At 66.7% G+C, this 113,464-nt stretch carries 103 protein-coding genes and 4 tRNA genes; 39 read left to right on the top strand and 68 right to left on the bottom strand.

The features are described from left to right. The first annotated feature begins 100 nt into the window (after window positions 1-100). Complete coding sequence (locus IB225_RS12230; RefSeq protein ID WP_192311498.1) at window positions 101-289, top strand: hypothetical protein; 189 nt, start codon at window positions 101-103, stop codon at window positions 287-289. Window positions 290-291: 2 nt separating this feature from the next. On the opposite strand, the gene IB225_RS12225 is transcribed toward IB225_RS12230, so the two are convergent. Beyond that, entirely contained in the window at window positions 292-1,269 is a 978-nt protein-coding gene (locus tag IB225_RS12225) for a GAF domain-containing protein (RefSeq protein ID WP_192311497.1), read from the bottom strand. A 125-nt stretch (window positions 1,270-1,394) separates the two neighbouring features. On the opposite strand from IB225_RS12225, the gene tilS reads away from it, so the two are divergent. From tilS to IB225_RS12210, 3 genes are read left to right on the top strand one after another with little or no spacing between them, the layout of a single operon-like run. Next, window positions 1,395-2,696 carry a tRNA lysidine(34) synthetase TilS gene (gene tilS / locus IB225_RS12220; RefSeq protein ID WP_192311496.1) on the top strand — a complete coding sequence of 434 codons (1,302 nt, stop codon included), beginning with the start codon at window positions 1,395-1,397 and terminating at the stop codon, window positions 2,694-2,696. Window positions 2,697-2,744: 48 nt separating this feature from the next. Further along, window positions 2,745-3,005 carry an exodeoxyribonuclease VII small subunit gene (locus IB225_RS12215; RefSeq protein WP_192311495.1) on the top strand — a complete coding sequence of 87 codons (261 nt, stop codon included), beginning with the start codon at window positions 2,745-2,747 and terminating at the stop codon, window positions 3,003-3,005. Then, window positions 2,995-3,873, top strand: coding sequence for a polyprenyl synthetase family protein (locus tag IB225_RS12210; protein WP_192311494.1), 879 nt, complete (start codon window positions 2,995-2,997; stop codon window positions 3,871-3,873). Before IB225_RS12215 ends, IB225_RS12210 begins: the two co-directional genes overlap by 11 nt. Before the next feature lie 58 nt (window positions 3,874-3,931). Here IB225_RS12210 and IB225_RS12205 read toward each other — a convergent pair whose 3' ends face one another. After that, window positions 3,932-4,321 (bottom strand): DUF4870 domain-containing protein, encoded by a 390-nt coding sequence (locus IB225_RS12205; RefSeq protein WP_192311493.1) that lies wholly within the window; start codon window positions 4,319-4,321, stop codon window positions 3,932-3,934. 117 nt (window positions 4,322-4,438) lie between these two features. Further along, window positions 4,439-5,797 carry a metalloprotease PmbA gene (gene pmbA, locus IB225_RS12200; protein ID WP_192311492.1) on the bottom strand — a complete coding sequence of 453 codons (1,359 nt, stop codon included), beginning with the start codon at window positions 5,795-5,797 and terminating at the stop codon, window positions 4,439-4,441. 98 nt (window positions 5,798-5,895) lie between these two features. On the opposite strand from pmbA, the gene yjgA reads away from it, so the two are divergent. After that, on the top strand, window positions 5,896-6,450 hold the full coding sequence (gene yjgA / locus IB225_RS12195) for a ribosome biogenesis factor YjgA (protein ID WP_192311491.1): 555 nt from the start codon (window positions 5,896-5,898) through the stop codon (window positions 6,448-6,450). Window positions 6,451-6,473: 23 nt separating this feature from the next. Here the strand turns inward: yjgA and tldD are convergent, their stop codons facing one another. The 4 genes from tldD to IB225_RS12175 are packed head-to-tail and all read right to left on the bottom strand — an operon-like array spanning window position 6,474 to window position 13,926. Then, window positions 6,474-7,916 carry a metalloprotease TldD gene (gene tldD, locus IB225_RS12190; RefSeq protein ID WP_192311490.1) on the bottom strand — a complete coding sequence of 481 codons (1,443 nt, stop codon included), beginning with the start codon at window positions 7,914-7,916 and terminating at the stop codon, window positions 6,474-6,476. Window positions 7,917-7,974: 58 nt separating this feature from the next. Next, entirely contained in the window at window positions 7,975-11,808 is a 3,834-nt protein-coding gene (locus tag IB225_RS12185; protein ID WP_192311489.1) for a YhdP family protein, read from the bottom strand. Window positions 11,809-11,832: 24 nt separating this feature from the next. Next, window positions 11,833-13,320, bottom strand: coding sequence for a ribonuclease G (gene rng / locus IB225_RS12180; RefSeq protein ID WP_192311488.1), 1,488 nt, complete (start codon window positions 13,318-13,320; stop codon window positions 11,833-11,835). 12 nt (window positions 13,321-13,332) lie between these two features. Beyond that, complete coding sequence (locus tag IB225_RS12175) at window positions 13,333-13,926, bottom strand: Maf family nucleotide pyrophosphatase (protein WP_192311487.1); 594 nt, start codon at window positions 13,924-13,926, stop codon at window positions 13,333-13,335. Between the two features lie 159 nt (window positions 13,927-14,085). Between IB225_RS12175 and IB225_RS12170 the strand changes: the two genes are divergently transcribed. Next, a complete protein-coding gene (locus IB225_RS12170) occupies window positions 14,086-14,829 on the top strand; it encodes an SIMPL domain-containing protein (protein ID WP_192311486.1) in 744 nt (247 codons plus the stop codon). A gap of 211 nt (window positions 14,830-15,040) precedes the next feature. Beyond that, window positions 15,041-15,712, top strand: a complete 672-nt coding sequence (locus tag IB225_RS12165; RefSeq protein ID WP_192311485.1) for an energy transducer TonB — start codon at window positions 15,041-15,043, stop codon at window positions 15,710-15,712. Window positions 15,713-15,778: 66 nt separating this feature from the next. Here the strand turns inward: IB225_RS12165 and rlmH are convergent, their stop codons facing one another. The 6 genes from rlmH to leuS form a co-directional block, all read right to left on the bottom strand. Next, a complete protein-coding gene (rlmH, locus tag IB225_RS12160; RefSeq protein WP_192311484.1) occupies window positions 15,779-16,249 on the bottom strand; it encodes a 23S rRNA (pseudouridine(1915)-N(3))-methyltransferase RlmH in 471 nt (156 codons plus the stop codon). A gap of 80 nt (window positions 16,250-16,329) precedes the next feature. Next, window positions 16,330-16,746 carry a ribosome silencing factor gene (rsfS, locus tag IB225_RS12155; RefSeq protein ID WP_056878289.1) on the bottom strand — a complete coding sequence of 139 codons (417 nt, stop codon included), beginning with the start codon at window positions 16,744-16,746 and terminating at the stop codon, window positions 16,330-16,332. Window positions 16,747-16,777: 31 nt separating this feature from the next. Continuing rightward, window positions 16,778-17,455 carry a nicotinate-nucleotide adenylyltransferase gene (gene nadD / locus IB225_RS12150; protein WP_192311483.1) on the bottom strand — a complete coding sequence of 226 codons (678 nt, stop codon included), beginning with the start codon at window positions 17,453-17,455 and terminating at the stop codon, window positions 16,778-16,780. A gap of 8 nt (window positions 17,456-17,463) precedes the next feature. Continuing rightward, window positions 17,464-18,498 carry a DNA polymerase III subunit delta gene (holA, locus tag IB225_RS12145; protein WP_192311482.1) on the bottom strand — a complete coding sequence of 345 codons (1,035 nt, stop codon included), beginning with the start codon at window positions 18,496-18,498 and terminating at the stop codon, window positions 17,464-17,466. After that, window positions 18,498-19,043, bottom strand: a complete 546-nt coding sequence (gene lptE, locus IB225_RS12140) for an LPS assembly lipoprotein LptE (protein WP_192311481.1) — start codon at window positions 19,041-19,043, stop codon at window positions 18,498-18,500. The genes holA and lptE overlap by 1 nt, the downstream gene beginning before the upstream one ends. A gap of 85 nt (window positions 19,044-19,128) precedes the next feature. Beyond that, window positions 19,129-21,762: a leucine--tRNA ligase gene (gene leuS, locus IB225_RS12135; RefSeq protein WP_192311480.1), complete on the bottom strand. Its 2,634-nt coding sequence runs from the start codon at window positions 21,760-21,762 to the stop codon at window positions 19,129-19,131. Between the two features lie 106 nt (window positions 21,763-21,868). On the opposite strand from leuS, the gene IB225_RS12130 reads away from it, so the two are divergent. Then, window positions 21,869-23,164 carry an amidohydrolase family protein gene (locus IB225_RS12130; protein WP_192311479.1) on the top strand — a complete coding sequence of 432 codons (1,296 nt, stop codon included), beginning with the start codon at window positions 21,869-21,871 and terminating at the stop codon, window positions 23,162-23,164. 12 nt (window positions 23,165-23,176) lie between these two features. On the opposite strand, the gene IB225_RS12125 is transcribed toward IB225_RS12130, so the two are convergent. From IB225_RS12125 to IB225_RS12110, 4 genes are all read right to left on the bottom strand, one after another. Then, on the bottom strand, window positions 23,177-23,773 hold the full coding sequence (locus IB225_RS12125) for a DUF998 domain-containing protein (protein ID WP_192311478.1): 597 nt from the start codon (window positions 23,771-23,773) through the stop codon (window positions 23,177-23,179). Between the two features lie 30 nt (window positions 23,774-23,803). After that, a complete protein-coding gene (locus IB225_RS12120; RefSeq protein ID WP_192311477.1) occupies window positions 23,804-24,388 on the bottom strand; it encodes a DUF4410 domain-containing protein in 585 nt (194 codons plus the stop codon). Between the two features lie 80 nt (window positions 24,389-24,468). Further along, complete coding sequence (locus IB225_RS12115; RefSeq protein ID WP_192269739.1) at window positions 24,469-24,687, bottom strand: helix-turn-helix transcriptional regulator; 219 nt, start codon at window positions 24,685-24,687, stop codon at window positions 24,469-24,471. Continuing rightward, window positions 24,684-25,313: a hypothetical protein gene (locus IB225_RS12110; protein ID WP_192311476.1), complete on the bottom strand. Its 630-nt coding sequence runs from the start codon at window positions 25,311-25,313 to the stop codon at window positions 24,684-24,686. Before IB225_RS12110 ends, IB225_RS12115 begins: the two co-directional genes overlap by 4 nt. Before the next feature lie 140 nt (window positions 25,314-25,453). Here IB225_RS12110 and trxA point away from each other — a divergent pair, with 140 nt between their 5' ends. The 6 genes from trxA to IB225_RS12080 all read left to right on the top strand — a co-directional run bounded on the left by trxA (window position 25,454) and on the right by IB225_RS12080 (window position 31,898). After that, window positions 25,454-26,308 (top strand): thioredoxin, encoded by an 855-nt coding sequence (gene trxA / locus IB225_RS12105; protein WP_192311475.1) that lies wholly within the window; start codon window positions 25,454-25,456, stop codon window positions 26,306-26,308. A 43-nt stretch (window positions 26,309-26,351) separates the two neighbouring features. After that, a complete protein-coding gene (locus IB225_RS12100) occupies window positions 26,352-26,816 on the top strand; it encodes a DUF4442 domain-containing protein (RefSeq protein ID WP_192311474.1) in 465 nt (154 codons plus the stop codon). A 37-nt stretch (window positions 26,817-26,853) separates the two neighbouring features. Next, entirely contained in the window at window positions 26,854-27,525 is a 672-nt protein-coding gene (locus IB225_RS12095) for a DUF502 domain-containing protein (protein ID WP_192311473.1), read from the top strand. Window positions 27,526-27,528: 3 nt separating this feature from the next. Beyond that, window positions 27,529-28,305, top strand: a complete 777-nt coding sequence (locus IB225_RS12090) for a queuosine precursor transporter (protein WP_192311472.1) — start codon at window positions 27,529-27,531, stop codon at window positions 28,303-28,305. A gap of 240 nt (window positions 28,306-28,545) precedes the next feature. Continuing rightward, complete coding sequence (locus tag IB225_RS12085; RefSeq protein ID WP_192311471.1) at window positions 28,546-30,192, top strand: FecR domain-containing protein; 1,647 nt, start codon at window positions 28,546-28,548, stop codon at window positions 30,190-30,192. Continuing rightward, window positions 30,189-31,898, top strand: a complete 1,710-nt coding sequence (locus IB225_RS12080) for a CHASE2 domain-containing protein (RefSeq protein ID WP_192311470.1) — start codon at window positions 30,189-30,191, stop codon at window positions 31,896-31,898. Before IB225_RS12085 ends, IB225_RS12080 begins: the two co-directional genes overlap by 4 nt. A 24-nt stretch (window positions 31,899-31,922) precedes the next feature. Here the strand turns inward: IB225_RS12080 and IB225_RS12075 are convergent, their stop codons facing one another. Continuing rightward, window positions 31,923-33,296 carry an MBL fold metallo-hydrolase gene (locus IB225_RS12075; protein ID WP_192311469.1) on the bottom strand — a complete coding sequence of 458 codons (1,374 nt, stop codon included), beginning with the start codon at window positions 33,294-33,296 and terminating at the stop codon, window positions 31,923-31,925. Between the two features lie 184 nt (window positions 33,297-33,480). Here IB225_RS12075 and IB225_RS12070 point away from each other — a divergent pair, with 184 nt between their 5' ends. Next, on the top strand, window positions 33,481-35,562 hold the full coding sequence (locus IB225_RS12070) for a M13-type metalloendopeptidase (RefSeq protein WP_192311895.1): 2,082 nt from the start codon (window positions 33,481-33,483) through the stop codon (window positions 35,560-35,562). A gap of 207 nt (window positions 35,563-35,769) precedes the next feature. After that, window positions 35,770-37,791, top strand: coding sequence for a M13 family metallopeptidase (locus tag IB225_RS12065; protein ID WP_192311468.1), 2,022 nt, complete (start codon window positions 35,770-35,772; stop codon window positions 37,789-37,791). 81 nt (window positions 37,792-37,872) lie between these two features. On the opposite strand, the gene IB225_RS12060 is transcribed toward IB225_RS12065, so the two are convergent. Together IB225_RS12060 and IB225_RS12055 are read right to left on the bottom strand one after the other, a co-directional pair. Further along, window positions 37,873-38,538, bottom strand: coding sequence for a rhomboid family intramembrane serine protease (locus IB225_RS12060; RefSeq protein ID WP_192311467.1), 666 nt, complete (start codon window positions 38,536-38,538; stop codon window positions 37,873-37,875). Between the two features lie 43 nt (window positions 38,539-38,581). Next, window positions 38,582-38,920, bottom strand: a complete 339-nt coding sequence (locus tag IB225_RS12055; RefSeq protein ID WP_192311466.1) for an MGMT family protein — start codon at window positions 38,918-38,920, stop codon at window positions 38,582-38,584. Between the two features lie 41 nt (window positions 38,921-38,961). Between IB225_RS12055 and IB225_RS12050 the strand changes: the two genes are divergently transcribed. Beyond that, the gene (locus tag IB225_RS12050; RefSeq protein WP_162337556.1) at window positions 38,962-39,372 is read left to right on the top strand and encodes a hypothetical protein; all 411 of its coding nucleotides are present in this window, start codon (window positions 38,962-38,964) and stop codon (window positions 39,370-39,372) included. A gap of 75 nt (window positions 39,373-39,447) precedes the next feature. On the opposite strand, the gene IB225_RS12045 is transcribed toward IB225_RS12050, so the two are convergent. After that, on the bottom strand, window positions 39,448-40,569 hold the full coding sequence (locus IB225_RS12045) for an inorganic phosphate transporter (RefSeq protein WP_192311465.1): 1,122 nt from the start codon (window positions 40,567-40,569) through the stop codon (window positions 39,448-39,450). A 12-nt stretch (window positions 40,570-40,581) separates the two neighbouring features. Next, entirely contained in the window at window positions 40,582-41,208 is a 627-nt protein-coding gene (locus IB225_RS12040; RefSeq protein WP_192311464.1) for a DUF47 family protein, read from the bottom strand. A 278-nt stretch (window positions 41,209-41,486) separates the two neighbouring features. Here IB225_RS12040 and IB225_RS12035 point away from each other — a divergent pair, with 278 nt between their 5' ends. Then, window positions 41,487-42,794 carry a hemolysin family protein gene (locus IB225_RS12035; protein WP_192311463.1) on the top strand — a complete coding sequence of 436 codons (1,308 nt, stop codon included), beginning with the start codon at window positions 41,487-41,489 and terminating at the stop codon, window positions 42,792-42,794. Window position 42,795: 1 nt separating this feature from the next. Beyond that, window positions 42,796-43,422, top strand: a complete 627-nt coding sequence (locus IB225_RS12030) for an exopolysaccharide biosynthesis protein (protein WP_192311462.1) — start codon at window positions 42,796-42,798, stop codon at window positions 43,420-43,422. Window positions 43,423-43,541: 119 nt separating this feature from the next. Here the strand turns inward: IB225_RS12030 and IB225_RS12025 are convergent, their stop codons facing one another. The 3 genes from IB225_RS12025 to IB225_RS12015 all read right to left on the bottom strand — a co-directional run bounded on the left by IB225_RS12025 (window position 43,542) and on the right by IB225_RS12015 (window position 47,445). Then, a complete protein-coding gene (locus tag IB225_RS12025) occupies window positions 43,542-45,662 on the bottom strand; it encodes a GGDEF domain-containing protein (protein WP_192311461.1) in 2,121 nt (706 codons plus the stop codon). Continuing rightward, complete coding sequence (locus IB225_RS12020; protein WP_345776620.1) at window positions 45,659-46,552, bottom strand: phosphate/phosphite/phosphonate ABC transporter substrate-binding protein; 894 nt, start codon at window positions 46,550-46,552, stop codon at window positions 45,659-45,661. The genes IB225_RS12025 and IB225_RS12020 overlap by 4 nt, the downstream gene beginning before the upstream one ends. An 86-nt stretch (window positions 46,553-46,638) precedes the next feature. After that, window positions 46,639-47,445 (bottom strand): RNA methyltransferase, encoded by an 807-nt coding sequence (locus IB225_RS12015; RefSeq protein ID WP_192311459.1) that lies wholly within the window; start codon window positions 47,443-47,445, stop codon window positions 46,639-46,641. A gap of 94 nt (window positions 47,446-47,539) precedes the next feature. Here IB225_RS12015 and IB225_RS12010 point away from each other — a divergent pair, with 94 nt between their 5' ends. Next, a complete protein-coding gene (locus IB225_RS12010; RefSeq protein ID WP_056878261.1) occupies window positions 47,540-48,361 on the top strand; it encodes an inositol monophosphatase family protein in 822 nt (273 codons plus the stop codon). Between the two features lie 217 nt (window positions 48,362-48,578). On the opposite strand, the gene secF is transcribed toward IB225_RS12010, so the two are convergent. The 6 genes from secF to IB225_RS11980 form a co-directional block, all read right to left on the bottom strand. Then, complete coding sequence (secF, locus tag IB225_RS12005) at window positions 48,579-49,553, bottom strand: protein translocase subunit SecF (RefSeq protein WP_192311458.1); 975 nt, start codon at window positions 49,551-49,553, stop codon at window positions 48,579-48,581. Window positions 49,554-49,568: 15 nt separating this feature from the next. Beyond that, complete coding sequence (gene secD / locus IB225_RS12000; RefSeq protein ID WP_192311457.1) at window positions 49,569-51,452, bottom strand: protein translocase subunit SecD; 1,884 nt, start codon at window positions 51,450-51,452, stop codon at window positions 49,569-49,571. Window positions 51,453-51,553: 101 nt separating this feature from the next. After that, the gene (gene yajC / locus IB225_RS11995) at window positions 51,554-51,892 is read right to left on the bottom strand and encodes a preprotein translocase subunit YajC (RefSeq protein WP_192269820.1); all 339 of its coding nucleotides are present in this window, start codon (window positions 51,890-51,892) and stop codon (window positions 51,554-51,556) included. Window positions 51,893-52,042: 150 nt separating this feature from the next. Then, on the bottom strand, window positions 52,043-53,182 hold the full coding sequence (tgt, locus tag IB225_RS11990) for a tRNA guanosine(34) transglycosylase Tgt (RefSeq protein ID WP_192311456.1): 1,140 nt from the start codon (window positions 53,180-53,182) through the stop codon (window positions 52,043-52,045). Then, entirely contained in the window at window positions 53,179-54,228 is a 1,050-nt protein-coding gene (gene queA / locus IB225_RS11985; protein WP_192311455.1) for a tRNA preQ1(34) S-adenosylmethionine ribosyltransferase-isomerase QueA, read from the bottom strand. The genes tgt and queA overlap by 4 nt, the downstream gene beginning before the upstream one ends. A gap of 56 nt (window positions 54,229-54,284) precedes the next feature. Next, complete coding sequence (locus tag IB225_RS11980; protein WP_192311454.1) at window positions 54,285-54,716, bottom strand: Lrp/AsnC family transcriptional regulator; 432 nt, start codon at window positions 54,714-54,716, stop codon at window positions 54,285-54,287. A 119-nt stretch (window positions 54,717-54,835) separates the two neighbouring features. Here IB225_RS11980 and IB225_RS11975 point away from each other — a divergent pair, with 119 nt between their 5' ends. Continuing rightward, the gene (locus IB225_RS11975) at window positions 54,836-56,332 is read left to right on the top strand and encodes an aminotransferase class III-fold pyridoxal phosphate-dependent enzyme (RefSeq protein WP_192311453.1); all 1,497 of its coding nucleotides are present in this window, start codon (window positions 54,836-54,838) and stop codon (window positions 56,330-56,332) included. 73 nt (window positions 56,333-56,405) lie between these two features. Here the strand turns inward: IB225_RS11975 and IB225_RS11970 are convergent, their stop codons facing one another. The 4 genes from IB225_RS11970 to IB225_RS11955 form a co-directional block, all read right to left on the bottom strand. After that, the gene (locus IB225_RS11970) at window positions 56,406-56,990 is read right to left on the bottom strand and encodes an inorganic diphosphatase (protein ID WP_225583822.1); all 585 of its coding nucleotides are present in this window, start codon (window positions 56,988-56,990) and stop codon (window positions 56,406-56,408) included. A 62-nt stretch (window positions 56,991-57,052) separates the two neighbouring features. Beyond that, on the bottom strand, window positions 57,053-58,432 hold the full coding sequence (locus IB225_RS11965; protein ID WP_225583712.1) for a metallophosphoesterase family protein: 1,380 nt from the start codon (window positions 58,430-58,432) through the stop codon (window positions 57,053-57,055). Further along, window positions 58,429-59,568: a phytase gene (locus IB225_RS11960; protein WP_192311451.1), complete on the bottom strand. Its 1,140-nt coding sequence runs from the start codon at window positions 59,566-59,568 to the stop codon at window positions 58,429-58,431. The genes IB225_RS11965 and IB225_RS11960 overlap by 4 nt, the downstream gene beginning before the upstream one ends. An 87-nt stretch (window positions 59,569-59,655) precedes the next feature. Beyond that, entirely contained in the window at window positions 59,656-62,193 is a 2,538-nt protein-coding gene (locus IB225_RS11955) for a TonB-dependent receptor (protein WP_192311450.1), read from the bottom strand. A gap of 166 nt (window positions 62,194-62,359) precedes the next feature. Between IB225_RS11955 and upp the strand changes: the two genes are divergently transcribed. After that, window positions 62,360-62,992: a uracil phosphoribosyltransferase gene (gene upp, locus IB225_RS11950; protein WP_062350847.1), complete on the top strand. Its 633-nt coding sequence runs from the start codon at window positions 62,360-62,362 to the stop codon at window positions 62,990-62,992. 9 nt (window positions 62,993-63,001) lie between these two features. Here the strand turns inward: upp and IB225_RS11945 are convergent, their stop codons facing one another. The 7 genes from IB225_RS11945 to rsmD form a co-directional block, all read right to left on the bottom strand. Beyond that, window positions 63,002-63,838, bottom strand: a complete 837-nt coding sequence (locus tag IB225_RS11945; RefSeq protein ID WP_192311449.1) for an alpha/beta hydrolase — start codon at window positions 63,836-63,838, stop codon at window positions 63,002-63,004. 95 nt (window positions 63,839-63,933) lie between these two features. Next, window positions 63,934-64,824 (bottom strand): MBL fold metallo-hydrolase, encoded by an 891-nt coding sequence (locus IB225_RS11940; protein WP_192311448.1) that lies wholly within the window; start codon window positions 64,822-64,824, stop codon window positions 63,934-63,936. 182 nt (window positions 64,825-65,006) lie between these two features. Beyond that, window positions 65,007-66,698: a gamma-glutamyltransferase gene (gene ggt, locus IB225_RS11935; RefSeq protein ID WP_225583821.1), complete on the bottom strand. Its 1,692-nt coding sequence runs from the start codon at window positions 66,696-66,698 to the stop codon at window positions 65,007-65,009. 108 nt (window positions 66,699-66,806) lie between these two features. Continuing rightward, on the bottom strand, window positions 66,807-67,055 hold the full coding sequence (locus IB225_RS11930) for a YfhL family 4Fe-4S dicluster ferredoxin (protein ID WP_192311446.1): 249 nt from the start codon (window positions 67,053-67,055) through the stop codon (window positions 66,807-66,809). A gap of 124 nt (window positions 67,056-67,179) precedes the next feature. Further along, entirely contained in the window at window positions 67,180-67,674 is a 495-nt protein-coding gene (locus IB225_RS11925) for a hypothetical protein (RefSeq protein ID WP_192311445.1), read from the bottom strand. 44 nt (window positions 67,675-67,718) lie between these two features. Further along, window positions 67,719-68,228: a pantetheine-phosphate adenylyltransferase gene (gene coaD / locus IB225_RS11920; protein ID WP_192311444.1), complete on the bottom strand. Its 510-nt coding sequence runs from the start codon at window positions 68,226-68,228 to the stop codon at window positions 67,719-67,721. Continuing rightward, window positions 68,225-68,872 (bottom strand): 16S rRNA (guanine(966)-N(2))-methyltransferase RsmD, encoded by a 648-nt coding sequence (rsmD, locus tag IB225_RS11915; protein ID WP_192311443.1) that lies wholly within the window; start codon window positions 68,870-68,872, stop codon window positions 68,225-68,227. Before rsmD ends, coaD begins: the two co-directional genes overlap by 4 nt. A 148-nt stretch (window positions 68,873-69,020) precedes the next feature. Between rsmD and htpG the strand changes: the two genes are divergently transcribed. Then, the gene (htpG, locus tag IB225_RS11910) at window positions 69,021-70,919 is read left to right on the top strand and encodes a molecular chaperone HtpG (protein WP_192311442.1); all 1,899 of its coding nucleotides are present in this window, start codon (window positions 69,021-69,023) and stop codon (window positions 70,917-70,919) included. A gap of 211 nt (window positions 70,920-71,130) precedes the next feature. On the opposite strand, the gene IB225_RS11905 is transcribed toward htpG, so the two are convergent. Further along, window positions 71,131-71,427 carry a hypothetical protein gene (locus tag IB225_RS11905; RefSeq protein ID WP_192311441.1) on the bottom strand — a complete coding sequence of 99 codons (297 nt, stop codon included), beginning with the start codon at window positions 71,425-71,427 and terminating at the stop codon, window positions 71,131-71,133. A gap of 119 nt (window positions 71,428-71,546) precedes the next feature. Here IB225_RS11905 and ftsY point away from each other — a divergent pair, with 119 nt between their 5' ends. The 3 genes from ftsY to IB225_RS11890 all read left to right on the top strand — a co-directional run bounded on the left by ftsY (window position 71,547) and on the right by IB225_RS11890 (window position 74,189). Further along, complete coding sequence (gene ftsY, locus IB225_RS11900; protein ID WP_192311440.1) at window positions 71,547-72,770, top strand: signal recognition particle-docking protein FtsY; 1,224 nt, start codon at window positions 71,547-71,549, stop codon at window positions 72,768-72,770. Between the two features lie 96 nt (window positions 72,771-72,866). Further along, window positions 72,867-73,916 carry an A/G-specific adenine glycosylase gene (gene mutY, locus IB225_RS11895; protein WP_345776614.1) on the top strand — a complete coding sequence of 350 codons (1,050 nt, stop codon included), beginning with the start codon at window positions 72,867-72,869 and terminating at the stop codon, window positions 73,914-73,916. A gap of 3 nt (window positions 73,917-73,919) precedes the next feature. Beyond that, entirely contained in the window at window positions 73,920-74,189 is a 270-nt protein-coding gene (locus IB225_RS11890; protein WP_192311439.1) for an oxidative damage protection protein, read from the top strand. 17 nt (window positions 74,190-74,206) lie between these two features. On the opposite strand, the gene IB225_RS11885 is transcribed toward IB225_RS11890, so the two are convergent. Then, a complete protein-coding gene (locus IB225_RS11885) occupies window positions 74,207-74,659 on the bottom strand; it encodes a DUF6491 family protein (protein WP_192311438.1) in 453 nt (150 codons plus the stop codon). 177 nt (window positions 74,660-74,836) lie between these two features. Here IB225_RS11885 and IB225_RS11880 point away from each other — a divergent pair. The 3 genes from IB225_RS11880 to IB225_RS11870 all read left to right on the top strand — a co-directional run bounded on the left by IB225_RS11880 (window position 74,837) and on the right by IB225_RS11870 (window position 76,724). Beyond that, window positions 74,837-74,912 (top strand) — tRNA-Phe (locus IB225_RS11880). Between the two features lie 97 nt (window positions 74,913-75,009). Then, window positions 75,010-75,720, top strand: coding sequence for an rRNA pseudouridine synthase (locus IB225_RS11875; protein ID WP_192311437.1), 711 nt, complete (start codon window positions 75,010-75,012; stop codon window positions 75,718-75,720). A 680-nt stretch (window positions 75,721-76,400) separates the two neighbouring features. Then, window positions 76,401-76,724: a hypothetical protein gene (locus IB225_RS11870; protein ID WP_192311436.1), complete on the top strand. Its 324-nt coding sequence runs from the start codon at window positions 76,401-76,403 to the stop codon at window positions 76,722-76,724. A gap of 62 nt (window positions 76,725-76,786) precedes the next feature. Here IB225_RS11870 and IB225_RS11865 read toward each other — a convergent pair whose 3' ends face one another. Beyond that, on the bottom strand, window positions 76,787-77,317 hold the full coding sequence (locus tag IB225_RS11865) for a hypothetical protein (protein ID WP_192311435.1): 531 nt from the start codon (window positions 77,315-77,317) through the stop codon (window positions 76,787-76,789). Window positions 77,318-77,473: 156 nt separating this feature from the next. Here IB225_RS11865 and IB225_RS11860 point away from each other — a divergent pair, with 156 nt between their 5' ends. Together IB225_RS11860 and IB225_RS11855 are read left to right on the top strand one after the other, a co-directional pair. Continuing rightward, window positions 77,474-77,758, top strand: coding sequence for a hypothetical protein (locus tag IB225_RS11860; protein WP_192311434.1), 285 nt, complete (start codon window positions 77,474-77,476; stop codon window positions 77,756-77,758). 481 nt (window positions 77,759-78,239) lie between these two features. Continuing rightward, complete coding sequence (locus IB225_RS11855) at window positions 78,240-78,647, top strand: hypothetical protein (RefSeq protein WP_192311433.1); 408 nt, start codon at window positions 78,240-78,242, stop codon at window positions 78,645-78,647. A gap of 13 nt (window positions 78,648-78,660) precedes the next feature. On the opposite strand, the gene IB225_RS11850 is transcribed toward IB225_RS11855, so the two are convergent. Then, window positions 78,661-79,176, bottom strand: coding sequence for a Rid family hydrolase (locus IB225_RS11850; protein WP_192311432.1), 516 nt, complete (start codon window positions 79,174-79,176; stop codon window positions 78,661-78,663). A 211-nt stretch (window positions 79,177-79,387) separates the two neighbouring features. Between IB225_RS11850 and IB225_RS11845 the strand changes: the two genes are divergently transcribed. Continuing rightward, entirely contained in the window at window positions 79,388-79,696 is a 309-nt protein-coding gene (locus IB225_RS11845) for a hypothetical protein (RefSeq protein WP_192311431.1), read from the top strand. A 309-nt stretch (window positions 79,697-80,005) separates the two neighbouring features. Here the strand turns inward: IB225_RS11845 and IB225_RS11840 are convergent, their stop codons facing one another. From IB225_RS11840 to IB225_RS11830, 3 genes are all read right to left on the bottom strand, one after another. After that, on the bottom strand, window positions 80,006-81,460 hold the full coding sequence (locus tag IB225_RS11840) for an MFS transporter (RefSeq protein ID WP_192311430.1): 1,455 nt from the start codon (window positions 81,458-81,460) through the stop codon (window positions 80,006-80,008). 124 nt (window positions 81,461-81,584) lie between these two features. Beyond that, window positions 81,585-84,128, bottom strand: a complete 2,544-nt coding sequence (locus IB225_RS11835; RefSeq protein WP_345776613.1) for a glycoside hydrolase family 3 N-terminal domain-containing protein — start codon at window positions 84,126-84,128, stop codon at window positions 81,585-81,587. A 129-nt stretch (window positions 84,129-84,257) separates the two neighbouring features. Further along, on the bottom strand, window positions 84,258-87,029 hold the full coding sequence (locus tag IB225_RS11830) for a TonB-dependent receptor (RefSeq protein WP_192311428.1): 2,772 nt from the start codon (window positions 87,027-87,029) through the stop codon (window positions 84,258-84,260). Window positions 87,030-87,251: 222 nt separating this feature from the next. On the opposite strand from IB225_RS11830, the gene IB225_RS11825 reads away from it, so the two are divergent. From IB225_RS11825 to dxs, 5 genes are all read left to right on the top strand, one after another. Then, a complete protein-coding gene (locus tag IB225_RS11825; RefSeq protein ID WP_192311427.1) occupies window positions 87,252-88,703 on the top strand; it encodes a glycoside hydrolase family 30 beta sandwich domain-containing protein in 1,452 nt (483 codons plus the stop codon). Window positions 88,704-88,785: 82 nt separating this feature from the next. Continuing rightward, window positions 88,786-89,259, top strand: coding sequence for an LEA type 2 family protein (locus IB225_RS11820; RefSeq protein ID WP_192311892.1), 474 nt, complete (start codon window positions 88,786-88,788; stop codon window positions 89,257-89,259). A gap of 37 nt (window positions 89,260-89,296) precedes the next feature. Then, entirely contained in the window at window positions 89,297-91,090 is a 1,794-nt protein-coding gene (locus IB225_RS11815; protein ID WP_192311426.1) for an acyl-CoA dehydrogenase C-terminal domain-containing protein, read from the top strand. 94 nt (window positions 91,091-91,184) lie between these two features. Beyond that, the gene (locus IB225_RS11810; RefSeq protein ID WP_192311425.1) at window positions 91,185-91,838 is read left to right on the top strand and encodes an HNH endonuclease; all 654 of its coding nucleotides are present in this window, start codon (window positions 91,185-91,187) and stop codon (window positions 91,836-91,838) included. Between the two features lie 169 nt (window positions 91,839-92,007). Continuing rightward, the gene (gene dxs, locus IB225_RS11805; RefSeq protein WP_192311891.1) at window positions 92,008-93,915 is read left to right on the top strand and encodes a 1-deoxy-D-xylulose-5-phosphate synthase; all 1,908 of its coding nucleotides are present in this window, start codon (window positions 92,008-92,010) and stop codon (window positions 93,913-93,915) included. A 21-nt stretch (window positions 93,916-93,936) separates the two neighbouring features. On the opposite strand, the gene IB225_RS11800 is transcribed toward dxs, so the two are convergent. From IB225_RS11800 to uvrB, 13 genes are all read right to left on the bottom strand, one after another. Continuing rightward, window positions 93,937-94,974: a TraB/GumN family protein gene (locus IB225_RS11800; protein WP_192311424.1), complete on the bottom strand. Its 1,038-nt coding sequence runs from the start codon at window positions 94,972-94,974 to the stop codon at window positions 93,937-93,939. An 89-nt stretch (window positions 94,975-95,063) separates the two neighbouring features. Then, window positions 95,064-95,534: a cupin domain-containing protein gene (locus IB225_RS11795; protein WP_192311423.1), complete on the bottom strand. Its 471-nt coding sequence runs from the start codon at window positions 95,532-95,534 to the stop codon at window positions 95,064-95,066. Window positions 95,535-95,603: 69 nt separating this feature from the next. Continuing rightward, window positions 95,604-95,680, bottom strand: a tRNA-Pro gene (locus IB225_RS11790). A gap of 86 nt (window positions 95,681-95,766) precedes the next feature. Next, complete coding sequence (locus IB225_RS11785) at window positions 95,767-96,123, bottom strand: MerR family transcriptional regulator (protein WP_055936060.1); 357 nt, start codon at window positions 96,121-96,123, stop codon at window positions 95,767-95,769. Next, window positions 96,104-96,403, bottom strand: coding sequence for an integration host factor subunit alpha (locus IB225_RS11780; protein ID WP_055936063.1), 300 nt, complete (start codon window positions 96,401-96,403; stop codon window positions 96,104-96,106). The genes IB225_RS11785 and IB225_RS11780 overlap by 20 nt, the downstream gene beginning before the upstream one ends. Window positions 96,404-96,459: 56 nt before the next feature. Continuing rightward, complete coding sequence (gene pheT, locus IB225_RS11775) at window positions 96,460-98,853, bottom strand: phenylalanine--tRNA ligase subunit beta (RefSeq protein ID WP_192311422.1); 2,394 nt, start codon at window positions 98,851-98,853, stop codon at window positions 96,460-96,462. A 70-nt stretch (window positions 98,854-98,923) separates the two neighbouring features. Beyond that, the gene (gene pheS, locus IB225_RS11770) at window positions 98,924-99,919 is read right to left on the bottom strand and encodes a phenylalanine--tRNA ligase subunit alpha (protein ID WP_192311421.1); all 996 of its coding nucleotides are present in this window, start codon (window positions 99,917-99,919) and stop codon (window positions 98,924-98,926) included. A 133-nt stretch (window positions 99,920-100,052) separates the two neighbouring features. Further along, window positions 100,053-100,412 carry a 50S ribosomal protein L20 gene (rplT, locus tag IB225_RS11765; protein WP_192311420.1) on the bottom strand — a complete coding sequence of 120 codons (360 nt, stop codon included), beginning with the start codon at window positions 100,410-100,412 and terminating at the stop codon, window positions 100,053-100,055. Window positions 100,413-100,422: 10 nt separating this feature from the next. Then, window positions 100,423-100,620: a 50S ribosomal protein L35 gene (gene rpmI / locus IB225_RS11760; RefSeq protein WP_014160066.1), complete on the bottom strand. Its 198-nt coding sequence runs from the start codon at window positions 100,618-100,620 to the stop codon at window positions 100,423-100,425. 280 nt (window positions 100,621-100,900) lie between these two features. Beyond that, window positions 100,901-101,425 carry a translation initiation factor IF-3 gene (gene infC, locus IB225_RS11755; protein WP_192311890.1) on the bottom strand — a complete coding sequence of 175 codons (525 nt, stop codon included), beginning with the start codon at window positions 101,423-101,425 and terminating at the stop codon, window positions 100,901-100,903. A gap of 48 nt (window positions 101,426-101,473) precedes the next feature. Continuing rightward, complete coding sequence (thrS, locus tag IB225_RS11750) at window positions 101,474-103,381, bottom strand: threonine--tRNA ligase (protein WP_192311419.1); 1,908 nt, start codon at window positions 103,379-103,381, stop codon at window positions 101,474-101,476. 234 nt (window positions 103,382-103,615) lie between these two features. Beyond that, a tRNA-Val gene (locus IB225_RS11745) sits at window positions 103,616-103,690 on the bottom strand. Window positions 103,691-103,766: 76 nt separating this feature from the next. Next, window positions 103,767-105,785, bottom strand: coding sequence for an excinuclease ABC subunit UvrB (gene uvrB, locus IB225_RS11740; protein ID WP_192311418.1), 2,019 nt, complete (start codon window positions 105,783-105,785; stop codon window positions 103,767-103,769). 154 nt (window positions 105,786-105,939) lie between these two features. On the opposite strand from uvrB, the gene IB225_RS11735 reads away from it, so the two are divergent. Both IB225_RS11735 and IB225_RS11730 read left to right on the top strand, forming a co-directional pair. Further along, window positions 105,940-106,497 carry a GspH/FimT family pseudopilin gene (locus IB225_RS11735; RefSeq protein ID WP_192311889.1) on the top strand — a complete coding sequence of 186 codons (558 nt, stop codon included), beginning with the start codon at window positions 105,940-105,942 and terminating at the stop codon, window positions 106,495-106,497. A gap of 74 nt (window positions 106,498-106,571) precedes the next feature. After that, window positions 106,572-106,648, top strand: a tRNA-Asn gene (locus IB225_RS11730). A 99-nt stretch (window positions 106,649-106,747) separates the two neighbouring features. On the opposite strand, the gene IB225_RS11725 is transcribed toward IB225_RS11730, so the two are convergent. From IB225_RS11725 to IB225_RS11700, 6 genes are read right to left on the bottom strand one after another with little or no spacing between them, the layout of a single operon-like run. Next, window positions 106,748-107,167, bottom strand: a complete 420-nt coding sequence (locus IB225_RS11725) for a type IV pilin protein (RefSeq protein ID WP_225583711.1) — start codon at window positions 107,165-107,167, stop codon at window positions 106,748-106,750. Next, the gene (locus IB225_RS11720; RefSeq protein WP_192311417.1) at window positions 107,167-110,937 is read right to left on the bottom strand and encodes a PilC/PilY family type IV pilus protein; all 3,771 of its coding nucleotides are present in this window, start codon (window positions 110,935-110,937) and stop codon (window positions 107,167-107,169) included. Before IB225_RS11720 ends, IB225_RS11725 begins: the two co-directional genes overlap by 1 nt. A 24-nt stretch (window positions 110,938-110,961) precedes the next feature. Next, window positions 110,962-111,453 (bottom strand): PilX N-terminal domain-containing pilus assembly protein, encoded by a 492-nt coding sequence (locus IB225_RS11715; RefSeq protein ID WP_192311416.1) that lies wholly within the window; start codon window positions 111,451-111,453, stop codon window positions 110,962-110,964. Between the two features lie 41 nt (window positions 111,454-111,494). Next, on the bottom strand, window positions 111,495-112,343 hold the full coding sequence (locus IB225_RS11710; RefSeq protein ID WP_192311415.1) for a prepilin-type N-terminal cleavage/methylation domain-containing protein: 849 nt from the start codon (window positions 112,341-112,343) through the stop codon (window positions 111,495-111,497). Between the two features lie 17 nt (window positions 112,344-112,360). Next, window positions 112,361-112,852 (bottom strand): type IV pilus modification protein PilV, encoded by a 492-nt coding sequence (gene pilV / locus IB225_RS11705; RefSeq protein ID WP_225583708.1) that lies wholly within the window; start codon window positions 112,850-112,852, stop codon window positions 112,361-112,363. Then, window positions 112,849-113,394, bottom strand: coding sequence for a GspH/FimT family pseudopilin (locus IB225_RS11700; RefSeq protein ID WP_192311414.1), 546 nt, complete (start codon window positions 113,392-113,394; stop codon window positions 112,849-112,851). Before IB225_RS11700 ends, pilV begins: the two co-directional genes overlap by 4 nt. Window positions 113,395-113,464: the final 70 nt, after the last annotated feature.

Here is a 113,464-nt window from a genome sequence, read left to right as displayed (position 1 = left end):
CTCGCCGTGCGGCTCGCGCTTGATCGCAATCAAGGCGCTCGCGGCCGGAGCGCGCCATCCTGCCGCTGCGGTCCGCTTTGCCGCGATGCCGGGAGACGACATGGATCTGCTTTCGATGCCCTGGTGGTGGCTACCGACGGCGCTGTTCGCCCTGCCTCTGGCCGCCGTGCTGCTGGTCAACCGCTGGCGCTTCCATCGCAACGGCGCCAGCCAGCATCTGGTACTGGGTCTGTTCGTATCCGCCTGCTGGGTGGGCGCCGTGATCGTGATCCTGCAGCGCGTGCAGTAGCGTCAGGCCGCTGCGCGTTCGCCCGCTGCCGCATCCTTCTGCTGGCTGAGGTTTTCCTCGGCGCGCAGATAGACCAGGTGCATGGCCTCGCCCGGCGTGGCGGTCGCCGCACCCACCAGCAGCGACAGTCCTTCCCGCTGGCCGGATTTCTGCGCCGCCGTGCGCAGCGCCTGCACGCGTGCCTCCAGCCCGTCCCCGTGCAGCAAGGCGATGTATTCGGCGCTGTCGGTCACGCGACTGACATGGTCGCCGAGTTCCGGCTTCACGCAGGCGTCGAACTCCGGCGCCATGCCCTGCAACTGCCGCTCCAGCGCGCGATCGCCGAGCCGGCGCGCGGCGTCGGCCATGCCCTGCAGCTCGATGATCGCGACCGCATAGGCCGGACCCGTCGCGGCTGGCGCCGCGCCGGCGGTGGAGGCTTTCGTCGCGCCCTGCGATGGCGTGTCGGCCTGCAGTGCAGCCATGGCGTGCGCTTCATGCTGCGCACGATGCGCATCGAGCAAGGCCATGGTGACGCGCGCCAGCGACCGCAGCGATGCCTTCTGCTGCCCGCTCAGCCGCCGGGGCTGGGTGTCGACCACGCAGACGGTACCGAGGGCCTCGCCGTCGCCGGTCACCAGCGGCATGCCGGCATAGAAACGCGCCTTCAGGTCGCCCGTGACGATGGGGAACTGGTTGAAGCGCGCGTCCTCGCTGAGGTCCTGGATCTCCAGCAGCTCATCAGGCTGTCGGATCGCGTGGTCGCAGACGGCGGTGTCGCGCGTGGTCTCGTGGTCTTCCAGTCCCAGGCGGGCCTTGAACCACTGGCGGTCGCGGTCGATCAGCGACACCACCGCGATCGGCGTGCCGCACAGTGCGGCAGCCACCTGCACCAGATCGTCGTAGACGGTGGCGGGCAGGCTGTCCACGACGTGGTAGCGATCGAGCACGTGCTGGCGCTGGCGTTCCTGCGCGGATGTGGAGGCGGTCGAGGCCGTCATGCGTTCTCCTTCGTATCGATGTCGCCACCATGATCGCCAGACCCCGGTTCAGACGCCGTCAACGCCGCGTCGATCGCGGGATGTGACCGGCTGCACATCGTTCGCATCGCCGCTAGCATGGGCGCATGCATCGTCCCGACGCCGCTCCGCTTGTACTGCCACCTCCGCCGGTGACGGGACGCGTGTGGGTGGCCTTCAGCGGCGGACTGGATTCGACCGTGCTGCTGCATCGGCTGGCGCAGGATCCCGTCGTGCGTGCAGGCGGACTTCATGCCATCCACGTGCACCACGGCCTGCACCCGGACGCGGATGCTTGGGCCGAGCATTGCGCCGCGTTCTGCAGGACGCTCGACGTGCCTGTGCAAGTGCACCACGTGCGCGTCGACACGAGCCTCGGCGACGGCATCGAAGCCGCGGCGCGGCGCGCACGGCATGCGGCCTTTGCGGAGGTGATGCAGGCGGGCGACATCATCGCCCTCGCCCATCATCGCGATGATCAGGCGGAGACCTTCCTGCTGCGCGCCTTGCGTGCGTCGGGACCGGACGGCCTCGCGGCAATGCGCCCGTGGCGCGCGTTCGCGTCGGGATGGCAGTGGCGACCGCTCCTGGAAGTGCCGCGCACGACATTGCAGGCGTATGCGGACGCGCATGCCCTGCGCTGGATCGAGGATCCCAGCAACGCGAGCACCACACTCGACCGCAACTTCCTGCGTCACGCGGTGCTGCCGCTGCTGCGGCAACGCTGGCCGCATGCGGACAGTGCGTTTGCGCGCAGCGCCGCCCTGAGCGGCGAGGCCAGCGATCTGCTGGTCAGGCAGGACCGCGCACTGCTCGCCACTGCCGCCACCGCGGACCCCGCCGCACTGGATGTCGCAGCGCTGCATGCTGCCGACACGGCCGCGCGTGCTCGCGCGCTGCGGTGCTGGATCGAAGGCTTGTCGCTGCCTCCGCTGCCTGCCGAAGGGGTGATGCAGATCGAAGCGCACCTGCTGGACGCACGCGTCGATGCCCAGGCCGAATTCGCCTGGCAGGACGCAGTCGTGCGGCGCTGGCGGGGGCTGCTGCATGCCGAGCGCCGACGCCCCGGGTTGCAGGAGGACTGGGAGGCCAAGTGGACCGGCACTGACGTACTGCCGTTGCCCGACGGCGGGACCCTGTCGCTGGAAGGCGAGGGCCCCGGATTCGAGACGCCCCTGCGGGTGACCGCGCGCCGTGGTGGCGAACGCATCGCCCTGCCCGGCCGGCGGCATCGGCATGCACTGAAGGACGTGCTGCAGTCGCTGGGCGTCCCGCCGTGGGAACGGCTCCAGCTGCCCCTGCTGTGGCAGGAGGACGCGCTGTGGTCGGCGGGCGACCTGGTTCTCTCTGCCGACAGCGACGCTTGGCTGCGTACACACGGTCGGCGCCTGGTGTGGCGCCGCGGCTGATCTCAAGCCGGGTTTGACCTGACCGCAGGCGATCCCCACACTTGCCGCATGGCAAAGAAGACTCCCGCCGACGCCTCGCCCGTCGCCCATTTCGAACAGTCGCTGGACGAGCTCGAGCAGCTGGTCGAGAAGATGGAGCATGGCGACCTCAGCCTGGAAGCCTCGCTCGCGGCTTACGAGCGCGGCGTGGGCCTGTACCGGCAATGCCAGTCCGCACTCGAACAGGCGGAACTGCGCGTACGCCTGCTCAGCGACCCCGAACGCCCGGAGAGCGGCGAACCGTTCGCCCCCGCACCCGATGGCCGCTGACCCCCGCTTCGCCACCTGGGCGACGGGGCTGGAAGACCACCTGGATCGGGCGCTGCCGCCCGCCGATGCTGCCCCGCAACGCCTGCATGCCGCCATGCGCCACGCCGTGCTGGGCGGCGGCAAGCGCATGCGCGCCCTGCTCGTCTACGCGAGTGGCACGCTGCTGGGTGCGACCGAAGCCGCCCTGCACGCGCCGGCGATCGCGGTCGAACTGATCCACGCCTACTCGCTGGTGCACGACGACCTCCCGGCAATGGACGACGATGACCTGCGTCGCGGCAAGCCCACCGTGCACATCGCGTTCGATGAAGCCACTGCGATCCTCGCCGGCGACGCCCTGCAGACGCGCGCGTTCGAACAATTGGCCGCGGCGGATGCAGCCCCGACGCTGCGCGTGGACTGGCTGGCGACCCTGGCACAGGCCTCCGGCGCAGCCGGCATGTGCGGTGGTCAGGCGCTCGATATCGATGCCACCGGCACGCTGCAGTCGCTCGATGACCTGCAGCGCATGCATGCGCTGAAGACCGGCGCGCTGATCCGCGCCGCCGTGCGCATGGGCGCCCTCGCCGGTGGCGCCGACGACGGAACGCTCGCACGGCTCGACGATTTCGCGTCCGCGCTCGGCCTGGCGTTCCAGGTGCGCGACGACATCCTCGACATCGAGGCCAGCTCGGCCCAGTTGGGCAAGACCGCCGGCAAGGACGTCGCCCAGGCCAAGTCGACCTACCCGGCCCTGCTGGGCATGGAGGGCGCGAAGGCCAAGCTGGCGGAACTGGATGCGCGCATGCGCGAGGCGCTGGCGCCGTACGACGATCGAGCCGACGCGCTACGTGCGCTCGGCGATCTCGCGATCCATCGCACGCATTGAACGACGGCATGAAAAAAGCCCGGCATTGCCGGGCTTTTTTCTTCCGCGCGAAGATCGCTTACTTGATCAGGCGCAGGGCGAACGGATAACGGTAGGCTTCGCCGTTGCTGACCTTGATCGCGGCGATGATCGTCAGCACCAGCCAGGCGATACCCACGAGGAACAGCAGCAGCAGGCCGATCACCACCAGCGTCAGGATGCCGGAGATGATCGCGGCGATCAGGATGGTGATGTTGAAGTTGAGCGCTTCCTTGCCCTGGTCGTTGACGAAGGGCAGCGTGTCCTTCTTGATCAGCCAGACTACCAGCGGGCCGAGCAGGTTGCCGAACGGGATGATCAGACCGACGAGCGAAGAGAGGTGCGCGAAGAGCGCCCACTGCTTCTCTTCGGCGCCCGGGCTGCCGGACGGCGGCGGAGGCGGTGCGGTGACGTTGTCGAATTCGCTCATGCAGGATTCCCCATGGATGGTGGTAGGGCTGTCGAGTACCACGGCTCCGCCGTGGACTCCGCTTGCCAAGCATAACGGGAATCCGTGTCGCGGCGGGTCACCTCACGCGCGCGGGACCTATTCGCCCGCGACCGTCATCCGGCCGACCAGGACGGAGCCGACGCCTACGTGCGAGCGGCGGTCTACGTCGTGGCCCACGGCCTCGATGCCGGCAAAGATCGTCTTGAGGTTGCCGGCGATGGTGATGCCGTCCACCGGATAGGTCAGCACGCCGTCCTCGACCCAGAATCCGGCCGCACCGCGCGAATAGTCACCGGTCACGCCGTTCACGCCCTGCCCCATCAGCTCGGTGACCAGCAGTCCGTTGCGCATGCCCGACAACAGATCCTGGAAGCCGCCCGCATTGGCCTTCACCTGCAGGTTGTACACGCCGCCCGCATTGCCGGTGGTCTGCAGCCCCAGCTTGCGCGCCGAGTAACTGCCCAGCACGTAACGCTCGAGCACGCCGTCGCGGATCAGGTGCGAGCGTTTCGTCGCCACGCCCTCGGCATCGAAGGCCGACGAGCGCAGCCCGTGCAGCAGCAGGGGCTGCTCTTCGATGGCGAACCAGTCCGGGAAAATGCGCTGGCCGACGTGGTCGAGCAGGAAGCTCGCCTTCCGGTACAGCGCACCGCCGGAGACGGCGCCCAGCAGATGACCGATCAGCGAGCGCGCGACCTCTGCCGAGAACAGCACGCGGTACTCGCCGGTCGCCAGCGAGCGCGGCTGGAGGCGCGACACGGTGCGCTCCGCGGCCTTGCGGCCGATGGCTGCCGGGTCTTCCAGTTCAAGGTGCGACAGCGCCGTGCTGTACCAGCCATCGCGCTGCATGCCATCGCCCTGCCCCGCGATCAGCGCGCAGCCGATCGTGTGCTGCGTGTCGCGCTCGCGGCCGATGAAACCGTGCGAGTTGGCGTACACCGACAGACTCTCGCCACTGCCGACGGATGCGCCGTCGGAATTCTCGATGCGGGCGTCGGCATCGCGCCCGGCCGTCTCGCAGGCCAGCGCGAGATCGACGGCGTGGTCCATCTCGAGTGCCCACGGATGCCATACGTCGAGATCGGGAAAGTCCGACGCCATCAGCGCCGCGTCGGCGAGGCCGGCGGCATCGTCGTCCTCGGTGTAGCGCGCGATCGCGCAGGCCTGTGCCACCGTGGCCTCGAGGCTCTCCTCGCGCAGGTCGGCCGTGCTGGCGCTGCCCTTGCGCTGTCCGAAGTACACGGTCACGCCGATGCCGCGGTCACGCGTGGACTCCACGGTCTCCACATCGCCCAGTCGCACGTTGACGTTGAGGCCGGTCTCTTCGCTGCAGCTGACTTCGGCCTGGGTGGCGCCATGCGCCCGCGCGCGCTCCAGCAGGCGCTGGGACAGCGCCTCCAGGCGTTCCAGCCGGGCGAGGCTGTCGTCGGAAGAAGTCAGGGCGGTGGCGTTCAATGCTTTATCCTTGTGTCCTGTGATCGGCGCCCAGGCGCCGGATCGGTATTTGATCAGGCTTCCGCCCCTGGCGGCGGAAGCGATAGAGAGGCTTCACCATGCGCGGACGCGACCCCGAAACCGGCGAATTCCTGAGCCCCAGCCGCACCCAGCAACGGGGCGAAGCACTGGAGATCCGCAGCCTGGCCGAGAAACTGGTCGCGTTGCCGGCCGCGCAACTGGCGCGCCTGCCGATTCCCGAAGACCTGATGCCGCACATCGTGGAGACGCAGCGAATCACGTCGCACATCGCGCACAAGCGCCAGTTGCAGTTCCTCGCCAAGCAGATGCGGCGCGAGGAAGACGAGGTGCTGGAAGCGATCCGCGACGCGATGGACGAAGGCGGCGAAGCGGCGCGGCGCGAGACCGCGATGCTCCACCAGGCCGAACAGTGGCGCGACCGCCTGCTGGCCGACGGCGACCAGGCGCTGGCGGACCTGCTGGATGCGTTTCCGACGGCCGACCGGCAGAAGCTGCGCCAACTCGTGCGCAACGCCCTCGACGAGAAGGCGAAGAACAAGCCGCCGCGCGCCTTCCGCGAACTGTTCCGCGAACTGCGCGAGCTGCTGGCCGATGCCAGCGCTGCGGACGACACTGACGACGAAGACGCCTGACGCACGCGCGCCAGCCTGCGCGCTCACGCTTTCGTCCCACCCACCGTCAGGCCTTCGATCAGCAACGACGGTTGGCCCACGCCCACCGGCACGCTCTGGCCATCCTTGCCGCACACGCCGACACCCTGGTCGAGCGCCAGGTCGTGGCCGACCATCTTCACCTTCTGCATGGTCTCCGGGCCGTTGCCGATCAGCGTGGCGCCCTTCACCGGCGCGGTGATGCGGCCATCCTCGATCAGGTAGGCCTCGGTGGCGGAGAACACGTACTTGCCGCTGGTGATGTCGACCTGGCCGCCGCCGAAATTGACCGCGTACAGCCCCTTCTTCACCGAGCGGATCATGTCTTCCGGATCGTGCTGCCCGGCCAGCATGTAGGTATTGGTCATGCGCGGCATCGGCAGGTGCGCGAACGATTCGCGGCGACCGTTGCCGGTCGGCGCCACACCCATCAGGCGTGCGTTGTGCGTGTCCTGCATGTAGCCCACCAGCACGCCGTCCTCGATCAGCGTGGTGCAGTTCGTCGGCGTGCCTTCGTCGTCGATGTTGAGCGAACCACGGCGACCCGGCAGCGTGCCGTCATCGACGATGGTGACGCCCTTCGATGCGACCTGCTGGCCCATGCGACCGGCGTACACGCTGGTGCCCTTGCGGTTGAAGTCGCCTTCCAGACCGTGGCCGACCGCTTCGTGCAGCAGCACGCCCGGCCAGCCGCTGCCCAGCACGACCGGCATCACGCCGGCGGGCGCATCGATCGCCTCCAGATTCACCAGCGCCTGACGCAGCGCCTCGCGTGCGAGGTCTTCCGGCTTGCCATCGGCGAACAGTTCGGCATACCCGTAGCGTCCGCCCATGCCGGCATAACCGGATTCGCGGCGACCGTTCTGTTCGACGATCACCTGCACGTTCAACCGCACCAGCGGGCGCACGTCGGATGCGAGCACCCCGTCGCTGCGCGCGACCAGCACGGTGTCGATGCCGCCGGACAGACTGACGGTGACCTGCTGCACGCGCGGATCGGCCGCACGCAGGAAACGGTCCACCGCTCGCAACGCGTCGACCTTGGCGTCGTTGCCCATCGCATCGATGGGATCGTCGCCGACATACAGCGCGCGACCGCCGCTGCGCACCAGCGTGCGTGGCGCATGCGCGGCGCCGTCGCGGGCAATGGCGCGCGCGGACTTCGCCGCACCCAGCAGGGCCTGCGCATTGATGTCGTCGGAGTACGCGAAGCCGGTCTTTTCACCGGAGATGGCACGCACACCGACGCCCTGCTCGATCGAGTGCGCACCGTCCTTGACGATGCCGTCCTCGACGGTCCAGCTCTCGCGGCGGGCGTGCTGGAAATACAGGTCACCGAAATCGATGCCTGGCCCCAGCAGTGTGCCGAGCGCACGGTCGAGGCCGGACGGGTCCAGGCCGGCGGGCAGGAGGAGACGGGTTTCGGCGAGCGTGATCGGCAGGGTCATGTCATTACCATGGGGGCGAAGCACGCCTGCGGCAAGCGTGGGCGTGGCGCGACGGGCGTCAGGGCGCGCCGGCGCGGTCGGTGTCCTTGTCGTCGTTGCGGGCGCGCGACTGCTCGCGTCCCACCACTTCGACCTTGGGCGATTTCCAGGGGCCGGTGACGCGGTAGGTCTTGGCGCCCATCTCGGCCAGCGGCTTCTTCAGCACCGCATTCGCCACGGCACCGACGGCGGCACCGATGGGACCCGCCGCCACAGCACCGACGGCCGTCAGCACGTTGGCGGATTTCGGCTTCACGTCGACGGTCTGGTCGAACCGTTCGCTGCGCAGGTCGGTATCGCCGCGGATCGCGATTTCGGCCGCGGGGCCGTCGATCATCAGGTTGTCGCTGCGCGCCAGCCCGCCGTCGATGCGGATGTCGCCGTCGATGCGGTTGAACGCGAAGCCCTTGGCGAAGAAGTCGCTGAAGTCCAGCATCAGTCGCCGCCTGACTTCCGCCACGCTCAGCAGGCCCAGCACGCGGCCTGCGCCCGGTTCCACTTCCAGCAGATGACCATCGCGGACGGCGAGCTTCACGCTGCCATCCAGCGCGGCCAGCCGGAACGTGGCCGGACTGCCGGGCCAGCCGGCCTCCGCGGTGATCTGGCCGTGGCCGCCCCCCACGCGATCACCCAGTCCGAGGTCATCGAACAGCACGCCGAAATTCTCGCTCTTCACCTCGGCCGCGAAGCGCGTGCGCGCCGCGTCGCCGGTGCCGGTCCACTGGCCGTGCACGTCGATCTGCTGACCGGGCGAGCGCAGCTGGAGCTGATCCACGTACATGCCGTCGGCCTGCTGGCGCGTGCGCAGCTTGGCCGTACCCAGCCGGGCGTCGCCGAACCGCAGATCCTCGACCTCCAGCGACAGCGGTGGCACCGCGGCGGGATCGATGTCGTCAGTGGCGCTGCGAGCGGCGTTATCGGTCGCCGTCGCACCCGACGGCGTGGCCTTGCGCCAGTGCAGGCGCGCGAGCTTGCCCGCGATCGGAGCGCCCTTGGCATCGGGCACCAGCAGCGCCCCAGACAACGCGTCGCCATCCAGCGATACCGCCAGCGCCTGCTGCGCTGGCGCGAGCTGCAAACGCGTATCGGGGAACACCGAGCCGATCATCAGCAGGCGCTCGGCGGTGACATCGATATGGCGCAACGGCAGACCGTCGCCTTCACCACCGCCACGCGCAACGGCTACCCATTCCATCGCATCCAGCGTGCCGGCGCGGCCGGTGGCCACCAGGCCCGACGCGGGCGGCGCGTCCTTCACGCCATCGCTGCCCAGCACCACGCGCACGCCGGTCTGGCCATTGCTGTTGCGTGCGCGCAGCGCCAGCAGATCGCCGAACGCCACATCGATCTCGCCACTGCCCATCGGCAGCGGCGCTCGCACCGTCGTCGCCAGTGGCGTGCCCGGCGACTTGCGCATCGGCGCCGGCAGGCTCATGGCCGTGCCGACCAGGTCCGAGGTCAGGCTGAGTTGCGTGGGCGGTGACACGGCGCCGGCCGGTGAGCGCGGAATCGTCACGCCGACCGTCCATTGCGAGCGCCCCTCCATGTAGGGCTTCAACCACGCCATTTCGGGCGCGCGATCGAGCAGTCGGTCCGCGTCCACGACGGCCGCCAGATCGGCTTCGAACGCCTGGTTGCGATCGCGCGTACCGCTGCCCGCACGCAGGCCCAGCACGCCGTCCTGCCCCTCGTACACGACCTGCAGCGGCCCGGAGGCGAAACCGCCATCGTCGTACTTCGCCTTGCCGCGCACGTTGTCGAACACCAGATCCCAGCGTGTCTCGGACAGTCGCGCGCCCTTCAGATCCACGGTGCCGGCCAGCTTCTTGCGTGCCTGCTCGTCAGCATGCAGCGGCTGCAGCAGGTCGAACGTCGCGCTTACCGGTCCCTTGGCCTGCAGGTGGTCCAGGGTCTCGCCATAGGTCGCGTGCAACGGACTCCGCCGCAGCAGTGCGAGCAGTCGACCGGCATCGGTATCGGTCCGCGCGGCGATCTTCAGGTCACCCGCGCCGAAGTCGGCGATGCCGGCCTGGAAGGCGGGAATCGCCACCTCGCCCAGTGCACCACGTCCCTTCAGTTCGAAGCCGTTGCCGATGAAGGCGATGTCGGCATCCACCTGTTCCAACTGCGGCCACGCCGGCTGGAACTTGAACTGGCCACGTTCGATGTGCGCCACCGCTTCGAAACGGCCGTTGTGGTCGGTGAACGGCCAGTCGTCCAGATCGCCACTGACGATCGCGCGCCCGTTGCGAACGGTGCCGCCGACGAGCGCGGCATTCAGCCAGTCGACGGCCGCCTTCGGCATCTTGTGGTGGATCCAGAAACCTTTCGCCACCGGCACCGGCGCGTCCGCCAGATTCGCCGCCAAATCGATCCAGGGCCGCGTCCCGTCACCCTGGAACCACATGCCGCCGCGCACGTCGGCCGCGTACTCCTTGCCCTGCACGTGCAATGCCGAGGTGCCGACACGCCAGCCATCGCCTTCGCGCCAACCAAGGATGTCGCCCTGCAGGCGCACGTCGTGCACCACCGCGAATCCGCTGGGCCAGTCGAAGCGCATGTCGGCCGTCGGGTCCAGTGACAGGCGGAAACCGGCCGCGTCGCCGTCGAAGTCGCCCGACAGGCCGCTCAATCCCGGCGCATCGCCCACCGCCTTGAACGCGATGTCGCGCAGTTGCCCTTCCGCGTGCAGCGTGCCGTCCTTGCGACCCGCCAGCGTCAATCGCGCCAGGCGCGCACCGGGCTGCGCCTGCACCAGCCAGCGGCGCAGGCCGGCATCGACCTTGTCGCTGAGTCCCAGCACCGCGAACAGCGGTGCAGCGTCCACCTGATCGGCGAGCACGGCGTAACGCTCGCCACCGGCGAGCACCAGACCATCGAGCGTCTGCACGGCCGGCGCCGTGCCGACGCGCAGATGCGGCGCATCAAGCCGCCAGCCCCCGGACACCAGCCGCCAGCGCATGCGGCCCTCCATCTGCTCGAACGCGATACGCGTGGGCGCCGCAGAGTCCGGCAACGGTGCGCCGCGCAATCCTACTTGGCGCAGGCGCGCGTCGGCGGTCACCAGCACCACGCGATGCTGGCGCAGTTCCGTCCATGCCTGCACACGTCCGTTACCACGCTCGGCGACCACGCCGGCGTAGCGAAGCAGCGGCGCCCAGGCGCCGATATCCTCCGCGGACACGTCCAGGTACGCGCGTCCGTCGCCGGCCTTGCGGTCGAAGTCCACCGCCACGTTCAGCGGCGCGGCGTCCTTGCGGATCCAGGCGCGCGTGCCTGCGCGTACGCGATCACCCTGCACGCGCAGGCGCAGATCGATCTCGGGCAGGCGGATGTCCCAGCCGAGCGATGGCGCGACGATGGCGAGCTTGCCGTCGATCACCTGCAGTTCGCCCAGGCCTTCGAGGCTCTGCAGCGGATCGCCGCTCGCCTGCTGCTGGCCCGGCAGGCCGCGCACGGCCCACTTGCCATCGTCGCCGCGCTGCAAGGTCAGCGACAGGCCGCGCAGTCGAAGTTCGGTAAAGGAGCGGCCGGGCAACAGTCCGCCGTACATCGAGACCAGCACTTCGGCCTGGCCGATGCGCACACCGTTGTCGCCTTCACCCAGGCGCAGGCCATCGAGCTGCAGCAGGGGCCCGCGTCGCGTCCACTGCGTTTTCACCGCATCGAAGGCGACCGGTCGTCCCGCACGCTCGCTGAGCCATGCCGCGATGCGATCCGGATGCCGTTCGGCCAGCGGCAACACCTGGCTGGCGATGCCGAGCACCACGGCCATGCACACCAGCACCACCGCGATGCCATAGACGGCACCCCGGCGGGCCAGGCGCAGGCGGCGGCGCAGCGGCGTGGGCATTACGCGCCCGCCCTGCCCCGTGCGTCAGAGCAGGACGACATCGAACTGCTCCTGCAGGTACTGCTCGTCGGCCTGGAAGCGGATCGACTTGCCGAGGAATTCCTCCAGCTCCGCCACTGCGGTCGATTCCTCGTCGGTGATGCGGGCGACGACCTTCGGCGAGGCGATCACCAGCAGGCGCGCGGCCTCGAACTGGCGCACCGCACGAGTGATCTCGCGGAAGATCTCGTAGGTGACGGTTTCGGTGGTCTTGATGCTGCCGCGACCGCTGCACTCCGGGCACGGCTCGGACAGCTGGCGCGCCAGGCTTTCCACCGTACGCTTGCGCGTCATCTCCACCAGGCCCAGCGGCGAGAACTCGTAGACCGTGGTCTTGGCATGATCCTTCGCCAGCGACTTCTCCAGCGTGCGCAGCACCTGACGACGGTGCTCGGGATCATCCATGTCGATGAAGTCGATGATGATGATGCCGCCCAGGTTGCGCAGGCGCAGCTGGCGCGCGACGGCCTGCGCCGCTTCCAAGTTGGTGCGGTAGACGGTCTCTTCCAGATTGCGCTGACCGAGGAACGAGCCGGTGTTCACGTCGACCGTGGTCATCGCTTCGGTCTGGTCGATCACCAGGTAGCCACCGGATTTCAGCGGCACCTGCTTGTCCAGCGCGCGGCCGATCTCGTCCTCGACACCGTAGAGATCGAAGATCGGGCGCTCACCGCTGTAGAGCTCGATCCGTTCGGCGAGCACTGGCATGTACTTGGCAACGAAGGCCTGCAGGCGTTCGTGGGTTTCCTTCGAGTCGACCTTCACCTTTTCCACATCCTTGCGGATCAGGTCGCGCACCGCGCGCAATGGCAGGCTCAGGTCTTCATACAGGATGCTGCACGAGGGGGATTCGCGTCCGCGCCGTTCGACGACGTTCCACACGCGCGACAGATAGGCGATGTCCTCGGCGAGCGCTTCGGCCGGCTGGCCTTCGGCATTGGTGCGGATGATGTAGCCGTGACCACCATGCAGGCCCGCCAGTTCGGTGACGACCTGCTTCAGGCGATGGCGTTCGGCTTCGTCCTCGATGCGCGCCGACACGCCGATGACCTTCGACTGCGGCAGCAGCACCAGGTAGCGCGATGGGATGCTGATCTGCGTGGTCAGGCGCGCGCCTTTGCTGCCGATCGGGTCCTTCACCACCTGCACCACGATGTCCTGCCCGTCGCGCAGCAGGTCCATGATCGGTGCCGGCGGCGGCGCGGGCAGCACGGCTTCTTCGCCATCGACCACCGCGCCGGGCGACGAACGCACGATGTCGTTCGCATGCAGGAACGCAGCGCGATCCAACCCGACTTCGACGAACGCGGCCTGCATGCCGGGCATCACGCGCTGCACCTTGCCCTTGTAGATATTACCCACCACGCCGCGGCGCCAGCCACGTTCGATGTGCAGCTCCTGCAGCATGCCGTTCTCGATGACGGCAACGCGTGTCTCGCGCGGGGTGACGTTGACGAGGATCTCTTCCGACATGGGTTCCTTCCCTCAGGCTGACGCGGCGGCGGTGGCCGTCGGATGGATGCCGAAGTCGCGAAGCAACCGGGCGGTTTCGTGCAGCGGCAACCCCATGACGGCCGAGTAGCTGCCGGCGAGGCGGGTGACGAACTGTTCCGCGCGCCCCTGGATGCCGTAGGCGCCGGCCTTGCCCATCGCCTCGCCGCTGGCGACGTAGGCGGCGATCTCGTCCTCGTCCAGATCAGCGAAGCTGACCTCGGTGACCACCAGCGCCTGCGCCTCGCGCGATGCGCTGACCACGGAGACCGCCGAGACGGCCTGGTGCGTGCGTCCCGACAGGCGTCGCAGCATGGCGGCGGCATCGGCCTCATCGACCGGCTTGCCGAAGACCTCATCGCCCAGGATCACCTCGGTATCGGCCCCCAGCACCACGGCACCGGGCGTGGCGACGACCTTCAGCAGGCCGGCACCTGCCTTCTCGCGGGCCACGCGGCGGACGTAGTCGGTGGCCGGCTCGTTGGGCTGGCGGTGCTCGGGAATGTCGAGGTCGATGCGTCCGAAGGACAGTCCCAGGCGGGTCAGCAGTTCGGCGCGGCGGGGGGATTGGGAAGCGAGGTAGAGCATCGCGGAAGAATAACCCGCGGCGCCTGACTGAATGGTCGCTGATGCCGGCCCGAAACCCATAACCCTGCGCCGGATCACGGCGCGTTCATGTCATCGTGAACACCCTCTCGCGTCGACGACCGGGTGCCCGCACCACCCCCAACACGAAAAGGAGATCCCATGCGCCTGCCCCTGATCCGCCCCCTGCTGCTCGCCCTGACCCTGTCCCTCGGAACCACTGCCGCCATGACCTCCTCTGCCCAGACCGCCCCGGCCTACGCCATTCCGGCCGATGGCACCCTGCTCAACGTGTCGGCGCAGGCCGAAGCCTCGCGCGTTCCAGACATCGCCACGATCTCGGCCGGTGTCGTCACGCAGGCGGTCGACGGCAACACCGCCATGCGCCAGAACAGCGAGCAGATGGCCAAGGTCGTGGCCGCCATCAAGGCCGCGGGCATCGCCGACAAGGACGTGCAGACCAGCGGGATCAGCCTCAACCCGCAGTACCGCTACGCCGAGAACGAGGCACCGAAGATCACCGGTTACCAGGCCAACAACACCGTCAGCATCAAGGTCCGCGACATCGCCAAGCTCGGCAAGGTGTTGGATGCGCTGGCCGGCGTGGGTGCCAACCAGATCAACGGCCCCAGCTTCGAGATCGACAACCCGGAACCGGTCTATGACGAAGCCCGCGTGGCCGCACTGAAGAAGGCCCAGGCCCGTGCCGAGACCTACGCCAAGTCGCTGGGCCTGAAGGTGCGCCGCATCGTCAGCATCTCCGAGGGCAACGGCGGCTTCCGCCCGATGCCGATGATGGCCATGGCCAAGATGGAAGCCCGCGACGCGGGCGGCGCACCGCCGGTCTCGCCGGGCGAAACCACCGTCTCGATCAACCTGGACGTGGTGTTCGAACTGGGCAAGTAAGCCCTGCTTCCATGCTTCCGACGACGGCGCCCTGCGGGGGCGCCGTTTTCGTTCCGGGACCGGATCACCGGACTACGCCGAAGGTCGAACCCGGCCCCTCTTGCGAACGCCATCCGCCGGAGTACAGTCTGGACGTGCGGCGCCGGGACGTTGCAACCCCACTCCTCGCGGCCGAGCGTTGTTCCGTTCACAGCCCTCAAGGAGGTGGATCATGGTTCGCGCACTACCCCACGGTTCCGATACCCGCATCGACATCGGCCGCATCGCCGCCATCGCGGCCGCCATCGCGGTCCACGCCGCCGCCCTGCTCATGCTGCTGATGCCGATGGCGGCGCCCACCGTCACGCCGACGGTCAGGCAGAAGCCGATCGTCCACTGGTACGACAGGGAGAAAGTGGAACCGGAGAAGCCGGTCGAAGCCCAGATCGTGAAGCCGACCACGCCCAAGCCCGTCGAGCCGCGCCCGGCAGTGAAGCCGGTCGAAGACCAGAAAGTCATCGACGTTCCCGTCATCGTGGACAGCGGCAGCGAGCGCGCCGTCGATACCGCTACACCCGTGATCGACAGCGGCGACACCGGAGGCGTGGGGCTGCCCGCAGGCCCAATGCCGTCGGCCACGCTGGAGTACGTCCACGCCACATCGCCGCGCTACCCGATCGCCGAACTGCGCGGCGGCATCGAGGGAACCGTCATCCTGCGCGTGCTGGTGGACATCGACGGCAAGCCCGCGACGGTGACGGTCGAAACCAGCAGCGGCAACCGCAACCTGGACCGCGCCGCGCTCCAGCACGTGCTGAAGACCTGGCGCTTCAAGCCCGCCATGCAGAACGGACAGGTGGTGCAGGCCTACGGCCTGGTACCGATCGCCTTCAGCCTGCAGTGAGAGGCGATGCATGAACAGGAAGCCCGCCGAAAGGCTGGCTTCTTGGTTGTTCACTCACCGGCGGGCTCAGGCGCGATGGTAGGGATGATTGGCCAGCATCGCGGCTGCGCGATAGACCTGTTCGGCGACCACCAGCCGCACCAGCATGTGCGGCAGGGTCAGCGGACTGAGCGACCACTTTTCATGCGCCGCCGCCAGCACGTCGGGCGCATGTCCTTCAGGACCGCCGATCAGCAGCGCGATGTCGCGTCCCAGCGTGCGCCAGTGCTCCAGCCGCTGCGCGAGTTGCTCTGAGGAATACGGTTTTCCCGTCACTTCCAGCGCCACGATATGCGCACTCTTTGGCAACGCGGCCAGTACCCGCTTCCCTTCATCCTCGATCGCACGCTGCGGATCACGTCCCTTGCCGCGGAGACCTGGCTCGATCTCGACGAGCTCGAACGGCAGCCAGTGCGACAGGCGCTTCTGGTACTCGGCAAAGCCCTGCGCGACCCAGGTCGGCGCACGCTCGCCGGTGGCAATGAGGCGACATTTCATGACGGCATGATAGCGAGCAGGCTGTCCCGCAAACGACGACGGCGCCACTCGGGCGCCGTCGGATCAATCCAAGAACCGCATCAGAGCCGCGATTCGTCCGCCGTCTCGACGTCTTCCGGCGGCTGGTCGCCGACGGTCCACAGGCGCTCGAGTGCGTAGAACTCGCGCACACGCGGCAGCATGACATGGACGATGACGTCACCCAGGTCGACCAGTACCCATTCGGCTTCGCGCTCGCCTTCGACGCCCAGCGGCATCACGTCGAGCTTCTTGGCGAATTTCACCACTTCGTCGGCGATCGACTTCACGTGGCGGGTGGAGGTGCCCGAGGCGATCACCAGGTAGTCGGCGACGCTGGACTTGCCGCGCACGTCGATCTCGACGACATCCTTGGCTTTCAGTTCCTGCACCGCCGCGTGCACGGTGGCAAGCAGGTCCGGCAGGGCCGGGGGCGGGCTGGGGAGGCGGGTCTTGATGACGTGGGCTTGGCTGGACAAAGGCTTGGTGGCTCCGGGAACTCGGTCGGGATTATAGCGGAGCCGCGTCGGCGGCCCGTGAGACGTAGAGCCTTTCGTCGGCAATGGCGTCTGCCACCTGCGGCGGAACCAGATGGCGCCAGGCCTTGCCCGCGCCGATGCGACGACGGATCTCCGTGGCCGATTCCGGCTGCAGGGGCTGGTGCAGGCGGTACACACGTCCTGCCGGTGAGCGGTGCAGGTACGCCGGATGGTCGGTCCAACGGCCTTCCAAGGCCTCCATCAGGATGGGAGAAAGACCGGCATCGAGGCCACTGCCTGGCCGGTCGGCGACGATGAAGTGCGCCAGATCGAACAGCTCGGACCACGCCTTCCACGTCGGCAGGCCCAGCAGGCTGTCCGCACCGATCAGCAAGGCGACCGGTACCGCATCGCCCTGCTCGGCCCGCAACTCCCTCAGCGTCTCGACCATGTAGGAGCGCGCTTCGGGATCGCGCGCGGCGCGCACGAGTTCGCGCCGGTCGACGCAAAGACCAACCTCATCCTTCACGGCGAGGTCGAGCAGATGGACGCGCTGGATGGCGGTGGCGCCGGGAGGCGCGCGGTGCGGCGGATCGGCCGCCGGCATCAGGTGGATCGGCACGCCGAACGCGGCATGTGCCGCACGCGCGATGGCCAGATGTCCGTTGTGGACGGGGTCGAACGTGCCGCCGTAGAGGATCCGCAGCATCGCCCGGGTCAGGCGACCAGCAGGCGCACGGCCTTCGCATCCGCGATGGCCAGCAGCAGCCGCTCCAGCCCGACCCAGGCGTCGCCATCGCCCCGCCCCTTGGCGGTGCGGTCGATCTTCGACGCCTCGGCGACGAAACGGTCCCACCGCGCCGGCGCGGCGTGGCGTTGCAGCGCGCGCTTGAACGGCGCCTGCTTCGCTTCCCAGATGCCTTGCGATTTCATCTCGGCGGCAAGATTGCCGCCGTTGGCCTGCACGCGCGCCAGCGTCGCCGTGCGCAGCAGTTCCTTGACGATCATCGGCATCAGCCCGGCCACGACATCGCCTTCGGCACGCAGGCCGGCGAGGATGCGCGAGACCTGCGCACCCTGCCCCGCCAGCACGGCGTCGGTCAGGCGGAACACGTCATAGCGCGCCGCGTTGGCGACCAGCGACTCCATGCGTTCGACATCCAGGGTCTGTCCATCGCTGAGCAGGGCCAGCTTGTCGATTTCCTGCGCGGCGGCGAGCAGGTTGCCCTCTACACGGTCCGCCAGCAGCTGCACGGCGTCACGGTCGGCACGGAGACCCTTGCTGCGCAGGCGGCTTTCGATCCAGCCGGGCAGTTCATGCGGCTTGATCGCCCAGGCCACCGCCAGCACGCCGACCCGCGTGACCGCATCGCTCCATTTGCCCTGATAGGCCTTGCCCCATTCCCCTGCGGTGATCAGCAGCACCACGTCAGGAGGCGGATTGGCGCAGAACGCACTGATCACTTCGGCGCCCTCCTTGCCCGGCTTTCCGCCGGGCAGGCGCACCTCGACCAGCCGCTGCGCACTGAACAGGCTGGGCGCATTGAAGCTCGCTTCCAGTTGGCCCCAGTCGAAATCGCGCCCGTCGGCATCGAAGACTTCTCGTTCGCCGATCCCTTGCGCACGCGCATGGGCGCGCACCGCATCGGCGGCTTCGAGTACGCGCAGCGTTTCCGGTCCCGCGATCAGGTAGACCGGCAGCAGCGGCTCGGACGTGCCGCGCGCCGCCAGCTGTTCCGGCTTGAGTTCCATCAGGGAGCCGGGTTCACCTGGCCCGAGCGCACCACGCCGTCGACGCGGCGCAGGATCGACGCGGCCATTTCACGACGCAGTTCGTCGGCCAGCACTTCGCGTTCGGTCGTGGTGCCGGTGGCGTTGTCGGGCTGCGACACGTAATCACGCGACAGCTCGACAACCTGCTGCGGCACCAGGTCGGTGCCATCCGCGCGCTTGAAAACGAACACCACCGCGTAGCGCAGCGTGTACTCCTGCGATCGGCCGAACTGGTCCACTGCGATCGGCAGGTCGCCCCAGCGTTCGGAGACGACGCGCAGCGTCGCGACCTGTGTCCCGGAGGCCGCGGTGTCTTCTTCACCGATCGGGGCCGCCAGCGTGCCGCCGGCAGCCTGCAGGCCACGCGACAGGCTGGTCACCAGCGCACTGTAGGACGTCGACGACGACGTGACGCGGACCGGGCCGAGATCGGCCGGCAGCGCGATCTTGTTGCGCAGGTGGAACCCGCACCCGGCGAGGAAGACCAGGGCGAAGACGAGGAGAGGCAGGCGGAATCGGATCATGGGCGAAGTCTGGACGAGCCTGTCATGGGCGGCAAGAGCGTAGCCCGACCGGAGGTGAACACCGGGGCAAGACGCCTGCCGTCCCTCATCCGGCCACGATGTTGACGATCTTGCCCGGCACCACGATGACCTTGCGGATCTCCAGCCCCTCGAGGAACTTGGCCGTGTTGGGCTCCGCCTTGGCCAGCGCCTCGACCTGGTCGCGCGGTGCATCCGCCGCCACTTCGATGGTGCCGCGCAGCTTGCCGTTGACCTGCACCGCCAGCGTCACCGAATCACGGACCAGCGCGTCGGCATCGACCTGCGGGAACGCAACGTCCTCGATCAGCGCTTCGTCGTGCCCCAGCGCCTGCCACAACGCATGGCTGGCATGCGGCGTGATGGGATTGAGCAGCAGCACGGCCGCTTCCAGCGCTTCCTGGCGCACCGCGCGCCCTTGCGGGGACGCATCGTCGAACTTGCCCAGCAGGTTGGACAGTTCCATCACCGCGGCAATGGCGGTGTTGAAACTGTGGCGTTTGCCGTAGTCGTTGCCGACCTTGTCGATGGTCTCGTGCGTCTTGCGACGGACGGCCTTCTGGTCGGCCGTCAATGCAGCCACGTCGAGCGTCGTCGTCGCGCCGTCGGCGGCATGCTTCTGCACCTGCGTCCACAGGCGGCGCAGGAAGCGCGCCATGCCTTCCACGCCCGCCTCGTTCCACTCCAGTGACTGCTCTGGCGGCGCCGCAAACATCGAGAACAGGCGCACCGTGTCGGCTCCGAACTTGTCGACCATCGACTGCGGATCGACGCCGTTGTTCTTCGACTTCGACATCTTCTCGACCGGGCCGATCTTCACTGGCTGGCCGTCGGCCTTCAGCGTGGCACCGACCACGCGCGCCTTGTCGTCGCGCTGGATCTCGACGTCGACCGGGTTGATCCAGTCCTTCGAGCCGTCGGTGTTGTCGCGGTAGAACGTCTCGGCGATCACCATGCCCTGCGTCAGCAGATTGGTGGCCGGCTCATCGCTGTCCACCATGCGCGCGTCGCGCAACAGCTTGTGATAGAAGCGGAAGTACATCAGGTGCAGGATCGCGTGCTCGATGCCGCCGATGTACTGGTCCACCGGCAGCCAGTAGTTGCCGCGCTTGTCGACCATGTCCTTCGCGCCCGGCGAGGTGTAGCGCGCGTAGTACCAGCTCGATTCCATGAAGGTGTCGAACGTGTCGGTCTCGCGCTCGGCGGCCGCGCCGCACTGCGGGCACTTGGTCTTGCGCCACTCGGGATCGGCCTTGATCGGCGATTTCACGCCGTCGAGGGTGACGTTCTCCGGCAGCACGACCGGCAGGTCGGCATCCGGCACCGGCACCGCGCCACAGCTGTCGCAGTAGATCACCGGGATCGGGCAACCCCAGTAGCGCTGGCGGCTGACGCCCCAGTCGCGCAGGCGGTAGTTCACCCGACGCTGGCCCTGGCCCTTGCGCTCGAAGCGCTCGGCCAGTGCCTCGAAGGCGCCACGGTAATCCAGGCCGTCGAACTCGCCCGAATTGACCAGTTCCAGGTCATCGCGCGTCTTGTCGCCGTACCAGTCGCGCCAGGTGGTGGCGTCGTAGGTCTTCTCGTCGTCGTTCTTCGGCGCCTTCAGCGCGATGACCTGCTGGATCGGCAGCGCGTACTTGGTGGCGAACTCGAAGTCGCGCTGGTCATGGCCGGGGACAGCCATGACTGCGCCAGTGCCGTAGCCCATCAGCACGAAGTTGGCGACCCACACCGGCACCTTGTCGCCGGTGATCGGATGGACCGCGCGCAGGCCGGTATCCATGCCGCGCTTTTCCTGCGTTTCCAGTTCCGCCTCGGAGACGCCACCGTGCTTCAGCTCTTCCAGGAACGTCGCCAGTGCCGGATTCGACGCCGCCGCCTTCAGCGCCAGCGGATGCTCGCCGGCGATCGACACGAAGGTCACGCCCATCAGCGTGTCGGGACGCGTAGTGAACACCGTCAGCGGCTCGTTACCCTCGACGGCGAACTGGATTTCCAGGCCTTCCGAACGACCGATCCAGTTGCGCTGCATGGTCTTGACCGCATCGGGCCAGCCCGGCAGATCATCCAGGCCGTCCAGCAGTTCCTGCGCGTAGTCGGTGATGCGCAGGAACCATTGCGGAATCTCGCGCTTCTCGACCAGCGCGCCGCTGCGCCAGCCGCGGCCGTCGATGACCTGCTCGTTGGCCAGCACGGTCTGGTCGACCGGGTCCCAGTTCACCACGGAGTTCTTGCGATAGGCCAGGCCCTTGCGCAGCAGGCGCGTGAACATGCGCTGCTCGTGCACGTAATAGTCGGGACGGCACGTGGCGAACTCGCGCGACCAGTCGATGGCGTAGCCCAGCAACTTCAGCTGGCTGCGCATGTGCTCGATGTTGGCGTAGGTCCACTTGGCCGGCGCCGTCTTGTTCTTGATCGCGGCGTTCTCGGCCGGCAGGCCGAACGCGTCCCAGCCCATCGGCTGCAGCACGTTGTGGCCGGTCATGCGCTTGTAGCGGCTGATCACGTCGCCGATGGTGTAGTTGCGCACGTGGCCCATGTGCAGCGCACCCGACGGGTACGGCAACATCGACAGGCAGTAGTACTTGGGCTTGTCCGACTGCTCGTCGACCTCGAAGGCGCGCCGGGCCTCCCAGAAGGACTGGGCCTGGGATTCGACGGTTTTCGGGTCGTAGGAAGCGGGTTCGGCGGCAGTGGACATGGCGATGTGCGGCAGCAGTAACGGCAAAGCCGCCAAGGGTACCGCAGCGCACCATGCCCCGCCACGCCAGCGGGTAGCATGGGCGGGTCGAAACCGGGGAACCCATATGACCAAGACCTTGCTCGCCCTTGCCATGGCCGCCGCCGGCCTGCCCGCTGCCGCGCAGACCGCCACGCCCGCCACCCTTGCCCTGCATTGCGATCGCCTGTTCGATGCCCGCAGCGGCAAAGTCCTGGGCGAGCACACGGTGCTGGTGAGGGACGGCAAGATCGCCGAGGTCATCCCGGGCCGCGCCAAGCTGGCCGATGCCGAATCCATCGTCCTGGCCGACCGCACCTGCACGCCCGGCTGGACCGACCTGCATGTGCACCTGGGCAGCGAATCCAGCCCTCAGAGCTATTCGGAGGGCTTCCGGCTGGATCCGGTGGATTACGCCTTCCGCTCGGTGGGGTACGCCGAGAAGACCTTGATGGCCGGCTTCACCAGCGTGCGTGACCTCGGCGGCGAAGTGGCCCCTCACCTGCGCGACGCGGTCAGCCAGGGTCTGGTGAAGGGGCCGCGCATCTTCGCGGCCGGCAAATCGATCGCCACCACCGGCGGCCATGCCGACCCGACCAATGGCTTCAACGACCGCCTGTCGCACCTGCTCGGCCCGCCGGGCCCGACCGACGGCGTGATCAATTCGCCCGAAGAAGCCCGCCAGGCCGTGCGCCAGCGCTACAAGGACGGCAGCGACGTCATCAAGATCACCGCCACCGGCGGCGTGCTGAGCTACGCCAAGTCCGGCGATGCGCCGCAGTTCGTCGTCGACGAGGTGAAGGCGATCGTCGACACCGCGCGCGACTACGGCTTCCGCGTCGCCGCTCATGCGCACGGCAAGGAAGGCATGAAGCGCGCCATCGTTGGCGGGGTGACCAGCATCGAGCACGGCACCTACATGGACGACGAGATCATGCGGCTGATGAAGCAGCACGGCACCTGGTACGTGCCGACGATCTACGCCGGCCGCTTCGTGGCGGAGAAGGCGAAGATCGACGGCTACTTCCCGCCGGTCGTGCGCCCGAAGGCCCAGCGCATCGGTGCGCTGATCCAGGAGACCGCCGGCAAGGCCTACCGCAACGGCGTGAAGATCGCCTTCGGCACCGACATGGGCGTCGGCCCGCACGGCGACAACGCGCGCGAATTCCTCTACATGGTCGAAGCGGGCATTCCCGCGAACGTGGCGCTGCAGGCCGCGACCATCCGCGCCGCGGAAGTGCTGGGCGTGGACGACCAGGGCGTGATCGAGGTCGGCAAGCGCGCCGACATCGTGGCGGTGCCGGGCGACCCGGTGGCCGACATCAACGCGGTGCTGAAGGTCGACTTCGTGATGAAGGACGGCAAGGTGTATCGCCGTCCGTAAGTCGCGCTGAAGCTAGCCGTCGCCTCGCGCACCGAGCGAGGCGATGCACAGCCAGCCCAGCCAGCCGAGATAACCCAGGCGCTGGGCGATGCCGGCGGGCATCAGTTCGACCGCCAGCAGCGCGACGAACAGCACCAGCAGCGCGACGGCGGTACTGGCACGGGCCAGTGGCCGCCATTGCGGTCGCCCACGTAGACCAAGAGCGACCAGCAGCGCGCCCGGCACGAACGCCACCCACCACAACATCCACGCGGTGGCGTGCAGGCTACTGGCCGGGTTATCCAGATCGGTGGGATCCAGCGGCAGCAGCCCCATCGCCGCGAAACCCGCTGCGGACAACAGGGTCAGCTGCGCACCGATACGCAGCGTCCAGCCCGCATCGTCCGGCAGGCGCCGGCGCAGACCGAGCGTGGTGACGACGGCCAGCGCACCGACAAGAACGAACCCCAGCAGGTTGAAGCCCAGCGCGTTGGGCACGCCCTTCGCACCCAGTACGGCGACCGGATGCGCGATCTGCGAGTAGCCCGGCAACGCCAGGCCGAAGCCGACCAGCGCAGCAACGAACACCAGCGTGGCTGCGGGTCCGGCGAAGGATGATGTGCGACTCATGTGGCGAGATCCGGACGCGTCATTGCTGCGTCAGTCCTGCTCCCAGCCCGTCGTGCTGCCCTGCGCCGTGGCGTGGTTGCCCTGCAGGTAATCCCGCGCCAGCGACGCCGTGCGTACCAGCATGGTGTTGTCGGCCGCGCCGAACGTCCATGCACCGGCCATGCCTTTCGCATGCTGGTAGAACTCCGGTTCGGCGATCACCGTACCGGTGGCCGCATCGGTCAGCTTCAGCTTCACCAGCAGTTGCGAACTGCCGGCGAACGCGCCCGCCCAGAACCGCTTGCCGCCGCTGATGAAGCGGATCTTCTCGATCGTGGGTTCGATCACCAGCGTGCGCGCCGGCGCGTTCTTCGCCGCAACCGCATTCTGCTCGGTGACCCACGCACCCACGCGCTCGTCGAGGTTGCGCTGGAAGGCCACCAGCGCCTCCTTGTTGGCTGGATGCTCGGCGTAATCGGTGGCAAGCGTCGCCGGCTTCAGCTCAAAGCGGTCGAACTGGCCCAGCGCCTCGCTCGGCGGCGGGTTGGTGGTCGATGAGGCGCGGATCTCGTCCTTCGCCCACGCCGTTCCGGTCACGGCGATTGCCATCAACAGTCCCATCACGATGCGCTGCATTCCCATGATCCCTGCCCTTCCGTCGATGGCGCCACTCCGCGCCGGGACCGCGACCCTAGCAGACCGGCATGGCGACCGGGCTATGCCGGGTCTTCCCAGCGGAACACCGCCTCGATCCCCACGCCGAACGCCCGCGCGATCCGGAAGGCAAGCTCCAGCGACGGCGCATACCGCCCCGCCTCCAGCGCGATGATGGTCTGCCGTGTCACCCCACAGGCATCGGCCAGCGCCTGCTGGGTCATCTCGCCACGCTCGAAGCGCAGGCGACGGATGTCGTTGGCGATCGGGGTGCCGGTCATCGGCGGTCCCGCCAATACATCACCGCCGTCGCCGCGTACTCGCACAGCCAGCCCCACATCAGCGCGAACACCAGCAGGTTGGCGATCATGAAGTGCGTGGCCCATGCCAGCCGTTCGGCCGGCGAGAACGCCAGCATCACCGCCAGCCCGACCAGGCAGAACGTCACCGCACCGCGTCCCCAGCCGGCCGCCTGCTGCTCGATCTGGCGATCGCGCTCGTCTTCCTGCACGCGCCCCTTCCAGCGCGCGCCGAGCACGCCGTTCAACACGCTCCAGGCGACCAGCAGCAGGACCAGGTTGCGGCCGACGGCCTGGGCAGCCGGGTTGTTCCAGGCCGGGCCATCGACGAACACGTGCGACTTGGCCAGGAAGTAGGCCGTCGCCACGGTCATGAACGCCACGCCCACCCACGCCTTCCACTCACCAGGCGACACGCCGCGCTCGGCCTCCCCGACCGGTACGCGCGACACCGCATACATCGACACCCACGCAATGGCCACCAGCAGGGCCGTCCCCCACTTGCCCAGATCGACGCCCGCCAGTGTGTCGGGGCCCGCGAGCAGCGCCCAGAACGCCAGCATCGCGCCGACCAGCAGGACCAGCCATCCACCTCGTTGCAGTGTCATCGTGGTCACCCATGCCAGACAAAATGTAATCCGAACATTACATTTTAGTCTCACCATGTCAAATCTTTTTTACATCGACTTGTATCCTGACCTCTGTGACTCCATGTGAAGGCGACTTCCCACGCGCCATGAGCCAGCCGATGAGCGACCTGCCCCACGTCTTCGACGCCACCACCGAGACCTTCGAGGACACCGTCCTGCGCAAGTCGCTGGAGGTGCCGGTGCTGGTCGACTTCTGGGCGACGTGGTGCGGGCCGTGCAAGACGCTGGGGCCGATCCTGGAAAAGCTGGCGGGCGAGTACAACGGCGCCTTCCTGCTGGCCAAGGTCGACGTGGACAAGGAACAGCAGATCGCCGCGGCGTTCCAGATCCGCTCGGTCCCGACCGTGTTCCTGGTCAAGGGCGGCCAGTTGGTGGACGGTTTCCCGGGCGCGCTGCCGGAAGGCCAGTTGCGCGAGTTCCTCGCCTCGCACGGCATCCAGCCGGCAGAGGCCAGCGACGATGCCGTCGAGGACGTCCCGCTCGATCCGCAGGCCCAGGCCGCTGCGCTGCGTGAAGCCATCGCGGCCGAACCGGACAAGGAGGAACTGAAGCTCGACCTGGTCCTCGCCCTGCTGAAGACCGGCGAAGCCACCGAAGCCGAGCGCCTGCTCGATGCCCTGCCCGCCAACCTCGCCACCGACGACCGTGCGGTCAAGGCGCGCGCGCGCCTGGGTTTCGCCGCCGCCCTGAAGGATGCGCCGGCGCCCGACGCCCTCCGCGCGGCCATCGCGACCAACCCGGACGACCTGCGCGCCCGCCACCTGCTGGGCGTGCATGCGCTGGTCGGCGGCGATTCCGAAGCGGCGCTGGAACAATTCCTGGAAATGCTCAAGCGCGACCGCGCCTTCGAGGACGGCTTGGCCCGCAAGAGCCTGATCGATGCCTTCCGGGTGATCGAGGACGACGCACTGGTCAGCCAGTACCGCAGGAAGATGTCCTCCCTGCTGTTCTGAACCGCGAATCCCCTGCCCGTCACCCCGAACAAAGCAGTCCTGCATGAAACCCGGCACCCTGCGGCACATCTTCAACCTGTGGCCGCCCTTCCTGCTCAGCGGCATCCATGTCACCGAAATGGCCCCGGACTGGAGCTTCGCCCGCGTCGAGCTGCGCATGCGCCCGTGGAACCGCAACTACGTGGGCACCCACTTCGGCGGCAGCCTGTTCGCGATGACCGATCCGTTCTGGATGATCCTGGCCAAGGAACGCCTGGGCCGCGACTACTTCGTCTGGGACAAGGCGGCGGAGATCGAGTTCGTGAAGCCGGGCAAGGGCACGCTGCACGCCGAATTCCGGCTGGACGAACGCGTGCTGGACGAGATCCGCGCCGAAGCCGCCAACGGTGAAAAGCATCTGCGCTGGATGCCGGCGGATGTCTTCAACGCACAGAACGAGGTGGTCGCCCGCGTGCGCAAGCAGATCTACGTGCGACTGAAGCCCGACGCCCGAAAGAACGCTGCCTGAGCCACCCGCGCGGCAGTGCGGGCCCTACAATAGCGGCATGCCCCCCGACCATCCCGCGCACCGCGTTTCGGTGCAGAAGCTCTTCATCACCGGTCTGCTGACCCTGCTGCCGATCTGGCTGACGTGGGTCGTCATCAAGTTCGTCTTCGTGCTGCTGTCCGACATCAGCAAGCCGTGGGTGGAGCCGATGTCGCACCAGATCGCGGCGACGTTCCCGCAGTCGCTGGGCTGGTTCAACGGCGTGTGGGTGCAGAACACCATCGCCATGGTCGCCACGCTGTTCGTCATCGTCGCTGTCGGTGCGTTGACCCGGCGCGTGATCGGGCAGCAGTTGCTGCGCTGGTTCGAGGCTTTGATCGCACGCGTACCGCTGGCGAACGTCATCTACACAAGTGCGCGCAAGCTGCTGGACATGCTGGAAACCAAACCCGGCAGCACGCAGCGTGTGGTGCTGATCGACTTCCCGCACCGGGACATGAAGTCGGTCGGCCTGGTGACGCGGGTGATCCGTGAGGAAGGCAGCGGCCGCGAACTGGCTGCGGTCTACGTACCGACGACGCCGAACCCGACGTCGGGCTATCTGGAAATCGTACCGGTCGAACTGCTGACGCCGACCGACTGGACCGTGGACCAGGCGATGAGCTTCATCATCTCCGGCGGCGCCGTCGCGCCGGAAACCATGCCGTTCACCCGCGCCGGGGAGCGCTGAGCGATGCAGGCACCGCGCACGCTGGATGATCGCGCGGTCCGTCTCTTCATCGTGCTGGCAGCGGTGTTCTGCGCCAACGCGGTGCTGGCCGAGTTCATCGGCGTCAAGATCTTCGCGCTGGAAGACACACTGGGCATCGCGCCGCTGGAGTGGAACCTGTTCGGCCAGACCGGCTCGCTCAGCTTCACCGCCGGCACGCTGCTGTGGCCGTTCGTGTTCGTCCTGACCGACACCATCAACGAGTTCTTCGGCAAGCGCGGCGTGCGCTTCATCTCGTGGCTGGCGGTGGCGCTGATCGTCTACGGCTTCCTGTTCGCCTTCGCTGCCATCGCGCTGGCGCCGGCCGGCTGGTGGGTCGAGGCCGCGCAGTCGCAGGGTGTTCCGGATTACCAGAAAGCCTTCGCTGCGATCTTCGGCCAGGGCATGTGGACGATCGCAGGTTCTGTCGTCGCGTTTCTGGTGGGCCAGCTGATCGACGTCTCGGTGTTCCATCGCATCCGCAACGCCACCGGCGAACGCTGGGTGTGGTTGCGCGCCACCGGCTCGACGGCGATCTCGCAACTGGTGGACAGCTTCGTGGTGATCTATATCGCCTTCGTGCTGGGGCCGCAGAAGTGGCCGACCTCGCTGTTCCTGGCCGTCAGCACGGTCAACTACGCCTACAAGATGCTGGCGGCGATCGCGCTGATCCCGCTGCTTTATCTGATGCGCCATGGCATCCGCCGTTACCTGGGGCACGAACGCGAGCGACAGCTCCGTGCCGAAGCTGCACTCGACTGACGCGGCTCCCCTCCAGCACCTGACGTGATCGTGTCAGGCAAGCCAGACGACCCGGCCCCCTACCGACTGGCGCTACGCAACGCCGGTATGTGGGCTGTCTTGCCTGCAGGACCGTAAGCACGCCTACGGCTCAATGTGAGGTGACGAGAAAAGGATCGGTAACCGGCCAGCGCCATCATCGGACCCGCTTATAATTGTGACCGAATGAACATTTTCCACGGGCAGGCGCGGGAGCGGGCGATGCAGAGACAGACAACCCAACGGAGCGGATGGCGTGTCTGGGGTCTGTTGCTGCTCCTGTTGGCGTCCTGGTCGGTGCAGGCGCAGGAGTGGGTCTACCGCGTCCGGCCTGGCGACACGCTGTGGGACGTGACCGGCGCCTACCTCAAGCCGTCGATTCCCTGGCAGCGACTGCAGGAACACAACCGCATCGCGAATCCCTACCAGCTTCCTCCCGGCAGCACCCTGCGGATCCCGCTGCAGTGGCTGGACCGCCAACCCGCGACGGCCAAGGTCATTGCCCTGCAGGGCGACGCCACCGCACGCATGGCCACCGGTCGCGACGCACCGGTAACCCCGGGGATGTCGCTGGCCAGTGGTGCGCGCCTGCGGACATCTCCGGATGCGTCACTCAGCCTCCAGTTCGCCGACGGTTCGCGCCTGCTGCTGCTCGGCGACAGCGAACTGCTGCTCGACCGGCTGACGCGTTTCGGCCGCTCCGGCATGGCCGATACCCGACTGCGCCTGCAACGCGGCAGGATCGGCAATGACGTGCGCCGTCTCCACGGCCCGGCCGCCAACTTCATCGTCGACACGCCCACGGCATCGTCCGCCGTGCGGGGAACGAAATTCCGGGTGGAAGCGGGCGAAGCCCACTCGCAGACCGAAGTGCTGGAAGGCCGCGTGGCGGTCAATGCACCCCGCCAGCGCGGCGCGCTGCTGCGCCCCGGCTTCGGTGCCGTGGTCGCGGAAGGGCAGTCCGTCGTCGCACCGGTCCGGCTGCTGCCAGCACCCGATCTGTCGCGCATCGCACCGCTGTCGCAGAGTGCCCGGCCCGACCTGGCCTGGCCGGCCGTCGAAGGCGCACAGCAGTACCGCATCCAGGTGAGCGGACAGCGCGCATTCGACAGCCTGCGGGTGGACGTCGAAAGCGACACGCCCCACTACACCCTGCCGGCGTTGGAGGCGGGCCAGTACTTCATCCGCGTGCGTGCGATCGCCGCCAGCGGACTCGAAGGACGCGATGCCGTCGCCGAGCTCAGGATCGACGACCAGCCCGCACCGCCCTATTCGATCGCACCGGCCGCGGCCGGTGTCGTGCGCACACCCGAGGTCGTCCTGAGCTGGACGCAGGCGCCCGGCGCCAAGGCTTACGATTACGAAGTCACCGCCGCCGCACAGACGGTGGCCCAGGCCCGCGTCGATCACGCGACTACCGCCCGCCTGCCGACGCCGCTGCCGCCCGGCGACTACGCCTGGCGCATCCGCAGCGTGGACGGCGCCGGCAAAGCCGGCCCCTTCGGCGACCGCGTGGCGTTCACCGTCCGCCCGATGGCCGACGTCACCGAGTTCGAGGGAACGGGCGCGGCCACCGGCGACACCCGCGAGGTGACGTTCCGCTGGGCGGCGGGCCAGCCCGGCCAGCGCTACCGTTTCCAGATGTCGCGCACCCCGGACTTCAGCACGCTCCAGGTCGACCAGGTCGTCGACGAAGCCCAGGTCACCCTGCCCAGGCTGCGTTCCGGCACCTGGTACCTGCGTGCCCAGACCATCGACGTGGATGGCTTCGAAGGTCCCTTCCCGGCCCCGCAAGTGATCGATGTCCCATGTCGCTGGTGCCGGATTGGCGCCGGAGCCGGCGCATTGCTCATACTGCTGGCCCTGTGAGCACCACCACGCCCACGCCGAAATGGAAACCCCGCCTGCTGACGGCGGTGGGCGCGGCCGCGCTCGCGATCCTGGTGACCCTGTCCGGCGTCACTGCGCCGCTGGATGCCTGGGTCTATGACCGGCTGGTGCTGGGTGCCGCACCCGAGGCCGATCCGCGCATTGTGGTGGTCGACATCGACCAGAAGAGCCTGGCCGAACTCGGTCGCTGGCCATGGTCGCGCCGCACCCATGCACAGTTGGTCGATCGCCTGCGCCTGACCGACGTGAAGGGCATCGCCTTCAATGTGCTGCTGTCCGAACCGGCGCTGTTCGATCCGGAAGGCGATGCCTTGCTGGCGCGTGCGATCAGCCGCAGCGGTCGGGTGGTGCTGCCGGTGCTGGCCGAGCCGGTCCAGCTCAACAGTTCCACCGTCGAACTGATGCCCATCCCGGAGTTCGCCGCGTCGGCCGCCTCGCTGGGCCACGCCGAAATGGCGCTGGACGACGATGGCGTGGCGCGCAACGCCTACCTGCGCGCCGGCCTGGGTTCACCGCACTGGCCCGGGCTTGCGCTCGCGCTGCTGCAGATGGACCAGCCTGCGGGCGCCAATGCGGAGCTGCCCGGCCGCCGCCTGGTGACCACCGGCCTGGACCCGGTCTCGCCGTACGTGTGGGTGCGCGACTACGAAGTCCGCGTGCCGTTCACCTCGCCGCCGAACGCGTTCCGCCACGTGTCGTACACCGATGTGCTCAACCAGCGCATTCCGGCCACGCTGTTGCGCGGCAACTGGATCCTCGTGGGCGTCAGCGCGACCGGCATGGGCCCGGTGGCTCGCGCGCCCGGCCAGCCGCCCACGGCCAGCATGAGTGGCACCGACTACCAGGCCAACCTGCTCAACACCCTGCTGAAGCGCGCCGCGATCACGCCCATCTCCGAAGGCTGGCAGGCGGTGCTGGCGGCCCTGCTCGCCGCGTTGCCGCTGCTGCTGTCACTGCTGCCGGGCCTGCGCCGCATCTGGCGGCCGACCGTGCTGACGATGGCGGGCGCGCTGCTGCTGTCGGTGCTGCTGCTCCGCTATGGCCACGTCTGGTCATCGCCGGTGCCGGCCCTGCTGGTGCTGGCCCTCGGCGCGTCGCTGTGGGTCTACCGGCTGCTGCGTCGCACCCATCAGCAGGCACAGTCCGACGCCCTTACCGGACTGGCCAACCGCAGCCGCTTCGACCACGCGCTGGACCATGAACTGCGCATCGCGCGCCGCAGTGGCCAGCCGCTGTCGCTGCTGGTGATGGACATCGACCACTTCAAGCAGCTCAACGACACCCAGGGCCATGCGGCCGGCGACGCCGCGCTGAAGGCGCTGGGTCGCATCCTGCGCAGCCGCGCACGCCGTCCACGCGACCTGGTTGCCCGCCTGGGCGGCGACGAGTTCGCGGTACTGCTGCCGGAGACCTCCGCACAGGCGGCCGCGACCATCGCGACCACGATCCACGTCGACCTGGCCCAGCACGGGCGCAAGCCGCACGGAGCCAATGCCAGTGCGCCGCCGCCGTTCACTGCCAGTGTCGGCATCCACACCTACGTAAGTGGCGATGACGCGGGTCCGGAGGACGTGTTCGACCGTGCCGACGCCGCGCTCTACCGCGCCAAGCAGGCCGGCCGCAACCGCAGCTTCAGCCATACCGGCGAACAGGAACCGGTCGGCACGCCCGTCCAGCGCACCTGACGCACACCCGCGCGCGACGCGCGCTCAGACATCCACCACCATGCCCGGCCGTGCCAGGTCCACCGGCACGCCATGGCGCTCGCCGATCTCGCCCGCCAGCGCCTCGCGCGCGCGGTCTTCGCCATGCACCAGCACCAGCGGCGGCGCGGGCTGGAAATTGCCGTACCACGCCAGCAGACCCTGCTGGTCCGTGTGCGCCGACAGCCCACCGACGGTATGCCGCTGCGCGTTGACGCGATAGTCGCGTCCGTGGATGCGCACCCACTGCGCACCGTCCACCAGGCGTCGGCCCAGCGTGCCCTCGGACTGGTAGCCGACGAACACGACATGCGCGTTGCGTCGTCCCAGGTTGTTTCGAAGGTGGTGCTGGATGCGTCCGCCATTGGCCATGCCGGAGCCGGCGATGATGATCGCGCCGCCCTCGATCTGGTTGATCGCCATCGACTGCTGCGTGGTTTCCACCACATGCAGGTTGGGCAGGCGGAACGGGTTCGGCGACTGCGCCCATACGCGGCGCGCATCCTCGTCGAACAGACCATGGTGGCGCGCATAGACAGCGATGACCTTCGCCGCCATCGGGCTGTCCAGGAAAATCCGCCAGCGTTCCAGCTTCCACGCGTCCCAATGGCGCGCGAACCAGTACAGCAGTTCCTGCGTGCGGCCTACCGCGAACGCCGGGATGAGTACGTTGCCGCGGTCGCGCCAGGCATGTTCGAAGATCGCACCCAGCTCGCGGATCGTCTCGGGCCGGTCGCGGTGGTTGCGGTCGCCATAGGTCGATTCCATCAGCAGCAGGTCGGCCTGCTTCACCACCGCCGGGTCACGCAGGATCGGCGTGCCTTTGGGCCCCAGGTCGCCCGAGAACACCAGCTTGCGGCCGTCGGCCCACAGCTCGACGATGGCCGAGCCGAGGATGTGGCCGGCATCGCGCAGCGCGATGTCCACGCCGGGCAGGATGGTCGTCCGCTCGTCGTAGGGCAGCGGCTTCACCTGCCGCATCGTGGCCTGCACGTCGTCCTCGGAGAACAGCGGCTGCGCCTCCGGCTCGCCGCGTCGGCGATGGCGGTTGGCACGCTCGGCGTCGGCTTCCTGCAGCGAGGCGGCATCCAGCAACATGATCGGCAGCAGCTCCGCGCTGGCGCCCTGCGTGTGGATGGGACCGCGGAACCCGCGCTTGACCAGCAACGGCAGGCGGCCGATGTGGTCGATATGGGCGTGGCTCAGCACCACGGCGTCGAGCGTGGCCGGGTCGAACGGGAACGGGTCGGCGTTGCGCTCCTCGGCTTCGCGGCTGCCCTGGATCAGCCCGCAATCCAGCAGGATGCGCTGACCCGCCGCTTCGACCAGATGCATCGATCCGGTGACTTCGCCCGCTGCGCCGTGGAAATGGACCTGCATGGGACCTCCCTCCTTGCCAGGTGGCCAGTATGGCCGCTGAGGCCCCCCGCGGGCATGACCTTCGACACACCTGCCCTCACAGTGACAGGCGTAGAGTCGCCGCCACGCCCCCTCCCGGGGGTTCCTTTTTTCATTGCCCTGCCCAGGGCCGGAGTAGATCGTGATTGCCCGCAAACCCCAGATCCTGATGCTGTCCGTCGCCGTGGCCGCCGCCCTCGCCGCCTGCGCCAAGAAGGAAGAAGCCGCGCCGGCCGATGCCGCCACCGCCCAGGCGCCCGCCGCGCTGGAGCTGAAGCTGGACGAGAGCAGCCTGCCGGGCGTGAACCGCTTCCAGCTCAGCGACCTCGACACCACCAAGAACGCCTGCACCGACTTCGCCGGTTACGCCAACGGCAAGTGGCTAGCCGCCAACGCCATTCCCAGCGACCGCACCAGCTGGGGCGCGTTCGAAATGCTGGCCGAGCGCTCCACCGCCATCCAGAAGCAGCTGGCCGAACAGGCCGCCGCGCACGCCGGCGCGACCGGCGTCGAGAAGATCGTCGGCGACCTGTGGTCGACCGGCATGGACGAAGCCAAGGCGAATGCGCAGGGCATCGAGCCGATCGTTCCCGAGCTGAAGACCATCGACGGCCTGCAGGACAAGGACGCCATCGTCGCCTACCTCAACCAGAGCGCCGCCAAGGGCCAGGCCTTCCTGTTCGGCTTCGGTGCCGAGGCCGACTTCCAGAAGCCCGACACCAACATGGCCTACGCCTTCCAGGGTGGCCTGGGCCTGCCGGACAAGAACTTCTACTTCGATGCGGACAAGAAGACCATCCGCGACGAGTACGTGAAGCACATCGCCAAGGTGCTGGAACTGTCCGGCGTCGCCACCGCCGACGCGCAGAAGCAGGCCGGCGACATCATGGCGTTCGAAACCCGACTGGCGAAGGCGTCCAAGTCGCGCGAGGAAATGTCGCGTGACGTGTCCATCTACTACAACCCGGTGACGCTGGCCGACGCCGACAAGCTGACGCCGAACTTCTCGTGGACGAAGTTCTTCGAGTCGCAGGGCGTGGCGCCGCAGGAGAAGTTCTCGCTGGCGGTGCCGGCCTTCCATCAGGAAGTGAGCAAGATGCTGGGCGACACCGACCCGGCGGCGTGGCGCGCCTACCTGCGCTTCCACACCATCGATGGCGCCGCACCGTATCTGAGCAATGCCTTCGCCAACGAGAGTTTCAACTTCTACAACAAGACGCTGCGCGGCCAGAAGGAAATCGAGGCGCGCTGGAAGCGCGTGCTGGGCACCATCGAGGAACAGAGCGGCGAAGCGCTCGGCCAGATGTACGTCAAGGTCGCTTTCACGCCGGAATCCAAGGCGAAGATGGAAACGCTGGTCGCCAACCTCGGCACGGCGCTGAAGGCGCGCATCCAGAACCTGGCGTGGATGAGCGACGAAACCAAGGCCAAGGCCATGGAGAAGCAGGCCGCGTTCACCACCAAGATCGGCTATCCCGACAAGTGGCGCGACTGGTCCGGCCTGGCCACCAGCCGCGACAGCTACTACGGCAACGTGCAGGCCGCCACCGAGTTCAACTACAAGTGGAACCTGGGCAAGATCGGCAAGCCGGTCGACCGCACCGAGTGGGGCATGCCGCCGCAGATGGTCAACGCGTACTACAACCCGCTGCAGAACGAGATCGTGTTCCCGGCCGCCATCCTGCAGCCGCCGTTCTTCGACCCGAATGCCACGGATGAAATGAACTACGGCGGCATCGGCGCGGTGATCGGTCACGAGATGACCCACGGCTACGACGACCAGGGCAGCCGCTTCGGTGCCACCGGCAAGTTCGAGAACTGGTGGAGCGACGCCGACGCCAAGGGCTTCAAGGCGCTGACGGGCAAGCTGGTGGCGCAGTTCAACGGCTACCGCACCGACGCGGGCCAGGCGATCAACGGCAACCACACGCTGGGCGAGAACATCGCCGACCTCGGTGGCCTGGCGACCGCGTACGACGCGATGAAGGCGGCGGCTGGCGACACGCCGGACCCGAAGACCGACGGCCTGACCCGCGACCAGCGTTTCTTCCTCAACTGGGCCACCGTGTGGCGCCGCAACTTCACCCCGGAAGAGCTGAAGAACCGCATCGCCACCGACGAGCACGCCCCGGCGCAGTTCCGTGCGATCGGTGCACCGTCCAACCTGCCGACGTTCGCCGCCGCGTTCTCGTGCAAGGCGGGCGATGCCATGGTGCGCACCGGCGACCAGCAGGTCGTGATCTGGTGATGCCACGCGTCACTTCGTGATGCAGGAAAGGCCCGGCATGTCCGGGCCTTTCCTTTTCCGGGGCTCCCGCGAATCGGGCCGCGTGCAGGACCTGTGACGCAAGCCCGTAAAAGCCGCCACGCGGCGCCGGATTCCGCCCACCGGTGTTCGGGCCGGTGACGACACCCTTGCTAGAATCGCCCGACCCCTGATCCCTGGAAGTTCCTGATGCCCAGTCCGCGCCACGCTCTCGGCCGCCCCACCCTGATCGCCTTCGCCCTCGTCATCGCCCTAGGCGCCCCGGATGCCGAAGCGCAGCGCAGGAAACGCGCGCCGGCCGCACCGGCCGTCAGCGCGCAGTGCACGGACTTCTACACCGCCACCAATGCCGACTGGCTGAAGAAGAACCCCGCCTCGGCCCAGGCCGGCGCCGTCAGCATCCTGGGCGCCTTCCGCGCGCGGACGCAGGAACAGCAGCGCGCGCTGCTGGACGGCGCGATGCAGGCGCCGCAAGGCAACGTGCAGAAACTGCTGGGCGACTTCTGGGCCAGTGGCCTGGATGAAGCCGCCGTGGAGGCCGACGGTTCCAAGCCGATCGCGCCGCTGCTGGACCGCATCAACGCCATCAAGAAGCCGAAGGACGTCGCGCCGGCCATCGCCGCGCTGCACCAGGTCGGCATCCCGGTGGCCTTCAACTTCAGCCCGGACGTGGACCTGCAGGCGCTGGACCGCCACATCGGCTACTTCATGCAGGGCGGCCTGGGCCTGCCCGACCCGGCCTACTACACCCGCACCGACGCCGACACGCGCGAACTGCTGGGCCGCTACCGCACCTACGTGAAGCAGGTGCTGGCGCTGACCGGCACGCCGGCCGCCAAGCTGGACGCCGAATCGGCGCTGGTCATCGACGTGGAGACGAAGCTGGCGCAGGTGTCCAAGCCCATCGTCGACCTGCGCAGCCCATTCGCGAACTACGCCCCAGTGCCGACCAAGGACCTGGGCAAGCAGTACCGCAACCTGCAACTCGATGCCTTCCTCAAGGCGCAGGGCGTCAGCGACGACACCGTGTCGATGGCCGACCCGGCGCTGTTCAAGCGCCTCGACGGCCTGGTCGGCAGCCTCAAGCCGGACCAGTGGAAGGCCTACCTGCGCTGGCGCGTGGGCGATGCGATGGCGCCTTACCTGGCCAAGCCGTTCCGCGACGCCGAATTCGATTTCCGTGGCCGCGTGCTGCGTGGCGAAACCGCACCCGCGCCGCGCTGGCAGCAGGTGCTGGACGCGATCAACCTGGCCGCCGGCCCCATGCTGGGCAAGGAATACGCCGAGCGCTACGTGCCGGCCGACCACAAGCGCCGTGCCGAACAGATCGCCGGCCAGGTGCGCGATGCGCTCGGCCGCGGCATCGAGCGCAACACCTGGCTGAGCGACACGGCCAAAGCCGAAGCCAAGGCCAAGCTGGACAAGCTGAAGATCGAAGTCAGCACGCCCAAGCGCGACCTGGATTACAGCGTGCAGCCGATGGGCCGTGGCAGCTTCGGTGGCAACCTGCTGATCGCGTCGACCTGGCGCCATCGCGAAGAGATGAAGCGCATCGGCAAGGGCAACGCCGACCGCCGCTGGGACGTGCTGCCGCAGCAGCCGGCACTCGCGTACGACCTGGCGCAGAACCGCCTGATCGTCACCGCCGCCGTGCTGCAGGAAGAAATCTTCGACGCCAAACAGCCGGCTGCCGTGCAGTACGGTGCGTTCGGCGCGCTGGTCGGCCACGAGCTGAGCCGCGGCTTCGACGTCAAGGGCCGCATGGTGGATGCGAAGGGCGAGTTGCGCGACTGGTGGACGCCGGCTGACGTGGCTGCGTGGAATGCGCTGGGCGACAAGGTCGTCGCGCAGTACAACGCCTACGCCTTCCCCGACCTGAAGAACGTCAAGGTCAACGGTGCGCTGACCCGCGACGAGAATCTTGCCGACCTCGCCGGCGTGGAGCTGGCATGGGATGCGTTCGCCACCGCCGAGCCGCAGGCGAATGCCGCGACGAAGCAGTCGTTCTACAAGGCCTGGGCCACGTTGTGGGCGCAGAACCTGTCGGAAACCGAAGCCGCGCAGCGTGCTGCCGTCGACGTGCACGCTCCGGGCCAGTGGCGCGCCAACGGCCCGCTGGTCCAGCAGCCATCGTTCGCGCAGGCGTTCACCTGCAAGGCCGGCCAGCCGATGCAGGCGCAGGAAGCGGCGCAGATCCGCATCTGGCGCTGAGCCGGGAACCCCGGCGGCAATAGAAAACGGCGCGGATTTCCGCGCCGTTTTTGTTTGCTTTGTTTACGTCGCCAGTGCGATCTATTTGACGACGCGCAACTTCGGCGGCTTGGGCTTGCGCGGTCCCCTGCGGAACGGCGGCTGGCCACGCCAGTAGCGGATCACCAGCCATCCGAAAAGCATGCCGCCCAGATGCGCGAAGTGCGCCACGCCCGCTTCCGTACCCGTGACGCCATAGAACAGCGCCAGTGCGCCGTAGATCATCACCAGCGTGCGCGCGGGAATTTCGACGGGGAATGGAAACAGGCCCATCCGCCGGTCCGGAAACACCATCGCGAACCCGAGCAGCACGCCGTACACGCCACCCGATGCGCCCACCGTCCGGATGATCGATCCATCCCAGGCGACCATCGCGCTGCTCACCAGCAGCTGGCACAGGTTGCTGCCGACCACACAGATGAGGAAGAACGTCAGGAAGTACTTGTAGCCCCAGCGCTCCTCCAGCGCCGATCCGAACATCCAGATCGCGAGCATGTTGAAGGCCAGGTGCATGACGCCGTCGTGCATGAAGCCACTGGTCAGCAGTTGCCAGGGCTGGAATCCGTAGCCCGCCGACGACGCGAGCGCGCTCACCGGCCAGAGTTTGAAATATTCCAGCGCCCTGTCTGCAAGGAAGAACTGCAGCAGGAACACCGCCACGTTGGCGATCAGCAGGGCCTGCACGGCAGGCGTCAGTCGGGGAAACATGGCAATCCTCGGAACGGTCGCGTCACATCATACGGGCCACGCGTTAACGCCGGCCCGGACCCCACAGCGCCGCATCCAGATCGTCCACCTTGCGCGGCCGCTTCACGCGTCCGTTCTCCACCTTCACGCCTTCGGCGCGCAGGCGCTGGCTCTGCTCCCGGAATGCTTTGGAACCTTCCGGGAACGCGATGCGGCCATCGGAGCGCAGCACACGATGCCACGGCAGCGCAGGATCGTCGTTCTGGCTGAGGATGCGCGCGGTCAGTCGCGCGCGGCCCGGCAGGCCCGCGCGGTGCGCCACTTCGCCATAGCCGGCGACCTGACCGTGCGGTATCGCACGGATTGCGGCAAGAATTCGATCTTCGGGAGACTTGGCGCTCATGCCGGATTAGCATAGCGGCAACGGCAACAGGGGAGCATCCCATGCACAACTTCGAGCAGGTCCGCGGCCATCTGAATTCTTCCGGTTACAAGGTGACCATGCACGACCCGTACGTCGCCTGCGTGGAGCTTTCGCTGGGCAACGGCAAGCGGCACCAGACGATCTACCTGTCCGAGCTGGGCAACGACGACGAGCGTGGCTATCTGCGTGTCAGCACGGTGATTGCGCCGATGACGGGCATCGACGCCAAGCGCGCGCTGAAGTTCAACTGGCAGAGCAGCGTGGGCTACCTGGCCATCGGCGAACTCGACGGCGTGCCCTACCTGCAGCTGTGCGAGAACCGGCCGTACGAAAGCCTGAGTCCGGCGGAAGTCGACCGGCTGGTGCTGGAGATCGGCGGCCTGGGCGACAGCATGGAGCGTGCGCTGTCGGCGGAAGGCGACCTGCTGTAACGACTCGCCGCTGTCGGTCAAAAGAAAACGCCGGGCTTGCCCGGCGTTTTTCGTTTCATCTCATGCGCGGATGCATCACGCCCAGCCGATCGACTCCAGCAGGCGCAGCAAGCCGTAGGCGATGCCGCCGGCGGCCGGAATCGTCAGCACCCACGCCCACAGGATGCGTTCGATCACGCTGAACTTCAGCGCGCGCGGGTTCTTGGCAAAGCCCACGCCCATGATGGCGGTGGAGATGCTGTGCGTGGTGGACACCGGCATGCCGAAGTGCGCCGCCACAGTCAGGATCGTGGCCGAGCTGGTTTCCGCGGCGAAACCGTTGATCGGATGCAGCTTCACCATCTTGTGGCCGAGCGTCTTGATGATCTTCCAGCCGCCCGACGCCGTGCCCAGCGCCATCACGATGGCGCAGGTGATGACGATCCACATGGCGATGTCCTGCTCGCCGCCACTACCGGGATGCAGGAAGGCCAGCCAGTTCGGCAGGTCGTCCAGCGCACCGCTGGCCTCGGCGCCGAACAGCGTCAGCGCGATGATACCCATCGTCTTCTGTGCATCGTTGTGGCCGTGCGCATAGCCCATGTAGGCCGCCGACAGGATCTGCGCCTTGCCGAAGAACTTGTTGACGAAGTGCGGGCGTGCCAGCCGGCCCAGCCAGCCGCCGATGCGGACCAGCAGCGCGATCAATCCCCACAGGGCGACCATCACCACGATACCGAGCAGGAAGCCCGCGACCGGCGACGAGATCATCGGCAGCACGACCTTCCACAGGATGCCCTTGTTCTGGGTCCAGTCGCCGGCCGCCTGCGACCAGATCAGCGCACCCCAGTCGTTGTGCGCCGCGGCCAGCGCGGCGCCGCACAGGCCGCCGATCAGCGCGTGCGAGGACGACGACGGCAGGCCCTTCCACCAGGTGATCAGGTTCCAGATGATGCCGCCGAGCAGCGCGCACAGGATCACCTGCGAGGTCACCTGCACGACGTTGGTGTCGACCAGGCCCGAGGCGATCGTCTTGGCGACCGCGGTGCCGGTCAACGCGCCGATCAGGTTCATCACCGCCGCCAGCATCACCGCCTGGCCCGGCGACAGCACCTTGGTCGCGACGACCGTGGCGATGGAGTTGGCGGTGTCGTGGAAGCCGTTGATGAACTCGAAGACGAGCGCGGCGAAGATCACCACCAGCACGAGCGTAAGCATGGGCGCGACCCGTCAGCTGTTCTTGAGGACGATCTGGTACGCCACCACGCCGGCCTCGCGGCAGCGGTCGATGGCCTTCTCCAGGATCTCGAAGAACTCCTTCAGCAGGAACATCTGCAGGTGGTCCAGGCGGCCGGAGTAGATGTCGCGGTAGAGCTCCAGCATCAGCCGGTCGGCCTCATTCTCGATCGCGCGCAACTTCTCGTTGAGCGAGGTCATGCGATCGATGTTCATCTTCTTGATCTCGTGGACCATCTCGACCACGACGCTGGCCGCCTGCTCCAGCATCGCCGCGCGCGGCGCGAAGTCGATGCCTTCCAGGTGCTGGATGGCCAGCGAGTAGCGGTCGGCGAACTTCTCGACCTGCTTGGGAATCTTGTACAGCGCCGAGCCGAGGGCTTCGATGTCCTCGCGCTCGATCGGGGTGATGAAGCTGTCGACCAGTGCCTTGCCGATCTTGTCCGAGGCGGCGCGCTCGCGCAGGCGGGCCAGCTTGAAGGCATCGAGCGCCGGCTGGCGGTCGGTGGCCTTCATCATGGTGTGCAGGGCCTTGGTGCTGTCGTGGGCGGCTTGGGCGGCCTCGTCCAACAGCGTGTAGAACTGCTGGCCGGAGCCGAAGATCGTCTGGAGGGAGAACATCGGGCGGTCCCACCGTCACGGGATGGACGGCTTCAGGGGCGGAATTATGACCGTTTCATGACTGTTCCGGACAGACCGGCCCGAAGGAGACCCCGCACGGGGCCCCGTATTCGCCGAAGGTCTTGTTCAGTTTCACGCGTTCGCCGGCCGGCCGTTTGCTAAACTCGCCCGGCGCCTCCGGGTGCACCCTATGGACGACGACCCTACTTCCCCCCACTGTCCCCCGCGACAGACCCCGCCCGCCTCGCCGGCCCTCCCTGCATTGAACGGAGGCTCCCGTGCTTGAGCTGATCATCGTATTCGCCTTGGTGCTGTTGAACGGCTTCTTCGCCATGTCCGAGATGTCGGTCATGACCTCGCGCAAGAGCCGCCTGAAACAGATGGCCCAGACCAGCCATCGCGCCCAGCGCGCACTGGACCTGTCCGAGAAGCCCGAGAACTTCCTGTCCACCGTGCAGATCGGCATCACGTTGATCGGCGTGTTGACGGGTACGTTCGGCGGCGACGCCATCGGCAACGCCATCGGCACTTGGCTGGCCTCGACCATTCCCGCCTCCGCGCCCTACGCCCCCAAGATCGGCATCGGCGCTGCTGTGGCGTTGATTACTTACCTGACCCTGATCTTCGGCGAACTGGTGCCCAAGCGCTTGGCTATCACCCGCCCGGAGACCATTGCGGGGTTCGTGGCAGTGCCGATGGGTTGGCTCGCCCGGATCACCGCGCCTGCCGTCGCCCTGCTCGCTTTCAGCACGCGTCTGGTGCTGCGAGTTTTTGGACTGGCGGACGACAACAAGGAAGCCGTGACCGAAGAGGAAATCCGCATGCTCGTGTCTGAAGGACACGAGGCAGGCGTGATCGACGCCGACGAGCGCAACATGATGAACCGCGTGCTGCGCCTCGGCGACCGCACCGCGGACAGCCTGATGACGCCACGCAAGAAGATCACCTGGCTGGATGCAGCGGCGCCCTACGAAGACAACCTGCAGACGATGCACGAGTCGGCGTTCTCGCGCTTCCCGGTCTATCGCGGCAACGACCAGGATGTGGTCGGCATCCTGGAAGTGAAGTCCCTGCTCGACCGCTTTGGCGTGGCCCAACCGGACCTCTTCATCAAACTGCGTGAACCGCTGTTCGTGTCCGAATCCACGCATGCGATGAAACTGCTGGAGATCTTCCGCGAAGAACAGCAGTCGCTGGCACTGGTCGTCGACGAGTACGGCGAGATCCAGGGTCTGGTGACGCAGAGCGACCTGATGGGCGCCGTGGTCGGTCGCCTGCAGGCCGCCGAGAACACGGAAGACGCGCCGCTGGTGGTGGTCCGCGACGATGGCTCGCTACTGGTGGACGGCTCTCTGCCCAACGACGACCTGCGCGAACTGCTGGGTGGCGTGGCATTGCCGGACGACGACGAGTACAACACCGTCGCGGGCATGATGATCGAACGCTTCGGCCGCATCCCGCATGTCGGCGAGCGACTGGATTGGGCGGGCTGGCGCTTCGAGGTGGTCGACCTGGACGGCGCCCGCATCGACAAACTACTGCTGCAGAAACTGCCCGAGACCGACGGCGAAGACCTGGCGGTCTGACATGTCCGCCGACGACGCACCACGACATACCAGCACCGCCACGTTGCTCGACGGCTTTGCCGCCGGCGATCCGGACGAGGTGTTGCGCATCGGCGACCTGCTGAAGGATTTCGGCCCCGCCGCCTTCGGCATGCTGCTCTTCATCGGCGTGCTGCCGGCCTTCATTCCCGTGCCCGGCGTCGGCGGCGCGGTGGGCGGCCCCATGGTGATCCTGGTGGGCGTGCAGTTGCTGCTGGGCATGCGCAAGGTCTGGCTGCCCGGCTTCCTCGCCCAGCGTGGTCCGCACCGCAGCGCGATGATGCGCTTCCGCCAGCGCATGGCGCCGTGGCTGCGACGCCTCGAAAAGCTCGTGCGTCCCCGCATGGGCGGCTTCGTCGACAACCGCGTCGCCCTGAGCTTCACCGGCCTGCTGCTGATCCTGCTCGGCATCCTGCTGGCGCTGCCGATCCCGTTCACCAACTACGTGTTCGGCATCCTGTTGCTGCTGTTCGCACTCGCACTGCTGGAACGCGATGGCGCGCTGCTGCTGGTGGCGTGGGTGGCCGGCGGCATCGCCGTCGTCGTGTTCGGCTTCCTGTCCGGCAATCTGGTTGAATCATTGACTGCGCTGATCGCGAAGTGGTTCTGAGTCTTCGCGTAGGACGTCGATAGACATGTCGGATGTGGGAGCGACGTAAGTCGCGATGACGTGCCGATGAGAAAAAGCTCGCGACTTACGTCGCTCTCACAGACAGCCTTGCGGGTAGATCACGCCACCAACTGCGCGAACTCCGCCGCCGTGACCGGATACCCCAGCCAGTAGCCCTGCGCCAGGTCGCAGCCACGCTCGCGCAGCAGGTTGAACTGGCCTTCCTTCTCCACGCCTTCGGCCACCACGGTGATGCCCAGCGAATGCGCCATCGCGATGATCGCGGTGGTCAGCGCCAGGTCGTCGGGGTCGCGCAACATGTCGGCGATGAAGCTGCGGTCGATCTTCACGCCGTCGACCGGCACGCGGCGCAGGTGGCTCAGCCCCGAGAAGCCGGTACCGAAATCATCCAGCCAGACCTTCACACCAGTCCGGTGCAGCGTGGCCAGCAGCGCGCTGGCATGCGCTTCGTCGCTGATGACGGCCGTCTCGGTGAGCTCCAGGTGCAGGCGCGACGCGGCCAAACCCGTATCGCGGAGGCACTCGGCGACCACGTCAGGGAGATCACCGTTGCGCAGCTGTCGGGGCGACACGTTGACGGAGACGAACAGCGGCTCCATCGCGTCGCGATCACCGCCCCAGCGCGCGGCGGCGGTACACGCGGCGCGCAGAACGCGTGGACCGATGCTCTCGATCAGCCCGCTCTGCTCCGCCACATCGATGAACACCGACGGCGCGACCATACCGAGCTCCGGATGCTGCCAGCGCAGCAGCGCTTCCGCGCCGACGATCCGGCTGTCGGCCATCCGGAACACCGGCTGGTACATCAGGCTCAATTCGCCGCGCTCCCAGGCGCCGCGCAGTTCCTGCTCCATCCGCACGCGGCGCTCCACGGCCTGGTCCATCGCACGACTGTAGAAGCGGTAACAGTTCTTGCCCGCGACCTTCGCCTGGTACATCGCGATGTCGCCGTTCTTCATCAGCGCGGTCGCACCGGAAGCGTCTTCCGGGAACAGGGTGATGCCGATGGACGTACCGAGGAAGACCTGGCGCTCCTGCACGACGATCGGACGTCCCAGTTCGGCCACCAGCTTTTCGGCCAGGCGGGTGGCGCTGCCGCGCACGTCGCCGTCCTGGATCAGGATCACGAACTCGTCACCGCCGAAGCGCGCCAGCAGTGCGTCGTCGCCGCCCATCGTTTCCACCGCATCGCGGATGCGGTGCGCGAACTGCTGCAGCACTTCGTCGCCGGCCTCGTGGCCCAGCGTGTCATTGACGCGCTTGAAGTCGTCGATGTCGGCGAACAGCAGCGCCAGCTGGCGGCCGGCGCCGCGCAGCATCATCAGGCGATGGTCCAGGCTTTCGCGGAAGGCCAGGCGGTTTGTCAGGCCGGTCAGCGAGTCGGTGTAGGCCATGCGCCGCACGTCGCGATCGTGCCGCGCGATGCTGTCGCTCATCGTGCCGAACGCGCGGACGAGCTCGCCGACTTCGTCCTGGCGCTCGCTGGACATGCGCTCGCCGTTGTAGTTTCCCACCTCGATGTCGTGGGCAGCACGCGCCAGCTGGCGGATCGGGCGGACCAGCGTGCGCTGCGCGTACAGCATGATCGCCACGCAGACCGCCACCAGGGCCAGCAGCAGCAGCGCGATCCAGCCGAGGTGGCGCGCGCCCAGTTCGTTGAGCCGTGTGCGCGCTTCGTTGATCGCCTTCTCTTCGTAGGCGCGCACCGAAGCCACCGAATAGCCCACCCGCACGCCGCCGATGCGCTCGCTGCCGATCATGATCGGCTCGGACACATCCACGATCTGCGCCGACCACTGCGTGTGCATGCTGCGCGCATTCACCGCTTCATAGGCCAGCGGATCGGTCATCGTCTGGCCGTACACGGCGATATCGGCCGTGCCGTCGTGGATGATCCGGCCCTGGTTGTCGTACACCAGCACGTAGCTGACGTCGGGCTCTTTCTGCGCCGACCGCACGATGCTGCCGATCGTGTCCAGGTCGAAGTAGTACAGCGGATTGGCGAGTGCATCGCCCAACTGGTCGACGGTGGCTTCGCCGTGGCGACGCAGGCTGTCCTCGACCATGCCATGCATGGCCTCGCGCCCTAGGTCGGCGACTTCCTGCTGCATCACCTTCTGCCTGTGCAGCAGCGTGCCCAGCAGGGCGATCACGACCACCAGCATGATCGTCATGGCCGCCAGGAAGCGCGCCTGCAGGCCGAACTTCATCGGCATCATTCGACCTGCTCCCTGACGCGGGTCACGCCGCGGCGCAAGTCGTCCAGCGCCTGCTGCGATGCCGGGTCCACCGGCAGGAAGCGGGTGGTACGGAAGAAGACATTCAGCGCGTCGCGTGCGGCCGGATCGTTCGCAGCGTCCAACAGCACCTCACGCAGGCGCGCCTCGATCTTCGGATCCAGGTCACCGCGGACCATCTCCAGCGCGCGCGGGAAGTCCTGCGTCTCGTGGATCACGCGGAAATCGCGCCGGAAGGCGGGCGGCATCCGGCGCACGTCCTCCCAGTCGAGGTTGCTGACCACCCCGGCATCGACCAGCCGCTTGTGCACCCAGGCGGCGATGTTGAGCTCGGAGCGCGCGAAGACGTAACCCACCGAATCGGCGGACGGACGGTCCATCGGTGAAAGCAGGATCTCCATGCGCTGACCGGCATCCAGCAGCGCCACCGACGGCGCGAAGTAGGCGCTGGTCGAGGCCGTGTTCTGGAAGGCGACGGTGCGGCCCTTCAGGTCCGCGAGCCGCTCCAGGCCACTGTCGCGGCGAACGAAGAACACGCCGTGGTAGCGGCTCACGCCGCCGCGCTCGGTCAGCAGCATCGGGCGCGCACCGGCGCGCTCCTGCAGGCGCATGCCGGTACCGGCGGTCTCGGTGACCCAGTCCACCCGGCCACGCCGCAGGTAGCTGGTCATCTGCTGGGCATCGCGCGCCATCAGGATGCGGCCTTCGGTGATGCCGACGTCGCGCATCCGCGGGACCACGTAGTCCAGCAGCGGCTTGAGCTGTTCGTAATGCGCCTTGGGGTCGTCACTGATGCGTCCCAGCACCAGGACGCGTTCGTCGCCGGCGGCACTGGCCGGGGCGACCGTGGCAGGAATCAGGGCGGCACTGATCGCGGCCAGCGCCAGGCGGAACCAGGTTGTACGCAACGATGGGCGCCCGCCAGAACGATGGCGGCAGCCTATCGGAAAACGCGGGTTCAAGACAGTGATCCGGCTCCGCCCTGGCCCGCCAGCCGGGCCATGCGCTGGGCATCGGCCAGAATGCCGCGCAGCAGGCGCACCTCCTGCTCGGTCATGTCGGCCTTGGCGAACAGCCGGCGCAATTTGCGCATCGCCGAGTCCGGGGTGCGGCCCTTGTGGAAATCGATCGCGTCCAGCGTGTCGCCGAGTTGGGCGAAGAACCCTTCCAGGTGGGCATGGCTGGCGGGAACTTCGTCCGGGTGCACCGCCTCCGCGGGCGCCGGCGCAACGCCTTCCAGCAGCGCCAACCTCAGTTCGTAGGCCAACACCTGCACGGCCGCCGCCAGGTTGAGCGAGCTGTACTCGGGGTTGGCCGGGATATGCACGGCCGCATGGCAGAGCTGCAGTTCCTCGTTGGTCAGGCCGGTGCGTTCGCGGCCGAACACCAGTGCCACCTCGCCGCCGCCCGCCGCCCGACCCACCGCCAGCGCGGCGGCCTGTCGGGGCGCGTGCTCCTCCAACTGGACGCGGCGGCTGCGCGCGGTGCAGCCGAGGACAAGATGGCAATCGGCGACAGCCTCGGCCAGCGTGGCCACCACCGGGGCATCGCCCAGCAGGTCGTCGGCACCGGCGGCGCGCCGGTAGGCCTCGTCCGTGGGGTAGTCCTCGGGGGCGACCAGCACCAGACGGGCCAGCCCCATCGTCTTCAGCGCGCGCGCGGCTGCGCCGATGTTGCCAGGGTGCTGGGTGCCGACGAGCACCACGCGCAGACGGGCGGCAGCGGCCAGGGAGGGGGGATTGATGACGGAAACGGGCGTATTCATGGGGGCAAATGGTAAACTGCGCGGGCCGGTCTTCGCGCCGTGCTGCTCTTTTCCACTTGTTCGCCCGCCCCACGCCTGTCCGAGGTCCGTTCGCATGCAAAAGCCCGTCGTCACCGTCATGACCAAGGCAGCCCGCCTCGCAGGTAACGTGTTGTTGCGGAGCATCAACAAGCTGGACGCGCTGAACGTAGTGCAGAAGGAACGGATGGACTACGCCAGCGAAGTCGACGCCGACGCCGAGAAGGTCATCATCAAGGAGCTGCGCCGCGCCTACCCGGACTACGGGTTCGTGGGCGAGGAGAGCGGTGCCCAGATCAACGGCCGCTATACCTTCGTGATCGATCCGCTGGACGGCACCAGCAACTACCTGCGCGGCTTCCCGCACTATTGCGTATCGATCGCGCTGGTCGACAACGGCGAACCGACCGACGCGGTGATCTTCGACCCCCTGCGCAACGACCTGTTCACCGCCAGCCGTGGCGCCGGCGCGCAGCTCAACGAGCGCCGCATCCGCGTGGCCGACCGCAAGGAACTGGCCGGCACCGTGATCACCACCGGCTTCCCGCCGCGCGAACGCGCCCGCGCTGGTGCGCAGCTTGAATGCGTCCGCGAACTGCTGGTCCATGCCGAAGACATCCGCCGTACCGGTTCGGCCGCGCTGGACCTGGCCTACGTGGCCTGCGGCCGCTCGGACGCCTATTTCGAGGCCGGCGTGAAGGACTGGGACATCGCCGCCGGCGTGTTGCTCGTGCGCGAAGCCGGTGGCAAGGTCTGCGATTTCCGCGGCGCCGCGCTCGGCAAGATCGACGGCCGCACCGCCCTGCCCCGCCAGATCGTCGCCGGCAACCTCAAGGTCGCCGAAGCGTTGCAGAAGACCATCGTCTCGTCGGGTTACGCCGCTTCTTTCAACGGTTGAGGGCCCCGCCTCGGTAGCAGGTGTGGGAGCGACGTAAGTCGCGAAGAAGCCATCCCTGTCCGGCAGGAATGCCGGAACAAGGCCCCGCCCTATCGGATATCCCTTCGGATTTGTGGATCGATGATCGCGACTTACGTCGCTCCCACACCACACATCTCGACGCCAACAAAAAAGGCCACGCATTGCGTGGCCTTTTTCGTTCCCTTGTTGCCGAGGATCAGGGGCGACGCGCCAGCGCCGCCTCGTCCTTCGCCTTCGGCATCAGGTCCTGCTTGGTGACCGTCAGGAAGCCCAGCGTCAGCAGCGGGCAGGCCACGAAGATCGAGGACACGGTACCCAGCACGATGCCGATCATCTGCGACAGCGCCATGCCTTCCAGCGAGCCGCCGCCGTACAGGTACAGGGCGAACACGGTCAGGAACGCGACGAACGAGGTGATGATCGTGCGCGACAGCGTCTGGTTGATCGAGCGGTTCAGGATCTCCATCGGCTCGGCGCGCAGGTTGCGGAAGTTCTCGCGCACGCGGTCGAACACCACGATCTTGTCGTTGATCGAGAAGCCCATCACCGACAGCAGGCCGGCCAGGATGGTCAGGTCGAACTCGATGCCGCTGGCGGCGAAGAAGCCCGCCACGATCAGCACGTCCGCCAGGGTGGTGACGATGGCCGAGACGGCGAACTTCCACTCGAAGCGCACGGCGATGTAGATCAGGAAGCCGACCACCACGAACAGCAGTGTGTACAGGCCATTGAGCGCGAGCTCCTTGCCGACCTGCGGGCCGACGAACTCGCTGCGCATCACCGTCGCGGTGTTGCCCTCGGTGGATGCCAAGCGCAGCACGTCCGACGCCGTGCGGTTGCTGGCCTCGGCGCCGGCCGCCGTGCCGGCGTCCTCGCGGGGCTGCAGGCGCACCAGCAGGTCGCTGCCGGTGCCGAAGGTCTGCACCTGCGCACTGCCATAGCCGCCGGCTTCCAGGCGCTCACGCACGTCATCCACGTTGGGCGGGGTCTGGAAGCGCAGCTCCACCACCGTGCCGCCGGTGAAGTCGAGCGCGAAGTTGAAGCTCTTGAATGCGATGGCGCCGATCGCGGCGATGGCCAGCAGGGCCGCGATGCCGATCGACACCCAGCGCACGCGCATGAAGTTGAAGTTGGTGGTGTGCGGAATCAGCCGCAACGGGAAAAGGCTCATGATGTCGGTGTCCCGTCAGATGGCGATGGACTTGATCTTGCGGCGGCCGCCGTAGATCAGGGTGGCGATACCGCGCGAAACGGTGACCGCGGTGAAGACGGAGGTCAGGATGCCGATGACCATCGTCACCGCGAAGCCCTTCAGCGGGCCGGTACCGAAGGCGTACAGCGCCACGCCGGCCAGCAGTGCGGTCATGTTGGAGTCGAAGATGGTGCCCGACGCCTTGTCGTAACCGGTCGCGATGGCCGCCTGTGGCGGTACCCCCGCGCGCAGCTCTTCGCGTATGCGCTCGTTGATCAGCACGTTGGCGTCGACCGACATACCGATGGTCAGCGCCAGGCCGGCGAAGCCGGGCAGCGTCATCGTTGCACCGAACAGCGACATCACCGCCACCACCATCACCAGGTTGAGCAGCAGCGCCACGCAGGTGATCAGGCCAAACATGCGGTAGTACACCAGGAAGAACGCCAGCGCGAAGATGAAGGAGTACACCACCGCCTTCGTGCCGCGGGCGACGTTCTCGGCACCCAGGCTGGGGCCGACCACGCGCTCTTCGATGAAGTCCATCGGTGCGGCCAGCGAACCGGCACGCAGCAGCTTGGCCAGGTTCTCGGCTTCGGTCTTTTCCAGGCCCGTGGTCTGGAAGTTCTTGCCGAACACGCCGGCGATGCGGGTCGGCGACAGCGCTTCCTCACGCACGCGCACGCTGCGCACTTCCTTGCCGTCGACGATGGTCACGGTCGGCACGCGCTCGATGTACACCACCGACATCATCTTGCCGACGTTGGCGCTGGTGTAATCGAACATGCGCTGGCCGGCGATGTTGTTGAGGGTCACGTCGACCGCCGGCAGGCCGTTGTTGTCCTGGCCGACACGGGCGTTGACCATCTCGTCGCCCGAGGCCAGCACGCGCTTGTTAAGCAGCACGGGCCCGCCGTTGTCGCGCAGCTGGAAGACCTTGGCTTCCGGCGGGATGCGACCGCTGGCGACGGCGTCGGCGGCGTTGCCTTCCACCAGCGCGCGGAATTCCAGCGTGGCGGTCGCGCCGATCAAACGCTTGGCTTCAGCGGTGTCCTGCACGCCGGGCAGCTGCACGACCACGCGGTCGTTGCCCTGGCGCTGGATGATGGGCTCGGCCACGCCGATCTCGTTGATGCGGTTGCGCAGCGTGGTCAGGTTCTGCTCGATGGCTTCGCTGGCGATCTGCTCCAGCTCCGCCTGCGGCAGGCCGATGGTGATCTGCTGGCCGTTCGCCTGGTAGGTCAGGCCGGAGCCGGTCGCCAGCGTGCTGGCATTGTTGCCGCGCGAGCTCAGCGTCTGCGCCAGCGCCTGCTGGGCCGCGGCCACGTCCTCGCCATCGGCCAGCGTCACCACGATGCTGTTGTTCGGGCGCCGCTCGACGGCGGTGTAGCGGATGCGCTTGTCACGCAGGGTGACGCGGGTGTCTTCCAGGTAGCCCTCGACGCGCTTGTCCAGCGCGGCCTTCTGGTCGACCTGCAGCACGAAATGCACGCCGCCCTGCAGGTCCAGGCCCTGCACCATCGGGCGGGCACCGAAGTTGCCCATCCAGTCCGGCACGGTGGACGCAAGGTTCAGCGCGACCAGGTAGTCCTCGCCGAGCGCCTTGCGCAGGGCGTCGTTGGCCGTCGTCTGCGCTTCCAGGCTGGGCAGGCGCACCAGCATGCTGGCGGCTTCGGTATCGATCTCCTTGGCCTGCACGCCCGCGTCCTTCAGCGCCGCATCGACGCGGCCACGCAGGGCGGTGTCGATGGCGAAGCCACGGTTGGCGGTGATCTGCACGGAAGGATCCTGCGGGTACAGGTTGGGCAGCGCGTACAACGCGCTCGCCAACACGACGATCAGGATCAGGGCGTATTTCCAGCGAGGGAATTCAAGCATCGTGGTGACCTGCGCAGGCCCGTCCCGGGCATGCGCTCAGCAGTGGTTCGGAAACAGCGGGATGCGTCCCGACGCTCGGGCGACGGGACGCGGGAAACGGATCAGGCGGACTTCAGCGTGCCCTTCGGCAGCACGTTGCCCACGGCGGCCTTCTGCACGCGCACGCGCACGTTGTCGGCCACTTCCAGGGTGACGAAGTTGTCGCCGATGTCGGTGACGGTGCCGGCGATGCCGCCCGAGGTGATGACTTCATCGCCCTTGGACAGCTTGTCCAGCATGGAGCGGTGCTCCTTGGCGCGCTTCATCTGCGGGCGGATCATCAGGAAGTACATGATGGCGATCAGGGCGATCGGCATCAGCAGGCCGAAGCCGCCCATGCCCTGCTGGGCCGGTGCGGCCTGGGCGAGTACGGGGGCAACGAAGAAATCAAGCAGATTCATGGACTTGTCCATTCAGTATGAAAAGCAGCCGGGGATTATGCCACGCGTCGGGAAGCCCCGTCCGGGCCACCCCATCGGCCCGGACCGGAAAAGACCGCGCCAGCGCCGGATGGTTCCCCGGCTGACGGCGGAAGCAGGCAGGCTGCCGGCTCAGGCGGCCGGTGGCTCGGCTCCGCGGGCCGCGTAGAAGCCCGCCCGGAAGGCTTCGAACCGCCCTTCCGCGATGGCCGCCCGCATCTGCGCCATCACCTGCTGGTAGTACCAGAGGTTGTGCAGGGTGCCGAGCATCGGCGCCAGCATCTCGTTGCAGCGGTCCAGGTGGCGCAGGTAGCTGCGGGTGAAGCCGTTGCGGCAGGCGTAGCAGCCGCAGCCCGGCTCGATCGGCTGCAGATCGTGCTCGTACTTCGAATTGCGGATGCGGACCGTGCCGAACGAGGTGAAGTAGTGGCCGTTGCGCGCGTTGCGGGTCGGCATCACGCAGTCGAACATGTCTACGCCGCGCGCGACCGCCTCCACCAGGTCCTCCGGCCGGCCGACGCCCATCAGGTAACGCGGCTGGTCCGCCGGCAACTGTGGACAGGTGTGCTCCAGCGTCGTGTTGCGCTCCTGCTCGGTCTCGCCGACCGCCAGGCCGCCGATCGCGTAGCCATCGAAGCCGATCGCCTTCAACCCGTCCGCGGACCGCGTGCGCAGGTCGTGGTGCACACCGCCCTGCACGATGCCGAACAGCGCCGCGTCGTTATCCTCATGGGCACGCTTGGATCGCTCGGCCCAGCGCAGCGACAGCTCCATCGAGCGTTCGATCACACGCGGATCCACCGGCTTGCCGTCGATGTTCACTGGCGGGCACTCGTCGAAGATCATCACGATGTCGCTGTCCAGCACTTTCTGGATCCGCATGCTCTCCTCGGGCCCGAGGAAGACCTTGCTGCCGTCCACCGGCGAAGCGAACGTCACGCCCTGCTCGGTGATCTTGCGCCGGTGCGCCAGCGAGAACACCTGGAAGCCGCCGGAGTCGGTGAGGATCGGCTTGTTCCAGCGGGCGAAGCCATGCAGCCCGCCATGCGCGCCAATCACGTCCAGGCCCGGCCGCAGATAGAGATGGAAGGTGTTGCCGAGGATGATCTCGGCGCCGAGATCCTCGACATGCTCCGGCAGGATGCCCTTCACCGAGCCGTAGGTGCCCACCGGCATGAACGCCGGCGTCTCGATGGTGCCGCGCGGGAACGTCAACCGGCCGCGCCGGGCAGCGCCGTCGGTGGTCAGCAGATCGAAGGACATGCGGCTCATGCAGCGGCTTCCGGGAACAGGAGCATCGCGTCTCCGTAGGAAAAGAAGCGGTACTGCTCGCGCACCGCGTGGGCGTAGGCGTCGAACACCCGCGCCCGGCCGGCGAACGCGCTGACCAGCATCAGCAGCGTGCTTTCCGGCAGATGGAAGTTGGTGACCATCGCGTCCACGCTGCGGATGCGGTAGCCGGGGAAGATAAAGATCTGCGTCTCGCCGGCGAACGGATGCAGCTCGGCGTCGCCAGCTTCCGTACGGTGTGTCGCGGACTCCAGCGCGCGCACGACGGTGGTGCCCACTGCGATGACACGGCCGCCACGGGCGCGTGTCGCGCGCACCTGCTCGACCAGTGCCGGCCCGACGTTGAGCCATTCGCTGTGCATGTGGTGCTCGTGGATGTTGTCCACACGCATCGGCTGGAAGGTGCCCGCACCGACGTGCAACGTCACGTGGCCGAATTCCACGCCACGCTCGCGCAGGGTCGCCAGCAGGGCATCGTCGAAGTGCAGGCCTGCGGTCGGCGCCGCCACCGCACCCAGCTCGCGTGCGAACACCGTCTGGTAGCGCTCGTCGTCGTCCTGCCCCGGTGCCCGCTGGATGTACGGCGGCAACGGAAGGCGGCCGGCCTTCTGGAGCCAGCTTTCCAGCGCGCCCGGCACATGGAAACGGAGCTGGTAGAACTCGCCATCGCGCCCGATCACTTCCGCCTCGCCACCTGCATCCAGTTGGATGCGGCTGCCGGGCTTCGGTGACTTGCTGGCACCGACCTGCGCACGCGCCGCGTTTTCCGGCAGCAGGCGCTCGATCAGGATTTCCACGCGGCCGCCGCTTTCCTTCTGCCCGAACAGACGCGCCGGGATCACCCGGGTGTCGTTGAACACCAGCAGGTCGCCCGGCTGCAGCCATTCCGGCAGATCGCGCACGTGGCGATCGGCGAACGGCACATCGCCCGGCGGCACCACCAGCAAGCGGCTGGCGGAACGCTCCGGCAGCGGCGCCTGGGCGATCAGCGCCTCGGGCAGGTCGAAATGGAAGTCGGACTTCTTCACGGTCGGGGCCTTGCGGGGGCGTGCATTGTACGGGAGCCCGCCGGAGCGTCCCGTCGTCAGCGTTCGAACTTGGTCGACAGCACGATCGAGGATGTCGTGCGCTCCACGCCGTCGAGTGCGCCGATGCGGTCGGTCAGCACGTCCATGTCGCCGACGCTCGGCACCGCGCCGATGGCGATCAGGTCGTGGCTGCCGCTGACCGAATGCAGCACGCGCAGTTCCGGCATCGCACGCAACGCCGCCACCACCGAGGTCATCTGCTTGGGATGCACCGCGATCATGATGTGCGCGCGCAGGTGGCTGCGGTCGTATTCGTCGTGCACGCGGACGGTGTAGCCGCTGATCACACCCTCGCGTTCCAGCCGCTCGATCCGGCTCTGCACCGTGGTCCGCGACAGGCTCAGGCGGCGGGCGATCTGGGCGGTGGACGCCCGTGCGTTCTCACGGAGCATTGAGAGCAGTTGCTGGTCGGCGTCGGTGAGCTTCATGCGCGGCTGGAGTTTCGTCGAATCGACGAAATATCCTCTAAATCAGCGCAGTTCACAACTGTCAAATGACGAATTATTCCCGATAATACGGGTTTGCCGCCTGCCGCCGGAGGATTCCCATGGCCCTGACCGACCACCTCGCCCCGCTGCGCGCCCACCAGGGCCAGCGTCTGACCCACGGCCTGGACGATGCCACCGTCGAACGCCTGGCCAAGGGCCACCCGGACCTGGCCGCCGTCATCGAGGCCGCCGCCGCCGAGCACGCGCGCCTGAAGGACGAATTCGCCGAACTGTTCGATCTGGACGAAGCCGAGCAGTTGCGCGCCGTGCAGGCCGGCTACGTCAACTTCTACGCCGACGACGCCATCAACCCTTACATCGCGCTGGCCGCGCGTGGCCCGTGGGTGGTGACGCTCAACGGTGCGGTGCTATACGACGCCGGCGGCTACGGCATGCTGGGCTTCGGCCACACCCCCGCGGCCGTGCTGGAGGCGATGGCCCGCCCGCAGGTGATGGCCAACATCATGACCCCCAGCCTGTCGCAGCTGCGCTTCGACCGCGCCCTGCGCAAGGAAATCGGCCACACCCGCGGCGGCTGCCCGTTCGCGAAGTTCCTGTGCCTGAATTCCGGTTCGGAATCGGTCGGCCTGGCCGCGCGCATCGCCGACATCAACAGCAAGCTGATGACCGATCCGGATGGCCGCCACGCCGGCCGCACCATCAAGCGCATCGTGGTGAAGGGCAGCTTCCATGGCCGCACCGAACGCCCGGCGCTGTACTCGGATTCCTCGCGCAAGTCGTACCAGCAGCACCTGGCCAGCTACCGCGGCGAGGATTCGGTCATTGCCATCCCGCCGTACGACGTGGACGCGCTGAAGCAGGCGTTTGCCGATGCCGAAACCAAGGGCTGGTTCGTCGAAGCCGTGTTCCTGGAGCCGGTGATGGGCGAAGGCGACCCGGGCCGCTTCGTGCCGCCGGCGTTCTACGCCGCCGCGCGCGAACTGACCCGCAGCCACGGCAGCCTGTTCCTGGTGGACTCGATCCAGGCCGGCCTGCGCGCGCATGGCGTGCTGTCGATCGTCGACTACCCGGGCTTCGAAGGCCTGGACGCGCCCGACATGGAGACCTACTCCAAGGCGCTGAACGCCGCGCAGTACCCGCTGTCGGTGCTGGCGGTGAACGAGCGCGCCGCCGGCCTGTACCGCAAGGGCGTGTACGGCAACACCATGACCACCAATCCGCGTGCGCTGGACGTGGCCTGCGCCACGCTGGCCCAGCTGACCCCGCAGGTGCGCGAGAACATCCGCAAGCGCGGCGCCGAAGCGGTGCAGAAACTGCAGCAGCTGCAGGGCGAACTCGGCGGCCTGATCACCAACGTGCAGGGCACCGGCCTGCTGTTCTCGTGCGAGCTGTCGCCGGCCTTCAAGTGCTACGGCACCGGCTCCACCGAGGAATGGCTGCGTCAGCAGGGCCTCAACGTCATCCACGGCGGCGCCAACTCGCTGCGCTTCACCCCGCACTTCGCGATGGACAGCGAGGAACTGGACCTGCTGGTCGCGATGGTCGGCAAGGCGCTGCGCGAAGGTCCGCGTATCAGCCAGGCCGCGGCCGCCTGATCCGTACGGCAGATGCAACGAAAAAGGCGAGCCTCGGCTCGCCTTTTTCTTTTCCGCGGTTGACCGTTCCGGTTTACGGGTTCTGCTTCGCGAAGCGCTCCAGCGATTCACGGATCAATCCCTTCGCTTCCTTCGCATCGCCGTAGCCGTTGAGCTCTACCGGGTTGCGGCCTTTCGGCAGATCCTTGTAGACACGGAAGAACGCTTCGATGCGCTGGCGCTCGATCTCTGGCAGGTCGGCCAGATCCCGGATGTTGGCGTAGGTCGGGTCGATCTTGTCGGTCGGCACGCCGATGATCTTCTCGTCATGCTCGCCCGCGTCGATCATGCGCAGCACGCCGATCGGCCGGAACTTCACCAGCACGCCCGGATGCAGCGGCTCGCGTGTCAGCACCAGCGCATCCAGCGGATCGCCGTCGCCGGCCAGCGTGCGCGGCATCGAACCGTAGTTGGCCGGATAGGCCACCGGCATCGACTGGAACCGGTCCACGTAGACCAGGCCTTCGTCGTTGATCTCGTACTTGGTGAAGCTGCCGGCGGGGATCTCCACCGCCAACAACACCTCGTCTGGCGCTGCCTTCGGTTGCTCGGCGAGGAACGGGTGGCGGATATGGGCTTCGCGAGCGAGCGCGGCACCCGCCGTGGTGGCGAGCACCATCGCGAGCAGCAAGGGAAGACGCTTGGACATGGGCTTGTTCCTGTGAAAACCGTTGGACTGCATCATTCCCAGCACCGGTCGGCGCGACCCTTGAGGGTTTCGGCGCGGGTGCAGGTACGCTCGTCGATGCGCCCGTCCTCGCGCTCGACCAGCTGCTTGCCCGCCGCGCCTTCATCGACCAGTTCGAAGGCGTCGTACAGCCGCCCCGTCGCCGTGCGCGCTTCGTAGCGCAGGCGCGGCCCATCGAAGCGCAGCACCTGGAACAGCTGGGTGTCCTCCGCGACCGGACGCATCGTCCTGCGCGCTTCGTCCGACAGCCGGTACTGCTTGGCACCGGTGACCGACACCACGAACACCGGCGGCGGACTCTTCAAGCGGCCGTACACGTGGTCGTGGCCCTGCAGTACCAGGTCGACCTTGTGCTTGCGGATCACCGGCAGCAGGTGCTTGCGCAGCGCGACGTTGTCGCGGCCTTCGCGCGGCGAGAAGAACGGCTGGTGCGTCATCACGATGCTCCAGCGGTGCGGATTCGACCCCAGCGCCTGGTCCAGCCATGCCGCCTGTGCCTTCGCCGTGCCCAGATCCAGCGCCGACGTGCCGTCGATCACCACCACGCGCACGTCCTGGTAATCGAACCAGTAAGTGGTCTTCTTTGCCTGCGCCACGCCGTTGCCCGGCAGCGCGAACGTCACCGGCCAGTGCGCACCGAGCACGCGACGCTCCTGCGGGGTGTCCTCGAACTCTTCGAAGTACTCGTGGTTGCCCGGTGCCGGCGCGACGACCAGCGAGGTCGGCAGTACTTCGTTCGCCTCGAACCACTCGCCCCACTCGTTGTCGTCCTCGCCATCGCCGCCGCTGACCAGATCGCCCGCGTACAGCGCCAACTTCGCATCCGGAGCATGCCGCATCGCCTCACGCACGACGCGCGTGGTCAGGCTGACGTTCTTGTTCTGCGTGTCGCCAAAGTAGAGAAGCGTCAACTGAGACGTCGCCGCCGCTGCCGTCCGCGTGTGGTGCCAGGCGCTCCAGGTACGGTCGCCCTGCACGCGCCACGCATAAAGCGTATCCGCCTGCAGGCCGTCGACCTCCGCGCGATGGTGGTGCGCGGCGCCATTCTCCGTCTTCAGCGGCATGCTGGTCGCCGCGATACGGCGCGGCTCGCCCATGTCCGGCGAATCGCCTGCGACGACGATCTCCAGCAACGGTGCGTCGACCTTTGTGTCGGTGCGCCACGCCACGGCGAAGCCGGTGCTTGCGTCCTGCGTCGGCGACGCCACGATGCGGTCCGGGAATCCGCTCGGCGCATAGCGCTGCACGCCCTTCGGCACGCGCGTGTTCGGCTCGGGCTGGCGCGCCGTTGCATCCTGCGCGCTTGCGCCCGCGCAGGTCCCCAGCAACAGCGCGACCAGCAGGCCCTGCCACATCACTCGCCCTGGATTCATGGTGTCTGGCACGCCGGCAGCTGCAGCGCCTTGGCGATATCGCGCCAGTCCAGCGCCATCACCCCCTGGTCGTCATGCACCGCGTACAGCACGCCCTCGGGGAAGCGCTCCGACGCGGACGCGTCCAACCAGATGCCGTCCGTGTTGGCGACCTTCGCGCCCGTCACCGCGCCGGTGTGCGCCAAGGTCTTGCGATCGAACAGATGGAACACGGTGCGCCCCTTGCCCTGCTCCGTCGTCAGCCACCAGCCTGCGCCATCGGCACAGGTCTTCAGCATGATGCCTTCGGACTGCGCCTTGAACACGTCGCGACCGATGGTCTTGCCGGCAAACTTGCCGGCCAGGTCGTAGACTTTCAGCTCGTTCGCGTAGGTTTCGTCTTCTTCCGCAATCAGCAGGCGATCGTTGGCGGCATCGCCCCAGATCGACTCGACGACACGCAACGCGCCTTCGGGCGACGCATCGCCGAAACTGCCTGCGGTTTTCGCGGAGAGCGCATTGCCGTCACGCGCGACGTCGAAGCGCCAGACGCGCTTGTCCAGCTGGTCCAGCGGCGGCAGGATGTCTTCGCCCTGCGCGTCCTCGCCGGCCATGTAGGCGTCGGTGACGTAGACCTGGTAGCCGGCATCGGTCTTGTTCACCCACAGGCCGTACGGCTTCTGCAGCTGCTCGGCAGCAAAACTCAGCAACGGGTTGAAGTCCGGCAGCGACAGCACCTGCACGCGGTGATTGTCGCGCTCGACGATGAACACCAGGTCGTCCACCACGGCGATACCGTTGGGACGCTGGAACTGGCCCGCACCCTTGCCCGCCGTACCCACGTCACGCAGGTGCGCGCCTGTCTGGCCGTCGTAGACCACCAGCTTGTCGGTCGCTTTCGCGGTGGCGATCAGCCAGCGCTCGCCATCGGCCGTCGTCCACGATGCCGGCGAGTCGATGTTGTCGGCCGGCGTCATCGGCGTCAGGAAGGCTTCCTGGATCACCGGGATCTCGCGTGTATCGGCGGTCGCTGCGGCAGGAGCCGCCTTCTCATCGGCGTCGCGGGCATCGGGGGCGGGTGCGGCCGGCTTGCCGGTACAACCGGCGGCAAGCAGAGCGACCACGGTCGCGGCGAGTAGCGTGCGGGACAGGGTCATCGTTGTTTCCTCGAAAGTTCGGTATTGCACAGCGCTCGAGAACGGAGACGGCCTGCCGACGCAGTGTAGGCAGGCCGAAGTGGTCCGTCAGAAGCGCAGCTTGACGCCGGCCGTGTAGGTGCGGCCGTACAGTTCGTTCTGCAGCGTGTTCGACGGCGAACCCTGGTACAGCTCCAGCGGCTCGTCCAGCAGGTTGGACGCTTCGAAGTAGAAGCCCCACTGGTCGCTGACCTTGTAGTCCAGGCTGAAATCGAGCTGGGTATTCTCGGCCACCCAGATGTCGAAGTCGCTGTCGTCGCTGTCGACCGAATCGATGTACTCGCTGCGGCGCACCGCGGCGATCCGCGTGCTCAGGCCGCCCTTCTCATAGCCGATGTGAGCGCTGTAGAGACGGTCCGAGGCATTCGGCAGCGTGAAGGAACGACCGTTGATCTCGTACTCGGTGTCCAGCCAGGTGGCGCTGAAACCGAGCAGCAGGCCGTTGTCGAAGTGCTGCTGCCAGTTCAGCTCGGCACCGTACACCGTGGCCTTGTCGCCGTTGACCGGCATGGTCACGTCGAAGTCCTGATAGTCCGGATTGTCGCGCGTGGTCACGTCGACGATGTAGTCGTCGATGTTCTTGTAGAACAGGCCCGCCGACACGATGCCGGTCTCGCCCAGGTAGCGCTCGATCGAGATGTCGAAGTTGCGCGACTTGTACGGATCCAGCTCGGGATTGCCCAGCTCGACTTCTTCCTCATCGCGATTGATGCGGGTGCGCGGCGAGATGTTGCCGAACGACGGGCGCGCGATCGTGGTCGTGTAGGCGCCACGCAGCACCCAGTCGCCCATGTCGTAACGCAGGTGCAGGCCCGGTAGCACGCTGGTGTAGCTGCTGGACACATCGCGGGTGGTGATCGAGCCGATGGTCTCCTCGTCTTCCAGGTCGACCACGTTGCCGGTCGCCTCGAACTCGGTGCGCTCGACGCGCGCGCCGGCGATGATCCGCAGCTTGTCGAAGTCCATCGTCGCCATCAGGTAACCGGCCAGGATGTCCTCGCTCGCCGTGTAGTCCTCGATCAGCGAGATCTCGGTGTTTGCTGCCACGTCCTGCGGGCGCGCGGTGTACTGGGACAGGTTGTCGCGCAGGTAACGGTTCATCGCGCGCGAGCTGATGCCGTCGCCCATGTTGCCGTGCGTGTAGCTGGGCGAGCCGGTGGTCCAGCTACCCAGGTTGAGGTCCGGACCACGGCGCAGTTCGGCTTCGTCGATGTTGACGTCGCGGTCACGCCAGCGACCCAGCAGGCCAGTCTTCCAGGTCACGGTGTCGCCGGCGAAGGTGAAGTTGACCTGCGCGCTGTGCTCCTTGTCGTCCACCCAGATCGGCGCCACGACGAAACGGTTGAACTCGTAGTTGTCGTTGTCCAGCCAGCCGCCTGCCGGGCTGTCGCTGATCGTGTAGCGCGGAATCGGGCGCGAGGTATCCATCAGGATGGAGACGTCGTCGGCACCGTCGTACTCGAAGCGCGCTTCCACTTCGTCCAGCACACGCTCGCGCGTCTTGGTGAAGCCCAGCTTGTAGTCGACGATGGAACCCGCACCGAAGCGGTTCTCACCACCAGCACTGACCGTGAACGTGTCTTCTTCCTTGGTGCGGAAGCGAACACGACGACTGAAGTCGCCCGGATCGATGCCGTCCACCGTATACGTGCCGTCGGCGTTGACGGTGATGTCGCCCTCGCCCACCGGGATGATGCTGTTCTGGCGGGTCTCAGCGTCGGTGAAATCGGTGTACAGCGTGCGCAGGTAGTAGCTGTTGCCCTCGCTGGGACGCCAGTCGAGGTTGAGGTTCACGCCCGTGCGCTCACGGTTGATGCTGTACTTGCGCTGCTGGATCTCGATCGGGGTCAGGCCATCACGCTCGTCGACCTTGTCGTACTCGACTTCGATGTTGTCCGACTCGTAGTTACGGTCCTGATAGCTCAGGCCCAGCGCGACGCCGAAGGTGCCTTCGGCGAAGATGTCGCTATAGTTGAACGAGGCCTTGGGGCTGGTCTCGCCGCTCAGGTTCTGATGGCTCAACTCGGCCTTGGCGCGGATGCTCTGGCCGTCGCGGTCGAACGCGGACGCCGATTCGACGACGATGGCACCGCCAATCGCGTCGCCGGGCATGTCCGGCGTCGGCGCCTTGACCACGGTCAGGCGCTCGGTGGAGTCGGAGGGAATGACGTCCAGCGGTGCGGCGCGGCTGGAGTCTTCCGGCGTGCCGATGGCAACGCCGTCGACGCTGACGCTGTTGAAGGCGGCATCGAGGCCGCGCACGACGACGAAGCGGCCTTCGCCCTGGTCACGGGTGACGCTGACGCCCGGCAGACGCGACAGCGACTCGCCGACGTTCTTGTCGGGATACTGGCCCATCGCGTCGGACGACACCGTGTCCTGGATCGCGTCGGCGCTGCGCTTGAAGTCGATCGCGCGCATCTGCTGTTCCAGCTGCGGACGCACTTCGATGCGATCCAGCGTGGTGGCATCGGCGCTGCCATCGGGGGAAGAAACGGAAGCGGACTGGGCCTGCGCGTTCGATGCATGGCTGGCCACCGCGAGCGCGAGCACGACGGCGACGTGGAGCGGATGTTTGGACGACATGGGGGTCCCGGAGGATGTGAATACCGGGTGCAGACCTTATGTCCGCGATCTTTCACTGGCATGACAACCCACCATGGATACCGCATCCATTTGCCACGGGGATGACACTGCGATGACGTCATATTTCGGTCACACTACCGGCAACCTCATCGCTTGCATGCCGACCATGAAAACCGTCGAAGTCCGCCACCCCCTCGTGCAGCACAAGATCGGCCTGCTCCGCAATGCAGGTCTCAACACCAAGGACTTCCGCGAACTGGTGACCGAGCTGGGCACGCTGCTGGCGTACGAGGCCACGGCCGACCTGGAACTGACCACCGAGACGATGGCCGGCTGGGCCGGCCCGGTGCAGGTGAAGAAGATCGCCGGCGCGAAGATCACGCTGGTGCCGATCCTGCGCGCCGGCCTGGGCATGCTGCCGGGCGTGCTGGCACTCATTCCCACCGCGCGCGTCAGCGTGGTCGGCCTGCAGCGCGACGAAGAGACACTGCAGCCCGTGCCCTACTTCGAGAAGCTGACCGGCCGACTGGAGGAACGCGACGCGCTGATCCTCGATCCGATGCTGGCCACCGGCGGCACGCTGATCGCCACCATCGACATGCTGAAGCGCGCGGGTGCCAAGCGCATCAAGGGCATCTTCCTGGTCGCCGCACCGGAAGGCCTGAAGGCGCTGGAAGCGGCGCATCCGGACGTCGAGGTCTATACCGCCGCCATCGACGAACGCCTCAACGACAAGGGCTATATCCTGCCCGGCCTCGGCGACGCCGGCGACCGCATCTTCGGCACGCGGATCGGCTGAGATCCGCGTTCAGCGGCGGATCCAGCGCTCGGTATCCGAGTCGTCCGCGGCAAGCACCTTCACCGCCGTGTCGTCGCCGAGCACTTCGGCCTGCAGGAATGCCGTACCGACGTCTCGAGCGCGGATGTAGGACGCATCCGCTTCGCTGCCGATCAGGTTGTGGCTACCCCCGGTGAGCACCAGCGCGGTCTTGTCGCCGGCCGGTGCGGTTTCCACCGGGTAGAGATGATCTCTCGCATCACTGACGAAGCCCGGCACCAGATCCTGGTCGCCGGTGACGATCAGCACCGGCACGGCCACCGACGCATACGTGGTCGGCGTGACCAGGCCGGGAATCCGGCCCGGTGACGAGTAACCCACCACGGCCACCACCGACGGATCGCGCAGCGGCGCCATGTCGGCCATCGCACCGCCCAGTGCCAGCGAGATCAGCGTGCCGTAGCTGTGGCCGCCCGCGGCGACCGGCACGCCCGGCCACTGCGCGGCAGCGTAGGCGCTGGCGGCCTTCATGTCGGCCAGGCGTTCGCCGAAGCCCTGCTGCATGGAGAACTTCTCGCGCTCCGGATATTTCACCGAGTCCACATGCAGCGGCGCCACCACGGCGAAGCCGGCATCGCGCCACGCGCTCAGCACGCCGTCGTAGCGCTCGGGCCACGAACCGTGCCCGGTGGAGAACAGCACCACGCCACGGACCTGTGCCGGTTCCCACACCGCCATCGTGGTCGCGCGCTCCGGCGATACCTGCAACGGCACGGTGGATGTGGGTGCGGCGAAGACGCTCTGCGCCATCGCCAGCGACGACAGTGCGAGCGCGAAGGCAGCGTGGAGGAAGAAGCGCTTGTTCATGCCGGACCCCTGTGTGGAAGACAGGGCCAGTCTGCCGTTCGCCATCCGGAACGACAGGAGCCGGTCGTCACCGGATCCGGGTGCCGGAAGTCACTTCAGGCTACCAGCGGACGCGCCTGCAACTCCGCCACTTCATGGGCGACGCCGAATTTGCCCTTCTCGTCGCGGGTCACCTGCGCCAGCGCGCAGCCCGGGTCGTGGGTGAAGAACAGATGGACGTTGCGGGCCAGCTTGTCTTCCAGGAAGGCGCGCTTCTCGTCGATCAGCAGTTCCGCATTGCGGTCGTAGCCCATGGTGATGGGCACGTGCACCCACGAGCGCCCCGGAATCAGGTCGGCGCAGAACACCACGCCGCCGTGCGACTGCCCGTTCACCCTGTCCTGTCCGACGATTTCCGCCAGCATCAGTCCGGGCGTGTGGCCGTCACTGAGACTGAAACGCACGGCATCGCCGAGTGCGTGCGAGTACTCGCCCGACACAAGTTCCAGCCGGCCGCTCGCTTCCAGCAGCGGCTGAAGTTCGGGAATGAAACTGGCGCGATCGCGCGGATGCGGCTTCAGCGCGCGTTGCCAGTGGTCGGCACCGACGATGAAGGTCGCCTTCGGGAACAGCAGTTCCGGCGCGTGACCTTCCTGCCACGGTGCCAGCAGGCCGCCGGCATGGTCGAAGTGGAGGTGGCTCAGCACCACCACGTCGATGTCCTCGTGCGAGAACCCCGCCGCCTGCAACGAGTCGAGCAGCACGTGGCGTTCTTCCTGCACGCCGAAGCGCGCGCGCATCTTCGGTTCGAAGAACGCGCCGATGCCGGTTTCGAACAGCACCGTCTTGCCGTTCAGCGGTTGCGCCAGCAGCGCGCGGCAAGCCAGCTCGATGCGGTTCTCCGCATCCGGCGGCGACCACTTCTCCCACATGGCGCGCGGCGCGTTGCCGAACATCGCGCCCCCATCGAGTTTCTGGGAATTGCCCAGCAGCGACCAGAGTTTCATGGGGCGATTCTACGCCCCCCTTTTGCTTCCTGTAGGAGCGACGTAAGTCGCGACCGCCATCCCTGAGCCACGACCCAGCGTCGGATCGAACGCGGGTCCGATCCATGAAGGGATCGTTGCTTCGTGCACCGTGCGTTTCCGGTCGCGACTGACGTCGCTCCTACAAGTGCATCAAGCCCTATTCAGGGCTTCGCCGTGGATTCGACGACCTTCGCCGCACCGACCGGATTGCGCGGGTCGCTGCCGCCGTGCAGCGTGTTGGTGGTCTTGTCCCACTCCACCGTCTGCAGGTTGCCCCAGACGTGGCTGGAGCCGCGGCCACCCTGGGCGGTGTTGCCCGGGACCTTGAACGCGTGGCCCATCGCTTCGAGCGCCTGCTGCGAGGCGGGACTCAACGCATCGGTCTCCATCTCGATCAGGTCCGGCATCCACTGGTGGTGGAAGCGCGGCAGCGCGGCGACGGCCTGCGGGTCCAGGCCGGCGTCGTAACCCAGCACGCCCAGCAGCACCATGGTGATGATGCGGCTGCCGCCCGGGGTGCCCAGCACGGCGACCTTGTCCGGCGACTCCATGAAGGTCGGCGTCATCGAGCTGAGCATGCGCTTGCCCGGCTTCGGCGCGTTGGCGTCGTAACCCATCACGCCAAATGCATTCGGCGTACCGGGCTTCAGCGCGAAATCGTCCATCTCGTTGTTCAGCAGCACGCCGGTGCCCGGCGGCACCAGGCCCGAGCCGTACAGCAGGTTGACGGTCTGCGTGCCGGCGACGCGATTGCCTTCGGCATCGATGATCGAGAAGTGCGTGGTCTCTTCGTCTTCCAGCGGCGTCTGCTGGCCGGACAACTGGTCGCTCGGCGTCGCCTTCTGCGGATTGATCGTCGCGCGCAGACCGGCCGCGTAGTACGGGCTGGTCAGCGTCTTCATCGGGATCTCGACGAAATCCGGATCGCCCAGGTAGAAGGTGCGGTCGCGGAAGGCGCGGCGCATCGCTTCGACGACCAGGTGCGTGCGCTGCACCTCGTCGAGCTTGGACAGATCGTAGGCATCCAGGATCTGCAGCATCTGCGTCAGCGCCACGCCACCGGACGACGGCGGCGGCGCGGTCGTCACCTGCCAGTCGTTGTACTTGAAGCTCAGCGGTTCGCGCTCGCGTACCGTGTAGCCGGCCAGTTCCCTCGCCGTCCACTGCCCGCCCTCGGCCTTCACGCCGGCCAGCAGCAGCTTCGCGGTCTCACCGCGATAGAAGCCGTCGAAGCCCTGCGCGGCGAGGCGCTCCAGCGTGCGCGCCAGATCGGGCTGCTTGAAGACATCGCCTTCCTTGATCGGCTGGCCATTGGCCAGGAACACCGCCCGCGTGCCCTTATAGCGCTCCATCACCTCGCGGCGCGCCTGGTAGCCGCGCGCCATGCGCGCATATACCGGGAAGCCTTCGCGCGCCGTGCGGATCGCCGGTGCCAGCGAAGTCTTCAGCGGCAGCCTGCCGTACTTCTCCGCCAGATGGACGAATGCCGCGGGCAAGCCCGGAATGCCGGCCGCCCACGGGCCGTTCTCGGCGCGGTCGCGATTGAAGTCGCCATTCGGCAGCAGGTACTTGTCGGGCGTGGCCGCGATGGGCGCGGTCTCGCGCGCATCGATGAAGATGTCCTTGCCGGTCTTGCCATCGTGCAGAAGGAAGAAGCCACCGCCCCCCAGTCCGGAACTGATCGGCTCCACCACAGAGAGCGTCGACGACACGGCGATGGCCGCATCGAAAGCATTGCCGCCCTGCGCGATGATGTCCTGGCCGGCCTGCGTGGCCAGCGCGTGCGCGCTGGCGATGGCGCTGCCGGGCGGATGCGACGGGGTGGGCGTGGGGCGGACCGCGTCGGCGGCCAGCGCAGCGGGCGCGAAGGCGACGACGAACAGCAGGGCAAACAGACGACGATGGATCACGACTTCTCCTGGAACGGACACCGGGACGAAGCACGTGCGGAACAGGGGAAATCAGCCGGCCTGCAGCCTCAGCATCTTCGCCATCAGTGCTTCGTGGGTCTCAGGATACGCCGGATCGGGGTCGATGCACTCGACCGGGCACACGACGACACATTGCGGTTCGTCATGATGGCCGACGCATTCGGTGCAGCGCGCCGGATCGATCACATAGATCGTCTCGCCCATCGAGATGGCCTGGTTGGGACAGGCCGGCTCACAGACATCACAGTTGACGCAAAGCTCGTTGATCTTGAGGGACATGGACTTCCATTCTTCCCGTCGGAACGGGACTCAGTGACCGCTTGAAGTCACTGGATCCCCGCGTCCGCGGGGATGACCTTCCGGCCGAGGCGTGGCCACCGTTCGGCGGCCACGCGCCGGAAGGTCACTTGGCTTCGACGAACACGTACTCGGCGGTGCTCGGGGCAACAGCGGCCTTCACGCGCTCGCTGTCCTCGGGCTTGCCGATGAACAGCACGCGCACGCCCTTGAACGCATCGGTCTCGACGCCTTCGAACGCGGCCACGGCCAGGTCGGCGATCTTGGCGCTGTTCGGCGAGCCGAACGCGATCAGGTTGCCGCTGCTCACGCCACGGGCGACGGCGCCCTTGGCCTGGTCCAGCTGGCGGCCGTACTTGGCTTCGAACTCCGGATCGGTTTCGGCCGGCAGGTAGTACACGTACGGCGTGTTGGTGATCGTGCCCATGTTGGCGTCGACCACCTTGCTCAGGTACTCCTTCCACGGACCGTCTTCGGTCGTGGCCGGTGCGACCAGGGCGACGTCGGCCGGCTCGGCCGGGGCTTCTTCCTGCTTCTTGCACGCCGCGAACGGCAGCACGAGGCAGGCGGTGAGCATGATGCGGCTTGCGAACTTCTTCATGGGTAATCCCCCTCTTGATGAAACGGTTGTCGGAATCGGGACGCTCAGGCGCCCTGCTTGTTGTTCTGCCACTGCGCTTTCAGCGCCGCGGTCACGGCCGGCGGCACGAAGCCGGAAACATCGCCGCCCAGCCGCGCGATCTCGCGCACCAGCGACGAGGAAATGAAGCCGTACTGCTCGGCCGGGGTCAGGAACAGCGTCTCGACCTCCGGGATCAGGTGGCGGTTCATGCTGGCCAGCTGGAACTCGTACTCGAAGTCGGACACCGCGCGCAGGCCGCGCAGCAGCACGCCGCCGCCGACCTCCTTCACGAAATGCGCCAGCAGGCCGTCGAAGCCGCGGACTTCCACGTGCGGGTGCTTCGCCACCGCGTCGCGGGCCAGTTCGACACGCTGGGCCAGCGGCAGGGCCGGCCCTTTGCCCGGGCTTTCGGCCACGCCGATGATCACGCGCTCGAACAGCGGCGCAGCGCGGTCGATCAGGTCGATATGGCCATTGGTGATGGGGTCGAACGTGCCGGGGTACACGGCCGTCCGGGTGCGCGCCACAGTCATTCAGTCGTCGCCGGCGGATCGTCGGGGCGAAGTGTAACAGTGGGCTGCGCGGCCGGGGTCCGGTACAGGGCGTAGCGCACGTCCCGGGTCCGTCCCTCGCGGTGCAGCGCCCAGCCGGGCGGAACCCCCGGCGCGAGGTCCGCCGGCGACTCCACGTAGATCCAGGCCCCCGGCGCCAGGCGCGGCGCCAGCGCGGCCAGCGCGCGCTCCCACAGGCCGTCGGCGAACGGCGGGTCCAGGAACACCAGATCGAAGGTCTCCCCGCGGCTACCCAGCCATGCCAGCGCGTCCATGGCGTGCACGTCGGCCGGCGCGGACAACTTCGCCGCTGCCTCGCGCAGCGCTGTCGCCAGCCCGGGATCGCGTTCGACCAGCGTGGCGTGCGCCGCGCCCCGCGACAGCGCCTCCAGTCCCAGCGCGCCGGTGCCGGCGAACAGGTCCAGCACGCGTGCGCCCGGCAGGGCCGGCATCAGCCAGTTGAACAGCGTCTCGCGTACGCGATCGCTGCTCGGCCGCAGCCCGGGACGGTCCGGCACCGCCAGCTTCGTGCCGCGCCAGCGTCCCCCGATGATGCGCACCTGGCCGGTTCCGCGTGATGCGGAAGCGGGGGCGGGAGGTGGCGGGCGACGGGAGCTGCGGGACATCGGCAAGGCGGCGACGGAAGGCCCCGCATGATACGGCCCCGCCCCTGCGACAGGACCGCACGGTTGAGAAAGCCGCGCCGGACCCATACACCGGGAGACATCGGCCGCCGCCTGCGGCCCTGTACCGATTCCATGGAGCACCACCGCAATGACCATTGAGACCCGCAAAGAAACGCTGGGCTTCCAGGCCGAAGTGAAGCAGCTGCTGCAGCTGATGATCCACTCGCTGTATTCGAACAAGGAGATCTTCCTGCGCGAGCTGGTCTCCAACGCGGCCGATGCCGCCGACAAGCTGCGCTTCGAGGCGCTCAAGGAACCCGGCCTGCTGGCGGAGGACCCCACCCTGCGCATCCGCATCGGCTTCGATGCCGACGCGCGCACGGTGACCATCGACGACAACGGCATCGGCATGAGTCGCGACGACGCCGTCGCCCACCTGGGCACCATCGCCAAGTCCGGCACCGGCGAGTTCCTGCGTGCGATGTCCGGCGACCAGAAGAAGGACGCCAACCTGATCGGCCAGTTCGGTGTGGGCTTCTACAGCGCCTTCATCGTGGCCGACCGCGTGGACGTGTTCAGCCGTCGCGCCGGCCTGCCCGCCAGCGAGGGCGTGCACTGGTCAAGTGCCGGCGAAGGCGATTTCGAGGTCGCCACCGTCGACAAGCCCGAGCGCGGCACCCGCATCGTGCTGCACCTGAAGGACGGCGAGGAAGGCTTCGCCGATGGCTGGAAGCTGCGGGGCATCGTCAAGAAGTATTCCGACCACGTCGGCCTGCCGATCGAGATGCCGAAGGAACAGCACGGCGAAGACGCGCCGGCGGCGATCGAATGGGAAGCCGTCAACAAGGCCAGCGCGCTGTGGACGCGCGCCAAGTCCGAGATCAAGGACGAGGAATACAGCGAGTTCTACAAGCACCTCTCGCACGATTTCGCCGACCCCGCGGCGTGGAGCCACAACAAGGTCGAAGGCAAGCTGGAATACACCTCGCTGCTGTACGTGCCGGCACGCGCGCCGTTCGACCTGTACCACCGCGATGGCGCCAAGGGCCTGAAGCTGTACGTGCAGCGCGTCTTCATCATGGACCAGGCCGAACAGTTCCTGCCGCTGTACCTGCGCTTCCTGCGCGGCGTGGTGGATTCGTCCGACCTGTCGCTCAACGTCTCGCGCGAGATCCTGCAGTCCGGCCCGGTCGTCGATTCGATGCGCTCGGCGCTGACCAAGCGCGCGCTCGACATGCTGGAGAAACTGGCGAAGGACAAGCCCGAGGACTACAAGGCGTTCTGGACCAACTTCGGCCAGGTGCTGAAGGAAGGCCCCGCCGAGGACTACACCAACCGCGAGAAGATCGCCGGCCTGCTGCGCTTCGCCTCGACGCACGATGCGAGTGGCGCCACCAGCGTGGCGCTGGCGGACTACGTCGCCCGCCTGCAGGAAGGCCAGGACAAGCTGTACTACCTGACCGGCGATTCGCATGCGCAGATCAAGGACAGCCCGCACCTGGAGATCTTCCGCAAGAAGGGCATCGAGGTGCTGCTGCTCACCGACCGCATCGACGAATGGCTGATGGGCTACCTGACCGAGTTCGACGGCAAGTCCTTCGTCGACGTCGCCCGCGGCGACCTGGACCTGGGCGCGCTGGACAGCGAAGACGAGAAGAAGGCGCAGGAAGAAACCGCCAAGGCGAAGGAAGCCCTGACCGCCCGCATCAAGACGGTGCTGGGCCTGGACGTGGCCGACGTGCGCGTCTCGCACCGCCTGACCGACTCGCCCGCCATCCTCGCCATCGGCCAGGGCGACCTGGGCCTGCAGATGCGCCAGTTGCTGGAAGCCAGCGGCCAGCAGGTGCCGGAGAGCAAGCCGGTGTTCGAGTTCAATCCCGACCACCCGCTGATCACCAAGCTCGATGCGGAAAGCGATGCGAACCGCTTCAACAACCTGACCCGCGTGCTGTTCGACCAGGCCGCGCTGGCGGCCGGCGAAAGCCTCAAGGACCCGGCCGGTTACGTGAAGCGGCTGAATGCGTTGTTGCTGGAACTGTCGGCCTGAAAGATCCCTTCTCCCCGCCTGCGGGGAGAAGGTGCCCGAAGGGCGGATGAGGGGCGAGCGACGTCATGGGACGTGGGCTGCGAAGCGCACTGACATCACTCGACAGGGCGCGCATTACTGAAACGCTGCGGCTCCGTCTGCCCCTCACCCGCCTTCGGCACCCTCTCCCCATAAACGGGGAGAGGGAGTTTGCTGATGATCTACGGAGGCGCTACGCCCTGATATCCAGCAGGCTGCCCAACGTCTGGTCGGCCACCTTCAGCACGAACAGGTTGGCGCCGGCCATCGCCTTGTAGGTCAGCATCGCGGCCACGTCCTCGAGCGGCGCGGCCGGATCGGCGGGCGCCTCGACCACGCGCGCGGATACGCCCGCCGCATCCGCCGACAGCGCGACCGTCTGCCGCGTGGCATCGGGCGTGGCCAGGTTGGCGAGGTTTTGCGCCGCGGTCTGCAGGCCGGTGGAGGCGGCGCGCAGGCCCGAGGTGGCAATGCCGGTGATGGCGTTCATGCGGGGATTCCGGGTTTTCCGCCCTCGATATCGGCCGCTTGCGGCCCCACTTGAGTCCTGTGCCCGGGCGTCCGACAGCCGGGTGGTAGCATGTCGCCCTCTTCGAGATACCCCCTGCAATGATCGGTTTTTTCCGCCGCAAGAAGCCCCAGGACGGCCCGGACGCCGCCCAGACCCGCCCCAGCACCAAGGAACTCGCCGCCGCCTTTCCGCGTGCGCCCAGCGAGCCGTTGCCGGCGGACGTAGCTCTCCCTTCTCCCCCGCCCGCGGGCGAGAAGCTGTCGCAGGCGGATGAGGGGGAAGAGCAGGCCGTAGCGCCGGTGGAGAGTGCCGCGCCTGCCCCCTCACCCCAGCCCTCTCCCCCGCAGGCGGTGGAGAGGGGGCACGACGCGGAGGCTGATGCGGCCCCTGCGGCGCCGGCAGGGAAGTCCGGATGGCGCGACCGCCTGCGCCGTACCAGCGCTGCACTGGGCCTGGCCGGCCTGTTCACGCGCAATCCGCGCCTGGACGACGACCTGCTGGACGAGATCGAAACCGCGCTGCTGACCGCCGACGTCGGCGTGCCGGCGACCACGGCGATCATCGAAGATCTGCGCAAGCGGATGAAGGAACGCGAGTTCGCCGATGCGCAGGCGCTGCTGAAGGCGTTGCGTGCGGACCTGATCGCGCTGATCACGCCGGTGGCGAAGCCGCTGGTGATCGACGCCAGCCGCAAGCCGTTCGTCGTGCTGACCGTCGGCGTCAACGGTGTCGGCAAGACCACCACCATCGGCAAGCTGGCGCGCCGCTTCAAGCAGGACGGCCACAGCCTGATGCTGGCCGCGGGCGACACGTTCCGCGCCGCGGCCGTCGCGCAGTTGCAGACCTGGGGCGAACGCAACGGCGTGCCCGTCGTCGCGCAAGGCCAGGATGCGGATGCCGCCTCGGTCGCGTTCGACGCGCTGCAGTCGGCGAAGTCGCGCAACTTCGACGTACTGATCGCCGACACCGCCGGCCGCCTGCACACGCAGACCGGCCTGATGAACGAACTGGGCAAGATCCGCCGCGTGCTGGGCAAGATCGATGCGGACGCACCGCACGAAGTGCTGATGGTTATCGACGGCACCACCGGCCAGAACGCGCTCTCGCAGCTGCGCCAGTTCCATGCTGCCGTCGGCGTCACCGGCCTGGTGGTCACCAAGCTGGATGGCACCGCCAAGGGCGGCGTGGTGTTCGCACTGGCGCGCGAGTTCGGCATTCCGATCCGCTACGCCGGCATCGGCGAGCGCGTGGAAGACCTGCGCGTGTTCGATGCGGAATCCTTCGTCGACGCGCTGCTGCCGGAAGCGCTGGGTGGCGGCTGACTTCAGGTCCGCCGCTGTTGTGGGAGCGACGTCAGTCGCGATGACGCCATCGCGGTGGTCGATCGCGACTGACGTCGCTCCCACAGGACGCTGTACGTGAGCGCTGCCTCCTTCGCGCAGCGCCTGCTGGCCTGGTTCGACGGACACGGCCGCCACGACCTGCCGTGGCAGCACCCGCGCACGCCGTACCGCGTGTGGCTGTCGGAAATCATGCTGCAGCAGACGCAGGTGGCCACGGTCATCCCGTACTTCCAGCGCTTCGTCGAACGCTTCCCCACCCTGCCCGACCTCGCCGCCGCGACCACCGATCACGTGATGGCGCACTGGGCGGGCCTGGGCTACTACGCCCGCGCCCGCAACCTGCATGCCGCCGCGAAGGCGTGTGTCGCCGACCACGGCGGCGACCTGCCGCGCGACTTCGATGCATTGCACGCACTGCCCGGCATCGGCCGCAGCACGGCTGGCGCGATCCTGTCGCAGGCATGGAACGACCGGTTCCCCATCCTCGACGGCAACGTCAAGCGCGTGCTGACGCGCGTCCACGGCATCGCCGGCTGGCCCGGCCTGCCGGCGGTGGAGAAGCAACTCTGGGCATTGGCGGAACAGCACCTGCGCGGAGTGCCCGATGGCCGCCTGGCGGACTACACGCAGGCGCAGATGGATTTCGGCGCGACGCTGTGCACCCGCGCCAAGCCGGCGTGCGTCGTGTGCCCCGTGCAGGACGATTGCGTGGCGCGCCGCGACGGTCTCGTTGCCGTGCTGCCCACGTCCAAGCCGTCGAAGGTGCTGCCCGAGCGCGAAGCGGTCGCGCTGTGGCTGGAGAACGCCGCGGGCGAAATCCTGCTGCAGCGGCGACCGGAGACCGGCATCTGGGCCTCGCTGTGGACGCTGCCGCAGGCCGACACCGATGCGGGCATGCGCGACTGGTTCGCAAGCCAGATGAAAGGGAATTACGACGCCGCGGAAGAACTGCCCGTCGTCGTGCACACCTTCAGCCACTACCGGCTGTACCTGCAGCCGCTGCGCCTGCGCAAGGTCGCCCTGCACGACGCGGTGCGCGACAATGACGACCTGCGCTGGGTGGCGCGCGGCGACCTGGCCGCGCTGGGCCTGCCGGCGCCGATCCGCAAACTGCTAGGGAACTGACCGATGTCGCGCACCGTCTTCTGCCACTACGAACAACGCGACACGGAAGGGCTGGATTTCGTCCCCTATCCCGGCGAACTGGGCAAGCGCATCTACGCCAACATCGGCAAGCCGGCGTGGGCGGCCTGGCTGGCGCACCAGACCATGCTGATCAACGAGAACCGGCTGTCGCCGCGCGATCCCAAGCACCGCGCCTTCCTGGAGACGGAACTGGAGAAGTTCCTGTTCGGCGGCGGTGCCGACAAGCCGGCCGGTTACGTACCCACGCCGTAACGCCGGCCACCCTCTCCTCAGCTCTTCGCCTTGCGCTCCACCGCGGCGGCTTCGCGCAGTTCCTTCTGGCTGGCGCGCGGCGCCTTCACGTCGAGCGGGCGAATGGTCTCGATGCGGCAGGGAATCTTGATGCTGGCGGTACCGGAGCCGAGCGGAATGACGTCATCGAAGCGCGCGGACACACGGCTGCCGAACTGGGTGATGCTGATCGCCATGGCGTAGTCGAGGTCCTGGCAGGGGCCGGACAGTTCCAGCAGATAGCCTTCGCTGGCCTTGGTCCAGACCGCCAGCGCGCCGTCGCCGAGCGGCGTCCAGCCGTTGAGGCGACCGAAGTACTGGAAGTCCTTGACCGGTTCTCCGGCGTGGTCGCGGTAGAAGGCCAATTGTTCGGCGTCGGTCTGTTTGCCGTCGGTGGCACAGCCGGACAGGGCGGCGGTGGCCAGCAGGACGAGGGGAAGCAGGGATTTCATGCGCGTGCTCCGGGTGCGTTCGGGACTCTCTCCGTGGGTGACATGATGCGCCGGGCCGTGGCGGCGGGCGCCGTGGGGCAAGGCAGGCATTCAGCGCGGGGCCGGCTTGCCATCCCCCGCCCCGATCCGTATCATCTGCCGCCTCCGCACCGGCCCTGCCGCGCTGCGAAAGATCCTGGCCTGGTAGCTCAGTTGGTAGAGCAGCGGATTGAAAATCCGCGTGTCGGTGGTTCGAATCCGCCCCGGGCCACCATATTGATTCCGAAAGGCCTGCAGCGATGCAGGCCTTTTTCGTTCCCGCGACCTGCCCCGTGCGCCGGCGTCGCCTCCCCCAGACTTCCGTGATCCCCGTGCCCGAGCCCATCCGCCTTGCCAAACGCGTTGCAGAACTGACCAGCTGTTCGCGCACCGAGGCCGAGCAGTACATCGAAGGCGGCTGGGTCACCGTGGATGGCGAAACCGTGGAAGCCCCGCAGCACCCGGTCACCGATGAACGGGTGGAGATCGATCCGGCCGCCGAACTCGGCGCCGCCGAGCCCGCCACCCTGCTGCTGCACAAGCCCGAAGGCATCGCCTGGCAGGAGGCCGCCGCACTGGCGGTGCCGGCCACGCGCATGGCGGACGACGACAGCGGGGTTCGCCCGTTGAAGCGCCACCTGCACCGGCTCACCGCGCTGGTGCCGCTGGACACCGACGCCAGCGGACTGGTGGTGCTCAGCCAGGACGGCCGCGTGGCGCGCCGCCTGAGCGAGGACTACGCGCAGATCGAGCAGGAGTTCGTGGTGGAAGTCCGCGGGGAAAGCGGGCCGTACACGCTCAGTCGCATCGGCCACGCGGCCACGTACCAGGGTCGCGGGCTGGCGCCGTGCAAGGTCAGCTGGCAGAACGAAGTGCGGCTGCGCTTCGCGATCAAGAACGTGCAGCCGGGCGAACTGCGCCACCGCTGCCGCGAAGGCGGGCTGGACGTGGTGTCGATCCGCCGCTTGCGGATCGGCCGCGTCGCCCTGGCGAAGGTGCCGGTGGGCCAGTGGCGCTACCTGCCGGTGGGCACGCGCTTCTAGCGTCTTGCGGGCGAAATCGCCCAACGCGATCTCTCATCGCCCCGCACTGACGGGATTGGGCACACCGCGTCGCGCTCCCGTTTGCTGAGCGCGCCGCTCCTTCTGTCTCACATCCGCAGCGCGTTTCCTGCTCGGCGGGATCGCTGCGCGCCTAGAACGCTCGACACCCACAGGTCACCGACGCTCCCTGTCGAACGGCGCCACTGTGACGTTTGCCGCCGCGACGATATGCAATTGGATGAAAAAGGGTGTCGCGACACCGAAAAACATCCAGCGTTGGATCAAAAAGGGTCAACGTTGACCGTTAGTGTTAGAAGAAAGACCGAAAAAGGGTCAACGTTGGGTCTTAGTGAGAGACGAAACACCGAAAAACTTCCAACGTTGGATCAAAAAGGGTCAACGGTGACCCTTACTGTGAGAAGAAATACCCAAAAAGGGTGAACGTTGGATGTTTCTGGCTCAACGATGGACCAAAAACATCCACGCGATACCGTTGGTGTGAGAAAGAACCCGCTGGCGAATCCGCAGGATGTCTTTGCGCGCGATGCACGCCACTGCGTGTCGCTTAGCGAGACTAGACAACATTGCTGTTTATCGCTGACACCATCGATCTGCGGCCCGATATCTCACGTTGAGTGGGTTAACCTCGATCCATCCCACGCCTTCGAAGGATCGAAGCCATGACTGTTCCAAGGAAGTTGCCGCCGGGATTCACCTGGCGGCGTGAGCTGGATCAAGACACGCTCTACTACGACAACGTGCCGGTGGCGCGTGTTGAACCGCTCGTGCAGGGTACGGTGGTGCGTTCGCTCGTTCGCGGACCGCAGCTGTCGCCTTGCGAAACCCTCGTGCCCAATGTCGAGCGCGGCATCGCACTGGCGACGCGCTGGGCTGCCGAGCGACAGGGCGGCATCCACCAGGCATGCCGGCACGCCCACGAAGCCGCCACCAATGGCGGGCTGCCTGCGGAAGCGCCTTCGATCGCGCGCTGGTTCCAGACCTGAGTCATGCCGGTAGAGTGCGCGTTCATTCGCGCGCTTCGATCTTCAATCGATGGCCTGGCGGCTCAGGTGATGCTCATCAGCATCTGGAGTGGAACAAACCGCCACTCGCTTGACGGCTTGATACGTAGCGGACACGCAAACGGAACACGTCGCTCGCCGTCGGTGTCCATGTAGACCAGCTCGCCGCGTACGCGGTGGTCTTCATAAGGCAGACGCAGGTCATCGAGCACGAAAACGATGCCCCCGTCATGCAGCGGCATGGCTTCAAGCGCTTTTGCGTCCGGTGCCAACGGCAACGATGCACCGCGTTCCACCGACTGCAGGTCGAGATGGCGAACGATGGCGGTGAGCGGCATGTCCGCGGGCGGGGCGTCCATCGTGAGCAGCAGCCGGTAGGGCTCGCCCCGTGCGCTGAAAAGAATCCGTTCGTCCCATTCCGTCCCCATGCTGGCGGTGAGCGGCATGCCGTGCGCCTCGCAAGGCGCGGCGGCGTAGTCCCGGTAGACGTAGTAGCGGAACAGCGCCCAGAAGATCACTGCCAGGCCCGCCAGGCCCAGCACCGCCAGCACCACATCCGATCGTTCGATCTTCATCCCGTGCGCTCCCTGCCCTTTGCGGCACAGGCTACCGCGTCGCGGCCCGTCGCAGCGGCGCCTCCTGCCCTCCGTTCCATCGGGCAACGGCACGCTTCACGCTGTCATGCGCCCGCCCTGCCTACTCTGGTCCGCATGCCGTCCCGAGGAACCCCCATGCGCCCCCTGATCCTGCTCTCCGTCCTGCTGCTCGCCGCCTGCGGTGGCGGTGGCCTTGCGCGGGGCGACGACGCGCCCGCGTGTGCGAGCGTCGCCGCCAAGCAGCGCGCCGTGGAGAAAGTCGACAAGGACTACGAAGAGCTCCGCCAGCGCACGGTGGAATCGCCTACCGAGAAGAACCAGCGCAAGCTGGCGGAAGTGGCGACGGAGTCCGCGGCCGCCACCGCGGCACTCGACGCTGCCGAAGCGGAACAGGCCGCCGGTCGCTGCCCTGAGGAGTGAGTGCGCGGCTAGTGCGCGGCCAGCGGCATCGATCGTGGCGCCGCGTCCCCGGCGACCCGCGATGCTCCTGCCTGCTTGGCGTCGTGGGGATAACAGTCCTTGCAGGCGGCACGCAGGGCGGACGGCGCCACGCTGGTCGCCTCGCAACGCGTAAGGCCTTGTGCAACGCCCTTGCCGTTTCCGTGCAGCCAGGTCGCCAATAGCAGGACGGCAGCGCCGCAGAACCCGGCGATGAGACGGGAATTCGAATCGAGGGGCATGGTGGGGAACTCGAGGAGACGTACAGGCCGCGCCGGCCGCCCTGCGAAGGGCGCAGCTCAGGCATCGCTACGGAATATCGCCTCGCGTAACGCGATCAGGACAAATGTGACCACAGCGGCTTTGCCGGATCGGGCGGCTCGCAGGCAGGCGAGGCTGGGTCGCGGACAAGCCGATGCCGGCTGCCTATGCTGCGGGGCCCTTTCCTGTCCCTCGCCGCCGCATGACCGCCACTTCTTCCCCGTACGCCGTTGGCCAGCGTTGGCGCTGCCTGGGCCGCAATGCCGGCGAGACGCCCGTGCTGACCATCAACCGCATCGATCCGCATCCGCTGGGCGGCGAGATCCTGCATGTCAGCGTGACCGGCGCGCGCATCCGCCATCCCGGCCTGCGCGACGGCTTCATCACCACCTTCGCCCACCTGCCCATCATCGGCCAGGTGCTGGAGCGCAGCGGTGCCGAAGCGGTCGGTGAGGGTGCGACCGATCCGGCCTACCTGGCCGGCTACAACGAATGGAAGCAGGCCTTCGACGCCGGCCAGGCCGGTTCTTACGGCATCGCGCTGGCGGAAATCCTGGACCTGATCGAGACGATGCTGGCCAAGCGCGACGTCGGCAACGGGGCCAACTGATATTCCAGACGATTCACGGTGTCGCGCGTCGCGGCGCCGGCTTCGGAATGTCGGCTTTCGGCGCGCGACCGGAACCGATCATCGCCACCGCGCGCATTTCCACCACCGCGCCCGGAGCGAGCAGTGCGCTGGTGCCGACGGCGCTCCATGCGGGGTAGTGCGACGGGAAGAACTCGTGGTGGATCGGGGCGAAGCGGGCGAACTCGGCCTGGAAGCTCGCCGGATCGGTGGGGCCGGTATGGAAGGTGGTCAGTTCCACCACGTCCGCGTAGGTCGCGCCGGCTTCGGCGAGTTGCTTGCCCAGCACCACGAACATGCGCCGGACCTTCTCTTCGTAGCTGCCATCGCCGGCGGCGGGAATGCCGGACACGATGACCATGTCGCCTACCTTCACCACCGGCGTGTAGTGCCAGTCGTGGTACGCCTCCTCGTGACCGGGATTGGCGAAGTGCTCGCGCGTGGGCGCCTGCTGCGCCTGGACAGTGAAGGCGGCAAGGCACAGCAGCAGGCAGAAGCTCAAGCGGATCATGGCGGCGCTCCAGGGTGAGAGCCGTCATCTTGCGCCTTCCCCATGGCTGGCCATGTCCCATCCGTCACGCCACCACCACGCCGCTCACCACGGGCTGAATGCCACGTCGCGACCGCAGGCGTCGACGGCGCGCCTTGACGCCACTTCCACGTCGCCTGCCCCAAGGTCGACACACCCTCCCCTGTTGCGGAACCGCCGAGTGAACATCGTCATGAAGAAGGCATCGCACGTTCTTCCCGATCGCTTCACCTGGCTCCGCACGGAAGCAGGCCACGACCTTTGCGTGGACGACACGGTGATTGCCGAAGTACGTCCGCTCAATGCCGGCCTGGTGCTGCGCGTGAACGTGGACATGGGCGATATCGCGCCGTTCGAGATGGCGGTGCGCTGCGAAGAGCGCGCGATCGGCTGGGCCACGCAGTGGGCACGCCAGCGCGCCGGCCTGCTCTGCCGCTACGCCGATCGTCAGCGGTCCCTGCCACAGGTCGAGGACGCGCCGCTGGCGCTCGCGACGGCCTGAGGCTTCTTCTCCGGATGCGTGGGAACGAGGCGCTTGCCCTCCTCTTCTCCCCCGCCTGCGGGAGAGAGGATGCCGAAGGCAGGTGAGGGGGAGAGCGAAGACGACGCACGCCGGCGTCACGCGAACCGCCGATGGCCGAACTCCCTCATCCGCCGCCGCTGTGCGGCGGCACCTTCTCCCCCGCAGGCGGGGAAGAAGGGCCATGGACTCAAGCGCGGTTTCCTTGACCTAAAAGAAAAGCCACCGGGCAGGAGAGTTGCCCGATGGCTTGGGGGATGCGCGCCGGCCTCTCTCCGGCGCGCATCGCACTCAATGGCCGCTGCCGGCGGCCAGCTTGTCCAGGTCGATGCCCTGCTTGCGCAGCGTGCGGGTAGCGGCGATGGCGTAGAACGCCAGGTAGGCGAAGCACGCCACGCCGACGATGAAGCTGAAATGCACGCCGACCTTGTCGGCCAACAGGCCCTGCGCCAGGCTGACGAAACCGCCGCCCATGATCATCATGATCAGCAGGCTGCTGCCCTGGTTGGTCTTGTCGCCCAGACCGGTGATGGCCAGCGCGAAGATGCACGGCCACATGGTGCTGCAGAACAGGCCCACGCTGATGAAGGCCACCACGCTGGTCCAGCCCGTGGTGAACATGCCGATCAGCAGCGCAGCGATGCCACAGCCGGCGAAGTACAGCAGCATGCGGGCCGGATTGCCCTTGCTGGCCAGCGTGGCCAGGATCATCAGCACGATGACGGCGGCGTAGCCGAAGAACTGCGATACCTCGTGCTTCATGATCGCGTTGACGGCAAGGAACACGCCGAAGGCCACGTACGGCAGCAACAGCGTCAGCCAGCGCTTGGCACCGGAGCCGACGTTGAACGCGCCCGCCGCGCCGCCCCAGCGGCCGATCATCAGGCTGGCCCAGTACAGCGACACGAACGGCGCGATCTGCGAGGTCTCCAGGCCCAGGCCTTCCGGAGATTCCAGATAGGCCGGCAGGTTGCTGATGGTGGACACCTCGACGCCGACGTAGACGAAGATGGCGATCATGCCGAGCACCAGCTGCGGATAGCCCAGCGCCGACTTCTTGTGGATCAGCTTGCTGCTGTCCTGCGCTTCGGATTCCGACAGCTTCTCCAGGTCGATGTGGTTGGGCACCGAGGAGAATTTCAGGAAGATCGCCACCAAGATGAAGGCCACGCCCAGCACCAGGTAGGGCGTCTTGACGCTCTCGATGCTGGCCTCGGTGCCGCCCGACAGCACGCTGCCGAAGATCGCCACGCTGACCAGCAGCGGGCCGATGGTGGTACCGAAGTTGTTGATGCCGCCCGCCAGGGTCAGGCGCTGCGCGCCCGTCTTGGGATCGCCGATGACGATGGCCAGTGGATTGGCCGCGATCTGCTGCAGCGAGAAGCCGAGGCCGACGATGAACAGGCCCGACAGCATCAGGTTGAACGAGCCGGCGTTGGCCGCGGGATAGAACAGCAGCGTGCCCAGTGCGGAGATCACCAGGCCCAGGCAGATGCCGTTCTTGTAGCCGATCTTGTTGAGCAGATCGAGACCGATGATCTTGGAGACCGCCACGTAGATCAGCGAACCCACGGTATAGGCCACGTAAAACGCGACCGCGACGTACTGACTTTGTGCCTGCGTCAGGTTGAAGGCTTTCTTGAACACCGGGATCAGGATGTCGTTGCTGGCGGCAACGAAACCCCAGAAGAAGAACACGGTGATCAGCACGCCGAACTGCGACCATCGGGTGGGTTGGGTGGTCATGGATTGGTATGCCTACTGGTATGGGATCCGGACGGAACGGCCAGACTACGTGGCCGCTGCGTGATTGCAACTTGCACTGCGTCAGCGCCCCGCGGAATAACCGCGGGGCGCGGGTAGGACGCGCTTACTGCGCGCACTTCACCACGTCCGGCGCGTCGGCCGCACCGGCCACCACCTGGATGTTGGTGAATGCGGCGGCGAACGGTGCGTCGGCGCTGACGCTGAAGGGCGTGTCCACGCCGGTCAGGTCGGCCCCGAGCTTGCCGAAGCAGGCCAGCGGCACCTTGACCGTCTGCTTCCTGCCGACGGCATCGCCGGAGAAGGTGGCGGTCAGGTCCAGGCTGGCGCCGCAGTTGGCGCCACAGCCCAGCGTGAACTGCACCGGCTTGGTCGGCGCCTGCTTTACCACCACGTCGAACTGCACCACGCCGCGTGCCGTCGCCATCGCGGCTAGGTTGTTCTTCGACGGATTGCGCGCGAAGACGCGCGCCGGTGCCAGCCACGTGACTTCCTTGGCATCCTGCTGCGTGTTGACCTGCACGGTGGCGACCTGCAATGCAGGCTTCGCCTGCGGCCAGCGCTGCGTGCTGTTCATGTCGTTGCCGACCGCCTGCGTCGCGCCCGCAGCTTCCATCTGCAGGGTGAACGGCGCGATGTCGGACTGCTTGAAGATGCCCAGCGCCGTGGCTTCGCCGCAACTTGCTGCGCTGTCTTCCGGCAACTTGCCGACGTTGCTGCTGTCGCCGTAGCGAAGACCGGTGTCCAGCGCAAACTGCGGCTTGCTGTCGGCCTTCGGGCAGGCGATGGCCGGCCACGGGAAGGTCAGCTTGCCGCGGAAGTCGTGCGCCGGCTTGCCATCGGCGCCCGCCACCAGCACGTCGGTGACGCCCTTGCCTTCCGTGCCCGGCAGCCAGGCGGCGACGAAGCTGCTGGACAGGTTGATCAGGTCGTTGGCGTACAGCGCACGACCGGACAGGAGCACGGTGACGACCGGCTTGCCGGTGGCGGCCGCGGCCTTCAGCGTAGCCAGGTCTTCCGGATGGCGGCGGCTGTGCGACATGGTGTCGGACGGCACGATGTCGCCGTTGGTTTCGGCGTACGGCGTTTCGCCGATGGCGGCGACGATGACGTCGTAGCTGGCCGGGTCCACGCCCTCTGCACTCTCGCGCAGCAGCACGTTCGCTTCACCCAGCTGTTCGCGCAGGCCGGCGGCCAGGCTGTCGGCATTGGGGAAGTCGGCATTCGTGTTGTCGGTACCCTGCCAGGTCAGCGACCAGCCGCCGGTCTGGTTGGAGATGCTGTCGGCACTCTTGCCGACCAGCAGCACGCGCTGGTTCTTCTTCAGCGGCAACGTGCCGCCGTCGTTCTTCAGCAGCACCAACGACTCGCGCGCGGCACGGCGGGCCAGGTCGCGGTGCACCAGCGATTCGGGCTTGCCGGCGAACTGGCTGGCGGACGGCTTGTGTTCCCACAGGCGGGCGCGCAGCTTGACGCGCAGGATGCGGGTGACGGCGTCGTCGATGCGTGCCTGCGGGATCTCGCCCGACTTCACCTGCGCGATCGTGTTGGTGATGAAGGACTTCCACTTGTCCGGCACCATCACCATATCGATGCCGGCGTTGATCGCCTGCGGGCAACTGTCGTCGGTGCAGCCGGTGACCTGGCCGATGCCGTTCCAGTCGGAGACGACGAAACCGTCAAAGCCCATCTTCTCTTTCAGCGCGACCGTCAGCAGGTCACGCGTGCCGTGCATCTTGCCGTAGTCCTTGCCGGCGGCCACGTCGTTCCAGCTGTTGAAGGACGCCATGACGGTCTGCACGCCGGCTTCGATAGCGCCGTAATAGCCCTGGCCGTGGACATTGATCATGGTGGACTGCGTGATCGTGGCATTGCCCTGGTCCTTGCCGCCGTCGGTGGCGCCGTCGCCGATGAAGTGCTTTGCAGTGGCGACGACGTTGCCGTCCTTGTCGAGCAGGCCCTGCATGCCCTTGACGTAGGCGGTCGCGTATTCGCGGATCAGTGCCGGCTGCGAGGAGTAGCTTTCGTAGGTGCGCCCCCAGCGCGCGTCCTGCGCGACCGCGACGGTCGGTGCGAACGTCCAGGTGACGCCGGTGGCGCGCGTGGACTGGCCGGTGGCTTCGGCGATGCGCTCGATCAGCTCGACGTCATGCGCGGCGCCCAGGCCGATGTTGTGCGGGAAAATGGTCGCGCCGTAGACGTTGCTGTGCCCGTGCACGGCGTCGGTGCCCCAGATCACAGGCACGGGAATCTTGGCGTCGGTGGACATCGACGCGTCGTAATACGCATCGGCGAGCTTCACCCAGTCCTCGACCTTGGCGTGCTTGTTCATCGCCGGCCAGGATCCACCGCCGTTGAGCACGGAACCGATGTAGTACGTGCGCACGTCGGCCGGACTGATCGACTTGATCTCTGGCTGCACCATCTGCCCGACCTTCTGTTCCAGCGTCATGCTGGCGAGGATCTCCGCCACGCGGGCCTCGACGGCGGGATCCTGGGCGAAGCTGCTCTTCAGCGCCGGCCAGTCCTTCAGCTCCGCGGCATCGCTCGCTGCATCAGCGGCGGGTGTCTGTTCGGGTTCCTTCTTGGCCGTACACGACAGGCAGGCCAGCAGACTGGCCCCCAGCAGGGTCACTCGGATCGGATTCACTCGTTTCTCCCTAGATGGCGGCGCGCACAGCATCCCCGACAGGATCCGCGCCTTGACGATAGACCGACGGGACGCGGGGCTTGGCCCCGCATCCCGTCAGGTACTGCGGTTATCGGTGCGCGTGTGCCGTCACAGCTTGTAGCGGAAGCCGAGCATGTACTGCCGGCCGTACTCGGTGTACTCCTCGGGGAACAGCAGGCCGGTGCCCGTGCTTTCGCTGACTTCTGTCCGGAAAGGTTCGTTAGTCAGGTTGTTGACCTGCAGCAGCACCGACAGTCCCTTGAACATACTGGCCTCGGGGAAGTCGTACCCCAGTTGCAGGTCCATCGTGCGCTCGCTCTTGGTGTAACGGATCTGGCGCTGGCCGAACAGCGAGCTGTACTCGCCGCGGTATGCATCCCGGTAGCGCTGGCTTACGCGTGCGGAGAAGCCGTGCTTTTCGTAGTACACCGTGGCGTTGGCGACGATCTTTGACAAGCCCGGGATGGTGTCGGTGCTGGCACCGTTCTCGGGGCCGTCCGGATCGATCGACGACTCGGTGTAGGACACGTTCAACAGCGCGCCGAAACCGTCGAGCGCATCGTGGAAGGTATCGCCCGTGATCGCACCACTCAGTTCCAGGCCGCGCATGTAGCCGCCGCTGCCGTTAGCCCAGGTGCTGTAGTTGCCGAAGTTGGATATCGGCGTCTGGCCATCCGGGTCGTACGCGCTGAAATCCCATTCCGGGAAGTTCTGGCGGTAGATGTAGGTTTCCAGGTTCTTGTAGAACGCAGCCAGGCCGACGTAGTTGCCCTCGCCAAAGTACTTCTCGAACGAGAGGTCGTAGTTGTTGGCGCGGTACGGCTCCAGCGTCGGATTGCCACCGCTGCCCGACCAGACGAACGGCGCGGTCGTGCTGACCGAGGCACTGCTGTCGGCGCTCAGGTAGTTGATCGGCGGACGGGCCAGCACCTTGGCCGCGCCGAAGCGCAGCATCCAGCCATCGCCGAAGTCGGCCACGAGGTTCAGGCTGGGCAGGATGTCGCCGTAGCTGGCGCCGAGCGTCTGCGACCCGGTCACGCTGCTGTTGTTGGCGTTGAACCCGGTAGACTGCTGCTCCGTGCGGATGTACTGGACGCCGGCATTACCGCGCAGGCGCACGGTATCGGTGATGTCCATGTCCAGGTTGGCCTTGGCGTAAAACGTCTTCACCGTCTCTTCGACGATGAAGTCCTTGCGCAGGTCGTCGTTGCTCTCGCTGACGTAGACGTCGTAGTAGCGGTTCACCAAGCCGCGGGGATTGAAGCTGAGTATGTCGCCCATGCCGACGAATCCGAGAGACGTCGGCGAGTACAGGAGCGAGGAATCCACCAGGACCGGCGCGCGGCCGTTCGGCAGGTCGGCGAAGTAGACCGTCGCAACCTTCTCCTTGGTGCGACGGTTGTAGTTGAAGCCGACATCGAAGCTGCGCAGGAAGTCGGAGGACTCGACCAGGCGGTTGAGTTCGACTCGACCAGCCTTGATGACGTCCTTCTGGAACGAATCCTCCAAACGGCCGTCATGCCCCCAGTTCTGCGGATCCCACAGGTACACCGCACCGGGATCGGCCATGTCCGGCAGTGAGTACTGATTGAAGCGGAACGTGGGCGAGATATTGAAGCCGATGCTTTGGCCACCCAGGCGCCCCGCATACAGTTCGAGCGCGGATTGCTCGCGCTCCGCGCGCGAATAGCTGAGATCCGTCTTAAGCGTATAGACGTCGCCCCATTTGAAACTGTTCGCCCAGCCGGTGGACACCAGCTTGTCTTCGCGCTGGTTACTATCGTTGCGGATCACCGGCCTCACGCCGTTCAACGTACCGCTGGTGACGACCGGGTAACCGTGGTAATCGGTGGTCTGCGCATCGCTGTAGGAGACACCGCCGCCAGGCGCCCAGGGATCGTTGCTCCACATGGCGCCGTGCATGACTTCGTCCTGGTCGAACTTGGAGTAGTACAGGTCCAGGACGCTGTGGAAGCTGTCGTTGGGCTTGAACTCGACCACACCTAGCACGCCGTCGCGCTGCAGGTCGCGCGACTTGACCCACCCTTCGGAACCCTGCAACGCGATTGCGTTGGCGGGGCGGCCTGGTTGAGCCGGATCGCCCCAATCCACCGCGTCCATATCGGCCCACCACCACGCCTTGTAGTGCTTCTCCTGGAAGGGCGAATCGATGCGCGCCACGCCGAGTGCGATACCCACGGTATTGTCCGCGAACTGGTCGACGTAGGACGCGCTGGCGCGATACCCCTTGTCGTCGCCATCCGCACCCAGGGCATCGAACGAGTTGTCTTCGTACTGGCCGCTGAAGACGATCCGGCGACCATCCAGGCTGAGTGGCCGAATGGTCTGCAGATCGACGGTGCCCGACAGGCCCTGCCCGATCAGCGTCGCATCGGGCGTCTTGTACACAGTCACCGCATTAATCAGCTCCGCAGGGTACTGGTCGAACTCGACACCGCGACTGTCGCCGGTGCTGACCTGTTCGCGGCCGTTGAGCAACGTGCCGGCGAGTTGCTCGGACATACCGCGGATGTTGATGACCTGCGAACGGCCATCTACGCGCTGCGTCGCCAGACCGGGCAACCGGGAGATGGAGTCGGCGATGCTGACGTCCGGCAGTTTGCCGATGTCTTCCGCCGAAATCGCTTCGACGATCGAGGTGGATTCGTTCTTCGTCTCGACGGCGCTCGCGATGGCGGCGCGGATACCGGTGACCTTGACCGCATCCAGCGTCTCGACGGACGGGTCGGCGGAGGATGCCGCCTGCTGCGCACTGGCGATGACCGGGAAGGCTAGTGCAACGCAGCACGCGACGGCGAGATGCTGCTTACGCAGTGCGCGACGCGAAGACGGATCTTTAATGCGATTCGAGTGTTTCATCTGGCCCCTCTCCGACCATTGTTGACAGCGCTGTCATATAGAAGCTTCAATGCAGTGTCAACAAATTCCTAACAAGCGTGACATGGCGTCGCAGGCAGCATTGAATTCACGTCTTCAACAGCGATTTGCCTGAAAAATTTCGCTGCGTTGCAGCACCCGCTTTGCGTGGATTCCGGGAGGGATTCGCGACACGTCCGAATACACCTGCGCGAGGAATCCGCCATGCGCCTACGTTTCCATAAAGCTCGCTCTACCCGTCCATTCATTCTTCTCCTCGCGCTGGCGTTCGCGCCGTTTTCGTATGCACAAGACGTCGCCGTATGGATCACGACGGCAGACCATCAGCGAGCCCTGGAGGCTTCCGCGCCTGCACAGTTCGAGGCGGGCAACGGCGCGAATGCGCTGCGTATCGACATCGACGATGCGAAGCGGTATCAGGAGATCGTCGGCTTCGGCGCATCGTTGACGGACTCTTCCGCCTGGCTGATCCAGCACAAGCTGGATCAGCCGCAGCGCGATGCGCTGCTGAAGGAACTGTTCGGCCGCGACGGAGACGGACTGGGCCTCAGCTTCTCCCGCCTGACCATCGGCGCATCGGACTTCTCGCGCCACCACTACAGTCTCGACGACACGCCTGACGGCAAGCCGGACCCGGAGCTCAAGCATTTCAGCATCGACGAGAACCGCGGCGACGTGATTCCTGTGGCGCGCGCGATGCTCGCCATCAATCCGCAGCTGAAGATCATGGCGTCGCCGTGGAGCGCGCCCGGCTGGATGAAGGACACCAACAGCCTGATCCAGGGCAAGCTGCTGCCGCAGTACTACGACGCGTTCTCGCGCTACCTGTTGAAGTACGTGGATGCGTATGCGGCGGAGGGCGTCCCGATCTTCGCGCTGACCGTGCAGAACGAGCCCGACTACGAGCCGAAGGATTACCCCGGCATGCGGCTCAACGCGCCGGCGCGCGCGCGGCTCATCGGTGATCACCTGGGCCCGATGATCGCGGCGCGTGGAAACGGCCCGTTGATCTTCGATTGGGACCACAACTGGGACAAACCGCAGGAGCCGCTGGGCGTGCTGGGCGATGCGAAAGCCAAACCTCATGTCGCCGCCGTTGCCTGGCATTGCTATGGCGGCGACGTGGCCGCGCAGTCGCCCGTGCATGACGCGTTCCCCGACAAGGATGCGTACATGACCGAATGCTCGGGCGGCGACTGGGAGCCGGTGCGAAGTGGCGGCCTGCCACTGCAGATGAAGAACATCATCATCCGCAGCGCGCGCCATTGGGCGCGTGGCGCGCTGTTCTGGAACCTGGCGCTGGACGAGAACAACGGCCCCTACGCCGGCGGCTGCGATACGTGCCGTGGCGTGGTGACGATCGATTCGCGCACCGGCGCGATCACCCGCACCGACGAGTACTACGCGCTGGCGCACGCCAGCCGGTTCGTGCGGCAGGGCGCCCACAGGATCGCTTCCAGCGAGACAGGCGACGACCTCGACAACGTGGCGTTCCGCAATGCGGACGACGGCTCGCTGGTGCTGCTGGTCTCCAATGCCGCGAAGCAGCCACGCCGTTTTACCGCCACGCAGGGCGGCCGGGCATTCGACTACACGCTGCCGGCGCGCAGCGTTGCCACGTTCGTGTGGAAGCCTGACGCAGCGCAGCACGACTGAGGCCTCACAGGCGGGCGGACTGTCATTCCGGCCGCCATACGCCGTAGTATCCTGCCGCATTCCCTCATGGAGCGGCGGCATGATGCGACGTACTTCCCTGCTGGCACTTCTGGCCGTGACAGCCCTGCTGGCCGGTTGCGGCGATGGCGTGGTCCGCCGCGTCTCCGACCCCGCGGTCAGCGTGCAGCAGTTGACGGTGAAAGCCGACGGTCAATGGGCGGTGGATCTGCGCCTGCAGAACTACAGCAGCATCCCGATGCGCTTCGACACCGTGGAGGTCGACGTGCAGGTCGGTGACCAGGACGCCGGCAAGCTGCGCGCCACGCCCGGCCTGTCGATCGGCCCCGAGTCCGCGGATGTCGTGACCGTCGCCTTCTCGCCCACCAGCGCCGGCAGGATCGTGGTAGCGGACGCGCTCGCAGGCCGCCGCACCCTCCCCTACACATTGAAAGGCACCGCTGCCGCCACGCCGGAAGAGGCCAAGCAGCGTAGCTTCGATGTCGATACCCGCAACACCCTCAATCCCGTCCCCGGCCTGGACGGCGTGCTGCGCTGAGCGCGGCCCTCCCTCATTCGCGATACCGAGAACCCGCATGCCTGCGTCCTACAAAGCTCCCCTGACCGATCTCCGCTTCGCCCTCTACGACGTGCTGGGCGTCGAGCCGCTGTTCCAGCGTCTCGGCTACACCGAGGCCACCCGCGACATCCTCGACGCCGTGCTGGACGAGGCGGCGCGCTTCACTGAAACCGTGCTCGCACCGCTGAACAGCGTGGGCGACGAGATCGGCAGCCAGCTCGACAAGGCCACCGGCGAGGTCACCACGCCGCCAGGCTTCAAGGCGGCGTATACGCAGTTCGTGGACGGTGGCTGGACCGGACTGACGTCGTCGCCGGAGTTCGGTGGCCAGGGCCTGCCGCACACGATGGGCGTGCCGCTCAACGAACTGGTCAACGCCAGCAACCTGGCCTGGGGCAACTTCCCCCTGCTGTCGCACGGCGCGGTCGAAGCGCTCAAGCACCATGGCGAGGCATGGCAGCAGGAGGTGTTCCTGAAGCCGCTCGTCGAGGGCCGCTGGACCGGCACGATGTGCCTGACCGAGCCGCACTGCGGCACCGATCTGGGTCTGCTGAAGACCAAGGCCGAACCGAACGCCGATGGCAGTTATGCCATCACCGGCACCAAGATCTTCATCACCGCCGGCGAGCACGACCTGACCGACAACATCGTGCATCTGGTGCTGGCCAAGCTTCCGGATGCGCCCGCGGGTGCAAAGGGCATCTCGTTGTTCGTCACGCCGAAGTTCAAGGTGGCGCAGGACGGCACGGTCGGCGAGCGCAACGCCGTGACGGTTGGCTCGATCGAGCACAAGATGGGCATCAAGGCCTCGGTCACCTGCGTGATGAATTTCGACGGTGCGCAGGGCTATCTGGTCGGCCAGCCGCACAAGGGCCTGCAGGCGATGTTCACCATGATGAACACCGCGCGCCTCGGCGTCGGCCTGCAGGGCATCGGCCTGAGCGAGCGCGCCTACCAGAACGCGCTGCGCTACGCGCGCGACCGCGTGCAGACGCGCTCGCTGAGTGGCGCGAAGTTCCCCGAGAAGCCGGCCGACCCGATCCTCGTCCACCCGGACGTCCGTCGCATGCTGCTGACGGTGAAGTCGCTGGTCGAAGGCAGCCGCCTGCTCGCCCTGCATGCCGGCACGCTGATCGATATCGCCAACCACGCGGAAGACGCTGCCGAACGCGAGCGCGCCGACACGCTGGTGAGTTTCCTGACGCCCATCTCGAAGGCCTGCCAGACCGAATGGGGCATCGAGAACACCTACCACGCACTGCAATGCTTCGGTGGCCACGGCTACATCCACGAACACGGCATGGAACAGCTGGCCCGCGACGCCCGCATCACCACGCTGTACGAAGGCACGACCGGCATCCAGGCACTGGACCTGATGGGCCGCAAGACTGCGGCCACGCAGGCCGCCGGCCTGAAGCTGTTCCTCGCCGACGTGCATGCGTTCGTCCAGCAGCACAAGGACGATGCGTCGCTGACCGAGTTCATCGATCCGCTGCAGCAGAAGGCGGCCGAATGGGCGGGCCTGACGAAGAACATCCTGCAGCGCGCTGCAGCGAATCCCGAGGAAATCGGTGCCGCCAGCACCGACTACCTGTTCTACTCGGGCTACGTGGTGCTGGCGTACTGGTGGGCGCGCAGTGTGGCCGCCGCCGATGCATCGGCGCACGGCGATGCCTTCAAGCAGGCCAAGCGCGAAACCGCGCGTTTCTACTTCGCACGGATCCTGCCGCGCACCCTCGCCCATGCCGCCGCCATCGAATCCGGCGCGGACACGCTGATGGCGATGGACGACGTGCGCTTCGGCGAATGATCGGGCACCGGAGGAGCGCGGGCCGCGCGCTCCTCCGAAGAAAAGCCGCGCCGTATACACATTTCGTCAACATTTGGGTATAACCTGCTTCTCCATGGAAGCAGACAGAGCTCAGCTTCACCTGGTCCAGACCGGTTCCCTCTCGTCGCCGGTCCCGTCTCCGTCGTCCCCCCGTCCCCACCCCGCCGCCCTGCGACTGCTGTCGCTGGATGCGCATGGGCGTGTGCTCGACTGGATCAACTGGCAGGACGCCACCTGCCTGTATGCGCGCGGCGCGGTCGCCTGGACGCTGGGCGATCCCTGCCTGCATGTGCACGGCGGCGTCTCGCGACTGACCGGCGAACAGAGCCTGATCGAATTGCACCCCATCGTCGCCTCGCGTGGCCATGCGCGTGCGCACGCGTTGTCGCCCACGCCGACGCTCACCAACACCGCGCTGTTCGCCCGCGATGCCCACCTGTGCCTGTACTGCGGCCACGAGTATTCGCGGCCGCACCTGACCCGCGACCACGTGCTGCCGCTGTCCAAGGGTGGCAAGGACATCTGGGAAAACGTGGTGACGGCCTGCTTCCACTGCAATTCGCGCAAGAGCAACCGCACGCCGCAGCAGGCGCATATGCCGCTGCTCGCCGTGCCGTACCGGCCCAGCTGGATCGAGCACCTGATCCTGTCCAACCGCAACATCCTGGCCGACCAGATGGCCTTCCTGAAGGCCCAGTTGCCCAAGAAGTCCAAGCTGTCGGCGTGATCCATTGCCGTCAGGACGCCCTTCCGGCGCATGCGCCGGCCGGCGGGGCCGCGTGGTGCCGTCAGGATTTCCTGAACCACGGACGCTCCGCCCGCGCCCGCTTCACCCCTTTGCTTGCCCCGCTTCACACAACGGGGGGAAAATGGCGGGCCAGACCAATTCCAGCCCGATGATCGCCCCCGACCGCTATCCCCGCCTGTCCCGCATCCACGTCCCGGCCGACCTGCGCCAGTTCGATGAATCCGAACTGCCTGCCATCGCCGAGGAACTGCGGGGCTACCTGATCGAGTCGGTCGGCAAGAGCGGCGGACATTTCGGCGCGGGCCTGGGCGTGATCGAACTGACGGTCGCCCTGCACTACCTGTTCGACACCCCGCGCGACCGCCTGGTATGGGACGTCGGCCACCAGACCTACCCGCACAAGATCCTGACGGGCCGCCGCGACACCATCCACACGGTGAAGCAGAAGGACGGCGTGGCGCCGTTCCCGAAGCGCGAGGAAAGCGAGTACGACACCTTCGGCGTGGGTCATTCGTCCACCTCGATCTCCGCCGCGCTGGGTATGGCGATCGCGCTGCAGCAGCAGGGCGATGATCGCAAGGTGGTCGCCGTGATCGGCGACGGGGCGATGACCGCCGGCATGGCGTTCGAAGCGCTGAACCACGCCGGTGGCATGGAGCCGGAACCGAATCTGCTGGTGATCCTCAACGACAACCAGATGTCGATCTCCGAGAATGTCGGCGGTCTGACCAAGATGCTGGGCCGCCTCAGCAGCAGCCGCACGCTCAACGCGCTGCGTGAGGGCGGCAAGAAACTGCTGGGCGACAAGAAGAAGCCGCCGGCCCGCTTCATGCGCCGCTGGGAAGAACACTGGAAGGGCATGTTCGTGCCGTCCACGCTGTTCGAGCAGATGGGCTTCCATTACACCGGCCCGATCGACGGTCATGACGTCGAGGCCTTGGTCGGCGCGCTGAAGACGTTGAAGACCCTCAAGGGTCCGCAGTTGCTCCACATCCTGACGACCAAGGGCAAGGGTTACGAACTGGCCGAAGGCGACCAGATCGGCTACCACGCGGTCGGTCCGTTCGATCCGGAGAAAGGCCTCGTCAGCAAGGGCGGCGCGAAGAAGCCGACCTACACCGACATCTTCAGCGACTGGCTGTGCGACATGGCCGCGGCCGAACCGAAGTTGCTGGGCATCACCCCGGCAATGCGTGAAGGCTCGGGCCTGGTGCGCTTCAGCAAGGAGTACCCGGAGCGCTACTTCGACGTCGCCATCGCCGAACAGCATGCGGTGACGCTGGCGGCCGGCATGGCCTGCGAAGGCAGCAAACCGGTGGTCGCGATCTACTCGACGTTCCTGCAGCGCGGTTACGACCAGTTGGTGCACGACGTCGCCATCCAGAAGCTGGACGTGCTGTTCGCCATCGACCGCGGCGGCGTGGTCGGCCCGGACGGCGCCACCCATGCCGGCAACCTTGACCTCAGCTACCTGCGTTGCGTGCCACACATGGTGGTAATGGCCCCGGCCGACGAGAACGAATGCCGGCAGATGCTGAGCACCGGCTACCACTTCAACGGTCCGGCCGCGGTGCGCTACCCGCGCGGCACCGGTCCCGGCGTCGCATTGCAGTCCTCGCTGGACACGCTGCCAATCGGCAAGGCCGACCTGCGTGTCCGCGGCAGCCGCGTGGCGCTGCTCGCCTTTGGCTCCACAGTTGCGGCGGCCGAACAAGTGGGGCGCGAGCTGGGCCTGAGCGTGGTGAACATGCGCTTCGTGAAGCCGCTGGACCGCGACCTGATCGTAGAACTGGCCAGGACCCACCAGGGCTTCGTCACCATCGAAGACAACGTGGTGATGGGTGGCGCAGGCTCCGGTGTCACCGAACTGCTCAATGCCGAAGACCTGTCGCTGCCGGTGCTGCACCTGGGCCTGCCGGACGAGTTCCAGCACCACGCCAGCCGCGAAGACCTGCTGGTCGAAGCCGGCATCGATGCGGCCGGCATTCGCGCCAGTGTGTTGAAGCGCTGGCCTGCCCTGGCAGCTACCCAGCCGCCGCTGACCGCCGCAGGCTGAGTCGCGCCGCCGTTGCCGGCATCACTCCGGCGCTTCGACCTCGTAGCCCTTGGCCTGCAGGGCTGCCAGGTAGCCATCCGGCTTGACCAGTTGCCAGACCGGCAACGTGGCGAAGGTGATCCGGTTCTTCCGTAGCGAGCCTTCGGCGATCTCCATCCAGTGCTTCTGCATGCGCACCTCGATATCGGAGATGCCGCGCTTGCGCGCCGTCTCGGTATTGAACCAGGCTGAAGCACACGCCTGCTGCCAGTCCTGGCGTGCGCCGGACCGCAGTGCAGGCCAGTCGCCGACCGCCCATGCATTGGCGCGAGCAGCGACCTGCGGGAGATCGCTTTCGATGACATCGAGCGTCTTGCTGAAACACGCGAGGTCTTCGGGCTTCAAGGTTTCATTCCGGAAGTCCGCCAGTGCGGAGCGCGGATCGTCCAGCTTGATCTTCAGCGACGTCGGCGTCCGCTTCATTTTCCGCTGCTTCAATGCTGCGTCGATCACGGGACCGATGACGCCCCCCTCGCGCAGGCCGGTGTCCGACAAGGCTTCGATGTAAAGCTGGTACGCGGCAATCACTGGGCGCTTCTTTTCGACACCGCCATCCCGTCCCATGTAGCGTCGCTTCAGGACGCTCCAGCGGGCATAGACATCCGCGGGCAGAACATCCTGCAGCTTCTGGCCGTCCGGATTCTTGGATGCCTTCAACGCGGAAGGCAGCAGCGTCAACCTGCCGAAGAAACCCACGTCGGCGTCCACGGTGACGTTAGGCGAACCCAGTACTTCGTCCGTGAGTTGCAATACCTGGGTGACGTCGTCGGAGCGCCACGTCATGTTCTTGGGCAAGGGTGATTGCGTGCCCAGGATGTACAGCAGATGGTCGCCGTGCCGCACCTTCCACAGTCCCGGACCCGGCTGCACGCCGGCCACGACCACGGCATCCATGTCGATCACGCCTTCCGCATCGGCGGACGGCGGATCCATCACCGCAGCAGCCTCCTGCGCCACGACGGATATCGGCGCGATCAACAACGACAGGCAGCACAACACTCCGTAAAGCGGCAGACGCATTCCGGCAGCTCCATGCAGAAGAATCACCAGAGTGTGCCCGCGCTAAACCCGCAGACGCACACGTCGCGGTGACGCCGTGGGGGATCGGTTCAGGCGACCTTGCCGCCCGCTTCGCGCAGCGTACGCGCGACATCGCTGCCGCTCTGCATCAGCTCGAATCCCTGCCAGCTGAAACCCGGTGACACCGAGCAGTCGACCAGCGTGTACGTGCCCAGCGTGCGTGCGCTCTGCCAGATGCCGGCCGGTACCACCTGATTGGACTGCCCCCCGCGCGCGGACGTGTCCAGTTGCACGCGGGTCAGCGTGCGCTGGTCGGGATCGAACATCGACAGCTCCATCGGGCTGCCGTCATGCCAGTCCCAGACCTCGGTGGCATCGACGCGATGCCAACGTGTCACCACGCCCTCCGGCAACAGGAACTTGATCGCAGTGAGCGCGGGACGCTCGATGCCATTGACCTCGGTGCGCTTGGCGGATTCGTAGACGCGCCGGAAGTACCCGCCCTCAGGGTGCGGCGCCAGCTGCAGGTCACGGATCAGCGCTTCGGTCATGGGCTGCATCGGCGTTCCTGCACGTGACGGGCACAAAAAAGCCCACGCATCGGCGTGGGCTTGATGTCGAACCGCGATTGGTCGGGACGGCCGGATTTGAACCGACGACCCTCTGCCCCCCAGGCAGATGCGCTACCAGGCTGCGCTACGCCCCGAATCTCGCGGATCGGCCCGCCTTTCGACGGGCCGCGCATTATAGCCGGATTTCCTCGGCGACTCCCAGCAGGAGCGCCGTGGGGCATCACCGGCGCAGCAACTGCAGGATTTCTTCCAGCTCCATCCGCACCTGGCGCACGATCTGCGCGCTCATCGCGGATTCCTGCTTCGCACCCTCGCCCTCCAGGCGCAGGCGCGCACCGCCGATGGTGTAGCCCTGTTCGTACAGCAGCCCGCGGATCTGGCGCACCATCAGCACGTCATGGCGCTGGTAGTAGCGACGGTTGCCGCGGCGCTTGGCCGGTTCCAGGCTGGGAAACTCGGTCTCCCAGTACCGCAGTACGTGCGGCTTGACGTCGCACAGCTCGCTAACCTCACCGATGGTGAAGTAGCGTTTGGCCGGAATCGGCGGAAGCTCGCGGTTACTGCCCGGATCCAGCATATGTTTCCACCCGCTCCTTGAGTTTCTGGCCCGGCCGGAAGGTCACCACCGTCCGTGCCGAGATCGGGATCTCCTCACCGGTCTTCGGGTTGCGGCCGGGGCGCTGGTTCTTGCGGCGCAGGTCGAAATTGCCGAACCCCGACAGCTTCACCTGCCGGCCCTGCTCCAGGGCCTCGCGCAGCACGTCGAAGTACGCGTCGACGAATTCCTTCGCCTCGCGCTTGTTCAGGCCGACCTCGTCGAACAGACGTTCGGCCATCTCCGCCTTCGTCAATGCCATGGATTACTGCGTCCCCATTGCGGCCGTCGCCGGCCTTGCCACTGCCTTCATACCGTTCATCCGCGGATCTTCGCGCCATGCGCGTCGTCGATCGCGGCCACGACGGCCGCCACTGTCTGCGCCACGTCGCTCTCCGTGAGAGTGCGTGAGTTGTCCTGCAAAATCAAGCCCATAGCGAGACTCTTTTGACCGGATTCGACACCTTGCCCGACGTAGCGGTCGAACAGTTGGACATCACGCAGCAACGGGCCCGCAGCGGCCTTGACCGTATCGGCCAATGCAGCCCACGACACGTCTTCGGCCACGACGAACGCGAGGTCCCGGCGGACGGACGGGTACCGGGACAGCTCCGCCGCGCGCGGCAGCGCACGCACGGTCAGCGGTGCCAGGTCCAGTTCGAACGCCATCACATCGGCGTCGAGGTCCAGCTGGCGCTGCAACCGCGGATGCAACTGTCCGATCCAGCCGATGCGCTCGCCATCGCGATACACATCGGCCGAGCGCCCAGGATGCCCTTGGCTCGCCTGTGACGGACGGAACTCCAGCACGGTACCCGCCAGCGCAGCCACGCTTTCCAGGTCGCCCTTGAGGTCGTGGAAGTCCGCCTTGCGCGTGGGCATGCCCCATTGCTCGGCCAAGGCCTCACCGGTGATCGCGGCGGCAATGCGCAGCGATTCAACGGGCGCTTCGCCGGCCTGCGACGGCGCGCGGAACACATTGCCGATCTCGAACAGACGCACGCGACCGGCCTGGCGCGCGGCATTGCGCTGCAGGGCCGCCACGACGCCCGGCAACAGCTGCGTGCGCATGATCGCCAGTTCGGCGCTCAGCGGATTCGCCAGCGGCACGGCGCCGTCCGCGGCACCCCACTGCGCCAGCCATTGCGCATCGACGAACGCGAAGTTGACCGTCTCGAAGTAGTCCCGCGCCGCCAACTGGCGACGTACGACGCCCTCCTCGACGCGCGTTTCGCTGGGGGCGGCAACGCGGGTTGCGCCGCCCGGCAGCGTGGTCGGCACGCGGTCGTAGCCATGGATGCGCGCCAGTTCCTCGATCAGGTCTTCCTCGATCGCGATGTCGAAGCGGCGGCTCGGCGCGACGACGCTCCAGCCCTCGGCGACGGCAGCCGCCTGCAGGCCCAGCGCACGCAGGATGCGCTCGATCTCCGCATCCGGGATTTCAACACCCAGCACGCGCGCGACGCGTGCGCGGCGCAGCAGGATCGCCGTCGGCTTGGGCAGATGTTCGGACAGCACGGCCTCGGTCGTCGGGCCGGGGACGCCACCGGCGACGTCGAGGATCAGGCGGGTCGCGTATTCCACCGCGATGCGCGGCAGCTCAGGATCCACGCCACGCTCGAAGCGATGGCCGGCATCCGTGTGCAGGCCGAGCTTGCGGCTGCGGCCGATGATCGCCGACGGAATCCAGTGCGCGGCTTCCAGGAACACGTTGCGGGTCGTGTCGGTGACCTTGGTATCGAGTCCGCCCATGATCCCGCCCAGCGCAACGGCACGCGCAGCGCGACCGCCACGGCCATCGGAGACGACCAGGAAACCGTCATCGAGCGTCACGGTGCGGCCATCCAGCAACGCCACCGTCTCGTCCTTGCGCGCGGGGCGCACGACGATGCCGCCTTCCAGCGTGTCCTTGTCGAAGGCATGCATGGGCTGCCCCAACTCCAGCATCACGTACTGGGTGACGTCGACCAGGAAGCTGATGGGACGCACGCCACTGCGGCGCAGACGCTCGACCATCCACACCGGCGACGGCGCGGTGGCGTCCACACCTTCGATCACGCGGCCCGCGAAGCGCGGCACGCGCGCACCAGCCTCGAGCTCCACGCTCAGGACGGACGGGCTCTGCGCCGGCACCGGCGTGGTGTCGAACGGCTTCACTTCGCTGCCCAAAGAGGCCGCCACATCGTAGGCGATGCCGCGCACGCTGAAGCAATCCGCACGGTTCGGCGTCAGCTTGATCTCGATGCTGGCATCGGGAAGCTGCAGGTAATCGGCAATGGGCGAGCCGACCGGCGCGTTGGCCGGCAGTTCGAGCAGGCCCGACGCGTCGGCGTCGATGCCCAGCTCCTTGGCCGAGCAGAGCATGCCGTTGGACTCGACGCCGCGCAGCTTGGCCGCCTTGATGGCGATGCCGCCGACATTCGCGCCGACCATCGCCAGGGGCGCCAGAAGACCGGGGCGCGCATTCGGTGCGCCACAGACGATCTGCAGCAGACCGCCCTGCCCCGCATCGACCTGGCAGACCTGCAGGCGGTCGGCTTCGGGATGCTTGGCGCATTCGACGATGCGCGCCACGACCACGTTCGCCAGACCATCGCCCAGCGCGGTGACCTCTTCGACCTCCAGGCCGATCGCGGTCAGCGTCGCGGACAGTTCATCGCGGGTGGCCGGGGTGGGGACGTGGCTGCGCAGCCAGTTTTCAGAGAACTTCATGGTTCGTGATCCGTAGGGCGAGCCTCGGCCCGCCGTCGTCGTGGGTCAGATGTCGTGATGCAGCGAAGGGTTACGCGAACTGCTTCAGGAACCGCACGTCGTTCTCGAAGAACGCACGCAGGTCGTTGACGCCGTAGCGCAGCATCGAGAAGCGCTCCACGCCGAGACCGAAGGCGAAGCCGGTGTAGCGCTCCGGATCGATGCCGCAGTTGCGCAGCACGTTCGGGTGCACCATGCCGCAGCCCAGCACTTCCAGCCAGCGCGTGCTGCCATCAGGCTGCTGCCAGGCGATGTCGACTTCGGCGCCAGGCTCGACGAACGGGAAGTAGCTGGGACGGAAGCGCATCTCGAAATCGCGCTCGAAGAACGCACGCACGAACTCGGCCAGCGTGCCCTTGAGGTCGGCGAAGGTCGAATGCTCGTCCACCAGCAGGCCCTCGACCTGATGGAACATCGGCGAGTGAGTCTGGTCGCTGTCGCTGCGGTAGACCTTGCCGGCCGCGATCATGCGCAGTGGCGGCTGATGGCTGTCCATGTAGCGGACCTGCACGCCGGACGTGTGCGTGCGCAACAGGCGGCCGTCGCCGAAGTAGAACGTGTCGTGCATGGCGCGCGCCGGATGGTGCGGCGGGAAATTCAGCGCCTCGAAATTGTGCTGGTCGTCCTCGATTTCCGGACCGTCCGCCAGTTCGTACCCCAGGCGACCGAAGATGTCGGCGATGCGCTCCAGCGTGCGGCTGATCGGATGCAGGCCGCCACGGCCGCCATTGCGGCCCGGCAGTGTCACGTCGATCGTTTCGCCGGCCAGGCGCGCGTCGAGTGCGGCATCTTCCAGCACGATCTTGCGGGCCGACAGCGCTTCGCCGATGACGTCGCGGGCGCGGTTGATCGCTTCGCCGGCGGTCTTGCGCTGGTCGGCAGGCAGCGCACCCAACTGCTTCAGCTGCGACGTCACACTGCCGCTCTTGCCGAGCAGCGCGACGCGCAACTGCTCCACCACGTCGGGTGTCTGCGCGGCGGCGATGTCGGCCAGCGCCTGCGTGGACAGGGATTCGATTTCGCTCATCGGAGGTCCATGAGAGGGTGCCAGCCTGTGGCACAAAAACAGAAACCACAAAAAACAATGGGGAAGGACTCGCGCCCTTCCCCACGTGTTCCCGGCGATGGACTGCCGGAGTGCTTTACGGTGGAGACGCGGCTTACGCCGCGAGTGCGCCCTTCGCCTTTTCAGCCAGGGCCGCAAAACCGGCCGCATCGTGCACGGCGATGTCCGCCAGCACCTTGCGGTCCAGGGTGATGCCAGCCTTCAGCAGGCCGTTCATGAAACGGCTGTAGCTCAGGCCGTTGATGCGGGCCGCCGCGTTGATGCGGGTGATCCACAGCGAACGGAAATTGCGCTTCTTCTGCTTGCGGCCGATATAGGCGTACTGCTGCGCCTTGATGACCGCCTGCTTGGCGACGCGGAACACCTTGCGACGGGCGTTGTAGTAGCCCTTGGCCAGGGTGAGGATCTTCTTGTGACGGCGACGCGCCGTCACGCCACGCTTAACTCGTGCCATGTCTCAGTCCTCAGAGGTAGGGAAGCATGCGGTTCAAACGGCCGCTGTCTTCGGCGCGAATGATGTTCGTCGCACGAAGGCCGCGCTTACGCTTGGTCGCCTTCTTGGTGAGGATGTGGCTACGGTTGGCGTGGCCAGCCTTGAACTTGCCGGATGCGGTCTTGCGAAAACGCTTCGCCGCCGCCCGGTGGGTCTTGATCTTGGGCATTGCTATGTCCTTGACGGGTTTATGTCACTGATCCGGGCGCCGCGTTTGCGGTCTTTCCATCCATGCCCATATCGGCTTGTAAGTCGTTGATTCCAGAGTGGAACCAGCGACGGGTCCATCGGCTGCGAGCAGCCTCCCGGCGTACCGGGCCGCGTATTATGCCCGCTGCCGTTTTTTCTTGCAAATCCGGCCACTTAGCCAACGGATGGCGGCTGCCGGAAACAGCAAGGGCGCCTCGCGGCGCCCCTCCTGCGGATCCTGCGCCCGAAGGCGGCCGGGATCACTTCTTCTTCGGCGCGATCATCATGACCATCTGGCGGCCTTCCAGGCGCGGACGGGACTCGATGACGATCTCGTCGCCCAGTTCGGCCTCGATGCGCGCCGCCATCTCGCGACCCAGCTCCTGGTGGCTCATCTCGCGGCCACGGAAACGGATGTTGACCTTGACCTTGTCGCCCTCTTCCAGGAAGCGGCGGATGTTGCGCATCTTGATCTGGTAGTCGCCCTCGTCGGTAACGGGGCGGAACTTGAGTTCCTTGATCTCGACCTGCTTCTGCTTCTTCTTGGCCTCGTTGGCCTTCTTCTGCATCTCGAACTTGAACTTGCCGAAGTCCATGATCTTGCAGACGGGCGGCTCGGCGTTGGGCTGGATCTCGACCAGATCCAGGCCTTCGTCTTCCGCCTTGGCCAAGGCTTCGTCGCGCGTAAGCACGCCGATCATCTCGCCATCGGAACCGATCACGCGTACCCGCGGCACGCGGATTTCGTGGTTCTTGCGGTTTTGCTTGTTGTCAGGGGTGCTGATGTTGCAGTCTCCAGGGAGGGGTGCACCGGTCCATGTCGGACCGGAACCTTATTGCGCGGCGTGCTCGTTACGCAAACGTTCGGCGAAGGCGGCAACGGACATGCTGCCCAGGTCTTCACCGGAACGCGTACGCACGGCGATGGCGCCATTTTCCTTCTCGCGGTCGCCGACCACCAGCAGGTAAGGCACCCGCTGCAGCGTGTGCTCGCGAATCTTATAGCCGATCTTCTCGTTCCGCAAATCGGCCGCCACCCGGAAGCCTTGATTTGCAAGGGTTTTCCGGACCTCGGCCACATAATCGGCCTGGGCGTCGGTGATATTCATCACCACCGCCTGCTGGGGGGCCAGCCAGGACGGGAACGCACCAGCATGGTGCTCGATCAGGATACCGATGAAGCGCTCCATCGAGCCCACGATGGCCCGGTGCAGCATGACCGGGTGCTGGCGCTGGCTGTTCTCGTCCACGTACTCGGCGCCCAAGCGGCCCGGCATCATGAAGTCGACCTGCATCGTGCCCAGCTGCCAGGTCCGGCCGATGGCGTCCTTCAGGTGGTACTCGATCTTCGGGCCGTAGAAGGCGCCCTCGCCCGGCAACTCCTGCCATTCCACCCCGCAGCTGCGCAGGGCGGCGCGAAGGGCGGCCTCGGCCTTGTCCCAGGTGGCGTCGTCACCCAGGCGCGATTCCGGGCGCAGCGCGATCTTGATCTGGATGTCCTCGAAGCCGAAGTCCGAGTAAACCTTCAGTGCCTGCTGGTGGAACGCGGTCACCTCGGCTTCGATCTGGTCTTCCGTGCAGAAGATGTGGCCGTCGTCCTGGGTGAAGCCGCGCACGCGCAGGATGCCGTGCAGCGCACCCGACGGTTCGTTGCGGTGGCAGGCGCCGAACTCGCCGTAACGGATCGGCAGGTCGCGGTAGCTGTGCAGGCCCTGGTTGAACACCTGCACATGGCCGGGGCAGTTCATCGGCTTGACCGCGTAGGTGCGGTTCTCCGACTCGCTGAAGAACATGTTTTCCTTGTAGTTGTCCCAGTGGCCGGACTTCTTCCACAGGGCCACATCAAGGATCTGCGGGCAGCGCACTTCCTGGTAACCGCTGTCGCGATAGACCTTGCGCATGTACTGCTCGACCACCTGCCAGATGGCCCAGCCCTTCGGGTGCCAGAACACCAGGCCGGGCGCCTCTTCCTGCAGGTGGAACAGCTCCTGCTGCTTGCCGATCTTGCGGTGGTCGCGCTTCTCCGCTTCCTCGATGCGCTGGATGTACGCCTCCAGCTGCTTCTTGTCGGCCCAGGCCGTGCCGTAGATGCGCTGCAGCTGCTCGTTCTTGGCGTCGCCGCGCCAGTAGGCGCCGGAGATACGCGTCAGCTTGAACGCCTTCAGAAAGCGCGTGTTCGGCACGTGCGGGCCGCGACACATGTCCACGTATTCCTGGTGGTAGTACAGCCCCATCGCCGTGACGTCAGGACCCATGTCGTCGATCAGGCGCAGCTTGTAGTCCTCGCCGCGGGACTTGAATACCTCTACGACCTCGGCGCGCGGCGTCATTTTCTTGATGACGTCGTAGTCCTGCGCGATCAGCTCCTGCATGCGCTGCTCGACTGCGGCCAGGTCTTCCGGCGTGAACGGGCGTTCGCTGTAGATGTCGTAGTAGAAGCCTTCGGCGATCACCGGGCCGATGACCATCTTCACGTCCGGATACAGCTGCTTCACCGCATGGCCGACCAGGTGCGCACAGGAGTGGCGGATGATCTCAACGCCCTCCTCGTCCTTCGGCGTAATGATGCGCAGCGCCGCGTCATGGTCGATGACGTCGCTGGCATCGACGAGCACGCCGTCGACCGCACCGGCCACGGTGGCCTTGGCCAGGCCGGCACCGATGGACTGCGCCACCTGCATGACGGAAACGGGGTTCTCGAACTCGCGGCGGCTGCCGTCGGGGAGCGTGATCGTGATCATCGGAAACGTGGACTCGGTCTGGGTGGCGCTGGCGCAAGAGCGGCCGGGCGAGGTGTCGGGCAAGAAAAAAGCGCCACGAGGGCGCCTACGGGATGCAGTGCCTCGGGCAGTACCAGGTTCAGGCGATGGTAGTGCTCATGTCGCACGCTCGGCCGGCGTTGCCGCGGGCCACCTCGTGATGAAGATGGCGCATCGGGCTGGCCCCAGAAGTCCGGAATCCACGCCGTGGAAGCGTGGTGGGCGGTACAGGGTTCGAACCTGTGACCCCTACCATGTCAAGGTAGTGCTCTACCGCTGAGCTAACCGCCCGGTCTGCCCTTTGCAGGGGCGCGAATTCTATCCCGGAAGCGGGGCCGCCGACAACCGGGGTAAGCGATCCGGTCCATCAACCGCCCAGGCTGGCCTCCTTCAGCCGCTGGATCTGGTCACGCAGCCGGGCAGCATCCTCGAACTCCAGGTCGCGCGCGTGCTGGTACATCTGCTGCTCCAGCGCCTTGATGCGGGTGACCGCCTGGGCCGGATCCATCACGCCATACTCGGCAGGCTCTTCGGCCACGCGGCGCGCCTTGCCGCGCCCAGCCTTGCCTTCCGAAGCTTCGCTGCGGGCACCCTCCAGGATATCCACGATGGGCCGGGCCACGGACTTGGGCGTGATGCCATGTTCCAGGTTGTACTCCACCTGCTTTTCGCGGCGACGGGCGGTCTCGTCCATCGCCGCCTGCATGGAACGGGTGATCTTGTCGGCATACAGGATCGCCTTGCCACGCAGGTTGCGCGCGGCGCGGCCGATGGTCTGGATCAGCGAACCGGTGGAGCGCAGGAAGCCCTCCTTGTCGGCGTCGAGGATTGCCACCAGCGACACCTCCGGCATGTCCAGGCCTTCGCGCAGCAGGTTGATGCCGACCAGAACGTCGAATTTGCCCAGCCGCAGGTCGCGGATGATCTCCACGCGCTCGACTGTGTCCACGTCCGAATGCAGGTAGCGCACCTTGATGCCGTGCTCGCCCAGGTACTCAGTCAGGTTCTCGGCCATGCGCTTGGTCAGCGTGGTGACCAGTACGCGATCACCCCAGGCCACCCGTTCATTGATCTGCGACAACAGGTCGTCCACCTGGGTGCCGACCGGGCGAATCTCCACCTCGGGGTCGATCAGGCCGGTGGGGCGCACCACGAGCTCGACGATTTCGCCGGCGGATTCGCGCAACTCGTACGGGCCCGGCGTTGCCGAGACGTAGATACTGCGCGGTGAGCGCGCCTCCCACTCTTCGAAGCGCAACGGCCGGTTGTCCAGCGCCGACGGCAGCCGGAAGCCGAACTCCACCAGCGTCTCCTTGCGCGAGCGGTCGCCCTTGTACATGGCGCCGATCTGCGGAATCGTCACGTGCGATTCGTCGATCACCAGCAATGCGTCGGCCGGCAGGTAATCGAACAGCGTCGGCGGCGGCTCGCCGGGCGCCTTGCCGGTCAGGTGGCGGGAGTAGTTCTCGATGCCGGAGCAGAAACCGACCTCGGCCATCATCTCGACGTCGAACTGGGTGCGCTGCGCAAGCCGCTGCGCTTCCACCAGCTTGTTCTGCGCGTAGAGCTGCTCCAGCCGATCCTTCAGTTCGACCTTGATGGTGTCGATCGCGGCCAGCACGCGCTCGCGCGTGGTCGCGTAGTGGGTCTTGGGATACACGGTGTAACGCTGCAGTTTGCGCAACGATTCGCCGGTAAGCGGATCGAACAGGCTGAGCCCTTCCACCTCGCCATCGAACAGTTCGATGCGAACGGCTTCAGCGTCGCTTTCCGCCGGGTGCACGTCGATGATCTCGCCGCGTACCCGGAACGTGCCGCGCTGCAGTTCGTACTCGTTGCGGGTGTACTGCAACTGGGTCAGGTGGCGGATCAGTTCGCGCTGGTCGATGCGCTCGCCCAGCGACAGGATAAGGCGCAATGACAGGTAGTCTTCGGGCGCGCCCAGGCCGTAGATGGCGGACACGGTGGCCACCACCAATGCGTCGGGGCGCGATAGCAGCGTCTTGGTCGCCGCCAACCGCATCTGCTCGATGTGCTCGTTGATCGAGCTGTCCTTCTCGATGAACGTATCGCTCGAGGGAACGTAGGCTTCGGGCTGGTAATAGTCGTAATAGCTGACGAAGTACTCGACCGCGTTGTGCGGGAAGAACGCCTTGAATTCGCCATACAGCTGCGCCGCCAGCGTCTTGTTGGGCGCCATGATCAGCGTCGGCTTCTGTACCTGCTGTACCACGTTGGCGATGGTGTACGTCTTGCCCGAGCCCGTCACGCCGAGCAGCGTCTGCTTCGCCAGGCCTGCCTCGAAGTTCTCGGTGAGCTTCTTGATCGCCTGCGGTTGGTCGCCGGCAGGCGAATAAGGGGAGACGAGCTGGAAACGGTCAGTCATCGGAGGGGGATCGGCTATCGACATTCCAGTATATCCCCGTGAACGTGAGCGCCGGACCGGCAAATTCCTACATGAGGACAGGCACTGACCTGATGGCCGCGCTGGATGCAGCTGCGGACTCTGGTGGCGTCCGGTTCAGATCAAGGAGCGCGCGATGGCAAGGATGCCCTCGTCTCCCCGAGCAGGGGAACATGTAGTCCGCGTCGAGGGCTTCACCCTCGTCGAACTATCGGTGACGTTGGCGGTGCTGAGTCTGATGGCCGCCATCGCCCTGCCTTCGCTGCGCGACTTCCGTGCACGGCAGCAGGCCAATGCCACCATGACCCTGCTGGTGTCCCACTTCGCCTCGGCACGCATGACCGCGATCGCCCAAGGCGTGCCGGTCGTGGTCTGTCCCAGCGATGGCGCCGGCCAATGCCGCAAGGACGCCGATTGGGGCGGGCATTGGCTTTCGTTCCGCGACCCGGATGGAAACCGCCAGCCGGATGAGGACATCGACATCTACCGCAACGATACGGTGCCCAGCGACCCCCACATCCGCATCTTTTCCACCCAAGGCCGCAAGCAGGTCCGTTACCAGTCGTCAGGAATGAGTTACGGCACCAACCTGACCATCCGGATCTGCCACGATGGCCGTATCGCAGGGAGCGTGGTGCTGAACAACACCGGCCGCGCCCGCACCGTCCGGGGCAACCTCAGCACGCCGTGCTGAGCAACCTCAGGCTTCTTGAGGCGTGTACGAGGAGGCTTGTCCCCACGGCATCGGCTGGCTACAATACGCGCCCTGCCCGAATAGCTCAGCCGGTTAGAGCACTTGACTGTTAATCAGGGGGTCGTTGGTTCGAGTCCAACTTCGGGCGCCAGATTCAACAAAAAAGCCGCATCCAAGGATGCGGCTTTTTTGTTGCAACCCACCGGTGATGTGATTGTCATCACCGGCCAAGTCGCGTACCGCTCCCGTGTTACCAGCAGCCCGCGGTATCAGGACTTCGCGTCCCCTGCTGATCGAGCGTCAGGATGCCGCACGAATCACCATCCTGCTTTCCTTGAGGGGTGGCAGAAAGAGTGTAGCTGCGCGCATCCTCCACGTTGCCCGTCACCGCATAGAACTCATCGGTATCGCCATCACAGGTGAAGGCGTCCGGAGCATCTTCGTAGGTCAGGTTGGTGGTATAGAAACGCTCCATCTGCTGGGCGGCTTGCACCAGGCAGGCGGTACCCGCAGCCCGCCGACTCTTACGCATATGTTCGTTGTAACTGGGCAGCGCAATCGACGCAACGATCGCGATGATCGCCACGACGACCATCATCTCGATCAATGAAAAGCCTCGCTGCGCGCGATGACCTGCCTGGCTTTGGTATCGGCTTGTGTTCATGTCCATCAGTCTCTCCTGATCTCGCGCCATGATGCCCGATCCCAACGAGGAGCAAGCGTCGGCGGTGCGCCAAGATCGGAACCCGCCGACCCACCCACCACCAGCATGCCGCGCATCAGGTTGGGAAGCGTGGGCATGCCGACGCCCAGGTTGACCGAGCCCACGGGCACGCCGCCCACAACGTCGTTGGACGTTCCACCGCCGTTGAGATCGAAATACGAAGCACCTGCACTGGTGCCCGTGAAGGCATCCAGGGCGTTGACATAGCCCTTGCCGCTGGACTCGCAGGCATCGCCTTCCGGGATCATGCTGGCGGTGATCATGAACGTCGATACCACCTGCGCATCCTGTACGACGCGCTCACCGGCCTCGGGCAGATTGATGTACCAGCCCTTCGAGGTGGCCGGCAGCGCCGTCTTTGCCTGGAAGCCCCGGAGATTGCCATTGCTAGAGGTGACGGAGATCGTACGCTGCGTCAGGTCCGACGCGGTCAACGTGGTCGTACCATCCATGACACCGTAGATGCCTTGAGTGGCGGTGCTGGCGACGTCACCCGCCGTCAGGTAGCGGCCAGTGCCGAAGAAGAGCCAGCGTTTGTTGGTCTTCGGATCGATCGCCACTGCGATGCCGCCACTGATCGGACGCGTGAGGCCTGCCTCGAACACCTTCGTCACCGACCATCCGGCAGACGCCGTGCTGGTCAGGTCGAACTTCCATACATTGCCTTGCATGTCACCGGCATAGACATACGCAATCGTCCTGCCGTCCGCTCCCAGCACCGCCGTCGGCGCGGACAGCCCGTTCGGCAACAAGGCATTGCCGACGCCCGTGTCGATCTCCCTGATGACGCTGCCGGTCTCGAGATCCAGCACGATCAGCACCGCCTTGTTGCTGGTGCTGTTCACGCCATTGCCCAGTACCACCACATTGGTGCTGCCCTTCTTGCCAAGGATCGGGCGTCCCTGGATCAGACCCATGTTGAGACCCGGCGTATCGGCTCGCTCCCACTTGAAACTGCCTGTACCGAAACCTGCGGGATTGCTCACGTCGAGTGAGAACAGGCCCTTGCCCCCCTTGCCCAGCGCACCGACCAGGAGGTTCTTGCCCGGCGTCTGTTGCCTCGAAGTGACAACGATCGGGCCATCGACGAAGTAACGGTGACCGTAATCCTGACGGCTCAGCGTACCCAGGTTGTTCCAGTTGATGATGCCGGGGATGTAGGCGAACTGTTCACTGCCATTGGCGGCGCTGATCGCATGCAGCATGCCGTCGTTGGCACCCACGTACAGCGTATTCGTGTCCTTCACGTAGGCAGGGGACGAGCCTACGATGTCGCCCAGGAGGTGATTGCGATTACGCAGTTCGCCCGTCTGGTTCAGCTCCAGTGTGCGGTTACCCGCGATATAGGCCGCATTATCGGCACCACTGACCGGGTACTGCCACAGCGGCGCGGTGCGCTGCAAGCTGGTGAGTTGCGCCGCCGTCGCATGCGTCGGGAACTCCAGCCCACTGGTACCGTTGGTCACGATGAGACCGTTGTTGTGTCCGTTGGAGGTGAACACTTTTCGGCCCGTCGTCGGGATGCCCTTCGATGCACACCAGCCATTGGACGGCTGCGTAGCCAGTGTGCAGTCGACGGGCTCCACGCCACTTGCCAGGCTCACCGGCTGCGAGCGCATCTCGCCGACCCACACGCCGGACACATAGTTCGCCTGGAACACGCGTGCGCCGGCATCAAGGGCCGTCGAGTTCGCCGCAACGTTGGAGAACGAGCCCGTCCGCTCCACGATCGCCGCCAGCGCGGCTTTCAGCCCGTCCGCAAACTCCTCGGGATTTCCGGCCGACAGGAACGTACCGCGGCCGTTCACGGCGGCATGCAGCAGGTCGTCGATGTTGTTGACACTGTCCGCCGAGGGTGCCGGCCAATTGACGGCCGCGCCGCCCATCCGAGGTCCGCCCGCCGCGACGACTTCCTGTACAGAGGACTGGTCGAGGGTGCCTTTCAGGCCAATGGAGATACCAAAGGTGACCATGTGCTGCCAGAAGGCGGGATTGGCCGTCGTCGTCGGCACGATGTTGGGCATGTCGGCGACGAGATCATTCTTCCAATAACGCATCGCGATGTCGGCCAGCGTGTTGGTGCGGGACAGCGAAGCACCGTCCCGGTAGGGCAAAGCCGCCTTGTACTGATAGGTCTCGCTGGTAGGGCTGGTGATCACGTCGCCGTCGGTTCCGTCCTGATCACCGCCCGAGCTCAGGCTTCCGTCGCCATTCCAATAGCCGTCGGTCGTCAGGATCGAGAAGTTCTGACGGCACGCGAGCTGATCGACCGTCGACTCCGGTCCATATGCTCCGCCGGCCCTCCGGTCCGAGAAGTACACGCCCGCGTTGTTCAACGCGCTGCGTAGCGGCGTACCGTCGCTCGCGGTGGCCAAGAACAGTCGGTTGTACCAGCGCTGGCGATTGTTGTTGCTGCCAGATGCGCCATTCGGATTGTCGAACAGACCCTGGTTGTAGTTCACCGGGATGGGATTGGTATGGGTCGGGTTGTTGACACCCGAGCCACCCTCACGACTATGGATGGTGCGGAAACCGACGCGGACCTGCGCATCCAGCTCATTGAAAGCGATACTTGCACCGGCTTTGGCCGCCTTGGTGCGCGTGCGATAGAAGGAGTACCAAGTGGCGAAGTTCGTCAGCTCGGCGGCCTCGCTCCGTCCCGAGGGAAACGCTGCCGTCGTGGGCGTCGCGTACGTGCAGTTGCGCCAGCCCCAGCCGCTGGTGGTTGTATCGCATCCCACACTCGCCTGGCCCGTATTGTCCAACTCCTGCGTGGTGTAACTGTAAGAGAGGGTGACGTTGCTGAAGGTGCTGCCAGCATAGACGCGTACATTCCAGGTGGCGTTATTGGCACCGCTGGCGACGCAGGATTCGTTGTTGCCTGTACCCGCCGAAGCACAATTGTTGTTGGTCGTGGTCGGGTTGTTGTCGCGGCGGGCGTAAACGTTGGCGCACTGGCCCGTGCAGTTAGGGCCGGCAATGGTGAATCGCAGGTTCGTGGCGCCAGACGGTACCGTTACGGTATACGTGCCAGCGTGATTGCCCGTGGTGGCGGACAACCCTGTTGCGATGGTCGCGCCATTGTTTACAGGCGAGAACGTAGGCTGCAGCCGCTCACTGCGCACGATGCGCTGGTTGGTAAGAATCTGGTACCGGTAATACTGCGTAGCGTCTGTCCTGGCAGAGGTGGCCGATTTGGGGACATAAAATGTCCGCGTAGCCGTCGACAGATTGGTCGTGCCGCTGGTTGTCCCCGACGATACATGGGTCACATAGTTGGCGCTGCTGTAGGCCGATGTGTACGACGTGCCACCCGGCACCTGAGCACCCGTCGAATCCAGCCAGGGCGTGTAGGTCGTATTAGGGTTGTAGTAGAGCGTATTGGTCGCATAGCTCTGGTCGTACAGGCCATTGATGCCCGTGTCGCCCGTATCAACGGTGCTGTCGCTGCTGGTGTTGTTGCCCGTGCGACCACTGTTGATGCCGCCCCCCGTGACGCTGGTGACATCCGGGTTGTACATGTACTTCCAGCCCATCGAACCCGAGTCGTCGAGGATGAACAGGATGTTCGGCGGAACGCGCGCACCCGTGGTGAGCGGATCGTTCGGGATGTCGAAGTTGGCGCTGGCCGGCAACGACAACAGCGTCGCCAGCATGGCCAAGGGGCCGGCCCACCATTGACGGTGGGTGGTGCCAGTGCGGCGGTTGCGTGGCATGGAGCTATCCGTGTTCTTCATGACTCAGGTCCCCGGTTCCGGGATGCGGCTGACGATATTGGCTTGAACGATGACATCGGCACGGCCTTCTGCGCGGCTGCGTGCGGTGACGCGGTACATGGGGCTCTGGCAATCCACGGACGGCGGCAGGGTGTCGCACGCGCCCTTGTAACCGGGACCCACGCCGAGATACTCGATCCAGTACTGCGGCGGCGCATCAGGCAGCAGCAGTTCGTCGTAGCTCCCAGCGGGCATCGCACGCCATACCGGATCAGACCCGGTAGGACAGATCCCCAGATTTCCGCAGTTGGTGGCCGTCGGAATCTGCGTATCCCAGTTGCCCCCACCCAACACCTGGTCCTGCGCAAAGCGCAATGCGCCTTCTGCTGCCTGGAATGCAATGCTGCGGTCGCGCAGGTTGGCGCTCATGCGCTCCTGCATGGCGGAACTGCGCATGATCACGATGCCGAGGATCGACATCACGATCAGCAGGATCAGCACGACGATCAGGGCCACACCCTGCTGGTCGCGCGCCGCAGGCACTCGTGTCACGGCCTTCATAGGGTGCGCCCTCTCATGCTGATGACATTCGATGCCTGACGAGTGAACGCCTCACCATCGATGTCCTGACCGGTCAGCGTCATGGTGACACGCACGGCGACCACGTTGACCCAGTTACCCGGTGTCGCGCTGTACGCAGCGGCACCCGTTTCCAGGTACTCGAACGCAAGATTCTGGATACCTTCTGCGACCTCTTCGCGCGGACCACCGGAACGGCTCACGAACAGCGAGCTGCCTCCGCGGCCGTTGGCTGCGACGAACCATTGCACGTCACGCAGACGGGACAGCACGACGGCCGCCGGCGGCGCGAACTCGTCTTCAGTGGGATTGTAGTTTTCAGGCAGCGCGGCAAAGCCGACCGTCATGCCACCCACGCTGTCCGCACGCACCAGATGCGTCTTGCGTGCGTTGCACAGCAGCAGAACGTCACCCACATCGAATGCATCCTCGACGGTCTCGAGTTCATCCGGGTCCAGCGTGACGGAACTGCTGGTCGAGGACACGACGCGATAGGCCGTGTCGTCGCCGGAAATCACCTGCAGTTGCGTCGCGCTACCGGTGACCGGAGCGGTACGGAAGGTGTTCGCTTCAGTACTGCCCCCCTCGACGACGGAAAAATTCGAGCACGCCGTGCCCCCGGCCGCACGGATATCACGCGACATCAGCTCGAAGGCGATGCGCGCGTTTTCCTGGACGCGGTTAAGTCCCTCGTTGGACCGGTAGGTCGACTGGTTGGACTGCAGGATCGCCAGTGCAGCGCCCGCCACGAGCAGCCCCAGCACCAGTGCCACCATCAGTTCGATCAGGCTGAACCCCGACAACCGGCGCGGCCCCAACGCCTGCATCTCTTTGCGACGTACCTTCATATCCTCGTCCTCGTCGCGATCTGCCGGTTCTGTCCACCGCCCGCACGGCGGTCATCCCACTCCACCGTGATCACGCAGTTCAACGGGCAGCCGGTGATCTGTCCGCAGGTCGTCACATCGGCATCCCCGGAACCGATCGTCTGTTTCAGCGAAGCGATCCAGTTGCTGACGTCGTCCTGGGCCAGCGTGCCACCCGCCGCCGGTGTGGCGCATATCATGTCGGCGGTGTTGTAGGCCCCGGCATTGAGGCGGTTGGCACGCATCGCCTCCAGGATCGATGACGTCTGGATGATGGCCTGGCTGCTCTCGAGTGAGCTCTGCCCGCCACGAAGCGCGATGGACTGCATGGCCGCCACGCCCAGAAGGCCGATGCTGAGCACCACGACGGAGACCAGCACCTCGATCAGGCTGACACCGCGCACATGCGCACGGGACGGCCCGGAAAAACGCCGGCCACGGGGCATCGGCAGAAGATCACCACCACTCATGGACACGCTCCTCCACCATTGTTCCTCGCGGTCAGCACGGCGCCGCTCAGCATGACGGTCAGGACCCGCTGGTTTTCCGCGGGCTGATCGGTCGGTATGCACACTGTCAGGTTTGCCTGGGCCGGAATGAGACCCGCAGAACTGAAGACAACGCCCCCTGCCGGGCCGTTGATCTGCAGGTTCCCGGGCATCACACCACTGCGTACCACATCGGTAGCCGCGGTCATGTTGTTGGTTCCCAGCACAATCCAGTTGGCCCAGTCCGCGCCGTTGGTGCAGGCGATGCCATCCGCACTTCCACAGACGGTCACCGTGGCACTGCGGCGGACGGCTTCCGCCCGCGCAAGCTGGAGGGCGGCAGTCAGCTCACCCGCCGAACTGCTCAGGCGGTTGGAGTTCATCAGGGTCACCATCGCCGGCGCCGCCACGGCTGCCAGCAGGGCGATCACCGCGATGGTCACCATCAGCTCGATCAGGGTGAACCCGCGCGCACGCCTGATGCGATGGACGGCCGATTGATGGCCAGGACGGAAAACGGACATACCACTCCCCTTTTGCACGGTGACAACGTAGGCCGGTACCGGCGGCGGCGCCACCGGTTGCAGAATGAAC

The sequence above is a fragment of the Pseudoxanthomonas sp. PXM02 genome (assembly GCF_014851805.1).
Taxonomy (GTDB): domain Bacteria; phylum Pseudomonadota; class Gammaproteobacteria; order Xanthomonadales; family Xanthomonadaceae; genus Pseudoxanthomonas_A.
The sequence above is the reverse complement of the archived record's forward strand: the minus strand, read 5'-3'. Positions and strand labels throughout refer to the sequence as shown.

Bases quoted from the DNA above. Each gene is read 5' to 3' on its own strand.
- IB225_RS12230 (WP_192311498.1), top strand. From the start codon at position 101: ATGGATCTGCTTTCGATGCCCTGGTGGTGGCTACCGACGGCGCTGTTC.
- IB225_RS12225 (WP_192311497.1), bottom strand. From the start codon at position 1,269: ATGACGGCCTCGACCGCCTCCACATCCGCGCAGGAACGCCAGCGCCAG.
- tilS (WP_192311496.1), top strand. From the start codon at position 1,395: ATGCATCGTCCCGACGCCGCTCCGCTTGTACTGCCACCTCCGCCGGTG.
- IB225_RS12215 (WP_192311495.1), top strand. From the start codon at position 2,745: ATGGCAAAGAAGACTCCCGCCGACGCCTCGCCCGTCGCCCATTTCGAA.
- IB225_RS12210 (WP_192311494.1), top strand. From the start codon at position 2,995: ATGGCCGCTGACCCCCGCTTCGCCACCTGGGCGACGGGGCTGGAAGAC.
- IB225_RS12205 (WP_192311493.1), bottom strand. From the start codon at position 4,321: ATGAGCGAATTCGACAACGTCACCGCACCGCCTCCGCCGCCGTCCGGC.
- yjgA (WP_192311491.1), top strand. From the start codon at position 5,896: ATGCGCGGACGCGACCCCGAAACCGGCGAATTCCTGAGCCCCAGCCGC.
- tldD (WP_192311490.1), bottom strand. From the start codon at position 7,916: ATGACCCTGCCGATCACGCTCGCCGAAACCCGTCTCCTCCTGCCCGCC.
- IB225_RS12185 (WP_192311489.1), bottom strand. From the start codon at position 11,808: ATGCCCACGCCGCTGCGCCGCCGCCTGCGCCTGGCCCGCCGGGGTGCC.
- rng (WP_192311488.1), bottom strand. From the start codon at position 13,320: ATGTCGGAAGAGATCCTCGTCAACGTCACCCCGCGCGAGACACGCGTT.
- IB225_RS12175 (WP_192311487.1), bottom strand. From the start codon at position 13,926: ATGCTCTACCTCGCTTCCCAATCCCCCCGCCGCGCCGAACTGCTGACC.
- IB225_RS12170 (WP_192311486.1), top strand. From the start codon at position 14,086: ATGCGCCTGCCCCTGATCCGCCCCCTGCTGCTCGCCCTGACCCTGTCC.
- IB225_RS12165 (WP_192311485.1), top strand. From the start codon at position 15,041: ATGGTTCGCGCACTACCCCACGGTTCCGATACCCGCATCGACATCGGC.
- rlmH (WP_192311484.1), bottom strand. From the start codon at position 16,249: ATGAAATGTCGCCTCATTGCCACCGGCGAGCGTGCGCCGACCTGGGTC.
- nadD (WP_192311483.1), bottom strand. From the start codon at position 17,455: ATGCTGCGGATCCTCTACGGCGGCACGTTCGACCCCGTCCACAACGGA.
- holA (WP_192311482.1), bottom strand. From the start codon at position 18,498: ATGGAACTCAAGCCGGAACAGCTGGCGGCGCGCGGCACGTCCGAGCCG.
- lptE (WP_192311481.1), bottom strand. From the start codon at position 19,043: ATGATCCGATTCCGCCTGCCTCTCCTCGTCTTCGCCCTGGTCTTCCTC.
- leuS (WP_192311480.1), bottom strand. From the start codon at position 21,762: ATGTCCACTGCCGCCGAACCCGCTTCCTACGACCCGAAAACCGTCGAA.
- IB225_RS12130 (WP_192311479.1), top strand. From the start codon at position 21,869: ATGACCAAGACCTTGCTCGCCCTTGCCATGGCCGCCGCCGGCCTGCCC.
- IB225_RS12125 (WP_192311478.1), bottom strand. From the start codon at position 23,773: ATGAGTCGCACATCATCCTTCGCCGGACCCGCAGCCACGCTGGTGTTC.
- IB225_RS12120 (WP_192311477.1), bottom strand. From the start codon at position 24,388: ATGCAGCGCATCGTGATGGGACTGTTGATGGCAATCGCCGTGACCGGA.
- IB225_RS12115 (WP_192269739.1), bottom strand. From the start codon at position 24,687: ATGACCGGCACCCCGATCGCCAACGACATCCGTCGCCTGCGCTTCGAG.
- IB225_RS12110 (WP_192311476.1), bottom strand. From the start codon at position 25,313: ATGACACTGCAACGAGGTGGATGGCTGGTCCTGCTGGTCGGCGCGATG.
- trxA (WP_192311475.1), top strand. From the start codon at position 25,454: ATGAGCGACCTGCCCCACGTCTTCGACGCCACCACCGAGACCTTCGAG.
- IB225_RS12100 (WP_192311474.1), top strand. From the start codon at position 26,352: ATGAAACCCGGCACCCTGCGGCACATCTTCAACCTGTGGCCGCCCTTC.
- IB225_RS12095 (WP_192311473.1), top strand. From the start codon at position 26,854: ATGCCCCCCGACCATCCCGCGCACCGCGTTTCGGTGCAGAAGCTCTTC.
- IB225_RS12090 (WP_192311472.1), top strand. From the start codon at position 27,529: ATGCAGGCACCGCGCACGCTGGATGATCGCGCGGTCCGTCTCTTCATC.
- IB225_RS12085 (WP_192311471.1), top strand. From the start codon at position 28,546: ATGCAGAGACAGACAACCCAACGGAGCGGATGGCGTGTCTGGGGTCTG.
- IB225_RS12075 (WP_192311469.1), bottom strand. From the start codon at position 33,296: ATGCAGGTCCATTTCCACGGCGCAGCGGGCGAAGTCACCGGATCGATG.
- IB225_RS12065 (WP_192311468.1), top strand. From the start codon at position 35,770: ATGCCCAGTCCGCGCCACGCTCTCGGCCGCCCCACCCTGATCGCCTTC.
- IB225_RS12060 (WP_192311467.1), bottom strand. From the start codon at position 38,538: ATGTTTCCCCGACTGACGCCTGCCGTGCAGGCCCTGCTGATCGCCAAC.
- IB225_RS12055 (WP_192311466.1), bottom strand. From the start codon at position 38,920: ATGAGCGCCAAGTCTCCCGAAGATCGAATTCTTGCCGCAATCCGTGCG.
- IB225_RS12050 (WP_162337556.1), top strand. From the start codon at position 38,962: ATGCACAACTTCGAGCAGGTCCGCGGCCATCTGAATTCTTCCGGTTAC.
- IB225_RS12045 (WP_192311465.1), bottom strand. From the start codon at position 40,569: ATGCTTACGCTCGTGCTGGTGGTGATCTTCGCCGCGCTCGTCTTCGAG.
- IB225_RS12040 (WP_192311464.1), bottom strand. From the start codon at position 41,208: ATGTTCTCCCTCCAGACGATCTTCGGCTCCGGCCAGCAGTTCTACACG.
- IB225_RS12030 (WP_192311462.1), top strand. From the start codon at position 42,796: ATGTCCGCCGACGACGCACCACGACATACCAGCACCGCCACGTTGCTC.
- IB225_RS12025 (WP_192311461.1), bottom strand. From the start codon at position 45,662: ATGATGCCGATGAAGTTCGGCCTGCAGGCGCGCTTCCTGGCGGCCATG.
- IB225_RS12015 (WP_192311459.1), bottom strand. From the start codon at position 47,445: ATGAATACGCCCGTTTCCGTCATCAATCCCCCCTCCCTGGCCGCTGCC.
- IB225_RS12010 (WP_056878261.1), top strand. From the start codon at position 47,540: ATGCAAAAGCCCGTCGTCACCGTCATGACCAAGGCAGCCCGCCTCGCA.
- secF (WP_192311458.1), bottom strand. From the start codon at position 49,553: ATGAGCCTTTTCCCGTTGCGGCTGATTCCGCACACCACCAACTTCAAC.
- secD (WP_192311457.1), bottom strand. From the start codon at position 51,452: ATGCTTGAATTCCCTCGCTGGAAATACGCCCTGATCCTGATCGTCGTG.
- yajC (WP_192269820.1), bottom strand. From the start codon at position 51,892: ATGAATCTGCTTGATTTCTTCGTTGCCCCCGTACTCGCCCAGGCCGCA.
- tgt (WP_192311456.1), bottom strand. From the start codon at position 53,182: ATGAGCCGCATGTCCTTCGATCTGCTGACCACCGACGGCGCTGCCCGG.
- IB225_RS11980 (WP_192311454.1), bottom strand. From the start codon at position 54,716: ATGAAGCTCACCGACGCCGACCAGCAACTGCTCTCAATGCTCCGTGAG.
- IB225_RS11975 (WP_192311453.1), top strand. From the start codon at position 54,836: ATGGCCCTGACCGACCACCTCGCCCCGCTGCGCGCCCACCAGGGCCAG.
- IB225_RS11970 (WP_225583822.1), bottom strand. From the start codon at position 56,990: ATGGTGCTCGCCACCACGGCGGGTGCCGCGCTCGCTCGCGAAGCCCAT.
- IB225_RS11965 (WP_225583712.1), bottom strand. From the start codon at position 58,432: ATGAATCCAGGGCGAGTGATGTGGCAGGGCCTGCTGGTCGCGCTGTTG.
- IB225_RS11960 (WP_192311451.1), bottom strand. From the start codon at position 59,568: ATGACCCTGTCCCGCACGCTACTCGCCGCGACCGTGGTCGCTCTGCTT.
- IB225_RS11955 (WP_192311450.1), bottom strand. From the start codon at position 62,193: ATGTCGTCCAAACATCCGCTCCACGTCGCCGTCGTGCTCGCGCTCGCG.
- upp (WP_062350847.1), top strand. From the start codon at position 62,360: ATGAAAACCGTCGAAGTCCGCCACCCCCTCGTGCAGCACAAGATCGGC.
- IB225_RS11945 (WP_192311449.1), bottom strand. From the start codon at position 63,838: ATGAACAAGCGCTTCTTCCTCCACGCTGCCTTCGCGCTCGCACTGTCG.
- IB225_RS11940 (WP_192311448.1), bottom strand. From the start codon at position 64,824: ATGAAACTCTGGTCGCTGCTGGGCAATTCCCAGAAACTCGATGGGGGC.
- IB225_RS11930 (WP_192311446.1), bottom strand. From the start codon at position 67,055: ATGTCCCTCAAGATCAACGAGCTTTGCGTCAACTGTGATGTCTGTGAG.
- IB225_RS11925 (WP_192311445.1), bottom strand. From the start codon at position 67,674: ATGAAGAAGTTCGCAAGCCGCATCATGCTCACCGCCTGCCTCGTGCTG.
- coaD (WP_192311444.1), bottom strand. From the start codon at position 68,228: ATGACTGTGGCGCGCACCCGGACGGCCGTGTACCCCGGCACGTTCGAC.
- rsmD (WP_192311443.1), bottom strand. From the start codon at position 68,872: ATGTCCCGCAGCTCCCGTCGCCCGCCACCTCCCGCCCCCGCTTCCGCA.
- htpG (WP_192311442.1), top strand. From the start codon at position 69,021: ATGACCATTGAGACCCGCAAAGAAACGCTGGGCTTCCAGGCCGAAGTG.
- IB225_RS11905 (WP_192311441.1), bottom strand. From the start codon at position 71,427: ATGAACGCCATCACCGGCATTGCCACCTCGGGCCTGCGCGCCGCCTCC.
- ftsY (WP_192311440.1), top strand. From the start codon at position 71,547: ATGATCGGTTTTTTCCGCCGCAAGAAGCCCCAGGACGGCCCGGACGCC.
- IB225_RS11890 (WP_192311439.1), top strand. From the start codon at position 73,920: ATGTCGCGCACCGTCTTCTGCCACTACGAACAACGCGACACGGAAGGG.
- IB225_RS11885 (WP_192311438.1), bottom strand. From the start codon at position 74,659: ATGAAATCCCTGCTTCCCCTCGTCCTGCTGGCCACCGCCGCCCTGTCC.
- IB225_RS11870 (WP_192311436.1), top strand. From the start codon at position 76,401: ATGACTGTTCCAAGGAAGTTGCCGCCGGGATTCACCTGGCGGCGTGAG.
- IB225_RS11865 (WP_192311435.1), bottom strand. From the start codon at position 77,317: ATGAAGATCGAACGATCGGATGTGGTGCTGGCGGTGCTGGGCCTGGCG.
- IB225_RS11860 (WP_192311434.1), top strand. From the start codon at position 77,474: ATGCGCCCCCTGATCCTGCTCTCCGTCCTGCTGCTCGCCGCCTGCGGT.
- IB225_RS11855 (WP_192311433.1), top strand. From the start codon at position 78,240: ATGACCGCCACTTCTTCCCCGTACGCCGTTGGCCAGCGTTGGCGCTGC.
- IB225_RS11850 (WP_192311432.1), bottom strand. From the start codon at position 79,176: ATGATCCGCTTGAGCTTCTGCCTGCTGCTGTGCCTTGCCGCCTTCACT.
- IB225_RS11845 (WP_192311431.1), top strand. From the start codon at position 79,388: ATGAAGAAGGCATCGCACGTTCTTCCCGATCGCTTCACCTGGCTCCGC.
- IB225_RS11840 (WP_192311430.1), bottom strand. From the start codon at position 81,460: ATGACCACCCAACCCACCCGATGGTCGCAGTTCGGCGTGCTGATCACC.
- IB225_RS11830 (WP_192311428.1), bottom strand. From the start codon at position 87,029: ATGAAACACTCGAATCGCATTAAAGATCCGTCTTCGCGTCGCGCACTG.
- IB225_RS11825 (WP_192311427.1), top strand. From the start codon at position 87,252: ATGCGCCTACGTTTCCATAAAGCTCGCTCTACCCGTCCATTCATTCTT.
- IB225_RS11820 (WP_192311892.1), top strand. From the start codon at position 88,786: ATGCGACGTACTTCCCTGCTGGCACTTCTGGCCGTGACAGCCCTGCTG.
- IB225_RS11815 (WP_192311426.1), top strand. From the start codon at position 89,297: ATGCCTGCGTCCTACAAAGCTCCCCTGACCGATCTCCGCTTCGCCCTC.
- IB225_RS11810 (WP_192311425.1), top strand. From the start codon at position 91,185: ATGGAAGCAGACAGAGCTCAGCTTCACCTGGTCCAGACCGGTTCCCTC.
- dxs (WP_192311891.1), top strand. From the start codon at position 92,008: ATGATCGCCCCCGACCGCTATCCCCGCCTGTCCCGCATCCACGTCCCG.
- IB225_RS11800 (WP_192311424.1), bottom strand. From the start codon at position 94,974: ATGCGTCTGCCGCTTTACGGAGTGTTGTGCTGCCTGTCGTTGTTGATC.
- IB225_RS11795 (WP_192311423.1), bottom strand. From the start codon at position 95,534: ATGCAGCCCATGACCGAAGCGCTGATCCGTGACCTGCAGCTGGCGCCG.
- IB225_RS11785 (WP_055936060.1), bottom strand. From the start codon at position 96,123: ATGCTGGATCCGGGCAGTAACCGCGAGCTTCCGCCGATTCCGGCCAAA.
- IB225_RS11780 (WP_055936063.1), bottom strand. From the start codon at position 96,403: ATGGCATTGACGAAGGCGGAGATGGCCGAACGTCTGTTCGACGAGGTC.
- pheT (WP_192311422.1), bottom strand. From the start codon at position 98,853: ATGAAGTTCTCTGAAAACTGGCTGCGCAGCCACGTCCCCACCCCGGCC.
- pheS (WP_192311421.1), bottom strand. From the start codon at position 99,919: ATGAGCGAAATCGAATCCCTGTCCACGCAGGCGCTGGCCGACATCGCC.
- rplT (WP_192311420.1), bottom strand. From the start codon at position 100,412: ATGGCACGAGTTAAGCGTGGCGTGACGGCGCGTCGCCGTCACAAGAAG.
- rpmI (WP_014160066.1), bottom strand. From the start codon at position 100,620: ATGCCCAAGATCAAGACCCACCGGGCGGCGGCGAAGCGTTTTCGCAAG.
- thrS (WP_192311419.1), bottom strand. From the start codon at position 103,381: ATGATCACGATCACGCTCCCCGACGGCAGCCGCCGCGAGTTCGAGAAC.
- uvrB (WP_192311418.1), bottom strand. From the start codon at position 105,785: ATGACTGACCGTTTCCAGCTCGTCTCCCCTTATTCGCCTGCCGGCGAC.
- IB225_RS11735 (WP_192311889.1), top strand. From the start codon at position 105,940: ATGGCAAGGATGCCCTCGTCTCCCCGAGCAGGGGAACATGTAGTCCGC.
- IB225_RS11725 (WP_225583711.1), bottom strand. From the start codon at position 107,167: ATGGACATGAACACAAGCCGATACCAAAGCCAGGCAGGTCATCGCGCG.
- IB225_RS11720 (WP_192311417.1), bottom strand. From the start codon at position 110,937: ATGCCACGCAACCGCCGCACTGGCACCACCCACCGTCAATGGTGGGCC.
- IB225_RS11710 (WP_192311415.1), bottom strand. From the start codon at position 112,343: ATGCAGGCGTTGGGGCCGCGCCGGTTGTCGGGGTTCAGCCTGATCGAA.
- pilV (WP_225583708.1), bottom strand. From the start codon at position 112,852: ATGAGTGGTGGTGATCTTCTGCCGATGCCCCGTGGCCGGCGTTTTTCC.
- IB225_RS11700 (WP_192311414.1), bottom strand. From the start codon at position 113,394: ATGTCCGTTTTCCGTCCTGGCCATCAATCGGCCGTCCATCGCATCAGG.